Source organism: Streptomyces sp. DT190 (assembly GCF_049846985.1).
Lineage (GTDB): Bacteria > Actinomycetota > Actinomycetes > Streptomycetales > Streptomycetaceae > Streptomyces.
This window is the reverse complement of record NZ_JBNCNM010000002.1, coordinates 76,375-187,983: the sequence shown is the minus strand read 5'-3', so window position 1 is coordinate 187,983 and position 111,609 is coordinate 76,375. Positions and strand designations below refer to the sequence as shown.

General features: G+C 71.5%; 102 protein-coding genes, 5 tRNA genes and 1 pseudogene (2 of these 108 cut by a window edge). 41 read left to right on the top strand and 67 right to left on the bottom strand.

Going from position 1 to position 111,609, the window contains the following annotated elements; genetic code table 11:
* Nucleotides 1-213, top strand: partial view of a hypothetical protein gene (locus ACPXCS_RS04295; RefSeq protein WP_425944541.1) — the 3' portion only. The gene continues 414 nt to the left of window position 1, outside the view; 213 of the gene's 627 nt are visible here — the last part of the coding sequence; the start codon falls outside the window, past its left edge; the stop codon is at nt 211-213.
* A gap of 350 nt (nt 214-563) precedes the next feature.
* Nucleotides 564-2,348 (top strand): phosphomethylpyrimidine synthase ThiC, encoded by a 1,785-nt coding sequence (gene thiC, locus ACPXCS_RS04290; protein WP_425944369.1) that lies wholly within the window; start codon nt 564-566, stop codon nt 2,346-2,348.
* 379 nt (nt 2,349-2,727) lie between these two features.
* Here thiC and ACPXCS_RS04285 read toward each other — a convergent pair whose 3' ends face one another.
* The 3 genes from ACPXCS_RS04285 to ACPXCS_RS04275 form a co-directional block, all read right to left on the bottom strand.
* A complete protein-coding gene (locus ACPXCS_RS04285) occupies nt 2,728-3,597 on the bottom strand; it encodes a hypothetical protein (RefSeq protein ID WP_425944370.1) in 870 nt (289 codons plus the stop codon).
* A 183-nt stretch (nt 3,598-3,780) separates the two neighbouring features.
* Nucleotides 3,781-4,869: a metallophosphoesterase gene (locus ACPXCS_RS04280; protein WP_425944371.1), complete on the bottom strand. Its 1,089-nt coding sequence runs from the start codon at nt 4,867-4,869 to the stop codon at nt 3,781-3,783.
* A gap of 277 nt (nt 4,870-5,146) precedes the next feature.
* The gene (locus ACPXCS_RS04275; protein WP_425944372.1) at nt 5,147-6,259 is read right to left on the bottom strand and encodes a LacI family DNA-binding transcriptional regulator; all 1,113 of its coding nucleotides are present in this window, start codon (nt 6,257-6,259) and stop codon (nt 5,147-5,149) included.
* A gap of 431 nt (nt 6,260-6,690) precedes the next feature.
* Between ACPXCS_RS04275 and hisC the strand changes: the two genes are divergently transcribed.
* The 5 genes from hisC (at nt 6,691) to ACPXCS_RS04250 (ending at nt 15,206) form a co-directional block, all read left to right on the top strand.
* The gene (gene hisC / locus ACPXCS_RS04270) at nt 6,691-7,770 is read left to right on the top strand and encodes a histidinol-phosphate transaminase (RefSeq protein ID WP_425944373.1); all 1,080 of its coding nucleotides are present in this window, start codon (nt 6,691-6,693) and stop codon (nt 7,768-7,770) included.
* A gap of 217 nt (nt 7,771-7,987) precedes the next feature.
* A complete protein-coding gene (locus ACPXCS_RS04265; protein WP_425944374.1) occupies nt 7,988-9,493 on the top strand; it encodes a cytochrome ubiquinol oxidase subunit I in 1,506 nt (501 codons plus the stop codon).
* A gap of 20 nt (nt 9,494-9,513) precedes the next feature.
* The gene (cydB, locus tag ACPXCS_RS04260) at nt 9,514-10,518 is read left to right on the top strand and encodes a cytochrome d ubiquinol oxidase subunit II (protein WP_425944375.1); all 1,005 of its coding nucleotides are present in this window, start codon (nt 9,514-9,516) and stop codon (nt 10,516-10,518) included.
* A 12-nt stretch (nt 10,519-10,530) separates the two neighbouring features.
* Complete coding sequence (gene cydD, locus ACPXCS_RS04255; protein ID WP_425944376.1) at nt 10,531-14,019, top strand: thiol reductant ABC exporter subunit CydD; 3,489 nt, start codon at nt 10,531-10,533, stop codon at nt 14,017-14,019.
* A 104-nt stretch (nt 14,020-14,123) separates the two neighbouring features.
* Nucleotides 14,124-15,206: a M23 family metallopeptidase gene (locus ACPXCS_RS04250; protein ID WP_425944377.1), complete on the top strand. Its 1,083-nt coding sequence runs from the start codon at nt 14,124-14,126 to the stop codon at nt 15,204-15,206.
* Between the two features lie 61 nt (nt 15,207-15,267).
* Here the strand turns inward: ACPXCS_RS04250 and ACPXCS_RS04245 are convergent, their stop codons facing one another.
* The 4 genes from ACPXCS_RS04245 to ACPXCS_RS04230 form a co-directional block, all read right to left on the bottom strand.
* Entirely contained in the window at nt 15,268-16,167 is a 900-nt protein-coding gene (locus ACPXCS_RS04245) for an HAD family hydrolase (protein WP_425944378.1), read from the bottom strand.
* 88 nt (nt 16,168-16,255) lie between these two features.
* A complete protein-coding gene (locus ACPXCS_RS04240) occupies nt 16,256-17,158 on the bottom strand; it encodes an LLM class flavin-dependent oxidoreductase (RefSeq protein WP_425944379.1) in 903 nt (300 codons plus the stop codon).
* Nucleotides 17,159-17,210: 52 nt separating this feature from the next.
* The gene (locus ACPXCS_RS04235) at nt 17,211-17,789 is read right to left on the bottom strand and encodes an RNA 2'-phosphotransferase (protein ID WP_425944380.1); all 579 of its coding nucleotides are present in this window, start codon (nt 17,787-17,789) and stop codon (nt 17,211-17,213) included.
* A gap of 143 nt (nt 17,790-17,932) precedes the next feature.
* Nucleotides 17,933-19,693 (bottom strand): SDR family oxidoreductase, encoded by a 1,761-nt coding sequence (locus ACPXCS_RS04230; RefSeq protein ID WP_425944381.1) that lies wholly within the window; start codon nt 19,691-19,693, stop codon nt 17,933-17,935.
* Nucleotides 19,694-19,874: 181 nt separating this feature from the next.
* Here ACPXCS_RS04230 and ACPXCS_RS04225 point away from each other — a divergent pair, with 181 nt between their 5' ends.
* The 6 genes from ACPXCS_RS04225 (at nt 19,875) to ACPXCS_RS04200 (ending at nt 24,194) form a co-directional block, all read left to right on the top strand.
* Nucleotides 19,875-20,843 (top strand): ABC transporter ATP-binding protein, encoded by a 969-nt coding sequence (locus tag ACPXCS_RS04225; RefSeq protein ID WP_425944532.1) that lies wholly within the window; start codon nt 19,875-19,877, stop codon nt 20,841-20,843.
* Entirely contained in the window at nt 20,833-21,750 is a 918-nt protein-coding gene (locus ACPXCS_RS04220; RefSeq protein ID WP_425944382.1) for an ABC transporter permease, read from the top strand. The genes ACPXCS_RS04225 and ACPXCS_RS04220 overlap by 11 nt, the downstream gene beginning before the upstream one ends.
* Entirely contained in the window at nt 21,747-22,658 is a 912-nt protein-coding gene (locus ACPXCS_RS04215; protein ID WP_425944383.1) for an ABC transporter ATP-binding protein, read from the top strand. The genes ACPXCS_RS04220 and ACPXCS_RS04215 overlap by 4 nt, the downstream gene beginning before the upstream one ends.
* 9 nt (nt 22,659-22,667) lie before the next feature.
* Nucleotides 22,668-23,387 carry an ABC transporter permease subunit gene (locus ACPXCS_RS04210; protein ID WP_425944384.1) on the top strand — a complete coding sequence of 240 codons (720 nt, stop codon included), beginning with the start codon at nt 22,668-22,670 and terminating at the stop codon, nt 23,385-23,387.
* A gap of 100 nt (nt 23,388-23,487) precedes the next feature.
* Entirely contained in the window at nt 23,488-23,742 is a 255-nt protein-coding gene (locus tag ACPXCS_RS04205) for a hypothetical protein (RefSeq protein WP_425944385.1), read from the top strand.
* Nucleotides 23,743-24,107: 365 nt separating this feature from the next.
* Nucleotides 24,108-24,194, top strand: a tRNA-Ser gene (locus ACPXCS_RS04200).
* A 21-nt stretch (nt 24,195-24,215) separates the two neighbouring features.
* Here ACPXCS_RS04200 and ACPXCS_RS04195 read toward each other — a convergent pair.
* The 9 genes from ACPXCS_RS04195 to ACPXCS_RS04155 form a co-directional block, all read right to left on the bottom strand.
* Nucleotides 24,216-25,034 (bottom strand): HAD family hydrolase, encoded by an 819-nt coding sequence (locus ACPXCS_RS04195; RefSeq protein ID WP_425944386.1) that lies wholly within the window; start codon nt 25,032-25,034, stop codon nt 24,216-24,218.
* Nucleotides 25,031-26,308 carry a serine--tRNA ligase gene (gene serS, locus ACPXCS_RS04190; RefSeq protein WP_425944387.1) on the bottom strand — a complete coding sequence of 426 codons (1,278 nt, stop codon included), beginning with the start codon at nt 26,306-26,308 and terminating at the stop codon, nt 25,031-25,033. The genes ACPXCS_RS04195 and serS overlap by 4 nt, the downstream gene beginning before the upstream one ends.
* A 519-nt stretch (nt 26,309-26,827) precedes the next feature.
* Nucleotides 26,828-27,760, bottom strand: a complete 933-nt coding sequence (pheA, locus tag ACPXCS_RS04185) for a prephenate dehydratase (protein WP_425944388.1) — start codon at nt 27,758-27,760, stop codon at nt 26,828-26,830.
* Between the two features lie 62 nt (nt 27,761-27,822).
* Complete coding sequence (gene efeB / locus ACPXCS_RS04180) at nt 27,823-29,112, bottom strand: iron uptake transporter deferrochelatase/peroxidase subunit (protein WP_425944389.1); 1,290 nt, start codon at nt 29,110-29,112, stop codon at nt 27,823-27,825.
* Between the two features lie 6 nt (nt 29,113-29,118).
* Entirely contained in the window at nt 29,119-31,131 is a 2,013-nt protein-coding gene (locus ACPXCS_RS04175; protein WP_425944390.1) for a copper resistance protein CopC, read from the bottom strand.
* A gap of 13 nt (nt 31,132-31,144) precedes the next feature.
* Nucleotides 31,145-31,621 (bottom strand): copper chaperone PCu(A)C, encoded by a 477-nt coding sequence (locus ACPXCS_RS04170; protein ID WP_425944391.1) that lies wholly within the window; start codon nt 31,619-31,621, stop codon nt 31,145-31,147.
* A complete protein-coding gene (locus ACPXCS_RS04165) occupies nt 31,618-32,271 on the bottom strand; it encodes an SCO family protein (protein WP_425944392.1) in 654 nt (217 codons plus the stop codon). Before ACPXCS_RS04165 ends, ACPXCS_RS04170 begins: the two co-directional genes overlap by 4 nt.
* Before the next feature lie 96 nt (nt 32,272-32,367).
* On the bottom strand, nt 32,368-33,108 hold the full coding sequence (locus ACPXCS_RS04160) for a YcnI family protein (RefSeq protein WP_425944393.1): 741 nt from the start codon (nt 33,106-33,108) through the stop codon (nt 32,368-32,370).
* A 152-nt stretch (nt 33,109-33,260) separates the two neighbouring features.
* Complete coding sequence (locus ACPXCS_RS04155) at nt 33,261-34,088, bottom strand: hypothetical protein (protein WP_425944394.1); 828 nt, start codon at nt 34,086-34,088, stop codon at nt 33,261-33,263.
* A gap of 267 nt (nt 34,089-34,355) precedes the next feature.
* Here ACPXCS_RS04155 and ACPXCS_RS04150 point away from each other — a divergent pair, with 267 nt between their 5' ends.
* Entirely contained in the window at nt 34,356-34,820 is a 465-nt protein-coding gene (locus tag ACPXCS_RS04150; RefSeq protein ID WP_425944395.1) for an ATP-binding protein, read from the top strand.
* A 58-nt stretch (nt 34,821-34,878) separates the two neighbouring features.
* Here the strand turns inward: ACPXCS_RS04150 and ACPXCS_RS04145 are convergent, their stop codons facing one another.
* From ACPXCS_RS04145 to ACPXCS_RS04135, 3 genes are all read right to left on the bottom strand, one after another.
* Complete coding sequence (locus ACPXCS_RS04145) at nt 34,879-37,872, bottom strand: glycine--tRNA ligase (protein ID WP_425944396.1); 2,994 nt, start codon at nt 37,870-37,872, stop codon at nt 34,879-34,881.
* A gap of 123 nt (nt 37,873-37,995) precedes the next feature.
* Nucleotides 37,996-39,453, bottom strand: coding sequence for an aminopeptidase P family protein (locus ACPXCS_RS04140; protein WP_425944397.1), 1,458 nt, complete (start codon nt 39,451-39,453; stop codon nt 37,996-37,998).
* An 82-nt stretch (nt 39,454-39,535) separates the two neighbouring features.
* On the bottom strand, nt 39,536-41,047 hold the full coding sequence (locus tag ACPXCS_RS04135) for a PP2C family protein-serine/threonine phosphatase (RefSeq protein ID WP_425944398.1): 1,512 nt from the start codon (nt 41,045-41,047) through the stop codon (nt 39,536-39,538).
* A gap of 502 nt (nt 41,048-41,549) precedes the next feature.
* Between ACPXCS_RS04135 and ACPXCS_RS04130 the strand changes: the two genes are divergently transcribed.
* Both ACPXCS_RS04130 and ACPXCS_RS04125 read left to right on the top strand, forming a co-directional pair.
* Entirely contained in the window at nt 41,550-42,215 is a 666-nt protein-coding gene (locus ACPXCS_RS04130) for a bifunctional DNA primase/polymerase (RefSeq protein WP_425944399.1), read from the top strand.
* Between the two features lie 55 nt (nt 42,216-42,270).
* Nucleotides 42,271-42,882, top strand: a complete 612-nt coding sequence (locus tag ACPXCS_RS04125) for a hypothetical protein (RefSeq protein ID WP_425944400.1) — start codon at nt 42,271-42,273, stop codon at nt 42,880-42,882.
* A 233-nt stretch (nt 42,883-43,115) separates the two neighbouring features.
* Here ACPXCS_RS04125 and ACPXCS_RS04120 read toward each other — a convergent pair whose 3' ends face one another.
* The 3 genes from ACPXCS_RS04120 to ACPXCS_RS04110 form a co-directional block, all read right to left on the bottom strand.
* Nucleotides 43,116-44,105: a DUF5926 family protein gene (locus ACPXCS_RS04120; protein ID WP_425944401.1), complete on the bottom strand. Its 990-nt coding sequence runs from the start codon at nt 44,103-44,105 to the stop codon at nt 43,116-43,118.
* Between the two features lie 116 nt (nt 44,106-44,221).
* Nucleotides 44,222-44,860 (bottom strand): ATP-binding protein, encoded by a 639-nt coding sequence (locus ACPXCS_RS04115; RefSeq protein ID WP_425944402.1) that lies wholly within the window; start codon nt 44,858-44,860, stop codon nt 44,222-44,224.
* Between the two features lie 191 nt (nt 44,861-45,051).
* Entirely contained in the window at nt 45,052-45,879 is an 828-nt protein-coding gene (locus ACPXCS_RS04110) for a glycerophosphodiester phosphodiesterase (RefSeq protein WP_425944403.1), read from the bottom strand.
* Between the two features lie 289 nt (nt 45,880-46,168).
* Here ACPXCS_RS04110 and ACPXCS_RS04105 point away from each other — a divergent pair, with 289 nt between their 5' ends.
* The 4 genes from ACPXCS_RS04105 (at nt 46,169) to ACPXCS_RS04090 (ending at nt 49,008) form a co-directional block, all read left to right on the top strand.
* Entirely contained in the window at nt 46,169-47,614 is a 1,446-nt protein-coding gene (locus tag ACPXCS_RS04105) for a S1C family serine protease (RefSeq protein ID WP_425944404.1), read from the top strand.
* A 63-nt stretch (nt 47,615-47,677) separates the two neighbouring features.
* Nucleotides 47,678-47,764 (top strand) — tRNA-Ser (locus ACPXCS_RS04100).
* Between the two features lie 117 nt (nt 47,765-47,881).
* Nucleotides 47,882-48,220: a hypothetical protein gene (locus tag ACPXCS_RS04095; RefSeq protein WP_425944405.1), complete on the top strand. Its 339-nt coding sequence runs from the start codon at nt 47,882-47,884 to the stop codon at nt 48,218-48,220.
* 29 nt (nt 48,221-48,249) lie between these two features.
* Complete coding sequence (locus ACPXCS_RS04090) at nt 48,250-49,008, top strand: glycosyltransferase family 2 protein (protein WP_425944406.1); 759 nt, start codon at nt 48,250-48,252, stop codon at nt 49,006-49,008.
* On the opposite strand, the gene ACPXCS_RS04085 is transcribed toward ACPXCS_RS04090, so the two are convergent.
* On the bottom strand, nt 49,003-49,770 hold the full coding sequence (locus ACPXCS_RS04085) for a PIG-L deacetylase family protein (RefSeq protein WP_425944407.1): 768 nt from the start codon (nt 49,768-49,770) through the stop codon (nt 49,003-49,005). The two genes, ACPXCS_RS04090 and ACPXCS_RS04085, sit on opposite strands and share 6 nt — an antisense overlap.
* Before the next feature lie 9 nt (nt 49,771-49,779).
* Entirely contained in the window at nt 49,780-49,992 is a 213-nt protein-coding gene (locus ACPXCS_RS04080; RefSeq protein WP_425944533.1) for a ferredoxin, read from the bottom strand.
* Between the two features lie 541 nt (nt 49,993-50,533).
* Here ACPXCS_RS04080 and ACPXCS_RS04075 point away from each other — a divergent pair.
* Complete coding sequence (locus tag ACPXCS_RS04075) at nt 50,534-55,018, top strand: hypothetical protein (RefSeq protein ID WP_425944408.1); 4,485 nt, start codon at nt 50,534-50,536, stop codon at nt 55,016-55,018.
* Nucleotides 55,019-55,184: 166 nt separating this feature from the next.
* Here ACPXCS_RS04075 and ACPXCS_RS04070 read toward each other — a convergent pair whose 3' ends face one another.
* The 5 genes from ACPXCS_RS04070 to ACPXCS_RS04050 form a co-directional block, all read right to left on the bottom strand.
* Entirely contained in the window at nt 55,185-55,757 is a 573-nt protein-coding gene (locus ACPXCS_RS04070; RefSeq protein ID WP_425944409.1) for a GNAT family N-acetyltransferase, read from the bottom strand.
* A gap of 40 nt (nt 55,758-55,797) precedes the next feature.
* Nucleotides 55,798-56,025 (bottom strand): hypothetical protein, encoded by a 228-nt coding sequence (locus ACPXCS_RS04065; RefSeq protein ID WP_425944410.1) that lies wholly within the window; start codon nt 56,023-56,025, stop codon nt 55,798-55,800.
* 45 nt (nt 56,026-56,070) lie between these two features.
* Nucleotides 56,071-56,610: a DinB family protein gene (locus ACPXCS_RS04060; RefSeq protein ID WP_425944411.1), complete on the bottom strand. Its 540-nt coding sequence runs from the start codon at nt 56,608-56,610 to the stop codon at nt 56,071-56,073.
* Nucleotides 56,611-56,619: 9 nt separating this feature from the next.
* Complete coding sequence (locus ACPXCS_RS04055) at nt 56,620-57,057, bottom strand: hypothetical protein (RefSeq protein WP_425944412.1); 438 nt, start codon at nt 57,055-57,057, stop codon at nt 56,620-56,622.
* 61 nt (nt 57,058-57,118) lie between these two features.
* Entirely contained in the window at nt 57,119-57,985 is an 867-nt protein-coding gene (locus tag ACPXCS_RS04050) for a bifunctional DNA primase/polymerase (RefSeq protein ID WP_425944413.1), read from the bottom strand.
* A gap of 365 nt (nt 57,986-58,350) precedes the next feature.
* Here ACPXCS_RS04050 and ACPXCS_RS04045 point away from each other — a divergent pair, with 365 nt between their 5' ends.
* The 4 genes and pseudogenes from ACPXCS_RS04045 (at nt 58,351) to ACPXCS_RS04030 (ending at nt 61,435) form a co-directional block, all read left to right on the top strand.
* A complete protein-coding gene (locus tag ACPXCS_RS04045; protein ID WP_094054877.1) occupies nt 58,351-58,677 on the top strand; it encodes a hypothetical protein in 327 nt (108 codons plus the stop codon).
* A gap of 123 nt (nt 58,678-58,800) precedes the next feature.
* Nucleotides 58,801-58,962, top strand: a pseudogene (locus tag ACPXCS_RS04040) (lipid-transfer protein); the annotation flags it as partial.
* A 133-nt stretch (nt 58,963-59,095) separates the two neighbouring features.
* The gene (locus ACPXCS_RS04035; RefSeq protein WP_425944414.1) at nt 59,096-59,656 is read left to right on the top strand and encodes a SigE family RNA polymerase sigma factor; all 561 of its coding nucleotides are present in this window, start codon (nt 59,096-59,098) and stop codon (nt 59,654-59,656) included.
* Between the two features lie 102 nt (nt 59,657-59,758).
* Nucleotides 59,759-61,435, top strand: a complete 1,677-nt coding sequence (locus ACPXCS_RS04030) for a long-chain fatty acid--CoA ligase (RefSeq protein WP_425944415.1) — start codon at nt 59,759-59,761, stop codon at nt 61,433-61,435.
* Nucleotides 61,436-61,535: 100 nt separating this feature from the next.
* On the opposite strand, the gene ACPXCS_RS04025 is transcribed toward ACPXCS_RS04030, so the two are convergent.
* Complete coding sequence (locus tag ACPXCS_RS04025) at nt 61,536-62,732, bottom strand: MFS transporter (RefSeq protein ID WP_425944416.1); 1,197 nt, start codon at nt 62,730-62,732, stop codon at nt 61,536-61,538.
* 128 nt (nt 62,733-62,860) lie between these two features.
* On the opposite strand from ACPXCS_RS04025, the gene ACPXCS_RS04020 reads away from it, so the two are divergent.
* The gene (locus tag ACPXCS_RS04020; protein WP_425944417.1) at nt 62,861-63,439 is read left to right on the top strand and encodes a TetR family transcriptional regulator; all 579 of its coding nucleotides are present in this window, start codon (nt 62,861-62,863) and stop codon (nt 63,437-63,439) included.
* On the opposite strand, the gene ACPXCS_RS04015 is transcribed toward ACPXCS_RS04020, so the two are convergent.
* Entirely contained in the window at nt 63,436-68,577 is a 5,142-nt protein-coding gene (locus ACPXCS_RS04015; RefSeq protein WP_425944418.1) for a PAS domain-containing protein, read from the bottom strand. The two genes, ACPXCS_RS04020 and ACPXCS_RS04015, sit on opposite strands and share 4 nt — an antisense overlap.
* A gap of 326 nt (nt 68,578-68,903) precedes the next feature.
* Nucleotides 68,904-69,413 carry an SSI family serine proteinase inhibitor gene (locus ACPXCS_RS04010; protein ID WP_425944419.1) on the bottom strand — a complete coding sequence of 170 codons (510 nt, stop codon included), beginning with the start codon at nt 69,411-69,413 and terminating at the stop codon, nt 68,904-68,906.
* A gap of 209 nt (nt 69,414-69,622) precedes the next feature.
* Here ACPXCS_RS04010 and ACPXCS_RS04005 point away from each other — a divergent pair.
* Nucleotides 69,623-69,713, top strand: a tRNA-Ser gene (locus ACPXCS_RS04005).
* A gap of 198 nt (nt 69,714-69,911) precedes the next feature.
* A tRNA-Arg gene (locus ACPXCS_RS04000) sits at nt 69,912-69,984 on the top strand.
* A gap of 82 nt (nt 69,985-70,066) precedes the next feature.
* On the opposite strand, the gene ACPXCS_RS03995 is transcribed toward ACPXCS_RS04000, so the two are convergent.
* The 14 genes from ACPXCS_RS03995 to ACPXCS_RS03930 form a co-directional block, all read right to left on the bottom strand.
* Nucleotides 70,067-71,299 carry a site-specific integrase gene (locus ACPXCS_RS03995; protein ID WP_425944420.1) on the bottom strand — a complete coding sequence of 411 codons (1,233 nt, stop codon included), beginning with the start codon at nt 71,297-71,299 and terminating at the stop codon, nt 70,067-70,069.
* Nucleotides 71,296-71,502 (bottom strand): helix-turn-helix domain-containing protein, encoded by a 207-nt coding sequence (locus ACPXCS_RS03990; RefSeq protein WP_383342046.1) that lies wholly within the window; start codon nt 71,500-71,502, stop codon nt 71,296-71,298. Before ACPXCS_RS03990 ends, ACPXCS_RS03995 begins: the two co-directional genes overlap by 4 nt.
* Nucleotides 71,499-72,842, bottom strand: coding sequence for a replication initiator (locus ACPXCS_RS03985; protein ID WP_425944421.1), 1,344 nt, complete (start codon nt 72,840-72,842; stop codon nt 71,499-71,501). The genes ACPXCS_RS03990 and ACPXCS_RS03985 overlap by 4 nt, the downstream gene beginning before the upstream one ends.
* Nucleotides 72,843-72,943: 101 nt before the next feature.
* On the bottom strand, nt 72,944-73,249 hold the full coding sequence (locus tag ACPXCS_RS03980; protein ID WP_425944422.1) for a SpdD-like protein: 306 nt from the start codon (nt 73,247-73,249) through the stop codon (nt 72,944-72,946).
* A gap of 20 nt (nt 73,250-73,269) precedes the next feature.
* The gene (locus ACPXCS_RS03975; protein ID WP_279329954.1) at nt 73,270-73,425 is read right to left on the bottom strand and encodes a hypothetical protein; all 156 of its coding nucleotides are present in this window, start codon (nt 73,423-73,425) and stop codon (nt 73,270-73,272) included.
* Between the two features lie 17 nt (nt 73,426-73,442).
* Nucleotides 73,443-73,622 carry a mobile element transfer protein gene (locus tag ACPXCS_RS03970; RefSeq protein WP_235074018.1) on the bottom strand — a complete coding sequence of 60 codons (180 nt, stop codon included), beginning with the start codon at nt 73,620-73,622 and terminating at the stop codon, nt 73,443-73,445.
* A 13-nt stretch (nt 73,623-73,635) separates the two neighbouring features.
* Entirely contained in the window at nt 73,636-74,346 is a 711-nt protein-coding gene (locus ACPXCS_RS03965; RefSeq protein WP_425944423.1) for a DUF2637 domain-containing protein, read from the bottom strand.
* 87 nt (nt 74,347-74,433) lie between these two features.
* On the bottom strand, nt 74,434-75,801 hold the full coding sequence (locus ACPXCS_RS03960; protein WP_425944424.1) for an FtsK/SpoIIIE domain-containing protein: 1,368 nt from the start codon (nt 75,799-75,801) through the stop codon (nt 74,434-74,436).
* 5 nt (nt 75,802-75,806) lie between these two features.
* Nucleotides 75,807-76,154, bottom strand: a complete 348-nt coding sequence (locus ACPXCS_RS03955; RefSeq protein ID WP_279329951.1) for a hypothetical protein — start codon at nt 76,152-76,154, stop codon at nt 75,807-75,809.
* A gap of 183 nt (nt 76,155-76,337) precedes the next feature.
* On the bottom strand, nt 76,338-77,159 hold the full coding sequence (locus ACPXCS_RS03950) for an integrase (RefSeq protein WP_425944425.1): 822 nt from the start codon (nt 77,157-77,159) through the stop codon (nt 76,338-76,340).
* A complete protein-coding gene (locus tag ACPXCS_RS03945) occupies nt 77,156-78,007 on the bottom strand; it encodes a sigma factor-like helix-turn-helix DNA-binding protein (RefSeq protein WP_425944426.1) in 852 nt (283 codons plus the stop codon). Before ACPXCS_RS03945 ends, ACPXCS_RS03950 begins: the two co-directional genes overlap by 4 nt.
* Before the next feature lie 175 nt (nt 78,008-78,182).
* Nucleotides 78,183-78,572 (bottom strand): ATP-binding protein, encoded by a 390-nt coding sequence (locus tag ACPXCS_RS03940; protein ID WP_425944427.1) that lies wholly within the window; start codon nt 78,570-78,572, stop codon nt 78,183-78,185.
* A 96-nt stretch (nt 78,573-78,668) separates the two neighbouring features.
* Nucleotides 78,669-79,520, bottom strand: a complete 852-nt coding sequence (locus ACPXCS_RS03935; protein WP_425944428.1) for a helix-turn-helix domain-containing protein — start codon at nt 79,518-79,520, stop codon at nt 78,669-78,671.
* A gap of 517 nt (nt 79,521-80,037) precedes the next feature.
* Complete coding sequence (locus ACPXCS_RS03930; protein WP_425944429.1) at nt 80,038-81,300, bottom strand: hypothetical protein; 1,263 nt, start codon at nt 81,298-81,300, stop codon at nt 80,038-80,040.
* A gap of 126 nt (nt 81,301-81,426) precedes the next feature.
* Here ACPXCS_RS03930 and ACPXCS_RS03925 point away from each other — a divergent pair, with 126 nt between their 5' ends.
* A complete protein-coding gene (locus ACPXCS_RS03925) occupies nt 81,427-81,678 on the top strand; it encodes a hypothetical protein (RefSeq protein ID WP_425944430.1) in 252 nt (83 codons plus the stop codon).
* A gap of 527 nt (nt 81,679-82,205) precedes the next feature.
* Here the strand turns inward: ACPXCS_RS03925 and ACPXCS_RS03920 are convergent.
* The 6 genes from ACPXCS_RS03920 to ACPXCS_RS03895 form a co-directional block, all read right to left on the bottom strand.
* Nucleotides 82,206-82,493 (bottom strand): nucleotidyltransferase domain-containing protein, encoded by a 288-nt coding sequence (locus tag ACPXCS_RS03920; protein WP_425944431.1) that lies wholly within the window; start codon nt 82,491-82,493, stop codon nt 82,206-82,208.
* Entirely contained in the window at nt 82,484-83,119 is a 636-nt protein-coding gene (locus ACPXCS_RS03915) for a hypothetical protein (protein ID WP_425944432.1), read from the bottom strand. The genes ACPXCS_RS03920 and ACPXCS_RS03915 overlap by 10 nt, the downstream gene beginning before the upstream one ends.
* 14 nt (nt 83,120-83,133) lie before the next feature.
* Nucleotides 83,134-83,700 carry an HNH endonuclease gene (locus ACPXCS_RS03910; protein WP_425944433.1) on the bottom strand — a complete coding sequence of 189 codons (567 nt, stop codon included), beginning with the start codon at nt 83,698-83,700 and terminating at the stop codon, nt 83,134-83,136.
* Nucleotides 83,701-84,211: 511 nt separating this feature from the next.
* Nucleotides 84,212-84,979, bottom strand: a complete 768-nt coding sequence (locus ACPXCS_RS03905) for a hypothetical protein (protein WP_425944434.1) — start codon at nt 84,977-84,979, stop codon at nt 84,212-84,214.
* 731 nt (nt 84,980-85,710) lie between these two features.
* Nucleotides 85,711-85,917 carry a hypothetical protein gene (locus ACPXCS_RS03900; protein ID WP_425944435.1) on the bottom strand — a complete coding sequence of 69 codons (207 nt, stop codon included), beginning with the start codon at nt 85,915-85,917 and terminating at the stop codon, nt 85,711-85,713.
* Between the two features lie 1,881 nt (nt 85,918-87,798).
* Entirely contained in the window at nt 87,799-88,275 is a 477-nt protein-coding gene (locus ACPXCS_RS03895; protein WP_425944436.1) for a MarR family winged helix-turn-helix transcriptional regulator, read from the bottom strand.
* A gap of 107 nt (nt 88,276-88,382) precedes the next feature.
* Here ACPXCS_RS03895 and ACPXCS_RS03890 point away from each other — a divergent pair, with 107 nt between their 5' ends.
* The 8 genes from ACPXCS_RS03890 to ACPXCS_RS03855 all read left to right on the top strand — a co-directional run bounded on the left by ACPXCS_RS03890 (nt 88,383) and on the right by ACPXCS_RS03855 (nt 98,203).
* Nucleotides 88,383-88,784 carry an HGxxPAAW family protein gene (locus tag ACPXCS_RS03890; protein ID WP_425944437.1) on the top strand — a complete coding sequence of 134 codons (402 nt, stop codon included), beginning with the start codon at nt 88,383-88,385 and terminating at the stop codon, nt 88,782-88,784.
* 104 nt (nt 88,785-88,888) lie between these two features.
* Complete coding sequence (locus ACPXCS_RS03885) at nt 88,889-89,761, top strand: DUF2797 domain-containing protein (RefSeq protein WP_425944438.1); 873 nt, start codon at nt 88,889-88,891, stop codon at nt 89,759-89,761.
* Nucleotides 89,762-89,879: 118 nt separating this feature from the next.
* Entirely contained in the window at nt 89,880-90,620 is a 741-nt protein-coding gene (locus tag ACPXCS_RS03880; protein WP_425944439.1) for a response regulator transcription factor, read from the top strand.
* The gene (locus ACPXCS_RS03875) at nt 90,617-92,227 is read left to right on the top strand and encodes a sensor histidine kinase (RefSeq protein ID WP_425944440.1); all 1,611 of its coding nucleotides are present in this window, start codon (nt 90,617-90,619) and stop codon (nt 92,225-92,227) included. Before ACPXCS_RS03880 ends, ACPXCS_RS03875 begins: the two co-directional genes overlap by 4 nt.
* Before the next feature lie 14 nt (nt 92,228-92,241).
* Nucleotides 92,242-93,642, top strand: a complete 1,401-nt coding sequence (locus ACPXCS_RS03870; protein WP_425944441.1) for a glycosyltransferase — start codon at nt 92,242-92,244, stop codon at nt 93,640-93,642.
* A complete protein-coding gene (locus ACPXCS_RS03865) occupies nt 93,639-95,759 on the top strand; it encodes an ArnT family glycosyltransferase (RefSeq protein WP_425944442.1) in 2,121 nt (706 codons plus the stop codon). Before ACPXCS_RS03870 ends, ACPXCS_RS03865 begins: the two co-directional genes overlap by 4 nt.
* 96 nt (nt 95,760-95,855) lie before the next feature.
* Nucleotides 95,856-97,352, top strand: a complete 1,497-nt coding sequence (locus tag ACPXCS_RS03860; protein WP_425944443.1) for an MFS transporter — start codon at nt 95,856-95,858, stop codon at nt 97,350-97,352.
* A gap of 92 nt (nt 97,353-97,444) precedes the next feature.
* Entirely contained in the window at nt 97,445-98,203 is a 759-nt protein-coding gene (locus ACPXCS_RS03855; protein WP_425944444.1) for a TetR/AcrR family transcriptional regulator, read from the top strand.
* Here ACPXCS_RS03855 and ACPXCS_RS03850 read toward each other — a convergent pair whose 3' ends face one another.
* Complete coding sequence (locus ACPXCS_RS03850) at nt 98,204-98,674, bottom strand: PPOX class F420-dependent oxidoreductase (protein WP_425944445.1); 471 nt, start codon at nt 98,672-98,674, stop codon at nt 98,204-98,206.
* Between the two features lie 10 nt (nt 98,675-98,684).
* The gene (locus ACPXCS_RS03845) at nt 98,685-99,047 is read right to left on the bottom strand and encodes an STAS domain-containing protein (RefSeq protein ID WP_425944446.1); all 363 of its coding nucleotides are present in this window, start codon (nt 99,045-99,047) and stop codon (nt 98,685-98,687) included.
* A gap of 206 nt (nt 99,048-99,253) precedes the next feature.
* On the opposite strand from ACPXCS_RS03845, the gene ACPXCS_RS03840 reads away from it, so the two are divergent.
* Together ACPXCS_RS03840 and ACPXCS_RS03835 are read left to right on the top strand one after the other, a co-directional pair.
* Nucleotides 99,254-99,976, top strand: coding sequence for a GAF and ANTAR domain-containing protein (locus ACPXCS_RS03840; protein ID WP_425944447.1), 723 nt, complete (start codon nt 99,254-99,256; stop codon nt 99,974-99,976).
* Nucleotides 99,977-100,048: 72 nt separating this feature from the next.
* Nucleotides 100,049-100,759, top strand: coding sequence for a GAF and ANTAR domain-containing protein (locus ACPXCS_RS03835; RefSeq protein WP_425944448.1), 711 nt, complete (start codon nt 100,049-100,051; stop codon nt 100,757-100,759).
* Here the strand turns inward: ACPXCS_RS03835 and ACPXCS_RS03830 are convergent.
* From ACPXCS_RS03830 to ACPXCS_RS03820, 3 genes are all read right to left on the bottom strand, one after another.
* On the bottom strand, nt 100,742-101,563 hold the full coding sequence (locus ACPXCS_RS03830) for a YceI family protein (protein WP_425944449.1): 822 nt from the start codon (nt 101,561-101,563) through the stop codon (nt 100,742-100,744). The genes ACPXCS_RS03835 and ACPXCS_RS03830 overlap by 18 nt on opposite strands.
* A 90-nt stretch (nt 101,564-101,653) precedes the next feature.
* Complete coding sequence (locus ACPXCS_RS03825) at nt 101,654-104,194, bottom strand: MFS transporter (RefSeq protein WP_425944450.1); 2,541 nt, start codon at nt 104,192-104,194, stop codon at nt 101,654-101,656.
* A 13-nt stretch (nt 104,195-104,207) separates the two neighbouring features.
* Nucleotides 104,208-104,696 carry a MarR family winged helix-turn-helix transcriptional regulator gene (locus ACPXCS_RS03820; protein ID WP_425944451.1) on the bottom strand — a complete coding sequence of 163 codons (489 nt, stop codon included), beginning with the start codon at nt 104,694-104,696 and terminating at the stop codon, nt 104,208-104,210.
* 216 nt (nt 104,697-104,912) lie between these two features.
* On the opposite strand from ACPXCS_RS03820, the gene ACPXCS_RS03815 reads away from it, so the two are divergent.
* Complete coding sequence (locus ACPXCS_RS03815) at nt 104,913-105,107, top strand: hypothetical protein (RefSeq protein WP_309097589.1); 195 nt, start codon at nt 104,913-104,915, stop codon at nt 105,105-105,107.
* A gap of 251 nt (nt 105,108-105,358) precedes the next feature.
* Here the strand turns inward: ACPXCS_RS03815 and ACPXCS_RS03810 are convergent, their stop codons facing one another.
* The 8 genes from ACPXCS_RS03810 to ACPXCS_RS03775 all read right to left on the bottom strand — a co-directional run bounded on the left by ACPXCS_RS03810 (nt 105,359) and on the right by ACPXCS_RS03775 (nt 109,885).
* Entirely contained in the window at nt 105,359-106,264 is a 906-nt protein-coding gene (locus ACPXCS_RS03810; protein ID WP_309097588.1) for an RNA polymerase sigma factor SigF, read from the bottom strand.
* Between the two features lie 268 nt (nt 106,265-106,532).
* Nucleotides 106,533-107,381 (bottom strand): RNA polymerase sigma factor SigF, encoded by an 849-nt coding sequence (locus ACPXCS_RS03805; protein ID WP_425944452.1) that lies wholly within the window; start codon nt 107,379-107,381, stop codon nt 106,533-106,535.
* 188 nt (nt 107,382-107,569) lie between these two features.
* Nucleotides 107,570-107,863: a Dabb family protein gene (locus tag ACPXCS_RS03800; RefSeq protein WP_425944453.1), complete on the bottom strand. Its 294-nt coding sequence runs from the start codon at nt 107,861-107,863 to the stop codon at nt 107,570-107,572.
* Nucleotides 107,863-108,039, bottom strand: coding sequence for a hypothetical protein (locus tag ACPXCS_RS03795; RefSeq protein WP_425944454.1), 177 nt, complete (start codon nt 108,037-108,039; stop codon nt 107,863-107,865). The genes ACPXCS_RS03800 and ACPXCS_RS03795 overlap by 1 nt, the downstream gene beginning before the upstream one ends.
* 134 nt (nt 108,040-108,173) lie before the next feature.
* Nucleotides 108,174-108,258 (bottom strand) — tRNA-Ser (locus ACPXCS_RS03790).
* 56 nt (nt 108,259-108,314) lie between these two features.
* Complete coding sequence (gene tadA, locus ACPXCS_RS03785; protein ID WP_425944455.1) at nt 108,315-108,746, bottom strand: tRNA adenosine(34) deaminase TadA; 432 nt, start codon at nt 108,744-108,746, stop codon at nt 108,315-108,317.
* 56 nt (nt 108,747-108,802) lie between these two features.
* Entirely contained in the window at nt 108,803-109,339 is a 537-nt protein-coding gene (locus ACPXCS_RS03780; RefSeq protein WP_425944456.1) for a hypothetical protein, read from the bottom strand.
* Nucleotides 109,340-109,615: 276 nt separating this feature from the next.
* A complete protein-coding gene (locus ACPXCS_RS03775) occupies nt 109,616-109,885 on the bottom strand; it encodes a hypothetical protein (RefSeq protein WP_425944534.1) in 270 nt (89 codons plus the stop codon).
* Nucleotides 109,886-110,017: 132 nt separating this feature from the next.
* Between ACPXCS_RS03775 and upp the strand changes: the two genes are divergently transcribed.
* The gene (gene upp, locus ACPXCS_RS03770; RefSeq protein ID WP_114257496.1) at nt 110,018-110,653 is read left to right on the top strand and encodes a uracil phosphoribosyltransferase; all 636 of its coding nucleotides are present in this window, start codon (nt 110,018-110,020) and stop codon (nt 110,651-110,653) included.
* Between the two features lie 14 nt (nt 110,654-110,667).
* On the opposite strand, the gene ACPXCS_RS03765 is transcribed toward upp, so the two are convergent.
* Nucleotides 110,668-111,282, bottom strand: a complete 615-nt coding sequence (locus ACPXCS_RS03765; protein WP_425944535.1) for a LytR C-terminal domain-containing protein — start codon at nt 111,280-111,282, stop codon at nt 110,668-110,670.
* Between the two features lie 122 nt (nt 111,283-111,404).
* A protein-coding gene (locus ACPXCS_RS03760; protein WP_004943146.1) for a type II toxin-antitoxin system VapB family antitoxin crosses the window boundary here: on the bottom strand, nt 111,405-111,609 show its 3' portion. 92 nt of this gene lie beyond the right edge of the window; only the last 205 of its 297 coding nucleotides appear in the window; its start codon lies beyond the right edge, outside the window; it ends in the stop codon at nt 111,405-111,407.

Sequence of the window (111,609 nt, the reverse complement as noted above, 5' to 3'; positions counted from 1 at the left end):
CGCGCCATCGCCGTCGGGCGCGTACCCGCCACCGGCGCGCGGTGCGTACCCGCCGTTGCCCAGCGGCCCGGGTCCGCCGGTGCTCGGCGGCCCGGATCCGCCCGTGGCCCGCGGCGCGGGCCCGCTGCTGTTCCGCGGCTCGGACCCGCCCCCCGACTGCTGGCCGTGCCCGCGCCCCTGTCCGCGGGCAGGACCGTGCCCGGCCCCGGCTGAGGCATCTCGGCCGTCACCAGGGCCGTTGCCGTGTCCGGCGCCGGATCCGCGGGGCGGTTCGGGCGGAGGGTACGGAGGGCGCTGTGTCGTGGTCACCGACCGATCATCGCAAGAACGACGGGGGCCCTCTGTTCACCGCGCCAAGATTGCCGCTAGCGTGGAGGCACCTTTTGTACACGCGGGAGCTCGGAGCACCGGGCTGAGAGGGCGCTGACCTCCGTCCCAGCGATGTTTCACATGAAACATCACCGAAGTCGAGTGATGTTTCACACGGAACGTCGGCAGACGGAAGCCGCTGCGTCGACCGCCGAACCTGTTACCGGGTAATGCCGGCGTAGGGAGTAGGTCACATGACCAACAAGGACGCACGCACGCCTGCCTCCGTTCAGGACGGACAGTCCGAGGAGGCCGGGAAGTCCATCGGCTGGCACAAGGCGTATGTCGAGGGCAACCGCCCTGACCTGCGGGTGCCGGTCCGTCAGGTGCATCTCACCAACGGGCAGTCGGTCACCCTGTACGACACATCCGGCCCGTACACCGATCCACTGGTCGAGACCGACGTCCGCAGGGGCCTGCCGCCGCTGCGCGAGAACTGGATCATCGCCCGCGGCGACACCGAGGAATACGCGGGCCGCCCCGTCCGTCCCGAGGACGACGGCATCAAGCACACCTCACCCCGAGGCGGCCTGCGCAACCTCGACGCCGTCTTCCCCGGGCGGCCGCGCCAGCCGCGGCGGAGCCGGGACGGCAAGGCCGTCACCCAGCTCGCGTACGCCCGCCGCGGCGAGATCACGCCCGAGATGGAGTACGTGGCCATCCGGGAGAACGTGTCGCCGGAGGTCGTGCGCGACGAGATCGCGGCGGGCCGGGCGGTACTCCCGGCCAACGTCAACCACCCGGAGATCGAGCCGATGATCATCGGCAAGCGGTTCCTGGTGAAGGTCAACGCCAACATCGGCAACTCGGCCGTGACGTCCTCCATCGAGGAGGAGGTCGAGAAGATGACCTGGGCGACCCGCTGGGGCGCCGACACGGTCATGGACCTGTCCACCGGCCGCAACATCCACACCACGCGCGAGTGGGTGCTGCGCAACTCCCCCGTCCCCATCGGCACCGTGCCGCTGTATCAGGCCCTGGAGAAGGTCGACGGCCGCGCCGAGGAACTGACCTGGGAGATCTACAAGGACACGGTCATCGAACAGGCCGAGCAGGGTGTGGACTACATGACGGTCCACGCGGGCGTGCGCCTGGCGTACGTGCCGCTGACGGCGAACCGCAAGACCGGCATCGTCTCCCGCGGCGGCTCGATCATGGCCGCCTGGTGCCTCGCCCACCACAAGGAGTCGTTCCTCTACGAGAACTTCGAGGAGCTCTGCGAGATCCTCGCCGCGTACGACGTCACGTACTCCCTCGGCGACGGCCTGCGGCCCGGCTCCATCGCGGACGCCAACGACGAGGCGCAGTTCGCCGAGTTGAGGACGCTCGGGGAACTCAACCGCATCGCCAAGCGTTTCCACGTACAGACCATGATCGAAGGCCCGGGCCACGTCCCGATGCACAAGATCAAGGAGAACATCGACCTTCAGCAGGAGATCTGCGATGAAGCTCCGTTCTATACGCTCGGCCCGCTGACCACGGACGTCGCGCCGGCGTACGACCACATCACCTCCGGCATCGGCGCCGCGATGATCGCCTGGTGGGGCACGGCGATGCTCTGCTACGTCACGCCCAAGGAGCACCTGGGCCTGCCGAACCGCGACGACGTGAAGACCGGCGTCATCACCTACAAGATCGCCGCCCACGCGGCCGACCTGGCCAAGGGGCACCCGGGCGCGCAGGAGTGGGACGACGCGCTGTCCGACGCCCGTTTCGAGTTCCGGTGGGAGGACCAGTTCAACCTGGCCCTCGACCCGGACACGGCACGGGAGTTCCACGACGAGACGCTCCCGGCGGAGCCCGCCAAGACGGCCCACTTCTGCTCGATGTGCGGTCCCAAGTTCTGCAGCATGAAGATCTCGCAGGACATCCGCCGTGAGCACGGCGGCAGCCGGACCGAGATCGAGGAGGGCATGGCTCTGAAGTCGAAGGAGTTCGCGGCGAGCGGGAACCGCGTGTATCTGCCCATCGCGGACTGACCGGGCCTCCCGGCCCGTCACGGAACCAGCACGGCGGCGCCTGCCCGGCCCGAGATCCCCAAGGTCGCTGACCTGGACGGGATCGATGTGGGCACGGGCGCCGTGGGCGCCGTCCCCGGCATGGTGTGCGCCGTGCTGTTCCAGCAGCCGTCCGGTACCTGCTCCGCGACGACCGGATCCACCGGTGTGCCCGATGGCACCCGCGCTGGAACACCTCGCGCTGGTGCACGCTTTCAGCCGCCGCGTGGTCGAGCGGTGGAGGCACAGGTCCTCCGCCGCCTGTGAGGAAGGCGGGCCGGGGTGCCCGGATTGCGCTCCCTGGAGCTCGTGCCCGCGAGGGGAGCGCAAACCGTCGGGCGCCCTGGCTGGGCAGCGACGGCTACTCCGGCTGGTGCTCGGGTCCGCCGAAGTCCGGGCTGGTGTAGTCCGGGCTGCTGAAACTCGGCCGCGAGCCGCGGCTGCCGTCGTCCGGGCTGCTGAAGCCCGGGCGGTCGTAGCCGAGATGGGGCATGCGGCTGACCGGCGCGGTCGTGGACGTGGGGTGCAGCGCGGCGGCCGCGCCGGGGTCGGCGAGGGCCTCCCGCAGGAAGGGCAGGATGCCGCGCTCCACCAGTGCTTCCCGCCAGGCCTCTCTGGCCTGCTCGACCTCCCTCTGCAACTCGCCGTAGGGGCCGCTTTCGGCGGTCGGCTTGTTGCGCAGGGCGGTGAGCAGCAGTCCCACGGCGGCGACGAGGATCGCCACCGCGGTGACGGCGCCGAAGACCCAGCCCGTGGTGAGCATGGTGCGGGCGAACCCCTGGTCCGGGTCGAGCATCTGCAGGATGTAGCCGACCAGGAGGAAGATCGCCGCGGCGGTCCCGGCCAGGACGGGCGCCAGGACGGCGACGACGGCGATGGCCCCGGCGCCGGCGGTTTCGGCGGCGACCTCCCCCATGGTGGCCGCGAACCCGGACCCGCCCGCGCCCGGCTCACCCGAGCCGGACTCGCGCACGGACGGCGAGCTCGACGACGCCGGCTGACGGAGTTCGTCGCGGACCTTGACGTAGTGCTGGTACTCGGCCGACGCGGCGGCCGTGATGAGCGCGGTGGCGTTCAGCGCCATCGTGCGCAGCTGTTCGGAGTTGAGCCGCTGTCCGACGGCGGCCAGTTCCGGGCGGTGTGGTGCGGAGCGCAGCGCCTCATCGAGGATCCGCTCGTAATCCTGGCGGTCCTCACTCAGCAGGTGCTGCGGAACGCTGTTCATCTGCATCCCCCGATGCTCCGTAGGGCTTGTGGCTCGGCATGCTGACGAGCCGTCGGGCAGAAACGGAGGGGAGCCTGCTACGGATAAGCCGATGGTAGAGCGGTGACGGTGGGCGGTGACAGGGGGTTTACCGAAATTGGCCCTTCACCGGTCCGGTCCACTGGCGGGACACACCCGCCCGGCGGACGGTCACGTGGCCAGTGGCAGCTGCTGGACCAGCAGTTTTCCGGCCATGGTCACGCCGCCGTCCATCGCGATGGCGAGTCCGTCGGCGTAGACGTGCGGTCCCTCGACGACGGGGTCGGTGCTCTCCTCGTCCTCCTCGGAGCCGACCTCGCCCAGCAGATACGGGATCGGGCTGTGGCCGTGAACGATGCGGGTGCCCCCGTACGTATCGAGCAGGGAGCGCACGGCGGCGGCGCCGCCCTCGTCACGGAAGGAGAACCGCTTGGTGAACTTGCGGAACAGGTCCCAGACCTCGTCCGCGTCGTTGCGCGTGAGCGTCTCGCGGACGGTGTCGTTGACCTCTTCGATGGAGCGGCCGTAGTCGAGGTAGGCGGTGGTGTCGGAGTGCACGAGCAGGTGGCCGTCCACCTCCTCGACGGCGTCCAGCCGGGCCATCCACTGCAGGTGGTGGTCCTGGAGGCGGTCCATGTCGGTCTTCTGGCCGCCGTTGAGCAGCCAGGCCGCCTGGAAGGTGGCGGTGCCCGCGCCGGAGTTGACGGGCGTGTCGCCGAACCGCTTGGCGCCCAGCAGCAGCAGCTCGTGGTTGCCCATGAGCGCCTTGCAGTAGCCGCCGGCCGCCGCGGCTTCGGCGGACAGCCGCATCACGAGGTCGATGACACCGATGCCGTCCGGACCGCGGTCGGTGAAGTCGCCGAGGAACCACAGCCGGGCGGTGCCCGCGCACCAGTGGCCGGCGGCGTCCAGCAGGCCCTTCTCCTGGAGGGCGGCCACCAGCTGGTCGAGGTAGCCGTGCACGTCGCCCACGACGTACAGCGGGCCCTGTCCGGTGATGGCGGGCGCGGCGGCGGTCTCGGGGTCGACGGTCACCTGGACAGTGTCACCCCGGTTGACGACGGGAAGGTCGCGCTGGGTCGGCGTGTATCCCTCGGGGTAGGTCTCCTCGGGTGGCGGGGCCACCTCGCCGGGGTGGACGCTGTGGACGTACGGACCGGTCTCGTGGACGTACGCGGGCACCCGGAAGTCGCGCAACGTCGCCGTCCGCTCCACCTCGGGTCCCTGACCGGCCCCCTGAGTCATCGACCCCTCCACCATCGCGCCGCATCTGCACCGCATCGGACTGCCTGGTCGTAGCGGCCCGTCGGTGTCGTGGGCCCATCATAGGAATGCGGATCGCGCCATGTGATGACCCAGGGGTGGTGAATCGGAGCAAGACTCCACTTCACCGCGGCTTTCGCCCCGATTGAGACGGGCTTCGACCACCGTGTGACCGTCCTCGCTCTTCCTCTCTTCGCGAGAACGCTTCCTTCTCTCCGGGGGACCGGCCCCGTTTCTCCCCAGAGCGGGACCCTCCTCCGGCCCGGTCGGGGACCTATGTCTCCTCGGGTGAGCGCGGCGGGCTGACCGTCGTGCGCGGCGGGCGCCGCTGGGACGACGTGCGCACGATCAGCTCCGTCGGTATCACCTGCTCCACCGGGTGGTCGGATTCCGATCCCTCGATGGCGTCGATCAGCAGCTGCACCACCGCCGTGCCGATCCGGCGCGGCTTCAGGGAGAGCGTGGTGATCGGCGGCTCGGTGTTGGCGTACACGGTGGACTCGCTGCAGCAGACCAGCAGCAGGTCGTCGGGGACGCGCAGGCCGTAGCGGCGGGCGGCGGCCAGCAGGTCGGTGCCGTTCGGGTCGAACAGTCCGTAGACGGCGTCGGGGCGGTCCGGCCGGGCGAGCAGCCGGTCGGCGGCGACGGCGCCCGCGCACGGATCGTGCGCCGGGTAGGCCTCGTAGACCGGGTCCTGGCCGACGCGCTCGCACCAGCGCAGGTACGCCGTGGTCGACAGGTGGGTGTACGTGTCGGTGGTCGTGCCGGTCAGCAGGCCGATGCGGCGGGCGCCGGCGTCGGCGAGGTGGTCGAGGATGCCGAGGACGGCGGCCTCGTGGTCGTTGTCCACCCAGGCCGTGACCGGCAGCGCACCGGCCGGGCGGCCGTCCGAGACGACCGGGAGGCCCTGCCGGACCAGTTCGCTGACGACGGGGTCCTGGTCGGAGGGGTCGATGACGACCGTGCCGTCCAGAGCGACGTTCGACCAGACGTCGTGGCGGGAGGTCGCGGGCAGGATGACGAGGGCGTATCCGCGGGCGAGCGCGGCGGAGGTGGCGGCGCGCGCCATCTCGGCGAAGTACGCGAACTCGGTGAAGGTGAAAGGTTCATCCCCGTACGTGGTCACGGTCAGGCCGATGAGGCCCGACTTCCCGGTACGGAGGGTCCGGGCGGCGGCTGAGGGCCGGTAGCCCAGCCGGTCGGCGACCTCTCGGACGTGGCGCCGGGTGGCGTCCGGGAGCCGGCCCTTGCCGTTGAGGGCGTCGGAGACGGTCGTGATGGAGACTCCGGCGGCGGCGGCCACGTCTCTGATACCCGCCCGACCCGGCCGGCTGCCTCGCCGTGAGGTTTCCGCGCGGCTCACCTGGTGCTTCCCTGCTGCTGTCATGGCGAGCCGATAGTAGGGCTCATGCGGTGGGGTAGTGCGGACGCATATGCACGCGTTGACAGGCACGTTTCTGCATGATCATTAAGGCTCAATTGCCGTTGAAAGCAAGGGCGTTGAACGCTCTCATGCCAGTACGTGACTTGTCGGCCCGCGCGGACCTGCCAAGGGGTCGAGGTTGCGAAGAGGTCTCAACTCACCTGCACGGGGGACGCGCGCCACGGCGTACACCACCGGCGCGTAGATATATGTGCAGCGCGCCCCCGAATTCGTACGCCTTCGTACAGCGATGCCCCTGATGCCGGTGGGACGCGGGGGGCCGGCGTCCGCCGGTTCGTCGTGGCTATACGCAGCGGCGTCGAATCCTCATAAGGTGAGGAGTATTGGATGTCGGCGGCGGTCATGGGCCGCCGGTCTTCGCGAGGAGGACTGCGGTGAGCGAGACGAGCCCGAAGCTTCGCGCCGAGCTGGAGGGGATCCCCACCTACAAGCCGGGCAAGCCGGCCGCGGCCGGCGGGCCGGTGGCCTACAAGCTGTCCTCCAACGAGAACCCCTATCCGCCGCTGCCCGGCGTGATGGAGACCGTGACGGCAGCGGCCTGCACCTTCAACCGCTACCCGGACATGGCCTGCACCGGGCTGATGAACGAGTTGTCCGAGCGGTTCGGCGTGCCGCTGACCCACCTGGCCACCGGTACCGGCTCCGTCGGCGTCGCCCAGCAGCTCGTCCAGGCCACCTCCGGCCCCGGCGACGAGGTGATCTACGCCTGGCGGTCCTTCGAGGCGTACCCGATCATCACGCAGATCAGCGGCGCGACCTCGGTCCAGGTGCCGCTGACCGACGGTGACGTGCACGACCTGGACGCGATGGCCGACGCGATCACCGACCGCACCCGGCTGATCTTCGTCTGCAACCCCAACAACCCGACCGGCACGGTGGTCCGGCGGGCGGAGCTGGAACGCTTCCTCGACCGGGTCCCCGGAGACGTCCTGGTGGTGCTCGACGAGGCCTACCGCGAGTTCATCCGCGACCCCGAGGTGCCGGACGGCGTCGAGCTGTACCGCGACCGGCCCAACGTCTGCGTCCTGCGGACCTTCTCCAAGGCGTACGGCCTCGCCGGCCTGCGGGTCGGATTCGCGATCGCCCATGAGCCGGTGGCGGCGGCGCTGCGCAAGACAGCCGTGCCGTTCGGCGTGACGCAGCTGGCGCAGGAGGCGGCGATCGCCTCGCTGCGGGCCGAGGACGAGCTGCTGGGGCGGGTCGGCTCGCTGGTGTGCGAGCGCACCCGTGTGGTCGACGGGTTGCGCGCCCAGGGCTGGACGGTTCCCGAGACGCAGGCCAACTTCGTGTGGCTGCGGCTGGGGGAGCGCACGGTGGCCTTCGCGGAGGCGTGTGAGCAGGCCGGTGTGGTGATCCGGCCGTTCCCCGGCGAGGGCGTGCGGGTGACGGTCGGAGAGACCGAGGCGAACGACATCTTCCTGAAGGTGGCGGAAGGGTTCCACAAGGAGCTCTAGCGACGGAGCAGGGCAGCGGAGAGAGCCGGTCGGCGCTGGGCGCCGGCCGGCTCGTCGCGTATCCGGGCGCCTGTTTCACGTGAAACGGGCGCTTTTCGTCCTGGGCGGTCAGGGTTGACGAGCGTCACATGGGGGCCCCTCCGTGTCTCGAAAGTGCGTGCTGCATAATGGCTTGTGAATGTGAACGCTTTCACAAGCGTATGTAAGGAGCGGCGACGTGGACCTGGCTTTGGCGCCGGAGACCCTGGCGCGATGGCAGTTCGGCATCACCACCGTCTATCACTTCCTGTTCGTCCCCCTGACGATCTCGCTGGCCGCTCTGACGGCCGGGCTGCAGACCGCCTGGGTGCGCACGGAGAAGGAGAAGTACCTCCGGGCGACCAAGTTCTGGGGCAAGCTCTTCCTGATCAACATCGCCATGGGTGTGGTCACCGGCATCGTGCAGGAGTTCCAGTTCGGGATGAACTGGTCGGACTACTCCCGCTTCGTCGGTGACGTCTTCGGTGCGCCGCTCGCCTTCGAGGCCCTGATCGCCTTCTTCTTCGAGTCCACCTTCATCGGCCTGTGGATCTTCGGCTGGGACAAGCTGCCCAAGAAGATCCACCTGGCCTGCATCTGGATGGTCTCGATCGGCACGCTGCTGTCGGCGTACTTCATCCTCGCCGCGAACTCGTGGATGCAGCATCCGGTCGGCTACCGGATCAACGAGGAGAAGGGCCGGGCCGAGCTCACCGACTTCTGGCTGGTGCTGACCCAGAACACCACGCTCAACCAGGTCTTCCACAGCTTCAGCGCGGCGTTCCTGACGGGCGGCGCCTTCATGGTGGGGATCGCCGCCTTCCACCTGCTGCGCAAGAAGCACATCCCGGTGATGCGGACCTCGCTGCGGCTCGGCCTGGTCACCGTCGCCGTCGGCGGCCTGCTGACCGCGGTCAGCGGAGACACCCTCGGCAAGGTCATGTACGAACAGCAGCCCATGAAGATGGCCGCCGCCGAGGCCCTGTGGGACGGCGAGAAGCCGGCGCCCTTCTCGGTGTTCGCGTACGGCGACGTCGACGAGGGCCACAACAAGGTGGCCCTGGAGATACCCGGCCTGCTGTCCTTCCTGGCCCACAGCGACTTCGAGTCGTACGTGCCGGGCATCAACGACACCAACAAGGCGCTCCAGGAGGAGTTCGGCCCCGGTGACTACAAGCCCATCGTCCCCGTCGCCTACTGGGGCTTCCGCTGGATGATCGGTTTCGGCATGGCGTCGTTCTCGATCGGCCTGCTGGGACTGTGGCTCACCCGGAAGAAGTTCCTGCTGCCCGCGGCCCACCGGACCGGTGACGACGAGATACCGCATCTGGTCCTGTTCCGGAAGCCGCTCCAGCCGCGCCTCACCCGCCTCTACTGGCTGGTGGCGGTCTGGACGATGGCCTTCCCGCTGATCGCCAACTCCTGGGGCTGGATCTTCACCGAGATGGGCCGTCAGCCGTGGGTCGTCTACGGACTGTTCCAGACGCGGGACGCGGTCTCCCCCGGTGTCTCGCAGGCCGAGGTCCTCACGTCGATGATCGTCTTCACCGTGCTGTACGCGATCCTCGCGGTCATCGAGGTCAAGCTGCTGGTCAAGTACGTCAAGGCGGGCCCGCCCGAGCTCACCGAGGCCGACCTCAACCCGCCCACGAAGATCGGCGGCGACCTCCGTGACGCCGACAAGCCGATGGCCTTCTCCTACTAGGCCGAGGGAGCCGCACCGTCATGGAACTGCACGACGTCTGGTTCGTTCTGATCGCCGTCCTGTGGACCGGCTACTTTTTCCTGGAGGGCTTCGACTTCGGCGTCGGAGTGCTCACCAGGCTGCTTGCCCGCAACCGGCCCGAGAAGCGGGTGCTGATCAACACGATCGGACCCGTCTGGGACGGCAACGAGGTGTGGCTGCTCACGGCGGGCGGCGCGACCTTCGCCGCCTTCCCCGAGTGGTACGCCACGCTGTTCTCCGGTTTCTACCTGCCCCTGCTGCTCATCCTGGTCTGCCTGATCGTCCGGGGTGTGGCCTTCGAGTACCGCGTCAAGCGGCCCGAGGAGAGCTGGCAGCGCAACTGGGAGACGGCGATCTTCTGGACCTCGCTGCTGCCCGCGTTCCTGTGGGGGGTGGCCTTCGCCAACATCGTGCGCGGCGTGAAGATCGACCGGGACTTCAACTACGCCGGTGGCGTCCTGGACCTGCTCAACCCGTACGCGCTGCTGGGCGGTCTGGTCACGCTGACGCTGTTCACCTTCCACGGGACGGTGTTCGTCGGGCTGAAGACCGTCGGCGAGATCCGGGAGCGGGCGCGGAAGCTGGCGCTGCGCGTCGGAGCGGTGACCGCCCTGCTGGCCCTCGCCTTCCTGCTCTGGACGCAGTCCGACCGGGGCGACGCCGGATCCCTCGTCGCCGTGGTCGTGGCCGTGGCGTCGCTGGTCATGGCGCTGGTCGCGGCCCGGGCCGGGCGTGAGGGCTGGGCGTTCACCCTGTCGGGCCTCACCATCGTCGCCACGGTGGCGATGCTGTTCCTGACGCTGTTCCCGAACGTCATGCCGTCGACACTGAACCCGGACTGGAGCCTGACGGTCACCAACGCCTCGTCCAGCCCCTACACGCTGAAGATCATGACTTGGTGTGCGGCGATCGCCACGCCGGTCGTGATGGTCTACCAGGGCTGGACGTACTGGGTCTTCCGCAAGCGGATCGGTACCCAGCACATCGCCGAGCCCGCGCACTGAGGTGTGTTTCACGTGAAACCGATCGATCCGCGTCTGCTCCGTCACGCCCGTGCCACCCGGGGCTTCCTGGTGGCGGTCGTCGCCCTGGGAGCGCTTGGGGCCGGGCTGGTCATCGCGCAGGCGATGCTCATCGCCGAGGTGGTGGTCGGCGCGTTCCAGCACCGCATGGCGGTGTCCGCGCTCGGCACTCCCCTGCTGCTCCTGGTCGCCGTCGCGGTCGGGCGGGCGCTGGTCGGCTGGCTCACCGAACTCGCCGCGCACCGGGCCAGCGCGGCGGTGAAGTCGGAGTTGCGGGGACGGCTGCTGGAGCGGGCCACCCGGCTCGGGCCGGGCTGGCTGAGCGGGCAGCGGACCGGTTCGCTGGTCGCCCTGGCCACCCGGGGCGTCGACGCGCTCGACGGCTACTTCTCCCGGTACCTGCCGCAACTGGGCCTGGCAGTGGTCGTGCCGGTGGCGGTGCTGGCGCGGATCGTCACCGAGGACTGGGTCTCGGCGGCCATCATCGTGGGCACCCTGCCGCTCATCCCGGTCTTCATGGTGCTGATCGGCTGGGCCACCCAGTCCCGGATGGACCGTCAGTGGCGGTTGCTGTCGCGCTTGTCCGGACACTTCCTGGACGTCGTCGCCGGGCTGCCGACGCTGAAGGTCTTCGGGCGGGCCAAGGCCCAGGCCGAGTCCATCCGCCGCATCACCGGCGAATACCGGCGGGCGACCATGCGGACCCTGCGGATCGCCTTCCTCTCCTCCTTCGCCCTGGAACTGCTCGCGACGATCTCGGTGGCCCTGGTCGCCGTGACGATCGGCATGCGGCTGGTGCACGGCGAGATGGACCTCTACATCGGCCTGGTCATCCTGATCCTGGCGCCGGAGGCGTATCTGCCGTTGCGGCAGGTCGGGGCGCAGTACCACGCGGCCGCGGAAGGGCTCGCCGCGGCCGAGGAGATCTTCGAGGTCCTGGAGACACCCGTACCGGTGTCCGGCTCCCGGACCGTGCCCGAGGGCCCGCTGTCCTTCGAGGGCGTGACCGTCCGGTACCCGGGCCGGTCGGGTGACGCCGTCTCCGAGGTGACCTTCCGTGTCGAGCCCGGGGAGACGGTCGCGCTGGTCGGACCGAGCGGTGCCGGCAAGTCGACGCTGCTCGGTGTCCTGCTGGGGTTCGTCGCCCCGGCCGAGGGGCGGGTCCTGGCCGGGGGAGTCGATCTCGCCGACGCGGACCTGGAGCAGTGGCGGTCCCGGATCGCCTGGGTCCCGCAGCGGCCCCATCTGTACGCCGGGACCATCGCCGAGAACGTACGGCTGGCGCGGCCCGGGGCGGACGACGACGCCGTGCGGCGGGCGCTGCGGGACGCCGGAGCGCTGGAGTTCGTGGACGCGCTGCCCGAGGGGGCCGCCACCGAACTCGGCGAGGAGGGGGCCGGGCTGTCCGCCGGGCAGCGGCAGCGGCTCGCGCTGGCCCGGGCGTTCCTCGCGGACCGGCCCGTGCTGCTGCTCGACGAGCCGACGGCGGCCCTGGACGGAGCCACCGAGGCCGAGGTCGTGGCAGCGGTGCGGCGGCTGGCGGCCGGGCGGACCGTGCTGCTGGTGGTGCACCGGCCGGCGCTGCTTCAGGCGGCGGACCGGGTGGTCCGGCTGGCCGAACCGGAGACGCCCGGGACGTCGGCCGCGCCTGCCGCGGTCCGTGGCACGCGGTCCGTCGAGACCGTCACGCCCGGCCCGGCCGCCCCGGCCGGGCCCGTCGACGTGGCCGACTCCGGCGGAGTCCTCGCGCGCGTCCGCGCCCTGTCCGGCGCCCGGCGCGGGCGGCTCGGCCTCGCGCTGCTGCTCGGCAGTCTCGCGCTGGGCAGCGCCGTGGGGCTCATGGCCACCTCCGGGTGGCTGATCTCCCGGGCTTCTCAGCAGCCGCCCGTGCTGTACCTGATGATGGCCGTGACGGCGACGCGGGCCTTCGGTATCGGACGGGCCGTGTTCCGGTACGCCGAGCGGCTGGTGTCGCACGACGCCGTGCTGCGGATGCTGGCGGACACCAGGGTCGCGGTGTTCCGCCGGCTGGAGCGGCTGGCCCCCGCCGGACTGCGGCGGACCCGGCGGGGCGACCTGCTCTCGCGGCTCGTCGCGGACGTGGACGCCCTGCAGGACTACTGGCTGCGGTGGCTGCTGCCGGCTGGGGCGGCCGTCGTCGTGTCGGCCGCGTCCGTCGGCTTCACGGCGTGGCTGCTGCCCGAGGCCGGGGCCCTGCTCGCGGCCGGGCTGCTAGCCGCCGGTGTGGGTGTGCCGCTGGTCACCGGTGCCGTGGCCCGGCGGGCCGAGCACCGGCTGGCCCCGGCCCGCGGGGTGCTGGCCACACGGGTGGCCGATCTGCTCACCGGCACCGCGGAACTGGCCGTCGCCGGTGCCCTGCCCGCGCGGACCGCCGAGGCTCGCGAGGCCGACGGGGTGCTCACCCGGATCGCCTCCCGCGCCGCCACCGCCACCGCACTCGGTGACGGGCTCACCGCGCTGATCTCCGGACTGACCGTGACGGCCGCCGCCCTGGTCGGGGCACAGGCCGTTGCAGCCGGGCGGTTGGACGGCGTCGCCATGGCCGTTGTCGTCCTGACCCCGCTCGCCGCCTTCGAGGCCGTACTCGGGCTGCCGCTGGCCGTGCAGTACCGGCAGCGGGTGCGCCGCAGTGCCGAGCGGATCTTCGAGGTGCTGGACGCGCCGGAGCCCGTGGCGGAGCCGCAGCGGCCCCGGCAGGCACCCGCGTCGCCGTTCCCGGTGGCCGTCAGGGGGCTGGCCGCGCGGCACCCGGGGCAGGAGCGGAACGCGCTGGCCGGACTGGACCTGACCCTGGAGGAGGGCCGCCGGATCGCCGTGGTCGGGCCCTCCGGTTCCGGCAAGACGACGCTGGCCCAGGTGCTGCTGCGGTTCCTCGACGCGCACACCGGGACCTACACGCTGGCGGGTGTGGACGCGTGCGCCCTGGACGGGGACGACGTCCGGGCGCTCGTCGGGCTGTGCGCCCAGGACGCCCACCTCTTCGACAGCTCACTGCGCGAGAACCTGCTGCTCGCCAGGAAGGACGCCGGCGAGGACGACCTGCGCGCCGCGCTCGGCCGGGCCCGGCTGCTGGACTGGGCCGACAGCCTGCCCGACGGGCTCGACACGCTCGTCGGCGAACACGGGGCGCGCTTGTCCGGGGGGCAGCGGCAGCGGCTGGCTCTGGCCCGGGCGCTGCTCGCCGACTTCCCCGTCCTGGTGCTCGACGAGCCCGCCGAGCACCTCGACCTGGCGACGGCCGACGCGCTCACCGCCGACCTGCTGGCCGCCACCGAGGGCCGTACGACACTGCTCATCACCCACCGGCTGGCGGGTCTGGAGGCGGTGGACGAGGTGATCGTGCTGGACCGGGGACGCGTGGTGCAGCGCGGGCGGTACGAGGACCTGGTCGCGGCGCAGGGGCCGTTGCGGGCGATGGCGGAGCGCGAGGCCGCGTCGGAGTCGCTCGTCGCCGTGCCCTAGGCGGACGCATGGGGAGCGAGGCGCTGGGCCGTTCGGCTCAGCTCGTCCCCCGGCCGCACGACATGAACGCGACCGGGGACCGCCCTTGGGTGACGATCGCTGACATGCGCTCATTTCGCCGCCACCGCGTGGTCGTTCCGGTCCTGCTGTGCGGGCTGGCGGTCCTCGCGGCCCGGCCCTCGACCGCGGTCAAGGATCCGGCCGACCCCTCCGGCGGCCCCGCAGGCCACGGCGCCGGCGCGGCCACGGGTCTCAGCGCCGAGGTGATGAGGCTGTACGAGGAGGCCGCGGTGGCGACGCAGCAGTACGAGGCCGGCCGCGAGGAGGCGGAGGAGCAACAGGCCAGGGCCCGGCGGGCGGAGGAGCTCCTCGGCACCCAGCGGCGGCACATCGCGGCCCTGCACGAGGACCTGGGCCGCATCGCCCGCGCCCAGTACCGCACGAGCGGGGGCCTGCCGGTGGCCGCCCAGATGATCCTGGCCGGCAGCCCGGACGGCCTGATGCGGGGTCACCACGCGTTCGCACAGGCCGATCTGGCCGTGAACAACGCGATCTCCAAGAACCGCCGGGCCGAGGCCCGCCTCGCCGCCGACGAGGCGAAGGCCGCGGCCGAGTGGCAGGCGCTGGAGAAGCGGAACACCCAACTGGCCGCGCTGAAGGCGGACATCGAGCAGAAGCTGGAGTCGGCCCGCTCCCAGTTGCAGGGGCAGGCGGACGCCGCGGTCGCCGCCGGGGCGTGCCGGGGGGCCGTACGGCTCGACCAGCCGGAGACCGGCTTCACGAGCGAGTGGGTGACTCCTGTGGAGACGTACGTGCTGTCGTCGTCCTACGGCAGTGGCGGTGCCCGGTGGGTGAACCGGCACACCGGGCAGGACTTCGCGGTGCCGATCGGCACGCCGGTGCGGGCCGTGGGGGCGGGGCGGGTGGTGCGGGTGTCCTGCGGCGGGCCCTTCGGGATCGAGATCGTGCTGCGGCACGCGGGCGGTTACTACACGCAGTACGCCCATCTCGCGTCCGTCGCGGTCGACCAGGGCGAGCACGTCAGCACGGGGCAGTGGATCGGGCAGTCGGGCACCTCGGGCAACTCCACCGGGCCGCACCTGCACTTCGAGACACGGGTCACGCCGGAGTCGGGTTCGGCGGTGAACCCGGTCTCCTGGCTCGCGGCGCGCGGAGTGTCGCTCTGACCGGCCGGGCCTGCGGAAGGCCGCTCCGACCGGCCCGATCTACCGATGTCCTCCGGACCGGTCAGTCACGCGCCCGGAGCCGCTCCGCCACCAGCCGCTCGATCACGACCGCGACCCCGTCGTCGTTGTTCGCCACGGTCTGCCCCGAGGCCGCGGCGACGACGTCCGGGTGGGCGTTGCCCATGGCGTACGACCGGCCCGCCCAGGTCAGCATCTCGACGTCGTTGGGCATGTCGCCGAAGGCGACGACCTCCTCGTGCGAGATGCCGCGCTCGGCGCAGCACAGGGCGAGGGTGCTGGCCTTGGACACCCCGGGGCCGCTGATCTCCAGCAGGGCGCTGGGGCTGGAGCGGGTCACGTTGGCGCGCTCCCCGATGGCGAGCCGGGCCAGGGTCAGGAAGGCGTCCGGGTCCAGCTCGGGGTGGTAGGCGAGGATCTTCAGCACCGGCTCGCCGGCCGCCCGGTGACGCGCGGAGAGCAGCTCCTCGGCAGGGGCGAGGCTGTCCGGTATCTCCATGTGCAGCTTCGGGTACGCCGGCTCCTGGTAGAAGCCGTACGTCTGCTCCACCGCGTACACCGTGCCCGGCGCCGCCTCGCGCAGCAGGCGTACGGCGTCCAGGGCGTTGTCCCGGGCCAGCTCGCGCACCTTCACGAACCGGTGGGACCCGGGGCCGCCGTGCAGGTCGACGACGGCGGCGCCGTTGCCGCAGATGGCCAGGCCGTGGCCGTGCACATGGTCGCTGACCACGTCCATCCAGCGGGCCGGCCGGCCCGTGACGAAGAAGACCTCGATGCCCGCTTCCTCGGCGGCGGCCAGCGCGGCGACCGTGCGCGGGGACACCGACTTGTCGTCGCGCAGCAGGGTGCCGTCGAGATCGGTGGCGATCAGCCGCGGGGGAAGGGTCTCGGCCGCGGTTTCGTGCTGTCGGGTCGCTGAGGTCACCCGGCCATTGTCCCGCATATGCCTGCACGGGCGTGCGGGCCCGTGCACAGGTGAGTGGATACTGCCCTCACCTGTACTTCCCGCCCGGGAACACACGCCGGTGCGCTCAGCGCAGCTGCGCCGGCGCCTCCATGGCGATCTGCTCGAAGACCTTCTCGTCGGTCGCGAAGACCGAGTCGGGGATCGGCCAGTGGATCACGAGCTCCGTGAAGCCCAGCTCGGCGTGCCGCCCGGCGAAGTCGACGAAGGCGTCCAGCGACCGCAGCGGGTCGGTGCGGTCCGGGGTGAACCCGGTGAGCAGGATCCGGTCGAGGCCGGTCATGTCGCGGCCGGTCTCGGCGCAGATGTCGGCGAGTCGGTCGGCCTGTCCGCGAATGGCCTGAATCGACTGTTCCGGGGTGCCGTTCTCGTACAGCTTGGGGTCACCGGTGGTGACCCATGCCTGTCCGTACCGGGCGGCGAGGCGCATGCCCCGCGGCCCGGTCGCGGCCACCGCGAACGGCAGCCTGGGGCGCTGCACACAGCCGGGGATGTTGCGGGCCTCATGGGCCGAGTAGAAGTCGCCCTCGTACGACACCGCGTCCTCGCTGAGCAGCCGGTCGAGGAGCGGGACGAACTCGGCGAGGCGGTCGGCGCGCTCACGCGGCGTCCACGGTTCCTGGCCGAGCGTGGTGGCGTCGAAGCCGGAGCCTCCCGCGCCGATGCCCAGCGTGACCCGTCCGCCGGAGATGTCGTCGAGGGAGATCAGCTCCTTGGCGAGGGTCACCGGGTGCCGGAAGTTCGGCGAGGTCACCAGCGTGCCCAGCCGGAGATGGTCGGTGATGCTCGCGGCGGCGGTGAGTGTCGGCACGGCCCCGAACCACGGGCCGTTCCGGAAGGTCCGCCAGGACAGATGGTCGTAGGTGTACGCGGTGTGGAAGCCGAGCTGCTCGGCACGGGTCCAGGCCGCACGGCCGCCGTCGTGCCAGCGGCGGTAGGGGAGGATCACGGTGCTCAGACGCAGACTCATGCCCTCGAGCCTAAGGGAGCACGATGCCTCCCTCATGTTTCACGTGAAACGGTCACTGCGCGGAGTCGGATGGAAACGGCAGGTCAACGGCTTCGGGAAGGCGCAGATAGCGGGGTGGGACGGCCTGGGTCAGCCATACGCCGTTCGCGCTGACGTGGAAGACATGGCCGTCGCGATGCATGGCGTCGGCGTCCACCGTCAGGACGACCGGCCGGCCGCGGCGTGCGCCCACACGGGTCGCCGTGTCCCGGTCGGGTGAGAGATGCACGGCATGCCGGCTCATCGGCCGCAGGCCCTCGGCCCGGATCGCGTCCAGATGGCGGGCGACCGTGCCGTGGTAGAGGCGCGCGGGCGGGCTCGCCGACGGCAGGCCGAGGTCGACTTCGACACTGTGGCCCTGACTGGCACGGATCCGGGTGCCGTCGACGGCGAAGCGCCTCTTGTCGTTGGCGGCGACCACGTGATCGAGTTCGTCGCGGGTGAACCGGAAGCCGTGGGCGGCGGCCGCGGCGATCAGGGTGTCGATCTCCACCCAGCCGGCCGCGTCGAGGGTGAGGCCGATCCGTTCCGGCTGGTGGCGCAGATGCTTCGACAGGTACTTCGACACCTTCACGGTGCGTCTCTCGTCCATGCCACCAGGGTGGGGGAGAGACGTGAATCACGCGATTGAGTTTCACTCTCCAGGTTTGATCCACAACCAGGTGACGTTATCCACAGGGTCAGGGCCCCATTCTGTGGACAACTGGGCGTCACGGGGCGGGTATTGGCGCTCCGTCACACCGGAGGCCTGACCCGAGCGATCCTCCGCAGCACCCCCGGGGCGAGCCGCGACAGGACCCGCGCGGTGCGGGCCTCCGGTGTCACCGCGAGCACCGGCTCGTCGCGCACGACCGCCCGCAGGATGGCCCGGGCGACCTTTTCCGGCGGGTAGTTGCGCAGCCCGTACAGCCGGGCGGCGCGCTGCTGGAGCCGCTTCTCCTGCGGCCCGTCGACCCCGGCGAAGTGCGCCGTCGACGTGATGGCGGTGTTGACGAAGCCGGGACAGACCGCCGTCACACCGATCCCCTGCCCGGCGAGTTCCGCCCGCAGACACTCGCTGAGCATCAGCACGGCCGCCTTGGAGGTGCTGTAGGCGGGCAGCGCCCGGGAGGGCTGGTAGGCCGCGGCGGAGGCCACGTTCACGATGTGGCCGCCCTGGCCCCGCTCGGCCATCCGCCGGCCGAAGAGCCGGCAGCCGTGGATGACGCCCCACAGGTTGACGTCGAGGACCTTCTTCCAGTCCTCCGTCGTGGTGTCGAAGAACGAGCCGGACAGTCCGATCCCGGCGTTGTTGACCAGGACGTCCACCACGCCGTACGCGCCGGTGACCTTCTCCGCGAGCTCCTCCATGGCCTGCTCGTCGGAGACGTCGGCCGTCTCCGCCCAGGCCTCGGGCGCGCCGGCCCGGCGGGACGCCTCGGCGGTGCGGGCGGCCGCCTCGGCGTCGCGGTCGACGGCCACCACACGCGCGCCGGCCTCCGCGAACGCCAGTGCCGTGGCCCGGCCGATACCGCTGCCCGCGCCGGTGATCAGCACGAGCTGCCCGGAGAACCGCTCGGCGTGCGTCCCGCTCGCCTCCGCCGGCGCCCCGTGGCCCTCCTCCACGGACGTCACGAACTCCCCGATCCACGCGGCCAGCCGGTCCGGACGGGTCCGCGGGATCCAGTGCCCCGCCCGGATCGTCCTGCGGGTCAGCCGCGGCACCCACCGCTCCAGCTCGTCGTCGAGCCGCTCCGACAGGAACCGGTCCTCCACGGGCGTGATGACCTGCACGGGCGCGTGCGCGTGCGCGTCCTGGCGTGGGCTGCGCATCCGGGGCCGGACGTTGTCCCGGTACAGCCAGGCCCCGTGGGCGGCGTCCGAGGGCAGGGACGAGGTGGGGTAGTCGCCGCGCGGCACCTTCTCGACCCGCTCCAGCACCTTCGGCCAGTGCTTGCCGAGCGGCCCGCGCCAGGCCAGCTCGGGCAGCACGGGCGTGTGCAGCAGGTACACGTACCAGGACCGGGCGCCCTGCCCGAGGAGCTGCCCGACCCCGCGCGGGGTGGGGCGCTTCACACGCCGGTCGATCCAGTGCCCGAAGTGGTCGAGGGACGGCCCGGACATCGACGTGAAGGAGGCGATGCGGCCCTCGGTGCGCCGGACGGTGGTGAACTCCCAGGCCTGTACCGATCCCCAGTCGTGCCCGACCAGGTGCACCGGACGGTCCGGACTCACCGCGTCCGCGACGGCCAGGAAGTCGTCCGTCAGCTTCTCCAGCGTGAAGCCGCCGCGCAGGGGCCGCGGGGCCGTGGACCGGCCGTGGCCGCGGACGTCGTAGGCGACCACGTGGAACTCCCCGGCCAGCCGTGCGGCGACCTGCGACCAGACTTCCTTGCTGTCGGGGTAGCCGTGCACGAGGACGACCGTCGGCCGTGCCGGATCACCCAGCTCGGCCACGCACAGCTCGACCCCGCCGGTCCGCACCCAGCGCTCCCGTGCACCCGTGAGCAACGTCATCCGGCGAATCTGGCAGTTGTTAGAGAGTTCGTCAATAGCGGCTCCCCGGTCGTGGTGCCCGCTCGTGGTAACCCTTGAGGAGCAGGCCCCCTAAGGGCCCGTAATACTCGAGGCTGATCCCAAGACAGCTCTGCGGAGTGACGACCGCCACGCGTGCGGCCCCTACCGTCGTACCGTGACTGTGATCGCGACCGAAAGCCTGAGCAAGCGGTTCCCCCGGGTGACCGCGCTTGACCGGCTCTCCGTGGACGTCGGGCCCGGTGTGACCGGACTCGTCGGAGCCAACGGGGCCGGCAAGTCCACACTGATCAAGATCCTGCTGGGTCTGTCCCCCGCCACCGAGGGCCGTGCCGAAGTGCTCGGCCTGGACGTCGCCACCCATGGCGCCGACATCCGCGAGCGGGTCGGGTACATGCCCGAGCACGACTGCCTGCCACCGGACGTCTCGGCCACCGAGTTCGTCGTCCACATGGCGCGCATGTCCGGCCTGCCGCCCACGGCCGCACGCGAGCGCACGGCCGACACCCTGCGCCACGTCGGCCTGTACGAGGAGCGCTACCGCCCCATCGGCGGCTACTCGACCGGCATGAAGCAGCGCGTGAAGCTCGCGCAGGCCCTCGTCCACGACCCGCAGCTGGTCTTCCTCGACGAGCCGACCAACGGCCTCGACCCGGTCGGCCGCGACGAGATGCTCGGCCTGATCCGCCGCATCCACACCGACTTCGGCATCTCGGTCCTGGTCACCTCGCACCTCCTGGGCGAACTGGAGCGCACCTGCGACCACGTCGTCGTCATCGACGGCGGCAAGCTCCTGCGCTCCAGCTCCACCACGGACTTCACCCAGATCACCACGACCCTGGCGATCGAGGTCACCGACACCGACGAGCACCCGGACGGCACCCGAGCGGTCCGCGAGGCGCTGCAGGCGCGCGGCGTGAGCGCCGAGGACGGCAGCGGCCTGCCCGGCGCAGGCCACGTCCTGCTGCTGACCGCGCAGGGCGAGGAGACGTACGACCTGGTCAGAGATGTGATCGCCGACCTCGGACTCGGGCTGGTGCGCATGGAGCAGCGCCGGCACCACATCTCCGAGGTCTTCACGGCCGACGACCGGCACGAGCAGCGGAAGGAGGCGGTCGGCCATGGCGGTTGAGCACTCCACGGGGACATCCGCCCCGGCACCGGGTGACCAGACCCGCATCCACAACATCGGCTACCGCAGCTACGACGGCCCGCGCCTGGGCCGCGCCTACGCCCGCCGCTCCCTGTACTCGCAGTCGCTGCGCGGCGCCTACGGCCTCGGCCGCTCGGTGAAGTCCAAGGTCCTGCCGATGCTGCTGTTCGTGGTGATGTGCGTGCCCGCGGCCATCATGGTCGCCGTCGCGGTCGCCACCAAGGCCAAGGAACTGCCGCTGGACTACACGCGCTACGCGATCGTCATGCAGGCGGTCATCAGCCTGTACGTCGCCTCGCAGGCGCCCCAGTCCGTCTCGCGCGACCTGCGCTTCAAGACGGTGCCCCTGTACTTCTCGCGGCCGATCGAGACCGCCGACTACGTCCGCGCCAAGTTCGCGGCGCTGGCCTCGGCGCTGTTCGTCCTCACGGCCGCTCCCCTGCTCGTGCTCTACGTCGGCGCGCTGCTGGCCAAGCTCGACTTCGCCGACCAGACCAAGGGATTCGCACAGGGACTCGTGTCCGTGGCACTGCTCTCATTGCTCTTCGCCGGCATCGGCCTGGTCATCGCCTCCTTCACCCCGCGCCGCGGCTTCGGCATCGCGGCCGTGATCGCCGTGCTGACCATCACCTACGGCGCCGTCTCCACCCTCCAGGCCATCGCGGACGCCCAGGGCAGCGGCGACGCCGTGCCGTGGATCGGGCTGTTCTCGCCGATCACCCTGGTCGACGGTGTGCAGTCGGCGTTCCTGGGCGCGACCTCGGCCTTCCCCGGCGGCGTGGGTCCGGGCAACGGCGAGGGCGTCGTCTTCGTCCTCGTGGCCCTCGGCCTGATCGCGGGCAGCTACGGCCTCCTGATGCGCCGCTACAAGAAGGTGGGACTGTGACCACGCTCTCCATCGACCACGTCTCCCGCTGGTTCGGCAACGTGGTCGCCGTCAACGACATCACCATGACCATCGGCCCCGGCGTCACGGGCCTGCTCGGCCCCAACGGCGCCGGAAAGTCGACCCTCATCAACATGATGGGCGGCTTCCTGGCCCCCTCCACCGGCACGGTCACCCTCGACGGCCAGGCCGTGTGGCGCAACGAGCAGATCTACCGGCACATCGGCGTCGTCCCCGAACGGGAGGCGATGTACGACTTCCTCACCGGCAAGGAGTTCGTCCTCGCCAACGCCGAGCTGCACGGACTGGGCGCCAAGGCGGCCCAGAAGGCGCTGGCCACGGTCGAGATGGAGTACGCGCAGGACCGCAAGATCCAGACGTACTCCAAGGGCATGCGCCAGCGCGTGAAGATGGCCTCCGCCCTCGTGCACGACCCGTCGCTGCTGCTGCTCGACGAACCGTTCAACGGCATGGACCCGCGCCAGCGCATGCAGCTGATGGACCTGCTGCGGCGCATGGGCGACGAGGGCCGCACGGTGCTGTTCTCGTCCCACATCCTCGAAGAGGTCGAGCAGCTCGCCTGGCACATCGAGGTCGTCGTCGCCGGGCGGCACGCGGCCAGCGGCGACTTCCGCAAGATCCGCCGCCTGATGACGGACCGGCCGCACCGCTACCTGGTGCGCTCCAGCGACGACCGCGCTCTCGCGGCGGCGCTGATCGCCGACCCGTCGACGTCCGGCATCGAGGTCGACCACGCCGAGGGCGTCCTGCGCGTCCAGGCCGTCGACTTCGGCCGCTTCACGGCGCTGCTGCCGCGGGTGGCCAGGGACCACGGCATCCGGTTGCTCACGGTCTCGCCGTCCGACGAGTCCCTCGAGTCCGTCTTCTCGTACCTCGTCGCGGCGTAGGAGGCCCTGATGTACGACCCCACAGTCGCCCGGCTCACCTACCGGGCCCTGCTCGGCCGGCGCCGGGCCCTCATCCTCGGCGCGCTGCCGCTGCTGCTGATCGTGATCGCCGTGGCGGTGCGCGCCCTGGCAGGAGCGGACGACCAGACGGCGTCCGACCTGCTGGGCGGTCTCGCCCTGGCGACGATGGTGCCGATCATCGGCGTCATCGCCGGCACCGGCGCCATCGGCCCGGAGATCGACGACGGCTCGGTGGTGTACCTGCTGTCCAAGCCGATCAAGCGGCCGACCATCATCTTCACCAAGCTGATCGTCGCCGTCGCGGTGACCATGGTGTTCTCCGCGGTGCCGACCTTCGTCGCCGGCCTCATCCTCAACGGCAACGGCCAGCAGATCGCCGTGGCCTACACGGTGGCGGCCCTGGTCGCCTCCATCGCCTACGCGGCCCTGTTCCTGCTGCTCGGCACGGTCTCGCGGCACGCCGTGGTGTTCGGCCTCGTCTACGCGCTCGTCTGGGAGGCGCTGTTCGGCTCCCTGGTGCCGGGCGCGCGCACGCTGAGCGTCCAGCAGTGGTCGCTGGCGGTGGCGCAGAAGGTGGCCGGCGGGGATCTGGTGACCTCGGACGTGGGCCTGACCACGGCGACGGTGCTGCTGATCGCCGTCACGGTGCTGGCCACCTGGTACGCCGGCCAGAAGCTGCGTTCGCTCACGCTGGCCGGTGAGGAGTGACGTGCCCCGGCCTTGACGGGGGCTTCACCCGCGCCGGGGCACACTGACCGAACGGAACACAGGGGCAGCACACGGGAGTGGGACGGCTGGGAGGACAGGCATGGCGGGTGAAAGGGCTCAGTACGACGACCGCGGGCAGTCGGGATCCGGGTCCGGTGACGACGCCTGGGACGACCTCGTCCTGGACGACGGCTTCATCCGCTCCGCCGAGACCTCCGAGCCGTCGGCCCGGGCCCGGATGCTCGCCGCGCGCTGGCGCCGCGAGTCACCGGAGCCGCAGCCCTGGCGCTCGGACGAGCCGCCCGCGGGCTGGTTCTTCAGCAAGGCCCGGCGCCGCAGGTGGCGCAGGCGCTAGCCCGCCCCCGGGAGCGCTTTCCACGGCGGTGCGGCGCCCCTGGCTTCCGGGCGCGACTCCGCCCCGGCCGCGGCCCGGCTCCGGGCACTCCCGGTCCACCCCCAGCCGCCGATTTAATCGGTGGCGTCCCATTCGCCCGGCGGGCACAGTAGTCGTGTCCCTGCCGGGCGAGGCGCCCGGTGCCGTGGTCTGGGAGAGGAGCCGGACGATGTCCATGCACGGCAGTACGTCCAGCTCCCCGCAGGGCAGCCCGCGGCGGGCTCCGGAGTAGTCGCTACCCCTCCGTAGAGCCCGCCCCACACGGGGAGCTGCCCGGGGCGGCCGCTTCGAGCACGCGAATCGCCACTCGCGTGGGCCGCCCACCCGGAGGATTGGCCGAGTGGTAAGGCACTGGCTTGCTAAGCCATGGTCGGGCTGGAAAGCCCGCGCACGTTCGATCCGTGCATCCTCCGCCGCATCCGCGACATGAAGATTCAGCCCAGCAACCGCTCCAGCACCACCGCGATCCCGTCCTCCTCGTTGGAGGACGTCACCTCGTCGGCGACCGCCTTCAGCTCCTCGTGGGCGTCTGCCATGGCGACACCGTAGGAGGCCCAGGCGAACATCGGTATGTCGTTGGGCATGTCGCCGAAGGCGATCGTGTCGGCCGCCTTCAGCTTGAGCCGGCGGGCCGCCAGCGACAGGCCGGTGGCCTTGGACAGGCCCAGGGGCAGCAGTTCGACGATGCCCGGGCCCGCCATCGTGACGGTGACGAAACCGCCGGCGGTCCGGGTGGCCGCCTCGCACAGCTCGTCGTCCGACAGGGTCGGGTGCTGGATGTACAGCTTGTTCAGGGGCGCGGTCCACAGATCGGACGCGTCCGTGAAGGGGGTCGCGGGCAGGTTGCCGTGCGCCGCATAGCCCGGGCCCACCAGCACCTCGCCGTCCAGGCCGTCACGGCTCGCGGCCAGGTACAGCGGGCCGACCTCCGCCTCGATCTTGGCCAGGGCCACCCCGGCGAGCTGCCGGTCCAGCGTGACCGAGGTCAGCAGGCGGCGGGCACCGGCGTCGTACACCTGCGCGCCCTGACCACAGACGGCCAGCCCCTCGTAGCCGAGGTCGTCGAGGATGTGCCGGGTCCAGGGGACCGCGCGGCCGGTGACGACGATGTGGGCCGCGCCCGCCGCGGTGGCGGCGGCGAGCGCGTCACGGGTGCGCTGCGACACCGAGTCGTCGGAACGCAGCAGCGTCCCGTCGAGATCGGTGGCGACCAGCTTGTAGGGGAAGCCGCCCGAGGAGGCCGAGTCGCTCACTTGGCCACCGGCTCCAGGACATCCCGGCCGCCCAGGTACGGGCGCAGCACCTCGGGCACCCGGACCGAGCCGTCGGCCTGCTGGTGGTTCTCCAGGATCGCCACGATCGTGCGCGGGACGGCGCAGAGCGTGCCGTTGAGCGTGGCCAGCGGGCGGACCTGCTTGCCGTCACGGACGCGGATCGACAGGCGGCGGGACTGGAACTCGGTGCAGTCCGAGGTCGACGTCAGCTCGCGGTACTTGCCCTGGGTCGGGATCCAGGCCTCGCAGTCGAACTTGCGGGCGGCCGAGGAGCCGAGATCCGCCGAGGCGACGTCGATGACCCGGAACGGCAGCTCCAGCGAGGTCAGCCACTGCTTCTCCCACTCCAGCAGCCGCTGGTGCTCGGCCTGCGAGTCCTCCGGGGCGACGTAGGAGAACATCTCGACCTTGTCGAACTGGTGCACCCGGAAGATGCCCCGGGTGTCCTTGCCGTGCGAACCGGCCTCGCGGCGGAAGCAGGGCGAGAAGCCGGCGTAGCGCAGCGGGAGGCGGTCGGCGTCGAGGATCTCGTCCATGTGGTACGCCGCGAGCGCGACCTCGGAGGTGCCGACCAGGTACAGGTCGTCGTCCTGGAGGTGGTAGACGTCCTGCGCGGCCTGGCCGAGGAAGCCCGTGCCCGCCATGGACTGGGGGCGGACCAGGGCCGGGGTCAGCATCGGCGTGAAGCCGGCCGCCGTGGCCTGGGCCATCGCCGCGTTCACCAGGGCGAGCTCCAGCAGGGCGCCCACACCGGTGAGGAAGTAGAAGCGCGAGCCGGAGACCTTGGCGCCGCGCTCGACGTCGATCGCGCCGAGGATGCTGCCGAGTTCCAGGTGGTCCCGCGGCTCGAAGCCCTCGGCGGTGAAGTCGCGGATCGTGCCGTGCGTCTCCAGCGTGACGAAGTCCTCCTCGCCGCCCACGGGCACGTCCGGGTGGACGAGGTTGCCGAGCTTCTGGAGGAGGTCCTGGGTCTCGGCGGCCGCGGCGTCGCGCTCCGCGTCGGCGGCCTTGACGTCGGCGGCGAGCTGGCTCGCCTTCTTCAGCAGCTCGGCCTTCTCGTCCCCGGACGCCTTGGGGATCAGCTTGCCGAGCGCCTTCTGCTCGGCGCGCAGCTCGTCGAAGCGGACGCCGGACGACCTGCGCCGCTCGTCGGCAGACAGGAGGGAGTCGACGAGCGCGACGTCCTCTCCACGGGCGCGCTGGGAGGCGCGCACACGGTCGGGGTCCTCACGGAGCAGGCGAAGGTCAATCACGCGCTCCAGGCTACCGGTGTGGGATGACCGCCCACGACTCACTATTCCCACCGCGGCATACGTACCGTTATGAGGGAATTGAGCGCCGTGTCAATAAAGGGGCCCGCTCTCCCCGGAACGAGGCATGCGGCAGGCGTGGCCTTGACTCGAATCCCTTGTGGGAAGCGGGACTTGGGATTCGGTTGTCCACAGGGATCCACACCCGCGGAAGAGTTATCCACAGGCTGTGTGGAAGATCTGTGGACTTCAGAATTGATCACTCCGCAAGCCGCGTTCGTACCGGAGAATTCCCACCACAAACCCGCCCCATCCTCACTTTCGAGTGCAAACGGGTCACTCCAAAGAGTTACGCAAGGGGAAACGGTGGACGAAGGGTGACCTGCCCGGCGATGGACCCATCGGCGCCCTGTGGGGCGATTTGTCGACTGACTCACGGTTCGTTGTCGACTTGTCCCCAGGTCGAGAAGCGGACCTGTGGATAACTTCTGTGGATAACGACTATCGGCAGGTACGACCGGCCTAGAAACGGCCGTCCTGGCACCGCGCGACCCAGTCCGCCGCCGCCACGAACTCATCGTCCGACGTCCCGAGCCGAGGCTGCCGCACGTCCGCCGGTTGCACGTCGGCGCGCGGATACGAGCCCAGGTAGCGCACCTGGAGGCAGATCCGCTTCAGGCCCATCAGGGCCTCGGCCACCCGGCGGTCGGAGATGTGGCCCTCGGCGTCGATGCAGAAGCAGTAGTTGCCGATGCCGGCGCCGGTCGGACGGGACTGGAGCAGCATCAGGTTGATGCCGCGGGTGGCGAACTCGCCGAGCAGGTCGCGCAGACCACCGGGGTGGTCGTCGCGCTGCCACAGCACCACGGAGGTCTTGTCCGCACCGGTCGGGGCCGCGGGCCGGGCGGGCCGGCCGACCAGCACGAACCGGGTCTGCGCGTTCTCGGCGTCGTGGATGCCGGTCTCCAGGGCCTGCAGGCCGTAACGGGCGGCCGCGAACTCCCCGGCGAAGGCGGCGTCGTACTGGCCCTCCTGGACCAGCCGGGCGGCGTCCGCGTTCGAGGCGGCCGACTCCCAGTGCGCGTCCGGCAGGTGCTTCCTCATCCAGTTGCGCACCTGCGGCTGGGCGGCCGGGTGCGCGGAGACGGTCTTGATGTCCGACAGCGTCGTGCCCGGGCGGACGAGCAGCGCGAAGGTGATGGACAGCAGCACCTCGCGGTAGATCATCAGCGGGGCGCCGGCGACGAGCTCGTCGAGGGTGGTGGTGATGCCGCCCTCGACGGAGTTCTCGATCGGCACGAACGCGGCCTCGGCCTCGCCGGCGCGTACCGCGTCGAGCGCGGACTGGACGGACACGTACGGGATGAGCTCCCGGGTGGCGGCCTCGGGAAGCGTGCGCAGGGCGACTTCGGTGAAGGTGCCCTCGGGGCCGAGATACGCATAGCTCGCTGGCATGACCTCACCCTAATGGGCCCGGGGAAGCGCTATCCCCCACAAGCGCCTACAGGGGCGCGCTCTCACCCCTCCAGCAACGCCTGCCCCACGTACTCGCCCTGCGCCGCCCCGCCGGGCACCGCGAACAGCCCGCTCGACTCGTGCCGGATGAACGGCGACAGGGCGTCGCCCCGGTCGAGCTTGCGCTGCACCGGCACGAAGCCGCGCAGCGGATCGGCCTGCCAGCAGATGAAGAGCAGACCGGCGTCGGGCACCCCGTCGGGGTCGATGCCGTCGTGGAAGGAGAACGGCCGGCGGAGCATCGCCGCGCCGCCGTTCTGGTCGGGCCGGGTGATGCGGGCGTGCGCGTTGATCGGGACGACGAGGTCGCCCCGGGCGTCGGTCTTCTCCAGGTCCATCGCGGTCGTCTCGGTGCCGCCGGACAGCGCCGCCCCGTCGGACTTGCGGCGCCCGATGACGTCCTCCTGCGCCTTGACGGAGAGCTTCTCCCAGTCGTCGAGGAGCATCCGGATCCGGCGGACGACGGCGTAGGAGCCGTGGGCCATCCAGGCCGGTTCGCCCCTCTCCGGGACGAAGATCCGCTGGTCGAAGTCGGGCTCGTCCGGCTTCGGGTTGCGGGTGCCGTCGATCTGGCCCATGAGGTTCCGGGCGGTCATGGGGTGGGCGGTGGCACCGGGCGAGCGGTTGAAGCCGTTCATCTGCCAGCGCACCCGGGCGGCCCGGCCCGCGTCCTTCTGGACGGCGCGCAGGGCGTGGAAGGCGACCAGGGCGTCGTTCGCGCCGATCTGGACCCACAGATCGCCGTTGCTGCGGTTCTTGTCGAGGCGGTCGGAGGAGAACTCGGGCAGCGGGTCCAGTGCCACCGGGCGCTGCTTCTCCAGGCCCGTCCGGGCGAAGAAGCTGTGCCCGAAGCCGAAGGTGAGGGTCAGCGACGAAGGTCCCGCGTCGCGGGCCACGCCGGTGTCGCCGTCGGCGCTCGGCTCACCCGCCATCAGCCGCCGGGCCGTCTCCGACCAGCGGCGGAGCAGGGCCGCGGCCTCCTTGCGGCCGGCGCCCGCCGCCAGGTCGAAGGCGACGAGGTGGCCGCGGGCCTGGAGGCCGTCGGTGATGCCCGGCTGATGTTTCCCGTGAAACATCGCCCGGTCGGTGCCGAGCGAGGTGAGCGGAGCGGCCGCCTCGGAGGGCGCGGCGGCGTATCCCGCTGCGGTGCCCGCGGTGCCGAGCACGAGCCCGGTGGCACCGGCGGTGCCGAGCAGCCGCCGCCGGGAGATGCCCTCGCGGGCGGCGGCCGCCTGGTTCCCGTCCGGGGCGGCTTCGGAGGTGCGGGCCTGGGGGATGGACTGGTCGGGCATGGTCGTTCAGCCGATCTGCGCGTTCTTGGTGACGGTCACCTCGTCGATGTCGGAGGTCCGCACGGTCACGTCGACCTGCCAGTCGCCGGCCATGGGGATCTGCACTCCGTTCGCCGACCAGTGTCCGGTAGCGAGGTGGTCGGGGACGACGGGCAGGGGCCCGAGGTCCTTGGCCTTGAGGGTGAACTCGACCTTGACCTCGGGGATGTCGAAGGGCTTGCCGTCGGGCCGCTCCACGAAGACGTGCATCTCGTTGTCGCCCACGCGGGCGGGGTCGAGGTCGATGGTGACGACGCCCTTGCCGTCCTGGCCGCCGGTGTCGAAGGGCATGTTCAGGGTGAGCGCCCCGGACGTCCCCGCCTCGGCGGAGGCGGCGGACGACGAGGCGGAGGTGGCCGCGGCGGCCTCCTGCTCGGTACGACCCGGCTCGGTCTGCGTCAGCACGGTGGTGACGGCGAGCAGCACGACCGCGATGCCGGCCTCGGCCAGCATCGAGCGGCGCAGCCCGAAGCGGTTCGGGTCGGCGTCCCGCAGCCGCTTCTGCCGGGCGGCGTCCCGGGCGGCCCGCTGCCGGGCGAGCTGGGCGGCGCGCTCGGTGTCGGCGGGCCCGGCGGCGGGTTCCCCGGCGGTGGCATCCCCGGCGGAGGCTTCCTCGGCAGAGGACCCGCCGGCGGGTTCCTCCGCGGCGCGGGCGGTGTCCGGCGCGGGGGCGCCGGCCTCGGCGTCCGGGTCGCCGGCGGTGCCCCCCCCGGCCCGTACCTTCTCCCGCTGAGCCGACGCCGGCACCGTCTGCGCCAGCCGGCCCGTCCACCGGCGCGAGATCCACGCGACGCCGACGAGGACCAGGACGAGGGCGATCTTCGCCAGGAGCAGCCGGCCGTAGGCGGTGTCGGTGAAGGCCGACCAGGAACCGAGCTGGCGCCAGGACTGGTACGTCCCGGTCACGATCAGCACGAGCACGCTGCCGAAGGCCAGCCGGGAGAAGCGGTGGACGGCCGACACCTCGACGGGGGCGTCGGCGGGCGCCCGGTACAGGGCGACCAGGAGCGTGCCGAGCCCGCCGAGCCAGGCGGCGACGGCCAGCAGGTGGAGGACGTCGGCCGGCATGGCGATGCCGGCCTGCAGCCCGACCGAGGCGTGCTCGGACATCGCCCAGCTCGCGGCGAGTCCGGCGGCCACGACGACGCCGCCGATGGCGAGCCCGAAGGTCAGGTCCCGCTTCTCCTGCGGGTCCTCACGCTTGTCGTACGCCCCGAACAGCACGGCGATGAACAGCGCGGCGGCGGCGAGCAGCAGCAGCCGGGACACCAGGGCCGCGCCGGTCTTGGTCTGCAGCACCTGCCCCAGCAGGGACAGGTCGAAGACGTCGGCGACCTTTCCGGAGCCGGTGAAGGAGCCGCGCAGCAGGAGCAGGGCGAGGGTCGCGGCGGTGAGCGCGAGCCACCCGGAGACCACGAACCGCTGGACGGGCCGCACCCCGGAGCCGCGCGGCCAGCAGGCGAGCACGAAGGCGGCGCCGCCGGCCATCACGATGAACCCGGCGTACGACACGTACCGGCCGAAGCCGTACAGCCAGCCGACGACGCCGTCGTCGGTGCCCTGCCCGGACACCGCCACGGTCGTCTTGGAGGGGGCGCCGATGGAGAAGGTGTAGGCGCCGGCGACGGGGTGGCTGTCCGCCGACACGACCTGGTAGGCCACCGTGTAGGTGCCGTCGGAGAGGTCCGGTTTCAGGCGCACGGCGTACGTGGTGCCGCTGACGTTGGACGGCTCGCCCGCGTCGACGCGCCTGCCTTCGGGGTCGAGCACCCGCAGCGAGTCGCCGGAGACCGCGACCTGCTCGGAGAAGGTGAGCGAGATCCGGGACGGGGCCTGGTCGACCACCGCCCCCTGCGCGGGGTCGCTGCCGGTCACCGCGGCGTGCGCGGAGACCGGGCCGGCCCCGGCGAGCAGGGCGCAGACCGCGGCCAGGAGCAGCAGCACCAGGGTCCGGACGCGGGGAGCGATGGTCGGGGTCACAGGAGTCCCTCCGTCAGTGTCCGGTCGTCGGGGTGTAGGTCGCGGCCTTCACCGGCATCTCCACCTCGACGGGGTCGGAGTGGGCGAAGCGCAGCTCGACCGAGACGGTCTGGCCTTCCTTCGGCTTGCGCTTGAGCTGCTCGAACATCAGGTGGTCGCCGCCGGACCGCAGCACCAGTCGTCCGTGTGCGGGGATCTCGAGGCTCTCGACCTCCTGCATGGCTCCGCCGGTGGTCTCGTGCACGGTGACCCGGCCGGCGATGTCACTGGTGACCGAGGTGAGCTCGTCGGCGGTACCGCCCTCGTTGGTGACGGTGAGGAAGCCGGCCGCCATCTCGTCGGAGACCGGCTGCGGCATGTAGGCGGAGCCGACGGAGAGTTCCGCCGCGCCGTCCGGGCCGCCGTCGCCGCCCGGGCCGGAGTCCGCGCAGCCCGCCAGGGCCAGGGCTCCGGCTATCGCGAGGGCCGCCGGGCCGAGCCGCCGCCTCACGGGTTCTCCCCCTTGACGATCCTGGGGAGGTCCTTGGTGTAGTCCTGGACGGTGGCGTCCTCGCCGTAGAGCACGTAACCGCCGTCGGTCTTCGGCGAGAACGCGATGACCTGGGTGCCGTGCTCGGAGACGACCTTGCCGTTCTTGTCCTTGTGCGGCGGGTCGATGGAGATGCCGAGGGTGCGGGCGCCGGCCTGGACGGTGGCGAAGTCGCCGGTGAGGCCGACGAACCGGGAGTCGATGCCCTTGAGCCACTTGCCGAGCTCGGCGGGGGTGTCGCGCTCGGGGTCGGTGGTGACGAACACCACGCGCAGCTCGTCCTGTGCGGACTTGGGCAGCTGCTTCGCGGCGACGGCGATGTTGTTCATGGTCAGTGGGCAGACGTCGGGGCAGTGCGTGTAGCCGAAGTAGATCAGCGTGGGCTTGCCCGCGGTCTCCTCGCGGAGGTCGTACTTCTTGCCCTGCGTGTCGGTGAGGACGAGGTCCGGCTTCTCGAAGGGCTTGTCGAGGACCGTGGCGGCCTTGTCGGAGCCGGCCTCCTCGGACACCACGGAGACGGGCTTGCTGCCGTCGTCGCCGCTGCCGCAGGCGGTCAGGGTCAGGGAGGCGGCGGCGAGCAGGGCGGCCGCGGCGAAGGTCTTGGTGCGCATAGAGAAATGTCCCAGATGTCGGTGACCCGGCGCGCACCGGGGTGCCTCCGTGGACCGGAGGCGTGCACCCGGCGCGCGCCGTGTGAGGAAGCGGCGTCAGGCGTTGCTGCGCCGACGCCCGGCGAGCACGCCGTAGGCGACACCCGCCGCGCCGACGACGATGCCGACGATGCCCAGGACGCGGGCGGTGGTGTCGGTGCCGTCGGAGGAGCCGGAGTCGTCCGCTGCGGTCTCGGCGGAGGCCTTCTCGGCGGAGTCGGTGTCGTCCTCACCGGCCGAGGCGTCGTGGTGCCCGTCCTCGGAGGCGGCTGCCAGCTCCAGCACGGGGGCCGGGTTGTCGGGCTCCTCCTGGCCGTCCTGCGGCACCTCGATCCAGCGGACGACCTCCTTGTTGGAGTACGTCTGCAGGGCCTTGAAGACCAGCTGGTCGGCGTCCTCGGGCAGCTGGCCGACGGAGAGCGGGAACTTCTCGAAGTAGCCGGGCTGGATGCCCTTGCCGTCGGCGGTCCAGGTGACCTTGGAGACCGCCTCGGTGATCTTCTCGCCGTGCATCTCCAGCGGCTTGTCCAGCTTGGACTTGGTGACGTCGATCTTCCAGCCGGGCATCGGCTCCGGCATGACGGAGGCCAGCGGGTGGTCGGTCGGGAAGGTGACCTCGAGCTTGGTGGTGGAGGCGTCGTCGCGCTCGTTCGGCACCTTGAAGTTGACGACCGCGTAGCCGCCCTTGGCGGCGGTGCCCTCGGGCTGCACGGTGACGTGCGCGAAGGCGGGGGCGGACAGGGCGAGGACGGTGAGACCGGCGGCGGCACCGGCCGCGGCGATACGGGAAGCCTTCATGGAAGGAAGCACTCCGCTGTGAGTCGGGATGAGGAAGAGGGATCGCACACGCGCGTGCCGCACGACGGCGGCCCCCTCCTCCGGGCGTCCGGGGACCGGCGGCTCGAAGAACCGGGGTCCGGGGACTGCGGAGCGGTGGTGGTCGCGTCGCGTCAGGCGGCGAGGGCGAGGGCGAGTGCGGCTGCGGAAGCCGTCGCCGCGGGCGGGCCGCGCCGGATCACCGTGTGCTGGAGTGCGAGGGTGCGGGGCATCGGCGGCACGAGCCGCGCGGCGTGTACCGGGCGCTGACCTGCTTCGGGCGCTCCGGGGAGCCCGGCGCGCAGGGCGCGGACCAGCGCGAGCGCGGCCCGCAGTGAGCGGACGAGCGCCCCTTCGGCGATGCCCTGTGCCGACAGTTCGGTGAGGCGCAGCACGGCGAGGTCGCCGCGGCGCAGCAGCCATCCGGCGGCCAGCGCCGCGAGGACGTGACCGAGCAGCATCGGCAGCGACGGCCACAGCGAGACCGACGCCCCGGACACGGCGTCCGAGGACAGGTGCGTGTGCGTCCCCGTGGGCGGCTGCACCCGGGCGTCGGTGAGGATCCTGTGGGCCTGCGCCGGGCTGATCGCCGCCGCCGTCGTGCCGCACACGAACCGCGCGGCCTGCTCGACCAGAGCGGCGTCGCTCAGGCCCGCCGGCCGCGGGGAGGCGACGGCTGACGTGCCGTGCTGGCCCAGGCCGAAGAGCGTGTGGAGCACCGTCTGGCCGACCGCGAGCAGGGCGGCGATGCCCGGCAGGGTGCGGGCGCGCCCGGCGAGCGGGACGGCCACCGCGGCCACGCCGAGGAATCCGGCGCCCAGCGTCCACAGCGGGACGCCGTCGCAGGAGGCCAGTGCGTGCCCCGCCCCGGCCAGCACGACGCAGACCGCGGCGAACACCGCGGCCCGCAGGATCCGGAGCCTGACTCCGGAGCGCGTCATGGGCGTGTGGGGGGCAAGCATGGCGGGCTCATCATCGCACTGGCCCCGTGGTTCCCGTACGGCAGGTCCGCAAGATGCGGTACGACCGGGAACGTCACGCTCTGGTCCGGCGCGCCCGGATGCGCCGCTCCTCGCTCCCCCCGTCACGGCCCCGTACCCCCTCACATACACCGATCAGGACCAGCGCGCATCCGCCGTATGGGCGGCATCACGTCAACTGCGCGCTTATACGCGGGCACTGAGGGCAATACGTAACGGTATGTCGAGCCGCGGCCAGGAGGCTGGAGCATGAGCATCTGGTGGTCACTCCATCTGCGGCGCGAAGCCGCGAGCGTGCCCCTCGCCCGCCGCCTGCTGATCGGCACGATGGAGACCGCGGGCGTCGATCCCGACATCTCCTACGACCTCTCCGTCGCCCTCAGCGAGGCCTGCGCGAACGCCGTGGAGCACGGCGGGGACACGGGACGTGGTCCTGGTTCGGAGGCCTACCGGGTCACCGCCTACCTCGACGGCGAGAAGTGCCGGATCGAGGTCGCCGACGCCGGACCGGGATTCCCCGCGGCCTCGGCCGGCCGGTCCCGCCCCCCGGTCCGTCCGGCGCACACGGACGCCGAGAACGGCAGGGGGCTGTGCCTCATCGAGGAGCTCGCCGACCACGTCCACATCGGCAACAAGCCGGGCCGGGGCGGTGCCGTGGTGAGCTTCGACAAGGTCCTCAAGTGGCGCGAGGACGCGCCGCTGATGGCGGTCTGACCGACCCGGCAGGCGGTGTTTCACGTGAAACACCGCCGCCCCCTCTGCGCGGCGCGCCCTACAGCGCTCCCCAGTCCAGCGTCGTCCGCGCCAGCCCCGCCACCTCCGTCAGCAGCGCCAGCCGCGCCGCCCGCAGCGCCGGGTCCGGATCCATCACCAGCACCTCGTCGAAGAACGTGCCGATCGCCTCGACCAGCGGGGCGGAGACCTCGATCAGCGCGCCGAGGTCGTCCTCGCGGCCCTCCAGCGCCTGGCGCACCGTCTGCGCGCTCTCGGCGAGACGCAGTTCGGCGGGCGCGGTCAGCAGGGCCGGGTCCGCCGCCCCGACACCGCCCTCGGGCAGGATCCGCACCACGCGCTGGAAGGCTGCGGCGAGCGCCTCGAACGCCTCGCTGCCGACGTGCCGCTCCAGGATGGCCAGCGTCCGGTCCCCGTGCGCGGGCCGGTCGGCCCACACCAGCACGGCCTGCACCAGCCGGTGCTCGTGCCCGGCGTCCGTGAGCTGCTGCTCGTACCGCCGGGTGATCAGCTCGGCGGCCTCGGCGACCCGGTCGGCGGGCACCGCGACGCCCTGCGCCGCGTACCGCACGGCCGCGGCGCGCAGCCCGTCGCCCACCCGGATCCCGGCCACGGCGGGGACGCTCCGCAACACGTTGAGCAGACCGATCGCGGCCCGCCGCACCCCGTACGGATCGGAGCTCCCGGTCGGCGCCGCCCCGATCACGAACATGCCCGTCACCAGGTCGAACCGGTCGGCGAGCGACAGTACGGCCCCCGCGTCCCCGGCGGGCAGGGCGCCCCCGGCGGAGCGCGGCAGCTCCATCTCGGCCAGCGCCCGGGCGACCTCGGGGGACTCACCGGCCCGGCGGGCGTACTCCTCGGCCATCACCCCGGCCAGCCCGGAGAACTCGATCACCATCTGCGAGGCCAGGTCGAACTTGGCCAGCGCACCGGCCCGCCGCACGACCTCCACGGCCTCCTCCGGGAGCCCGGCGCGCCCGGCCAGGTCCAGGGCGAGGGAGCCGAGCCGTCCGGCGCGGTCGGCGACCGTGCCGAGCCGGTCCTCGAAGGTCAGCTTGTCCAGCCGGCGCCGGAACTCCTCCGGCGCCACCTTCAGGTCCGCCCGCCAGAAGAACGCGGCGTCCTCGTAACGCGCCCGCAGCACCGCCTCGTTGCCCGCGCGCACCACGTCGTCGTCGCACAGGGCGTTGGCGAAGGTGACGAAGTACGGCATGAGGCGGTCGCCGTCCAGCACGGGCAGATAGCGCTGGTGCTTGCGCATCACGGTGGTCAGGACGCTCGCGGGCAGTTCGAGATAGCGCTCGTCGAACGACCCCCGCACGGCGTAGGGGAACTCCAGGATGTCGGTGATCTCGTCGATCAGACCGGCCTGGCCCTCCACGTCGATCCGCCCGCCCACCTCGGCCGCCGCCTCCAGGGCCCCGCGCACCACCGCCCCGCGCCGGGCTTCCCGGTCGAGCAGGATGCCGTGCATGTGCAGGAAGTGCGGGTAGCCCTCGGCGGAGGTCACCCGGACCTCCGGGTAGGGAGCCTGCCGCTGCACCCGGGTCGTGTCGCCCGCGGAGAGCGAGGAGACCACCACGGGCAGGGGCGTACGGCCCAGCAGCGCCAGCAGCCAGCGCACCGGGCGCGAGAACGACAGTCCCGGATCGCTCCACCGCATGTTCCGCCCGGCGCGCAGCCCGGACACCACCTCGGCCAGCAGGCCGCTGAGCACCTCGACGGCCGGCCGCCCCGGCTCGTGCCGTGTGAGCGACACGTACTCGGCCCCGTTGAACTCGATGATCCGCACGTCGGACGGCTCGGCTCCCTGGCTGCGGGCGAAGCCCAGCAGCGCGGGCGTGGGAGCGCCGTCCTTGAAGGCGGCGGCGACCTTGGGGCCGCGCACGGTCCGCACGGTGTCCCGCTCGCGCGGCTGCACACCGTCGACCGTGATCACGATCCGGCGCGGTGTGGCCAGCACGGTGATCGCCCCGTGCCCGAGCCGCGTCTCACCGAGCTTCGCGGTGACCGACTCGCGCACCGCCTCGGTGGTGGCGACGACGTCGGCGTACGGCAGTTCCTCCACGCCGATCTCGAACAGCAGCGTCTCGACGCCGGGCACCTTGGGCAGCGGGGCCCGCACGGCCGGGGCGGGCGCGGCCGCGACCCCGAGCGGATGCTCCAGCGCGGCCCGCCGCCGCTCCCACAGCTTGGCCGACTCATGGGTCAGGCCGCGCATCAGCGCGAACGCCTTGGCCCGCTCCGTGGTGCTGATCGCGCCGCGCGCGTCGAGCACGTTGAAGGTGTGGCTGCACTTGAGCACGTACAGGTACGCCGGTACCGGCAGCTCCAGGTCCAGCAGCCGCCGGGCCTCGGCCGCGTACGCGTCGAACAGCCGGTGGTTGGTGTCCAGGTCGGCGTCGTCGAGGTAGTACCGGCTCATCTCGTACTCGTTCTGCCCGAACACCTCGCCGTAGGTGATGCCCGGCGCGTACGCGATCTCCTTGAAGTGGGACACGCCCTGGAGGTTCATCAGGATGCGTTCGAGGCCGTAGGTGATCTCCACCGACACCGGGTCGAGCGCGACGCCGCCGACCTGCTGGAAGTAGGTGAACTGGGTGATCTCCATGCCGTCCAGCCAGACCTCCCAGCCCAGGCCCCAGGCGCCGAGCGCGGGGGAGGCCCAGTTGTCCTCGACGAACCGCACGTCGTGCGCGTTCAGGTCGACGCCGAGGGCCCGGAGGCTGCCGAGGTACAGCTCCTGCGGGTTGCCGGGGTCGGGCTTGAGGATCACCTGGAACTGGGTGTGGGTCTGCAGCCGGTTGGGGTTCTCGCCGTAACGGGAGTCGTCGGGCCGCACGCTCGGCTCCACGTAGGCGACGCTCCACGGCTCCGGGCCGAGTACCCGCAGGGCCGTGGACGGGTTGGCCGTACCGGCTCCGACCTCGGTGTTCAGCGGCTGCGTGATCATGCAGCCGTTGTCACTCCAGTACTTCTGCAGGGTCAGGATGGCGTCCTGCATGGTCAGCGCCGTCTGAACGTTCTTCATGGTGATCGCGCCCGTCCCCGAGTCGGCCCGGCAAGGTCGGCCATGATCTCACACGTCAACTTGCGCTGACCTGCTGGTTTTTCCGGGCGCCCGGTTCCCGGGCGCCCGTCCGCGCGCGGGGCTTCAGCCCTTGAGCGCGGCCATCCAGGACTCGACCTCGCCGGAGGTGCGGGGCAGCGCGGCGCTGAGGTTCCGGTTGCCGTCCTCCGTCACGAGGATGTCGTCCTCGATCCGCACGCCGATCCCCCGGTACTCCTCGGGCACCGTCAGGTCGTCGGCCTGGAAGTACAGCCCCGGCTCCACGGTCAGGCACATGCCCGGCTCCAGCACCCCGTCCACGTACGTCTCGGTGCGCGCGGCGGCGCAGTCGTGCACGTCCATGCCCAGCATGTGACCCGTGCCGTGCAGCGTCCAGCGCCGCTGCAGCCCGAGCTCCAGCACCCGCTCGACCGGGCCCTCGACGAGCCCCCACTCCACGAGCCGCTCGGCCAGCACCCGCTGGGCCGCGTCGTGGAAGTCCCGGTACTTCGCGCCGGGCTTCACCGCCGCGATGCCGGCCTCCTGGGCCTCGTACACCGCGTCGTAGATCTTGCGCTGGATGTCGCTGAACCGCCCGTTGATCGGCAGCGTGCGCGTGACGTCGGCCGTGTAGTACGTGTGCGTCTCCACACCCGCGTCGAGCAGCAGCAGGTCGCCGGAGCGGACGGGGCCGTCGTTGCGCACCCAGTGCAGCGTGCAGGCGTGCGGGCCGGCCGCGGCGATCGTGCCGTAGCCGACGTCGTTGCCCTCGACGCGGGCGCGCAGGAAGAACGTGCCCTCGATGTAGCGCTCGGAGGTCGCCTCGGCCTTGTCGAGGACCTTCACGACGTCCTCGAAGCCGCGCACGGTCGAGTCGACCGCCTTCTGCAGCTCGCCGATCTCGAAGGCGTCCTTGACCAGGCGCGCCTCGGACAGGAAGACCCGCAGCTCCTCGTCGCGCTCGGCGGTGACCTTGTCGGTCAGCGCGGTCTCGATGCCGGCGTCGTAGCCGCGCACGACGCGTACGGGGCCGGTGGCCTCGCGCAGCTTCCCGGGCAGCTCGCGCACGTCGGAGGCGGGGATGCCGTACAGCTGCCCGGCCTCGGTGAGCGAGTGCCGGCGCCCGACCCACAGCTCGCCCTGGCCGTCCAGCCAGAACTCGCCGTTCTCCCGGTCGGAGCGCGGCAGGAGGTAGATCGTGGCCTCGTGGCCCTCGCCCCTGGGCTCCAGGACCAGGACGCCGTCCTCGGTCTGGTTGCCGGTGAGGTAGGCGTACTCGACGGAGGCGCGGAAGGCGTACTCGGTGTCGTTCGAGCGGGTCTTCAGGTTGCCCGCGGGGATCACCAGGCGCTCGCCCGGGAAGCGCGCGGACAGCGCGGCCCGGCGGGCGGCGGTCTCGGCGGCCTGGGGGATGGGGTCGAGGTCGCGCAGCTCGGTGTCGGCCCAGCCGCTCTTCATGTTCTCGGCCAGTTCGTCGGACACGCCGGGGTACAGTCCGTTCTTCCGCTGCTTGATCGGCTCTTCGCTCTCGTCCGGGATCTCCGGTGTGAGCTCCTCGGCCACGGTCATCCTCCTCGATACGGCGCTGGACCACCGTCCACTGTACGGCGGGGCGGAAGAGGGCCCGGGCCGATGACGAGGAGCGTTACTCGAAGCGGGCCGCCAGCAGCACCACGTCCTCGGTGCCGTCGGCCGCGTCCAGCCCGTCCGGCAGCACGTTGCGCAGCACGTGGTCGGCGATCGCGCCCGGGTCGTCGCGCAGCGCCCGGGGCACACCGGCCGCGGCCGCGTGCAGCCGGGCGAACGCCCGGTCCGTGGCCTCGCCGGTGCGGTGGAGCAGCCCGTCGGTGTAGAGCAGAACCGTCTCTCCGGGCTCGGCGAGGACCTCCACGCTGGGCGCCTCCCAGCAGGCGAGCATGCCGAGGGGGGCCGAGACGGACGTCTCCACGTACTCCGTGCGGCGCTGCCCGATCAGCAGCGGCGGGCTGTGTCCCGCCCCGGCCAGCGTGATCTTGCGGGCGGCCGGTTCGCAGTAGCCGAACAGGGCGGTCGCGGAGCGGGCCGGTTCGGTCAGCCGCAGCAGCAGCTCCAGGTCGGACAGGACCGCGACCGGGTCCTCGCCCTCCATCACGGCGTAGGCGCGCAGGGAGGCCCGCAGCCGTCCCATCGCGGCGACCGCGCTGGGGCCGGCCCCGGTGACGGAGCCGACGGCGAGGCCGAGGGCGGCGTCGGGCAGCGGCAGCGCGTCGTACCAGTCGCCGCCGCCGCGCGGGCCGGTGCGGTGCCGGGCGGCGAGCTGGACGCCGGCCACCCGCGGCAGCCGGGAGGGCAGCAGCTCGTCGGACATGGTCGCCATGGACGCGCGGGTGCGCTCCAGCTCCAGCAGCCGGGCGAGGTGCTCGGCGGCGTACCGGGCGTACAGGCCGGCGAGGTGGCACTGCCGCTCGTTCGGCTCGGCCGGTTCGTCGTAGAGCCAGACGGCGGCGCCGAGGCGGGCGGCGGCCTCGGGGGTCAGGGGGAGGGCGTAGCTGGCGGCGTAGCCGAGGCGGGCCGCGACCTCGCGGTGGCGGGGGTCGAGCTTCTCCTCGGCGAAGAGGTCGGGCTCGGCGATCGCGTCCTCGCCGCCCGGCAGCCCGTCGAGGATCCGGCCGTGGGACAGGGCGCTGCGGGGCACGGTCTCGATGTGGCCGAGGTCGGCGCGGGCCAGGCCCAGGCCGACGGTGGTGTCCGGGCCGAGGCCGTCGGCCGGTTCCAGGACGACGAGGCCGCGGCGGGCGCCGACCAGGGCCGCGCCGGCCCGCAGCATCTCCTGCAGTGCGGTGTCCAGCGCGGTCGTGCGCGCCAGGCGTTCGGTCAGTTCGTGCAGCGTGGTGAGGTCGGACACCCAGCCGGCGAGACGGTCCTGGAGCACCGCGCCGGGTGGGGCGGGTGGGTTTGGTGGGGAGGACGGGGAGGTACCCGCGACGGGCGCGACAGTGTGTGCGGGGGCTGGAACCGTTGAATCGATTCCAGCCACTTTCGCAGGGTGCGGGGCGTTCATGGCGTCCGGCCTTCCGACCGGCGCGTACTGCTCAAAAGCATCGCAAACCCCCATGTCATTCTGCGCCGCCAGCAGTGTCTCCACATGTACACGCACTCGTGAGGAGATGTCCAGCATTGTCCTGCCGGGATTCCTGGTGTCCGTGAGGTTCGAGAGAACAACTTCCCTTCCTCTTGCGGAAATGCAAAGTTGGCTTAAAACTGCCGCAGTGGACGGCTTATTGCGGTCGACTGGGCTTGCTCGACGGAGCGTCACAACGGTCGTGATGGGTACGTACTCGGAGAAGGCCAGGGGTGGTTGGGAACCACCCGGAACCTGGTGACGGAACCGGGCGTCCTATCCACCGACGACCGTGCCCCATCCTCCCGTGGCGGAGGCGGAGAGAAATACGCGCGACGGCAAACGCCATACTTCGCCACCCCTACGCCACGCCCGTGCTTTTGACCGACGCAGTATGGGCGGGACGGCCGCGGAGGCAGCCCCTGCTCGACCCATAGGGGTTCCCCTTGCTTCAGGCAGGGGTGTGATGCGCCAACAGGTACGCACAGTGAAGTGATCGACACATGTTGTGATGTGGACCACGGTGTTGCCAGGCGTGCAACGGAAAGGACGAGCGCTCATGCGCGAGATCCCCGGAAGGCGACGCAGGCTCCTGTTCCAGCGCAGTGACGGGAGGCCTGAGCTGATCGGCGCGGCCCTGACCTATGCGACGGAATGGCAGTGGCCCGTACTGCCGGGCGTGGCGGCGGACCCGCAGGGGCACTCCCGCTGCAGCTGCCCCGACCCCGACTGCACGGTGCCCGGCGCGCACCCCTTCGACCCCGGCCTCCTCGCCGCCACCACCGACGACCGCATGGTCCGCTGGTGGTGGAGCAACCGGCCGACGGCGCCGATCGTCCTGGCCACCGGCGGCAAGGCCCCCTGCGCGGTCTCCCTGCCGGCCCTGCCGGCCGCCCGCGCCCTCGAGGCGCTCGACCGCACGGGCATGCGGCTCGGCCCGGTCGTCGCCGCGCCCACGCGCTGGGCGATCCTGGTGAAGCCGTACTCCATGGAGCAGCTCGGCGAACTGCTCTACGCCAAGGACTTCGTGCCCGGCTCCCTGCGTTTCCACGGCGAGGGCGGTTACCTGGCCCTGCCGCCGTCCGGGACGGGCCCGGGCGAGATCCGCTGGGAGCGGGCGCCGCTGCCCGGCTCCGCCTCCCCGTGGGTGCCCGATGTCGAGGCCGTGGTGGACGCCGTGGTCGAGGCCCTCACTCGTACGGGTGTGAGCGCGCCCGAGTTCTAGGGCCGTCGGGCGCGCCGGGCGCCGCACACGCCCCGGCGCGTTAAGTTCCGGGACCATGCCGCGTCATTCCCGGGCCCGCCGCCGGGACCCCCGCACGACCCGACTGCTCGCCCTCGCGGGTGTCGGGACGGCGTGCGCGGTCGCCCTGCCGCTGGCGGCGGCGGGGGCCGTGCGCTCCGAGCACGTCCCGGGTGCGGTGAGCGCCGCCACGCCCGCCGCCGGCACGGACCGAGACGGACGGCGTTCCTCCCCGCCCGACGGCAAGGCGTCCGGGGCGGCCTCGGCGGTCCCGCGGCTGCCGACGCTCGGCCAGGGCCTGTCGACCGCCGTGCGCTGCGGCCCCGAACTCTCCTCCCCCGACGGGGTCGAGGCGCAGACCTGTGTGGTGACGCAGGGCGCGCAGACCTGGGCGCGGGCCTACTACCGCAACGCCACCGGCGACGCGCTCGACGCCGCGCTCACCCTGATGGGGCCCGAGTCCCGGACCGTGCGGATCACCTGCGCCGTGGGCGCCGGGGACGAGCCGGGTACCTGCGAGACGCCCAGGGAGCCCGCTCGGGGCGGGCCGGCGGCGTACACGGCGATCGCGGAGTTCGCACGGCGGGCCGGGCAGGGGCCGCTGCTGCTGCGGTCGGGGAGCAACTCGCCCTGGGAAACGGCGAGTTGACGCGTGATCGCGTACCGTGACCGGCCGGGGGCATGAAAAGACCCGGTTGCTGGCGACGGGGGATGCACCAGCAACCGGGCTACAGGAACGGTAACAAGAGATCGGCGGTTCGCAAATTCGATCTCGCTCTTTCCAGTCACCGACTGGCCTGTCTCCGACGGGAGTTGTGATCCGCCGGGGGGACGGGAGAGCGGCCGGCCGGTGTCCCGGCCGGCCCTGCGACGCGCCGGGTCTCAGCTCAGTGTGACCTGCCGGTTGGTGAGCCCGCCCCGCGCCCGGCGCTCGTCCGCCGTCAGCGGCGCGTCCGTGGCCAGAGCCCCCGCGAGGCGCTCGGCGAACTCCGCCGCCGGCTTCTCCACGTCCTCGGCCGAGACGCCGCTCGGCAGGTCCCACACCGGCACCGTGAGCCCGTGAGCGCGGAAGGAGCCGACCAGGCGGGTGCCCTCGCCGAGGCTGGAACGGCCCGCGGCGTGCAGCCGCGCGAGAGCGTCCAGAAGCTGTTCCTCGGGGTGCGGCATGACCCACCGCAGGTGGTTCTTCTCCGGCGTCTCGCACCAGTAGGCGGCGTCCACGCCCCGGAGCTTGACGGTCGGGATGGCCGCGGCGTTGGCCCGCTCCAGGGAGGCGGCCACCTCGGGCGTGGCGTTCTCCGGGTCCGGGACCCAGAACTCGAAACCGCTGTGCACTTCTGGCTCGAAGCCGCCGTCCGGGTCGAGCAGGTCCTGCAGCCGCGGGCCGTCGGCCGGGGCGCGGCGGCCCTGCACCGGTGTGCCCGGCTCGGCTTCCAGGGCGCGCTGGAGGGTGTCGGCGAGGTCGCGGCTGATGTCGCCGGACGAGGTGTCGTTCTGCAGGCCGAGCAGGACCGAACCGTCGTCGCGGCGCAGGGCGGGCCAGGCCATCGGCAGGACCGTGGCCAGCGTGACCGCGGGGACGCCCTCGGGCAGGCCGTCCTTCAGGGGCAGTTCGACCGTGGCGGCCGGGACCAGCTCGCGCAGGGCCACCCAGTCGCACTCGCCGGGCAGGCCCTCGAAGGGGCGGCGCACCAGTTCGGTCACGGCGTGGGCCGCGGCCCGGCCGTGGCAGGCCTTGTAGCGGCGGCCGCTGCCGCAGGGGCAGGGCTCACGGGCGCCGACGACCGGAACGTCTCCCTCGGCGCCGGCGGCACGGGCCCCACCCGTGGTCTGCGGGCGCTTGGCCTTCGTCTGAGGTCGCTTCTTGGCCATCGATGGGTCTCCCGGATACGGCTCGTCTGGTACGTCGCGAGCCTAGCCGTTCGCGCCCCGGGTGACGGGGTCCTGTGGACAACGCCGGGTCCTGGGTCCCGCGCGGCGCACCGCGCTCAGTCCATGTCCTCGAAGGCGTCCGCGAAGTCCAGTCCCGGTATCCGGGAGACGGCCGGGGCGGTGACGCGGGTCGCGAAGTCGTCGCGGCGGTGGCCGGCGTCCGGGTCGTGCACGTCGTCGTGGACGACGACCCAGACCGTGACCTCGCCGCGGATGTCGTCCCGGACGCCCCAGTCGTCGGCGAGCGCGGTGATGATGTTCAGCCCGCGGCCGCCGTGTGCCGTGACCGACGGGGTCGCGGGGGCGGGGCGGGTCGGGCCGCCGCCGTCCGTGACCTCGACGATGAGCCGGCCGGCCGGGTCCACGCGCCACGCGGCGCGGACGTCACCGTCACCGGCGAGGGCGTCGCCCAGGGGTCTGCCGTGCTTGCACGCGTTGCTCAGAAGTTCGGAAAGGATCAGTACGGCGTCGTCGATGACCGATTCCGCTACACCGCCGCTGCGCAACTGCGCCCGCATGCGGTGCCTCGCCTTGCCCACGCCCGCAGGGCCATGGGGTACGGCCATGCTCGACGACGTGGGCACCTCCTGTGCCACCACCAACGCCACCCCCGAGACCTCCTTCGCCCCACGCCACGGTGTGGATGCCCCATTGGCCTGTACCGGAAACCGGCCAATCCACGTCCGGCGACGCATTCACCACGATCGAATACGCATCGAACGCGCCGGAGCACTCCCCGTAATCGAGTGGCTGGAAAACGTCGGTGTGGCCGAGACCGGAGCATCCCGTCCGTCACGGGGCGGGGTCAAGAGGTGTGCGTGGGTCCGATGGGTGCGCAGTGACCGGTGGGGTCGCGCCGAGGACGTGGAAAATCCGGTACCGGAGGTCAGCGGCCCAGCTGATCGAGCACCGCGCGCGGGCGGTTGGTGATGATGGCGTCGACGCCCAGGCCGACGCACAGCTCCACGTCGCCGGGCTCGTTCACGGTCCACACGTGCACCTGGTGGCCGGCCTGTTTCAGGCGCTCGATGTGGCCGGGGTGGTTGCGCACGATGCGGACGGAGGGCCCGGCGATGTGCACGCCCGGCGGCAGCCGGCCGTCGCGCAGCCGGGGGGTGACGAACTGCGTCAGGTGGACCGTCGGCAGGGTCGGGGAGGCGGCACGCACGCGTTGCAGGGAGCGGGCCGAGAAACTCATGACCCGGATCTGCGACTGAGCCGCGTCGGCCGGGGCGTCGAGGCCGAACCGCTTCAGCAGGACCAGCAGCCGCTCCTCGACCTGCCCCGCCCAGCGGGTGGGGTGCTTGGTCTCGACGGCCAGTTCCACCCGGCGCCCGGCGTCGGCGACGAGTTCCAGCAGCCGTTCCAGGGTGAGGACGGAGGTGGCCTCGCGGTCCTCGGGGCGGTGCTCCCAGTCGGGTTCCTCGTCGCGTCCCTTCCAGGCGTCGCGCGTCTTCCAGGAGCCGAAGTCCAGGGCGGCGAGGTCGGCCAGCTCCAGGGCCGAGACCGCGCCGCGGCCGTTGGACGTACGGTTGACGCGGCGGTCGTGTACGCACACCAGGTGGCCGTCGGCGGTCAGGCGCACATCGCATTCGAGCGCGTCGGCGCCGTCCTCGATCGCCTTGGTGTAAGCGGCCAGGGTGTGTTCCGGGGCGTCCTCGGAGGCCCCGCGGTGGGCGACGACCTGAATCGGATGCTGTCGTGCGTGGGTCACCGCGTCATGGTGCCACCGCGCGCGGGTACGCGTCCGGTCGGACGGACCCGCTCGACGACCGGGTCCGGACGGAGGCACCGGAATTGCGCCCTTTTAGTCAGTAATGACCTATATAAGGAATGGCCTCGGACCCACAGCCACCGCTTATGGTGCTCTGACGGCCTGTGGGAAAAGCTGACGGCATACAAAGGGACAAGCACAGCTGTATCGCGCCGGAGTCGTCGACCGGCGTGAGCGAGCGTGACCGAGTGCGACCCAGGACAACAGCCGTGGATCGAGGAGAGAAGCTGTGAGCACCGAGAACGAGGGCACCGCGGTACCCCCCGCCCCGTCCGCACCCCCCGTGCCGGTGGACGCTCCCGCTGCTCCGGCGCCCCAGGGGCCGTACGGGCCGGACGCGCAGCACCGGTCCCCGTACGCGCAGGATGCGAACCGGCCCCCGCAGGGGCAGGGCGCGCCCGGTGACGCCGGTCACCCCGGTGTCTCCTCCTCCGCGCCGGACCCCTCCTGGCCCCCGCCCCCGCCGCCGGCCGGTCCGCACGGCGACGGCGGCTCCGGCTCGGGTCCGGGCGGCTGGGGCGGTTCGTACCAGCAGCCGGCGCCGGCGCCCAAGTCCGGCCGCGGGCGCGGCGGGCTGGTCGCCGGCATCCTGATCGCCGCGCTGGTCGCGGGCGGTCTGGGCGGCGGCCTCGGGTACACGCTGGCGAAGAACAACGACGACAGCACCGGCTCGACGACGGTCTCCTCCTCCACCAGCGGCGGCGACGTCAAGCGCGACCCGGGCACGGTCGCGGGCGTGGCCGCCAGGGCGCTGCCGAGCACGGTCACGATCGAGGCCGAGAGCACCAGCGGCGAGGGCGGCACGGGCACGGGCTTCGTCTTCGACAAGCAGGGCCACATCGTCACCAACAACCACGTGGTGGCGGACGCGGTGGACGGCGGCAAGGTCACGGCGACCTTCCCCGACGGCAAGAAGTACGACGCCCAGGTGGTCGGCAACGCGCAGGGCTACGACGTCGCCGTCATCAAGCTCAAGGACGCCCCCGGCGACCTCAAGCCGCTCACCCTCGGCGACTCCGACAAGGTCGCCGTCGGCGACGCGACCATCGCGATCGGCGCCCCCTTCGGCCTGTCCGACACGGTGACGACGGGCGTCATCAGCGCCAAGAACCGCCCGGTGGCCTCCAGCGACGGCAGCGGCAGCCAGGCGTCGTACATGAGCGCCCTGCAGACCGACGCGTCGATCAACCCGGGCAACTCCGGCGGACCGCTGCTGGACGCGCAGGGCAACGTCATCGGCATCAACTCCGCGATCCAGTCCACCGGCAACGGCGGCTTCGGTACCGGACAGTCCGGCTCGATCGGCCTGGGCTTCGCCATCCCGATCAACCAGGCCAAGTACGTCGCCCAGGAGCTGATCCGCACCGGCAAGCCGGTGTACGCCAAGATCGGCGCGTCCGTCTCCCTGGACGACAGCTCCGACGGCGCGCAGATCACCGACCAGGGCGCGGGCGGCGCGGCACCGGTCGAGCCGGGCGGTCCGGCCGCCAAGGCGGGCCTGAAGCCGGGCGACGTCATCACCAAGCTCGACGGCCACCCGATCGACTCCGGCCCCACGCTGATCGGCGAGATCTGGACCCACAAGCCGGGTGACAAGGTCACGATCACCTACGAGCGCGACGGCAAGCAGCGCACCACCGAGGTCACCCTGGGCTCCCGCGTCGGCGACAACTGACCCCCACCCGCCCGCACCGACCCGTTACCCTTGTCCCCGCGCCGCCGATCACGGCGGGCGCGGGGAGGTGTGCCCGAGCGGCCTAAGGGAACGGTCTTGAAAACCGTCGTGGCAGCGATGTCACCGTGGGTTCAAATCCCACCGCCTCCGCGGCATGAGCAGTGAGCACGGCCCCTGAACCGGAACACCGGGCAGGGGCCGTTCTCGTGTGCCGGTCTGAGTATCCGTACTCATGTGCGGTGCCCGGTGCGACACCACGCTGATCGCATGGACTCAGGGGAGCGTCATGCGCGGACGGGGCGGCGGGGGCCGTCGGCCGGGCGGCAGGTCGGGGTCGGGGCGGCGCTGGTCGTCGTCGACTTCCTGCTCATCGCCTGGTCGGCGTACGGCGTGGGGATGGCCGGCTGGGCCGACAGTTACGAAAGCGACGGCGTCGCCGCGACGGGTGCGTCGCGGGCCGCGGCGCAGGCCTGGTGGCTTCTGGGAGGTGGCGCGGTGGTGACGGGCGGGGGCCTCATCGCCCTGGGGTGGCGGATCACTGGCATGGTGCAGTTGGTCGTCCTCGGCGGCGGGGCGGTGCTGGTGTCCGCGCTGGCCGCCGGTTGAGAGTTCTCGGAAAGGTGGTGAGCCCTCCTGTGAGTCGGCGCATCGTCGTCGTCACCGCTGTGCACGGGCCCCATGCCCGCTTCCTGCCGGAGGCCTACGCGTCGCTGTGCGCGCAGCGGTTACCCGATGGCTGGGAGTGGCACTGGGTGATCCAGGAGGACGGGGAGGGCGACGGCGTACGGCCGTACGTGCCCGAGGACCGGCGGGTGACGTTCCGGCAGGGGCGCGGCGGGGGGCCCGGAGTGGCCCGGACCATGGCGCTGGCGCACGCCGAGGGCGCCTACGTGAAGGTGCTGGACGCCGACGACCGGCTCGCGCCCGGGGTGCTCGCGCGGGACCTGGCGGTGCTGGAGGGGGACCGCGGCCTCGCCTGGGTGACGTCCCGGGTGCTGGACCTGCTGCCCGACGGGTCGACCGTCGGGTTCCCGGGCGATCCCGACGAGGGGGTGATCGAGCGCGGGGAGGTACTGGAGTACTGGAAGGCCAACGGGTTCCTCGCCCAGGTCCACCCGGCCTCGCTGTTCGTGCGGCGGGAGTTGCTGCTCGCGCTCGGCGGCTGGATGGCGCTGCCCGCCTCGGAGGACACGGGCCTGCTGCTGGCACTGAACGCGGTGAGCCGGGGCTGGTTCTCGGGGGAGGTGGGACTGCTGTACCGGAAGTGGGAGGGGCAGGTCACCGGGAAGGCCGCGCACCGGGAGCGCGGCGAGCGTGAGGCCCGGATGGCCGTCGTGGAGACCAGGGCCAGGGCGCTGTCCCGGCTGCGGTGGAGCTTCGGTACGGCGCTATGAGGACAGGTCCGGGCTCGCGCTGGAAGGAGGAGTGGGGAGCAGGTCGAGGCGGGTGTACCACTCCGTGCCCAGCAGCAGCTCCCGTTCCCGCGCCGGCAGCGCGGCGATCAGGCCCGGGGCGGCCCCCCGTTCGACCTCCGTGCGGTGCGCCAGGATCGCGGCGGTCTTGCGGTCCAGCCAGGGGCGGACGTCGACCGCGACGGTGACGTCGTCGTCCGGGACCGTGCACATCCGTCTGCCCGAGGGAGCCAGCAGTCCGGTCCAGGCGCGGACGGCCGAGTGGGGATGCGTGGCCAGGTACAGCGCGCTCGGGCGCCAGGGGGCACCGGCCTCCGGGTAGAGGCGTTCGAGACCGGCCGCGTGGACCGCGAGCAGCGTCACGCGGTGGGTGTGCACATGGTCCTCGTGGCCGGTCAGCCCGCCGTACGCGTCGTGGGTGAGCACGATCCGCGGGCGGAACGCGCGCACCCGCGCGACCAGCTCCCGCACCGTCTCGCCCAGCGGGGCGTCGAGGAAGCGGGGGCGGCCCGGGGCGGAGTGCGGGGCACGGGCGTCGGCGTACCCGGCCATCCGGGGCGGGCCGGCGCCGAGGAGGCGGAGCGCTTGGGCGAGTTCGGCGGCGCGCGGGGTGTCCGGCGCCCAGGTCGCCGTGACGACGGCCGTACGGGCGCCCGCCGCCGCGTGCCGGGCGAGCACACCGCCCGCGACCAGGGACTCGTCGTCGGGGTGCGCGAAGACCGCGAGCAGGTCGGGCGGCGGCATCCCCCCTCCCTACGGCTGGTCGGGCCCGGGCGTCCCGGTGAGGCCGATGGCCTGACTCGGGCACTTCTCCACCGCTTCCAGGACGTCCTGGTCGTCCTCCCCGGTCCGCTCCCGGCCCGGGCGGACGACTCCGTATCCGTCGACGAAGTCGAAGACCGCCGGGGCCCGGTGGGCGCACTCGGCGGATCCGTAGCAGAGCTCGCGGTCGACGGAGACCCGCATGACCTTCATGACCCTTTGTCCCCCTCCGGACGGCGTCACGAGCCGTGGACATCAGGAGGTGACTGCCCAGCGGCCCCCCGGTCGAACCGGCCGGAGTCCGGTACGGGCCGGACCGGCCGGCGCGGGCTCTCGGGACGTGACTCCACTGCGCTCACCCTGTACGTCGCTGCGAAGGCGGTACGGCAACCCGACATCACTGACGGTTCGTCAGGCAGCCAGGGGTGGAAGGTCCGGTCGGCGGAGTCGGGGACGCGGTCGGCAGGGTTGGAAGCCACCGTCCACAGGGGAGGATCACCACGTCGTCCGACACCGGTCCCTCCCCTCGTGGGGACCGGTGCCGAACGGTGGAGTCACCGTCGTCCGAGTCGGACGGAAGCTGACCGGATGGGTGCGTTTGCTGGGTCCGGATCCTGCCATTTCCGGCCCTGGACGGGGAGGTTCCGGGGGCAAGTGAAGGGTATTACCGCAGGTCAGCCATATAGAGTGAGTTTTCCGGACCGGACGTCGGACGTCCTGGCGCGACGAGTGGGGAGGGGAGACCTTGAGTTCCGACTCGGGGGCACGCACCGCCTTCGCGGAACGCCTCGCACTGCTGTACAAGGAAGCAGGCAACCCTCCACTCAAACGCGTGTCCGAGTCGGTCGGGCGGTTGCAGCGGGTCGACGAACGCGGGCGGCCGGTGCGGGTGTCCGCCCAGCGGATCAGCGACTGGCGCCGGGCGAGGAACGTGCCCGCGCAGTTCACCGCCCTCGCGGCGGTGCTGCACGTGCTGATCCCCGAGGCGCGCCGGGCGCGGCCCACCCCGGTCTCCCCCGGCCTGTACGACCTCGCCCAGTGGCAGCGGCTGTGGGAGCGCGCGGTGGCCGACCCGGTGGGCGAGCGGCCCGCGGCGTCCGCGGCGGAGGAGCCCGCCACGGAGTCGCCGCCCGCGCCGCCGGGCGGTGTGTGCCCGTACCGGGGGCTGGCCTCCTACCGGCGGGAGGACGCCCGGTGGTTCTTCGGCCGGGAGCGGAGCACGGACGCGCTCGTCGCCCAGCTGCGGGCGGTGTCCGGCACGGGTGGTCTGGTCATGCTGGTGGGCGCCTCGGGGGCGGGGAAGTCCTCACTGCTGAACGCCGGTCTGGTGCCCGCCCTGCGGGACGGCGCGCTCAGCGGTGACGACGGTCACGGCCCCGGAAACGGCTTCGGCCTCGGTGACGGCGACGGGGACGGGGACGATGGCAAGGGGGGAAGGGGCGGCAGGGTCGGGGCCGGTGGTGCCGGAGCCGGTGCCGGAGCAGGAGCAGGAGCAGGAGCCGGTGGCCTGGACGGCAGGGTCGGCAAGGGCTCCGAGGGTGGCGGTCAGGGCCCCGCCGGTCAGGGTGGCGGTCAGGGCCCCGCAAGCCAGGGTGGCGGTCTCGGTCTCGCCGGTCACGGCGGTGGTCACGGCCCTGCCGACCGGGGTGGCGGCCACCGTCCCGCCGGCCAGGGCGGGAACCCGGGCCGGACGGCCGGAAACCCCGGCGGTCCCGGCCGGACCGGCGGTTTCGGCGGCCCGGATCAAGCCGGCGGTCCTCACCGCCCCACCACCCCCACCGACCATCCCCACCCCCACCCCGACCCCCACACGCCCGAGCACGTCGTGCAGCTCGTGCCCGGCAGCGACCCGCTCGCGGAGCTGACCCGGCGGATGCCGGACCTGCACCCCGTCGTCCCGGCCCCGGCCCCGGCCGACGAGGCCACGCCCGACGAGGCCCCGGCCCACGAGAGCGCGGCGGAGAACGCAAGAACCCGCCCTCCCCTTTCCCCCGACGCCGTCCGCGCCGCCGTCACGGCCTGGGCCCGCCGCGCGGCCCCCTCCGGCGCCCGGCCGGTCATCATCGTCGACCAGTTCGAGGAGACGTTCACCCTCTGCCCGGACGAGGCCGAGCGCCGCACGTTCATCGAGGTCCTGCACGCCGCCTGCACCCCCGCGCGGCCGGGGGACGCGGCACCGGCCGTCGTGGTCCTGGGCATCCGGGCCGACTTCTACGAGCGCTGCCTGCGCTATCCGGAACTGGCCGACGCCCTCCAGCACCGCCACATGGTGCTCGGGCCCCTCACCGCCGCCGAGCTGCGCGAGGCGGTGACCGGCCCGGCCAAGGCCGTCGGGCTGGAGCTGGAGCCAGGGCTCGCGGAGCTCATCGTCCGGGAGGTCAGCGCCGACGGACCGCGCGGGGCGCACGACGCCGGCGTGCTGCCGCTGCTGTCGCACGCCCTCCTCGCCACCTGGCAGCGCAGGAAGGCGGGCCGGCTGACGCTGGCCGGCTACCGCGCGGCCGGGGGCATCCAGGGCGCGGTCGCGGCGACGGCCGAGCGGGCCTGGTCCCGGCTCGACCCGGCGGCCCGCACGGCGGCCCGGCTGCTGCTGCTCCGGCTGGTCAGACTGGGCGAGGACACCCAGGCCACGCGCCGGCGCGGCACCCGGCGGCAGCTCGCGGACGAGTCGAACGACCCCGGCAAGACCGAGGAGTCCCTCGAAGCGCTGGTCCGCGCCCGGCTGGTGACACTCGACGCGGAGACCGTGGAGATCACCCACGAGGCGCTGCTGCACGCCTGGCCGCGCCTGCGCGACTGGATCGACGAGGACCGCCAGGGCAACCTGCTGCGCCAGCGCCTGGAGGAGGACGGACGGGCCTGGGAGGAGTCCGACCGCGACACCTCCCTGCTCTACCGGGGCTCGCGGCTGGAGCAGGCCCACACCTGGGCCAGGTCGGCCGGGGACACGTTCCTGACCCGCAGCGCGGTGGAGTTCCTGGCCGCCTCGGTACGGCTGCGCCGGCGCTTCCTGTGGATCAGCCGGGGCGCGGTGGCGGCGCTGGTCGTGCTGGCGGTGCTGGCCGTCGGGTCCGCCGTCATCGCCTTCAAGCAGCGCGACGACGCCGTGTTCGAGCAGGTGCTGGCCCAGGCCGACCGCGTCCAGGACACCGATCCCTCGCTCTCCGCGCAGCTCGACCTGGTCGCCCACCGGCTCCGGCCGGACGACGAGGGCGCGAACAGCCGTCTGATGTCCATCGTCAACGCCCCGCTGGCCACGCCCCTGATCGGCCACACGGGCGCCGTCTACCTCACGACGTTCAGCCCGGACGGCACGAGGCTGGCGACGGCCAGTTACGACCGGACGGTCCGGCTGTGGGACGTGGCCGACCCGCGGCACCCCAAGCCCCTGGGCGGGCCGCTCACCGGTCACACGAGCTGGGTGAGCAGCGCGGTCTTCAGCCCGGACGGCCGGACGCTGGCCAGCGCGTCCGACGACGGCACGATCCGGTTGTGGGACGTGACGGACCCCGCTCGCCCGAAGCGGCTCGGTACGCCGCTGTCCGGCCACGACGGCACGATCTACCTGATCGCCTTCAGCCCGGACGGCCGCACGCTGGCCTCGGCGAGCGACGACCGGACGGTCCGGCTGTGGGACGTGTTCGACCCGCGGCACTCCACGCCCCTGGGCGAGCCGCTGACCGGGCACACGGCCGCGGTGCGCTCGGTGGCGTTCGCCCCGGACGGCCGGACGCTGGCGGCGGGCGGCGACGACGGCACGATCCGGCTGTGGGACGTGAGCCGGCCCGGGCGTCCGCAGCGGCTCGGCGAGCCGCTGACCGGCCACAGCGCGCTCGTGCACTCCGTGGCGTTCAGCCCCGACGGCAGGACGCTCGCCAGTGGCGGCGAGGACAACACCGTCCGGCTGTGGAACATGGCCGATTTGCATCGCCCGGAACAGATCGGAGCGCCGCTCACCGGCCATACCGGCCCGATCTGGTCGGTGGCGTTCAGCCCCGACGGCACCATGCTCGCCGCCGCCAGCGCGGACAGCACCGCGAGCCTGTGGAAGGTCAGTGATCCGGAGTACCCGTCGCAGGTCGGCGGGCCCCTGGCCGGCAGCAGCGGTGAGATGTACGCGCTCGGCTTCAGCCCCGACGGGCGCACGCTCGCCACCGGCACGGGCGACAACAAGGTCCGCCTGTGGGCGGTGCCGCGGTCGGACATGACCGGCCGGACGGGATCGTTCCGCCCCGACGGGCGGGTTCTCGCGACGGCCGGGCGCGACGGCCGGGTCCGGCTGTGGGACGTGCGCAGGCCCGGCGTACCCGTGCGGATCGGTGAGCCGTTCCAGCCGGGGAAGGACGGCGTGCGCACCCTGGAGTTCTCCCCGGACGGCCGCACCGTCGCGGCCGTGACGGGCGACCGGACCGTGCGGCTGTGGAACCTCAGCGATCCGGAGCACCCCGTTCCGTACCGCTCGTCCATACCCCTGCGCATCCGGTACGCCGATCCGCTGGCCTTCAGTCCCGACGGGCGGGTGCTGGCCACCGTGCACGACGACCGCACCGTCCGGCTGTGGGACATCGCCGACCCGGCCCGTCCCCGGCCGCTCGGCGCGCCGCTGACCGGTCACAAGGGCTATGTGAACTTCCTCGTCTTCAGCCCGGACGGCCGCACGCTCGCCAGCGGCAGCGCCGACGGCACCATCCGGTTGTGGGACGCGGACGACCCGGCCCGGATCACCCTGATCGGCACCCCGCTGCGCGGACACCGCGGCGCCGTCAACGCCCTGGCCTACAGCCGCGACGGACGCACGCTGGCCAGCGCCGGCGACGACAGCTCCGTGCGGCTGTGGGACGTGCGGGACCCCGCCCGGGCCGCCGAGGACAAGCGCCTCACGGGTCACACGGAGGCGGTCGTGTCCCTCACGTTCAGCCGGGACGGCCGCACCCTGGCCAGCGGCGGCAACGACAGCACCGTCCGGCTGTGGGACGTCTCCGACCCTGCCGGGGCCACCGCGATCGGCCAGTCGATGAGCCCGGGCGCCGAGACGGGCAACTTCCTGGCGTTCAGCCCGAACAGCCACATGCTCGGGGTGTCCAGCGGCGCCGACACCATCCGGATCTGGGACCTGGACGTCGGACGGGCGGTGGAGCGCATCTGCTCGATGACCCGGGGCGTGCTCACGCCGGACGCCTGGCGGGAGTACCTCTCGCGCCTCTCCTACGATCCGCCGTGCGGTGACTGAGACGGCCGGATCGCCCAACAGGGCGCTGGGTCAAGGGAGTTCAGTGATACCAGTCACAACTTCGACTTCCTGACGGTCAGTCGGCTCCGACCGGGCAAGCGCTTGTTACCCTTGGCCATGGCTCGACCGCTGGTGCATCCCCCGTCGCCAGCGGTCGAGTCTTTTCTCAGCGCAGGTCCAGGCGCATCAGGACCCGGGGATGACCGGCCAGGACCGAGGCCGTGGCCGCCGCGAAGGTGAAGCCCGCCCGTTCGAAGTTCTTCCGCAGGCCGGCGTACGCCATCGTCAGGTCGACCCTGGCGTCGCCGTTGTCGAGGGGGTACGCCTCCACCGCCGGCGCCCCGTGGGCCCGGGCGAAGTCGACGGCGCCGGCGATCAGGGCGTGGGAGATGCCCCGCTTGCGGTGGCCGGGGCGGACCCGGACGCACCACAGCGACCAGACGGGCAGGTCGTCGACGTGCGGGATCTTGCGGTTGCGGGCGAAAGTGGTGTCCGCGCGCGGGGCGACGGCGGCCCAGCCGACCGGTTCGCCGCCGTCGTAGGCGAGCACGCCCGGGGGCGGGTCCGCGCGGCACAGCTCGGCGACGTGGGCGCCGCGGGCCGGGCCGCGCAGTTCGTTGTTGAGCCGGGAGGGGAGCCGGTAGCTCAGGCACCAGCAGACGTTCGCGGTCGGCGACTTCGGGCCGAGCACGGCACGGACGTCCTCGAAGTCCGTGGCGGGGCGCACCTCGATGCTCATGCCCTCACGATGTCACGCGCCCCGCGGCCGCGCCGCCGGATCAGGCCCTCGGCGGCGGCGAGACGGCCTGGGTGAAGGCGGTGTAGAACGGCTGGGCCATGCCCGCGAGGGCCGAGGCGCCCTGCGCGAACGGGGTGATCGGGTCGATCGAGCCCGAACGGCCGCCCCCGCCGCCGCCCTCATCGGCGGCCAGGGCGGGCGATCCGCCCTGGAGGGCGGCGAGAGCGAGCAGCACTGCAGCGGCACGGGACAGCAGACGAGTACGCATGCTCGCTTCAACGAACCGTCTTCTCGCAGGTCACAGGGTGTGCTGTTAGTGATTTAGGCGTACCGCCGAGGCCGCCCGCAGCAGCCGCAGCTGGCCGATCTCGCTGACGTTCTTGGTCAGTTCCGTGTTCACCCAGGCGACCATGTGCGCGACGGTGTACCGGGGATCGTCCGGCCACGGGAAGGGGGCCGTGGCGTCCAGGTCCGGCTCGTCCAGGCCGTCCAGGACCGACAGCCACCGGCCGCGCAGCTCCCGCAGCCAGGTGACGGTCGCGGCGCCCTCGCCGGGCCAGGCGATGTCCGCGCGGTCACGGGGCGGACGGCCCTGCGCGTGGTCGAGGGCGACGCTCCACCACCAGCCGAGGTGCCAGCTCACCCAGCCGATCGTGGGCACCGGGACGGGGTCGGGTTCGGTGTCCGCCCAGTCCGGGACCCAGGTGCCGTCGGCGGCCCGGCGCATCGTCCAGCAGTGCGGCGCGGGCTCCCAGAGGAAGTCCGCCGGCTCCAGCCGCTCCAGGTGGTACTCGAACAAGGACCAGGTCAACTCGAACTGCGCGCGCAGCAGTTCCGTGCGGGAGACGCTCATCGCACGACCCTACGCAACGGTCCGCGCGTACCTGGCCAGTCCCGTCCAGTCGAGGTCCCGCAGCGCCGGGTCGGCGTCGCAGCCGGACGGCAGGCGGGTCGTGGCCTGGAACCAGACGACGACCAGGCGCGAGCGGTAGGTGACCGGGTCGTGGGCCGGGTCCAGGGCCACGGACCGGAAGGTGCCCAGGCAGGCCACGGCCGGCAGCACCTCCACGGGCCCGAGGCCGCCCGCGAACTGGTCGGGGTACTCGCGCGCGGGCGGCACCAGGTGGACCGGGGTGCCCGGGTGGGCGCGCTCGGCGGCGCGCACCAGGCGGGCGATGCGCAGGTCGTTCACGGGTCTGCAGGGGTAGCCCGCCGGGAGGTCGCCGTAGGTCGACGAGAAGCGCAGCTCGGCGAGGTCCACCGAGCGGCCCGAGGCCAGGACGAGGCGGGTGAGCGCCATGGCCGGCGTGTTGCCGTACGGGTGCATGGGGGTCTTTCGGTGCTCAGGGACAGGGCTCTGGTCACGGCCGGTGTCCCGTCATCCGGGCCGCGGACGCGATCGTCGCCCGGGCCTCGCGTGCGGACAGGCCGGTGTTCAGGGCCGCCTCGACCAGGGGGGCCACGAGCGCCGGTCCGATGCCGTCCTCGTAGGCCCGGCAGGCCGCCCAGAACAGGCGGGTGTTGCGCTGGCCCTCGTGCGCGGCCAGGACGAACTGGACCAGGCCCTGGCCGTGCCCGTCGGCCGCCGTGTGCGGGGGGTGGGGGGAGCGGGGCGGGGGGACGAGCAGCCGCAGCAGGGAGCGCGGGCAGCGGGCGGGGGGCAGGTGGGCGGTGCCGGGCGCGGCGGCGTACACGCCCCGGTCCGTGCGGGAGCCGGGGCCGACGAGGTAGCCGCCGGCGCCCCGGATGTCGATGCCGGGGGCGAGGCGGCCCGCGGAGTTGGGGACGACCGCGTCGGGCGGGCCGCTGAGCCACAGGTGACGCCCGCCCGAGGGGGTCAGCACCACCACCGTCGGGGGGATCGTGAACAGGTGCCGCAGGGCCAGCTCGCGCAGGGCGGCCGAGGAGTCCGTGCCGGTCTTCACGTCCAGGTCGATGCCGATCAGATGGTGCGGGGGCAGGCCGCAGGCGATGCCGTAGCCGGTCGCCCAGGGCGCGGCGGCGAACAACTCGCGGATGCGGGCCGGGTCGCTGGAGGCGTCGTACACGCCGTGGCCGAGGCGGCCGCACTCGCCGTGGCAGGGGGAGGGGGCGGGGTCGTCGCGGTGGGGGGAACGCAGCGCGGGCAGCTTGGTGCGCGACAGGGGAATGACGGCGAGCCCGCGCTCGGCGGCTGACAGGGCGTGCGCGAGGGCCAGCGTCGTGGCCTGCCGGTCGGTGGTGGCCATGACTCTAGTTTCGTACGTACGTTCGAAAAAGGAAAGAGGGAACGGCTGCGACGCGCCGGGGTGGAGCCCTGCGCCCGAAAAGTGCGGGAACGCTTCGTCCCTTGCGGCACCGGGGTTCGAACGCCCCCGTGTGCCCCTGTCCGGGACAGAAGTGACGCAAAGGGGTTTATCGACTTGTCCTCACGCTTGCGTGCGAAGAGCGGCTTCCGGGGTGGTTCGCCGGGGATTCGGTGGGCAAGTCTGGACTCGCGACGCCGCACGGAAAGCCAGGGCGGCCGGCCGATCTCCCTGGTGGCAGCAGTACTTCGCGCGCTCACGGTCAAGAGCCGGTGCGCACGGTTCACAGGTCCTGGAGGGACAACACCATGGCAAGCATCCGTACCGCCCGTGTCATCGCCGCCGTCTCCGCCCTTCCGCTCGCAGCCGCTCTGTTCACGGGTGTCGCGACGGCGGACAACGGCGCCTTCGCGGACAACGGATCCATCGCGGCCGTCACCGAGGCCGAGCAGGGCATCCTCGGCAGCGGCGTCGGCGGTGACAACTTCGGCAACGCGGCCACCACCCAGCAGCAGGCGGTGGGTGAGGGCGCCTCCAACCAGAGCAACACCGCCCAGGTCAACGGCTCGGCGTTCACGGCCGTCAACCAGGGCAACGCCAACACCGCCGTCAGCTTCGCCCCGCTGTGGTGGTGAGCTGAGCGGGCCGGTGCGCAGGTACCGGCCCGCGGTGCCGAGTGGGTGTGCTTCGTGGGGTGACAAGCGTCTGGGCGGCGGTACTCCGGTACCGCCGTTCAGGCGTTCAGGCGTTCAGGCGTTCAGGGGTACCCGCACGGCATGAACGGCATCGCGGAGGCCGTGCGGCAGATCGGGGGCACGGCGGTCGGCCGGGTGCCGGGCGCGCGGCGGGTCGTCCTGGTGACGGCGGGCACGGGCGTCCCCGCGTCGGGACCGGTCCTGAGCGCCGGCCCCCAGGGGTGAACCCGCAGTAGGCCGGGCCCGCCGCTCCACCTACAGGAGGTGCAGTCACCCCCACCCCTACAACCTGAGGGGGACCCCGCTTCGGGACCTGCGGCCGATCCGCCGGGTACCGCCCCGCTCATAGCGTTGAGCCATGACCCCACTCGTCTGCACGAGCGCTTCGAAGGCGGCCGCGCCCGCGGCGCAGACCCTTCCGTACCCGTCGTTCTCGTCGTACGTCAGGGCCCGCCAGCCGGTGCTGCTGCGTACCGCCCGCTCGCTCACCGGTAACCCGAGCGACGCGGAGGACCTGCTGCAGACCGCGCTCGCCAAGACGTACGTCGCCTGGGAGCGCATCGAGGACCACCGCGCCCTCGACGGCTACGTGCGCCGGGCGCTGGTCAACACGCGGACCTCGCAGTGGCGCAAGCGCAAGGTCGACGAGTTCGCCTGCGACGAGCTGCCCGAGCCGGACCCGGTGCCCGGCGGCGACGACCCGGCCGAGCAGCAGGCGCTGCGCGACGCGATGTGGCGGGCGATCATGCGGCTGCCCGCCCGGCAGCGGGCGATGGTGGTCCTCAGGTACTACGAGGACCTGAGCGAGGCCCAGACGGCCGAGGTGCTCGGCGTCTCGGTGGGCACGGTGAAGTCGGCCGTGTCACGGGCGCTGGGCAAGCTCCGCGAGGACTCCGAGCTGGGATTTGTTCGGTCCTGAGCCCAAGCGTGGGCTAACGTCGGCTGATCGATCACCGTCCCCTAGTGACATACCGCGCGGTATGTGCGCAGAATCAGCGCAACCTTTACCACCGCGTAGGCAATGTCGCCCCGGGAGGACGCCGTGCTGAGCACCATGCAGGACGTACCGCTGCTGATCTCGAGGATCCTGACCCACGGGTCGACGATCCACGGGACATCGCAGGTGACCACGTGGACCGGTGAGGACGAACCGCACCGCCGCTCCTTCGCGGAGATCGGCGCCCGCGCGGCCCAGCTGGCCCACGCGCTGCGGGAGGACCTCGGCGTCACCGGCGACGAGCGCGTGGCGACCCTCGCCTGGAACAACGCGGAGCACGTCGAGGCGTACTTCGCGATCCCGTCCATGGGCGCGGTCCTGCACACCCTGAACCTCCGCCTCCCGCCCGAGCAGCTGGCCTGGATCGTCAACCACGCCGCCGACCGCGTGATCATCGCCAACGGTTCGCTGCTCCCCCTGCTCGCCCCGCTGCTGCCGCACCTGAAGACCGTCGAGCACGTGGTCGTCACCGGCCCCGGTGACCGCTCCCTGCTCGCCGAGGCGACCGCGCGGGTCCACGAGTACGAGGACCTGATCGCCGGGAAGCCGGCCTCCTACGACTGGCCCGAGCTGGACGAACGCCAGGCCGCCGCCATGTGCTACACCTCCGGCACCACCGGCGACCCCAAGGGCGTGGTCTACAGCCACCGCTCCATCTACCTGCACTCCATGCAGGTCAACATGGCCCAGTCGATGGGCCTGACCGACGAGGACACCTCCCTGGTCGTGGTCCCGCAGTTCCACGTGAACGCCTGGGGCCTGCCGCACGCGACCTTCATGACCGGCGTGAACATGCTGATGCCGGACCGCTTCCTGCAGCCCGCCCCGCTCGCCGCGATGATCGAGGGCGAGCGGCCGACCCACGCCGCCGCCGTGCCGACCATCTGGCAGGGCCTGCTCGCGGAGCTGACCGCGCACCCCCGGGACGTCTCCTCCCTCACCCAGGTCACCATCGGCGGATCGGCCTGTCCGCCGTCGCTGATGGAGGCCTTCGACAAGCTGGGCATGCGGGTCTGCCACGCCTGGGGCATGACGGAGACCTCCCCGCTGGGCACGGTCGCCCGTCCCCCGGCCGCCGCGGTCGGCACGGACGAGGAGTTCGCCTACCGCCTCACCCAGGGCCGCTTCCCGGCCGGGGTCGAGGCCCGGCTGACCGGCCCGGGCGGTGAGCGCCTCCCCTGGGACGGCCAGTCCGCCGGCGAGCTGGAGGTCCGCGGCGCGTGGATCGCGGGCGCCTACTACAACGGCCCGGACGCCGAGCCGCTGCGCCCCGCCGACAAGTTCAGCGAGGACGGCTGGCTCAAGACCGGCGACGTCGGCACCATCTCCCCCGACGGCTACCTCACCCTCACCGACCGGGCCAAGGACGTCATCAAGTCCGGCGGCGAGTGGATCTCCTCGGTGGAGCTGGAGAACGCGCTGATGTCCCACCCGGACGTCGCCGAGGCGGCGGTCGTCGCCGTCCCCGACGACAAGTGGGGCGAGCGCCCCCTGGCCACGGTCGTCCTCAGGGAGGGCGCCACCGCCACCTTCGAGACCCTGCGCGCCTTCCTCGCCGACGAGGGCAAGATCGCCAAGTGGCAGCTCCCGGAGCGCTGGACGGTCATCGAGGCGGTCCCGAAGACCAGCGTCGGCAAGTTCGACAAGAAGGTGCTGCGCAGGCGGTACGCGACGGGCGAGCTGGACGTCACGCGCCTGTGAAACCGGTGGACGCGCCGGAGCCCCCGGCCGTGGCCGGGGGCTCCGCCGTTCCCGCGGCTTCGCGGGCGCGGCGATCCCACCGCGCCCGCCGCAGCTCGTCTCACCGCCGCGACCAGCTGAGCCCCCACCCCAGCACCAGCCACACCCCGGCGACGGCGCACACCCCGCCCCAGCCGAGGTGGCTGTACGCGGCGCCCGCGAGGGCCGAGGCGGCGGCCCCGCCCGCGAAACCGGCGACGACATAGGCCGTGTTGGCGGTGGCGGGGGTGGAGGTCGCGGTCAGGGCGAGGGTCTGGTTGGCGACGTGGGACGCCACCAGCGCCGCGTGGATCAGGACCGCGGCGGCGAACAGCGCCACCAGCACGTGTCCGCCCAGCCAGAACAGCGGCACCGACACGGCGGCCAGCAGGTACGCGGACCGCACGACCCGGGCCGCGCCGAACCGGTCCACCAGCCCGCCGGCCAGCGGCGCCACCGCGGTCGCGGTCAGTCCGAAGAGCCCGAAGAGCCCGGCCGCCGCGGTGGACAGCCCGTACGCGGGCCCGGTCAGCAGCAGCGCGAGAGACGTCCACAGCGCGCTCCACGCACCGAACATCCCGGCCTGCCGCACGCACGCCCGCCACAGGTCGGGCGAGCTCCGCAGCACCGACGGCAGGGCGGCCAGACCCGAGAACAGCGGACCGGTCCGGCGCCGCCGCGAGGGCAGCACGGAGGCGGTGGCGAGCCCGAGGGCGAGCGTGAGCACGGCCGCGCCCGCGAACACCCAGCGCCACCCGAAGGCCTGACCGGCCAGGCCGCCCAGCACCCGCGCCGCGACGATCCCGGTGAACAGGCCCGCGATCACGGCCGCGACATGCCGGGCCCGCCGGTCCGCGGGAGCGCGTTCGGCGACCAGCGGCACGAGCAGCTGCGGTATCACCGTGGCCGCCGAGGCGACGAACACGGCCACCGCGAGCGCCCCGACGCCCGGCGCGACCGCGGCGGCGACCAGCGCGACCGTGGTGACGAGCGTCAGCCCGGCCACCAGCCGGCGCCGGTTGGCGCTGTCGCCGAGCGGGGCGAAGAACAGCAGGCCGACGGCGTAGCCGAGCTGCGCGACCGAGGCGATCCAGGCGACGGCCGAGGGCGCCGAGCCGAAGTCGCGGGCCATGAGCGAGAGCAGCGGCGCGGCGAGGTAGATGTTGGCGGCGGTCACCGCGCTGCACACGGCGATCAGCGTGAGGAAGAGACCCGGGGAGGGGGCGCGGTCCTGCCGTGCGGGGGCCGTGCGGGGTGTGGTCGCGGTCGCTGAGGACATGAGGGGAGGACTCCTTGGAGCCGGCTCTAACAACTAACTGGTTGGTTGGCTACTCGCCCAACAGCATGGGCGGCTCGTCCATTCCTGTCAACCAAACGGTTGGTTACCTGGCGCGCTACCCTCTCCCCATGGCAGCAAGGGACCCCGAGGCCACCAAGGCCCGGATCTTCGAGGCGGCGGTCGCCGAGTTCGCCCGGCACGGCATCGCCGGTGCCCGCATCGACCGCATCGCCGCCGAGGCGAAGGCCAACAAGCAGCTCATCTACGCCTACTTCGGCAACAAGGCGGAGCTGTTCGCCATCGTCCTGGAGCGGAAGATGCTCCACCTCGCCGAGGCCGTCCCCGTCGATCCGGACGACCTGGAGGGCTGGATCGACCGCCTGATGGACTACCACGCGGCCCATCCCGAGCTGCTGCGCCTGCTCTTCTGGGAGGGCCTGGAGTACGGCAGCACCGAACTGCCCCACGAGTCCGACCGCCAGGAGCACTACCGCCGCAAGGTCGCCGCCCTCCGGGACGGCCAGGACCGGGGCGTGGTCACCGACGCCATCCCGGCGGCCGACCTGCTCTTCCTGCTGACCGCCCTCGCCAACTGGACCGCCGTCGTCCCGCAGATGCGGCGCATCCTGGTCGGCGACGAGGACACCGACCGGGACCGCCTGCGCGCCTCGGTCAAGGAGGCCGCCCGCAGGCTCTCGGCCCGCTAGTTGGTGCCGATCCGGCTGAGCAGTTCGACGATCCGGGTCTGCACCTCGCCGCTGGTGGACCGCTCGGCCAGGAACAGCACCGTCTCTCCCGACGCCAGCCGCGGCAGGTCCGCCTGGTCGACGGCGGCGGTGTAGACGACGAGCGGGGTGCGGTTCAGCTGCCCGTTCGCCCGCAGCCAGTCGATGATCCCGGCGAACCCGGCCTGCCGCCGGTGCACCTGCAGCAGGTCCATCACGACCAGGTTCGGCCGGAACTGCCCCGCCAGCGCCACCGCGTCCGCGTCGCTCGCGGCCCGCGCGACCTGCATCCCGCGCCGCTCCAGCGTCGCCGTCAGCGCCAGCGCGATCTCCGCGTGCTCCTCGACGAGCAGGACGCGCGGCGGGTGCTGCTCGCTGTCCCGGGGCGCCAGCGCCTTCAGCAGCACCGCCGGATCGGCGCCGTACGCCGCGTCCCGCGAGGCCTGCCCGAGACCGGCCGTGACCAGCACCGGCACCTCGGCGGCCACGGCGGCCTGCCGCAGCGACTGCAGTGCCGTCCGGGTGATCGGCCCGGTCAGCGGGTCGACGAACAGCGCGGCGGGGAAGGCCGCGATCTGCGCGTCGACCTCCTCGCGCGAGTGCACGACGACCGGACGGTAGCCGCGGTCGCTCAGCGCCTGCTGCGTGCTGACGTCCGGCGCCGGCCACACCAGCAGCCGCCGCGGGTTGTCCAGCGGCTCCGGCGGCAACTCGTCGTCCATCGGCTGCTGCCGCGGCGGATCGGCCACCTCGACGGCACCGCCCGGCCCGTCCAGTGGCTCGGGACCCTCGGCGGCGTTCTCGTCCGGGGCGCCTATGGCGTACGAGCGCCCGCCGCGCTCGGCCGGTGGCGCGAGCCGGGACTGGCCGGCGAGCGACGGCTGCGCCGGAAGGGGCGCGGAGGCCTGGGCGGGCACCTGCGCCGGGGCGGGCGTGGGCTCGGCAGTTCGCTGCGGCCGCTGGGCGGCCTCGGGGCGGGGCGCCGGCTCGGGACGCGCCGGCTGTTCCGTGCGCGCGGCCGGGTCGGGCGGTGTGCCGAGCTTGCGGCGCCGGCCCGATCCGCCTGGCTGGTGCGGGGGAGGCGTCGCCGACGGCTGCTGGACCTGGGCCGCCTGCCGGTTGAAGGGCACGCCCTGACCCAGCGTCCGCACGCTGATCGCCCGCCCCTGCGTGGAGTGGGGATCGGTGGGCGCCGCGGCCTCTGCGGGCAACGGCTGCGCCGCCCGCGGCGCGCCCTCCGGAGGCAGCGGGGTGCCCGGGGCCGGGGTGCCGTGCTGCGGGGCGGCCTGGGGCGCCCGCGCCGCCGCGCCGTTCGGCGGTACGGCGTGCCCGGCACCGTTCGCCGCGTCGACACCGGCTCCCGAGGTGTCGTCGGCGGCGGGCCAGGACTGCGGCGCGGGCGTGCCCTGCGCCGGGGTCGCGGGCACCGGGTGCCCGGGCGCGGCCTCGGCGGGCAACGGCTGTGCGACGGGGACCTGCTGCTCCGGCGCGACACCGCCCGGCTGCGGCAGCGGCTGCGCGCCCTGCGCCGGCGGCAGCTGCCCCGGAAGAGCGGCCTGCACACTCTCCCCGAGCCCACCGGCAGCGGGCACGGACACGACCTGCGGGTGCACCCCGACGCCCTGCGGGGGCACGGCGACACCGTGGGGCGGTACGGCGGCACCTTGCGGAGGTGCGGAGATGCCGTGGGGCGGTACGGCGGCACCTTGCGGGGGGACGGCGACGCCCTGCGGCGGTACACCGACGCCCTGCGGGGGTACGGCGGCACCTTGCGGAGGTGCGGAGATGCCGTGGGGCGGTACGGCGGCACCTTGCGGGGGCGCGGAGATGCCGTGGGGCGGTACGGCGGCACCTTGCGGGGGCGCGGAGATGCCGTGGGGCGGTACGCCGACGCCCTGCGGGGGTACGCCAACGCCCTGCGGGGGTACGGCGACGCCCTGCCCGGGCGCGGCGACGCCCTGCGGCGGTACCGCGACACCCTGCGGCGGTACGCCGACGCCCTGCGGGGGTACGGCGGCGCCCTGCCCAGGTGCGGCGGCCACGCCCTGCGCGGACGCGGAGAGGCCCTGGGGCGGTACCGCTCCCTGGGGCGGAACGGCCGCGTGCTGCTGCGGCGGGACCGCGGTGCCCTGCGGCTGAGGGACGGGGGCCTGAGGGACGTCGGCCCGGGGGACGGCGCCCTGCGGCGGCACGGCCGTACCCGGCGCCACCTGACCGGCGGCCACCCCGACCTGCCCGGGCACGCCCTGCCCCGGGACGGCCTGCCCCGGAGGCACCTGGCCGGCGGCGTTCTGCTGGGCGACGGCCGCCTGTCCGGGCCCGGCGGGCAGGGCACCCGGCACGGCACCCACCGCGGCGGGCCCCACCGGCTGCGCGCCCTGCGCCCCCGGCACAGACCCTGTCGCGCCCGGCGCCTGGGCCCCGGTCGCGCCCTCGGCCGGCTGCGGTGCGACGGCACGCCGTCGGCGCCCGGTGGGCGCGCTCGTGGGATGCGGCTGCGGAGGGGTGTGATCGGCGGTCTGGTCGTGGGGCACGGCGTCATGCCGCCCCTCCTCGGCGCCGCCGTCCCCGGCGGCCACCGGTCCGCCCCCACCCGCGGCGCCGGTCGCCCCGGGGGCACCGGCCGCGCCGGGCGGAACCGTCTCGGCCCCCTGCCCGGCCGAAGCCGTCTGGTCGGCCTCGGCGGGCGGCAGCGCGAACACCGGACGCGGCCCCGCCGCCTGCTGCGCCGCGGCCGCCGCCCTCTCGTTCGCCGCGGCCAGTGCCCGCCGCCGGCGCCCGGTCGGCTGCTGAGCCTGCCCCTGGTCTTGTTCCTGTCCCGGTCCCGGTCCCTGCGCCGCGTCGCCCGGACCGTCGGAGGACTCGCCGGACGACAGCGCGGGCAGGGCCGGCGGCAACGCGTGCTGCTCACCCGGCTCCTGCCGGGCCCGCCGCCCGGACGGCGGCGCGGGCACGCCCTGCGGCGGCACGGTCCCGCCCAGCCCGGTCCCCGAGGCCGCGGTACCGGCCGCGTGCTCGGCCGCCGTGACGACGGCCCCCTCGGCGACGCCCTGGACGGCACTTCCGACGCCCCCGGCCGGAACCCCGGCGGCGGCAGCCGCGGCGGCGTCCTCGGCCGCCCGGCCGCGCCGCCGCCCGGTGCCGCCCGACACGGGGCCCTCACCGGAGGCCTGCGCGGGAAGCGCGGCCGGCTGTCCGGCGGCCCGCCGCCGGCGCCGCCCGGTCGGCACGGCCGCCTCGGCGCCACCGGCGCCACCGGCACCGCCGGGAGCGCCGGGAGCGCCGCCACTCGCGGCGCCAGGGGCCTCACCGGCCTCGTCACCCTCAGCGGCCGGGACGTCGGCGTCGAGGAACGCGTCGGTCGAACCGCGCCGGGCCCGGCGCCGCCCGCCGCCGGAGGTCTGCTCCTCCGGGGCGTCGGCTGCGGCCTCGTCCGCCGGCTGCGCGGGGACCGCCCCGGCGCCGCCCCCGAGCGGCACCTCCAGGACGTACGCGCTCCCGCTCATCCCCGGCACCTCGTGCGTCTGCAGCACGCCGCCGTGGGCCCGGACGATGCCCCGCACGATGGGCTCGTGGACGCTGTCGCCACCGGCGTACGGCCCACGCACCTCGATGCGGACGACCTCGCCGCGCTGCGCCGCCGCCACCACGACGGTGTTGTCCAGGTAACCGCCCGCCGACACGGGCGTGTTGCCCGTCGCGTCGACACCGGCCACGTCGGCGACGAGATGCGCCAGGGCGGTGGCGAGCAGCCGCGGATCGACCTCGGCCTCGATGGGCGGCGCGTGCACGGCGAACTGCACCCGCCCGGGCCCGATGAGCTCGACGGCCCCGTCGACACCCGCGGCGACGACCGCGTCCAGCATCACCTTGGTCCGGGCGACGTTCTCGCCGCCGGCGTCGAGCCGCTGGTAGCCGAGGACGTTGTCGATCAGCGTCGTGATGCGCGAGTAGCCGGCCGACAGGTGGTGCAGCACCTGGTTGGCCTCGGGCCACAGCTGCCCTGCGTCGTCGGCGGCGAGCGCGGCCAGCTCGCGGCGCAGCTCCTCCAGCGGCCCGCGCAGGGAGCGCCCGAGCAGGGTCAGCAGCTGCTCGTGCCGGGCGGCGAGCGCCTCGAACCGGTCCTTCTCCCGCTCCCCGAGGGCGGCGTACCGCTCCTCGTTCGCGGCGAGTTCCTCGGAGTGCCGCTCGCGCAGCTCCTCCACCTCGGTGACGTGCTGCTGGCGCAGGGCGGTCAGCTCGGAGGCGTGCTCCTCGGCGATCCGCTCCAGCTCCTCGGCGTGCCGCTTCTCGGCCGCCTCCTTCTCCTCGACGACGGCGTCGTAGGGCCGCCGGTCGGTGAAGGTCATGACGGCGCCGACGAGCTGGTCGCCGTCGCGCACGGGCGCGGTCGTCAGGTCGACCGGCACCTTCCCGCCGTTCTTGGCGTACAGCACCTGCCCGCGCACCCGGTGCTTGCGCCCGGAGCGCAGGGTGTCGGCCAGGGGCGACTCGTCGTAGGGGAAGGGGGAACCGTCGGCGCGTGAGTGCAGGACGAGCGTGTGCAGCTCGCGCCCGCCGAGGTCGCTGGCCCGGTAGCCCAGTATCTGGGCGGCGGCCGGGTTGACCAGGACGATCCGCCCGTCGGTGTCGGTCCCGACGACGCCCTCGGACGCGGCCCGCAGGATCATCTCGGTCTGCCGCTGCGAGCGCGCCAGCTCGGCCTCGGTGTCGACGGTCCCGGACAGATCGCGGACGACGAGCATGAGCAGTTCGTCGCCGGTGTAGCCGTAACCGTCGTAGGCCTGCTGCCCGTTCTCCAGGTTCGCACTGGTGACCTCGACGGGGAACTCGGTCCCGTCGGTCCTGCGCGCGACCATCCGGGTCGGCTTGGTCCGGGCCCGCGGGTCGAGGTGCTCGGGCCGCCGCATGGAGCCCGGGATGAGCTTGGAGTCGAACTGCGGCAGCAGATCCAGCAGCCCCCGCCCCACCAGGGCGGTGCCCGGGGTCTCGAAGGCCTCCAGGGCGATGGTGTTGGCGTTGACGACCGTCCCGTTGGCATTGACCAGCACCAACGCGTCCGGCAGGGCGTCCAGTATGGCTGCGAGGCGAGCAGCGCCTCGGGATGGCCTGCTGCTCACGAGACGCTTCCTCCCTGTTACCGCACCTTGCCGACCGCTCGGGCCATCTTGCCAACCGTCCCGCAGCGTGTCACGCGAGGGAGTCTAAGGGCTGGGGTTGCGCTCGCGACGCCGGATGAGAGGGAGGTCGCACGAGGACGTGACCCCGCACTGACGACCGAGTAGGCCCCAAACGCCCGCCCTCCTGCGACGACGTCGCGGGACCTTCGCGGGACCTTTACGACCGCGGCGTTTCTGTACCTTTCGGCCGAGAGGCCCGCAGCCGGCGGAATGAGGGCCGACTGTGGCGCAAACGGGCCCCGCGCCGGCCCTCCTTGCGTCCCGTGTCAGCCCCGGCCTTCGGCCTTCATGTCCGGCAGCAGCGGCACGAGCCGGTCCCAGCGGGCGATCCCGCAGCCGTCGCGGCGGTCGTAGCTCGCGTCGACGGGGCGTCCGGCCCAGGTGCCGGTGACGTGCGCGGTGGCCGGCCCGCCGTACTGCATGGTGCAGAAGCCGCCCTCGGGAGCGGGCGCGAAGAGGTCCTGCCCCCAGCGCGTGTCCCGCTCCAGCGCGGCGCAGGCTCCGCGCGGGTCGGGGTGGCTGCCGCCGTCGGGGCCGCAGTACAGCTCGTAGGTGCCGTCGGCGGTGCCACCGGCGTTGCGCACGGTGACGGTGAGGTGGTCGCGGTCCGGACCGCCGCCGGCCCGGGCGGGCGAGGCCGGGCCGGTCGCTTCGGCCTGGGCGTACGCGGTGGAGGGGGCGGCAGCCAGCGACCCGACGGCGGCGACGGAGGCGGCGCCGACGAGGAGGCGCCGCAGGGCGGGGCGGGCGGTGGCCCGGGGAGTGGCACGCAACATGCCCTGACTAACGCGGCACGCCCCCGGACGTTGCGCGCGCCCCCGCGCACGCCCTCCCTCCGGCCCTCCCTTGACCACGGGCCGCGGACCGGACAAGGCCTTTGCCCCGCGCCCTTCCCGCCTAGTACCGTGGGGGTCGATTGGTGACACCCCGCTCGACTGTGTCATCATCGGCACGCACCGATCCGCGCTCGCGCGGGTGGATGTGTGGAGGCGTCGCCTAGTCCGGTCTATGGCGCCGCACTGCTAATGCGGTTTGGGCCTTAAAGCCCATCGAGGGTTCAAATCCCTCCGCCTCCGCCGTGATCACGAAGCCCCGGTCCAGCGACCGGGGCTTCGCTGTTGCCGGGGGACCGCACCTACCCCACCCGAACGGTGTTTTCGCAGGTCACAAGGGGTATGGCTAACGGATTTCACATGGCGGCGGCAGTCATGTAATGTTCTTCCTGTCGCCGCGAGCGAGCCGGAAGGCCCGAGAGCGGCGATAAAACAGAACAAGCACTCGTAGCTTAACGGATAGAGCATCTGACTACGGATCAGAAGGTTGCAGGTTCGAATCCTGCCGAGTGCACACAGGTCAAAGGCCCCGGAGAGATCCGGGGCCTTCGGCGTTTCTGAGGCGTACAGCAGCGAAGTACAGCAACGGCCGATGATCAGCCGCTCTCCGCACCGCCCATCGCAGCGGACAGCTTGCCGAGCGCGGCCCGCACCTCCTCCTCACTCGCCTCCGCGTAGACCTCCATCGTCATGGCGATCTGCGAGTGCCGGAGGATGCGCTGCGCCACCTTGGGGTGCACCTTGAGGGCCACCATGAGCGAACTGCACGTGTGCCGGGTGTTCCTGAGCGGGATCACCCGGAGCCCGGCCCGCCGGGCGCGCAGGGCGAACATGCGAGTGAGATTCCCCGGCTCGATGGGCGTCCCGTACTTCGTCGTGAAGACCAGGCCGCGGGTGTCCTGCCAGAGATCACCGACCGCCTTCCGGTCCCCAATCTGCTGGGCCCGGCGCATCCGCAGGGCCTTCAGACAGAACTCGGGCAGAGGAAGGAAGTCATCCGACTCCTCGGTCTTCGTCTCACGGTGGAGGATCTGGCGACCCGCCCGCTGGATCTGGTGATCGACGTACAGTTCGCCCGTCTCGAAGTCGATCGACTTCCACGTGAGCCCGAGGACTTCGCCCCGGCGGAGACCGAGGCAAAGCACCAGGACCCAGGCGGCGAAGAGCGGATCTTCGCGAGTCAGCCCGTCGTCGAGGAAACGGCTGGCCTCGACCACGGACCAGGGCTTGATCCGATGCCTACGAGGCTTGGGGACCTTGACCAGAGAAGCCACGTTCTTGCTGATCTCCTCTTCGGCCACGGCATGGGTGAGAGCGGCCCGAAGGGCATCACGTGCCGCCTGGATCACCCGGCGGGACGGGTACGCCTCACAGCATTCGCCGACAGCGCAGCACCGACGCCGAGCCAGGGCCCGCTTCGTGTCCTTGCCCTGCGCGCAGCACTGGCAGATCCCTGCGAGTTTGGTCAGCCACTCGCGCACGTCCCGGACGGTCAGCTTGTCGAGCCGCTTCGCTCCCAGATGCGGGACGATATAGAGCCGTACTGACCCCTCGTACGAGACGTACGACAGCGGAGCGAGGTTCGGTTTGACGATTGACTCCAGCCAGTAGGAGAGGAACGCTTCCACCGTGCGGTGCCGAGTCCGTACAGGCCCCTTGCTCGCTTCACCGTGCAGCTTGATCCACTTCTCGTGGGTCTCCTCGCGGGTCTTGCCGTAGACGTACTTCCGCTTCCGGTTGCCGTCCGGGGTGGTCACCCAGACGTACGCAGCGAAGCCGCTCTTGTACGGGTAGATGGACCCTTCACCGTTGGCCCGCTTGCCGCTCATGCCGCCCGCCCCTCGGCGTCGGTGGCGCAGCGGTTCACGTACTCGTCGACCCAGGCCGGGAGGATGCGCCGGTTGCGGCCGATCTTCACGGAACGGATCTCGCCGCTCAGCACGAGCGCTTTGGTCTTGGACAGGCCGAAGCCGAGCATCTCGGCGACCTCGGCCGTCGTGTGCCACTTCCGCTGAATCGTCACCGTGGTCACTTCGCGGGTCCTCCTTCGGTTTCGGGGTCGAGTCGGTGAGAGGCGGCCAGCCACGTTTCCGCGGTGGTCAGGCCGGTGCCGGCGAACCGCCAGTGAGACAGCACGAGCACGGTGTCCGGGGCGGGCAGTGGGCGGATGGCTTCGGCCGCGCGTTCACGGGCCAGGGCTTCGTTGTGGTCGGCGCGTGCCTGGCGGAGGGCGCCGAGGGTGACGGAGTAGGCGCGGGACTTGGTGGAGAAGTGGCCGCGGAAGCCGAGCATGTGAGCCCACTTGCGCAGGCGTAGGTCTTCGAGTTCCGGGAGCGCGCCGAGGTGCCAGCAGGTGAGGATCATGCGCCGGGCGTGGTCGGTGACGCCGGAGCCGATCAGGTCGGTGATCGGGTTCCGGATGGGGCGGTCGAGGGTGCCCGCGGTTTCGGCGCCCTTGGTGGCGTACTTGGCGATGTAGGCGGCCACGGCGCGGCTGGACAGTTCCGAGGTGGCCGCGAAGTCGGCCGAGCGGATGGGGCGGATGTCGAGCTGGTCGCCGAAGCGGAATGCGTACGCGTGGCCGTCGAGGACGGGGCCGGGTGTCTCGGCGAGGCGGGCCGCCGATCGGATCGCGTCGGTGAGCAGTCCGGTGGTGGCCCAAGTCGGTGGGGCGTCCTCGGCGCCGTCCGGGCCGTCGAGGCGGATGACGGCGTGGAAGTGGACGGCGCCGCGCCGCTGGTATTCGGCGACCTTGGCGTAGGAGACCTTGATGCAGTCGCGCAGCGCCGAGCGGCTGATGCCCGCGTGTGAGGCGAGGTGCTGGCGCAGGTAGGTGGTGAAGCGGGCCCACAGTGCCCCGGCGTGTGCGTTCCACAGGACGGCCGCGCGGTAGTCGTAGCGGTCCGGGTCGAGGGGTGTGCCGAGGGCGGGGTCGTCGTCGGGGTGGTGGCGTCCGCAGCGGCACCGGCCGCCGCCGGGGCGGTTGTGGACGGGGCCGAAGGACGGGGCGGTGAAGGTGGCGAAGACCCGGGGGTGTTGGGCGACGGCCGGGCCGATGCCCTTGCCGCCGCTCAGGCCGGCGGTGACCAGGTGGAAGGTGTCTTTGCGGTAGATCTCGGCGCAGGCGGCACACCGGGTGGCACGGCGGTTGTTGCAGCGGATGAGGAGCTGTCCGGCCGGAAGGTCGCGGTCGGCGATCTCGCAGACGATCTCCCCGGTTGCGGCGTGGACGTCGAGCCGGTGGCCTTCCATGCGTACGGGCTGCTCGCAGCCGCCGAGACGCTGGATCTGGTGTGCGTAGGCGCTGAGGTCGCCGTGCTGGGCGAGTGCGGCCAGCTGGCGGATGGCTGCGGTCGGAGCCGCAGGGCGCATGTGCGGGTTCCTCCTTGGAAGAGACGGATGGGCGGTGCCAGCGCCCGGCCTGTCGAGGGGGCTAGACAACGTGGGCAGGTCGGGCGGGCAGAGGCGTGAGGTCAGCGGCGGGTGAGGATCGAGCGGATGACGACGGCGCACACGGCCACGGACGTGGCGCTGATGGCGATGGCGAGGAGCATGGAGACCAGGACGGTGCCGACGACCAGGACCGCGGCGGTGCCGCCGCCGACGAGGGCGAGCGCGCTTCCGGGCGTGAAGCGGGCTGCTGGGCGGGGTGAACCCGGAGCGACGGGGGCCGGGGACGGAGCCGGGGCACCCGGCGTGGTGGTGGTCGGCTCGACGACGGCGGGCGGGGCGGCCGGGCCGGTGGGCTGCGGCATGGTCGGGACTTTCGGTCGGAACATGAACGATCCCCTTTCGCGGGTCACTTGAGGAAGCTGTCGATGACGGGAGCAAGCAGGCTGTCGGCGAGCAGGTATCCGCCGACGAGCAGCACGGCGATGAGCCACACGGGCGGACGGATGAGCTTGACGCCGAGGACCCCGACGACGAGCAGGGCGAGCCAGAGCGGAACGTCCATTTCTGTAGGTCTCCTGTTCAGGCCGGGCAGCGGTGGAGGCGGGCGGCGAGTTCGGCGGCGGCGCGGCTGTCGTACTCGGCGGAGAAGTCGCAGCGGGGCGCGGTGCAGGCGGCCAGGTGGCGGTTGCGCCCGCGGTCGACGAACGAGGCGACGTTCACGGGGCCGATGCGACGAACGTTGCGGAAACGCCGGTTCATGGCGGTGCTCCTCTCAGAGGTGTGCAGCGACGGACGGAGTCATGGACGGGGGCAGGCCGAGCCGGACGCGTACGGCGTCGGGGTCGGCGGGGCGGCCCGTGGTCGAGCGGTGTTCCTCAGCCAGCGCCCGCGCCCGGTCGACGAGGGCGGGCGGCAGAGTGACCGTGGAAGGGGGCACCGGGGCCGGAGCGGCGGCCGGTTCGGTGGTGGGCTCCGGGGCCGGTTCGGGCTCGTCGGAGGGGGCGGGCTGCGCGTCTCGGTCGGCCCGGTCGACGGCACCCGCAGCCGGACGCGGAGTCGGGTCGGCGTCCGTCGCCGGGGAGGCCGGGACCACCGGGGCTTCCGGGACGGCAGGAGCGTGGGCTAGGAGCGTGCCGCCGAAGAAGGCGACGGCGGGCCAGCCCGCGACCGTCACGCGTAGCCAGGCCGGTACGTGGTCCAGGTCGAGGAGCCCGGCCGTGGCGACGTTGGCGCCGAGCGATGCGGCCAGGGCTACCAGGAACCACAGCCGCGGGCCACCGGCCGCCACTCCCGCTCGCTGCTGCTGACGCATCCGGCGCCAAGCCGCGACCAAGAGCAGGTCGACACTCACCGGGTAGGCCCAGGCCTTCCAGCCGTCCTGTCCGGCCGCCGCAGCGAGGTCGTGCAGGTGGGAGAAGGACAGGGCACCGGCGATGACGGCCTGAACGATCACAGCGTCCACGCGGGCCAGTTGGGCACGCATCGGCTCGGCCTCCTTCCGGTTTCGGGCATGAGAGGGGTAGGGACATGGCGCGAGGCGGTCACGCCGACCGTGGGAGTGGGAGTGCGGTTACTCGGTCACCGGGCGGGCGGTGGGCACCGCAGGAGCGGCAGAGGAAGGCCCGGCGGGCTTGGCGGCGACGAGGGGCCGGAAGGCGTCAATGCGGGGCAGGTCCGGGACCAGGCCCGCGGTGTCGCGGCAAACGGCCGCAGCGTCGTCGAGGGTGAGGTGGGGCGAGCGGACGCGGGACCAGCCACCGGAGGAGTCGCCGACGACCGCGACGCCGGGACGTTCGGCCGGGATGGAGGTTGCGGCCAGTGCCGCTTCCTGCGCGATGTCGCCGAGCGCCATGGTGGCGGAGGTCTCGTCGTTGACGCGGTGGCAGACGCGGCCGGTGAGCTGGGCGCGGAGCATGGTGGCTCCCTTGCCGAGCTCGGCGCCGAAGCGCTGCCCGCAGACCTCCAGGTAGATGCCGGCCGCGCGGCCGAGCTGGGCGAGCCGGATGAGCTTGGTGACCATGGCGTCCCGTCGCTTCTCGTCGTCCTTGCTCGCGGCGAGGAAGAGTTCGGCGACCTCGTCGACGACGACCACGACCGGCACCGGTCGTACCTTCTCCGGCAGGCCCCAGACATCGGAAGTCAGCCCGGCATCCGAACCGGCCCCGCCCCGCACACCGATGAGGCGGAACCGCGCCTCCATCTCGTCCACCAAGGCATTCAGCAGTTCGTTCGCACGGTCCGGCGTGTCGGCGAGTGCCGACAACCGCGGTGCGAACGGGGCCAGTTCGACGCCCCACTTGCAGTCGATACCGACAAGCGCGACGGGTTGCCGGGCCAGCCCGCACAGCAGGTTGCGCAGGTACACGGACTTGCCGGACTGCGTGGCGCCGAGGATCAGTTCGTGCGGCACGGTACGGAAGTCTCGGACGTGCCAGTGCCCGTCTTCCCGCAGCGCCAGCGGCAGCGAAAGCGGTTCGGTGCGCAGCCGCCGCCGAGGGGGCCGTACGTCGGTGAGGACGTCCCAGCCGACCAACCGCAGCTCCAACCGCCCCGGCCGGGTGGGACGGACGTGCACGGCGTGCGCGCCCCAGGCGTGCCGCAGCCGGTCGGCCGAGGCGGTGAAGTCCTCGGGTGACTGCCCGGCCGCCATGCGCAGGCGCATCACGAGCCCGGAGCCGGTCGGCAACGGGAACGACCGGCGAGGCGGCACGGGAGCAGCCTGCCGCCCCACCATCCGGGCGGTGGCCCGGCGCATGGCCGAAGCGGGCACCGTAAGGCCGCAGGCATCCATGGTGGCCCGGTACGAGGTGAGCACCCGCAGCGTGACGGCCGGATACCCAACCAGCCACCAGAACAGGACCGGCAGCCGACGACGCACAGCGACCAGGGCGGCCACCGCCACCAATCCCAGCATCAGGACCCACAGGGCATCGGTCATGACACTCAGCCCTGCGCCGTCGCCGGGGTGCCGACCATGACGGCGTCGGCCCGGTAGGCGATGCCGTGCCGGGCACGACCGCCGAACTCGCTCTCCCAGGGCCGGGCCACCAGTCCGGACAGGAAGACCGGCGCGCCCATGGCCAGCCCTTCACCAACGCCCTTCTCGGGGACGGTGACCTTGATCATGTCGGAGCCGCCCTGCGCGATGAACACCAGCTCCAGGACCATGAGCCGGTCGTTGGTCACCGGATCTACGGCCACTTCACCGGTCTGCCGGTCCCTCACCTTGACCTCGGGCAGCTTGGTGACCAGCAGAGTTGCGGACGAGGTGTCCACGGGGATGAAACGCATTCTGTGAACCTCACTCAGGTCGGGCGCCCATCGCGGGCGCCGGATCGAACTGGATACCCCCCTAGACAGCAAGGGAGGCGACCCGCCCTAACTGTCTAGGGGGGTTGACGGAAACCGTAACCGACACCCCGTCAAACTGTCTAGGGGGGTATACGAGCGGGTCTCGAAGACCGCTGGGATGCGCTACGACATGACCCAGTGCAGCGCGGTCGCATCGTCGCGGGTCTTGCCTCGCGGCCAGCGCCGGCCGTTGGGGTCGTCAGTCTCGGCCGCACGTACGCGCCGGATCAGTTCATCCGGTCCCGACGAGTTGAGGAAACCCAAGACCTCTTTCCAGTCGGCGAGTTCGAAGCTGTCGACGAGTCGCGTAGCGCCATCGCTCAGCAGCGTCACGGAGGCCAGTGAATCCAGCGGCACCGTCCCCGTCAGGGCATGGTCGGCCGCTTGCGGGTCGGGTCCGGCGATCCAGAAGCCGCCCGGCCGGTTGCGGAGACCGGTCAGAGCGTCCCGGTATTCCGCGAGGGCGGTGGCGTGTTCGGGTGAACCGGTGGGCAGTGCGTCGAGCGGTCCGCGCAGCCGTTCGCCGACGTCATCCAAACGCTGGTCGGTGATTGCGGCCGTAGTCCCGTCCGTCTCGGCGAGGAGGAGGGTCGAGTCACCGAGGACGAGGTACTCCAGGGCTCCCGCCTCGACCCGGACAGCGACGACCGTGCTGGTCGGACTGGCCCGGTAAGCGAGGTCGCATGTGTCCTCGTGCAGGGAGCGGACAGTCCGGATCGAGTCGGCGAGACATTCGGCGAGCGGCCGGGCAGGCCGCGCCGCGATACCGGCCAGCAGCAGCCCGCCCAGCGTCGAGGAGAACCAGGCGATGCCGTGCACGCATCCGGTCTCCGCCCCGGCCACACCGGCACCGTCGAGGAGAACGGCCGCACCGGGACCGGCTGCGGCGAAGTCCTCGTTCTCCCGTCCCGGGTCGGCCGGCTGCGTGCCGAGGGCGACGTTCATGCCGTTGCCTCCTCGTCGTGCAGGTAGAGGGGGCAGAGCAGTTCGACGGATTGCGGCTCGTCGGTCTCGGGGTCGTAGTCGACGCTCACCAGCGTGGAGAAGTGCCGCTCGCCCACCTGTCCCCACAGCGAGTTGAGGTCCGACGCAAGCAGATGGACCACGCCGAGGGAGCCTGCCGTGTGGATTCCGGCGATGGCGAGGACCGAGCCGTTGCCGTCCGGTCGGGGCAGCCGGCCGAGGTATCCGACGTCGTGCGGGCGGCGCGGCTCGATGTCCGCCCCCGCGTGATACGTCGCACCGGTGCGCCGGTCGACCAGCGCCCACGGTTCGCCCTCCGGATGTTCCCAGCCGAGTACCGGGTCTTGGGCGTACAGATCCTTCATGGCCTCGGACATGCCCGGCCCGCAGACGACGATCAGGCCGTCGCGGTTCAGGTCAATCTCACCGCTCACCTGCACGTGACCGGAGCTGACGGCAAGCCCGTACGACTTGGCCAGCTCCTCCAGCCGCTTCCCGGAGTTCATGTCGGCCATGGCCACGACCGGACGCTTCTTCTCGCCGTCCCACCGCAGCGGAGTCACCACGGTGACGGCACCCACGCCCAGGAAGGCTCCCTCAGGCGCCGGGCCGGTGTGGCGGATCTGGTGAATCCGCCCACGGCTCAGACCGGCCTTCTCAGCGATCTGCGCATAAGACAGCCCCTGCGCGTGGAGGTCCTGGACCACACGGCGGCGGAGACGGGCAAGCTCAGTCACCTCCTGCTGCGCGTCGGCCAGCCTCTTGGTGACCTCGCGCAGGAGCAGATACGGATCATCGATGGCCGTGATCCGCTGCAGCTCGTCCGACATGACCGCACCTCCTAGAAGTAACCAGGAGTCTAGGGCCCTAGACGGAACGGGTGGGAGGCGCCGCCCTGTACGCACGCCGACCACGAAGAGCCGGGACCGCCGCCGAGGCACACCCCGAGGACTCACCCGCCACCGCCCGCGGGATGGCCACCCACCGCCCAAGGGCCAGGCGTGATCACACCCCCTCCCGGACCAGATCGGCCCACACAGCGCGCCCCTGGGGCCAGTTCTTCACTCCCCAGTCCTTGGCGCAGGACGCGATCAGCAGCAGCCCGCGCCCGCTCTCTTCCTGGCTGGTCACGTCGCACAGGTGCGGCACCCGATCGCCGCCCTCGTCGACCACCTCGATCCGTACGAGGTCATCACCGAAGCAGACGACTACGAGGAACCAGCCGCCGGGCGCACCGCTCCGGGAGTGCCGCACGGCATTGGTCGCCAGCTCGCTCACGACCAGGACGGCATCGTCGACGGGGCCGTGCCCGTCGAGCAGGGCAGCGACGAAGTGACGCGCCTGCGCCACCTCCTCGGCCACACCAGGAAAGGCACGACACCACTTGGACCGCATAGAAGACTCCTCACCATCGTCTAGGGGGCTAGACAGCCAGCGGCAGCGTATTCGCAAGCGGACCCGACAGGCCAGGCATACAGAGGAATTATTCCTCTAAGGGGTGAGGGTGTCTCCCAAGTCGCGGAACTCCTGCATCACCTGCAACAGCAGCTCCCGCACCTCGTCGCCGAAGACCGCAGCCCGCTCGAAGCGACCGAACGTCTCCTCGTACGAGGCCACCTCGAGAGAGTCGGCCGACACCCGCTCGGCACCGAACGTCTCGACCACGACCGCACGCCGGTCGCACAACGTGAACCCATGTCGAGGCAGGACCGGAACCGGCTGACGCCAAGGGACGACCCCGAGCCGCACCGTGCTCAGACTCTCGACAGCCAGCAACCGATCCAGCTGGGCCAGCATCAGCGCCGGCGTCCCCGGCCACGTACGGAGCACCGCTTCGGTCAGCACGAACACCGACTCGCGCCCAGGTTCGTACAGCACGCTCTGCCGCTCAACACGGGCAGCAACGGCCCGGCCCACCGACTCGGGCGTCGTGGCCGGCGCACTCTCGAAGACGTGCCGGGCGTACTCCGCGCTCTGGAGCATGGCCGGGAGAACGACGCACTGGAATGAACGCACCAGCCGAGCGGAACGAACCTCGTCATCAACGGCAACACCGGGCGAGGCCGTGCCGTCGTCCGGTCCACCGGAGTCCGCAGCCGCCTCTACCGCGGCCAGGAGGTCACGCACCTCCAGGGCAGTCGTCTCGTCGAGGCCGAGGGCGCGAGAGAGCCGGTCCAGCACATCGAGGCTCGGGACCATGCGCCCGTTCTCCACCTTGGACACAGTCGGCTGCCCCACCTGTGCCCGCTGCGCCAACACAGCACCTGTCAGACCTGCCTCTGCACGAAGCGCACGAAGACGCACCCCAAGCGCCCGCATCCGCTCTCGCCGTTCACTCCCCATGCCCAGGGTTCTACACCACGAGCCAGCAGTCACCGGGCACAAGAGCAGCATCAACGATCAGCAGAGTGTGCGTGATTCAAAGTCTCCCTACTGGTTCAAGGCCCGCGCACGGCGCGGGCGCGCGCCGCCTCTGCGGCGCGGCCTGCCTCCTGTCTTCGCCCCGGCTGGCCGCGCCCGGCGGCGCGCTGCGTGCATGCGGGCAAGGGCGGGATGCTCCCCACAGGTCAAGAACGATGCCTCCGGCGGGGGATCGGCCGGCACCGGGTGGGAGGGGGCGCTGTTCCCGGCCGCGGGCACATCGTGGTGAGTGTGGTGGGCTCCCATCCCGTCCACCGTCGACCCAGGCAAAGCCGAGCAGACGCGGCCCAGGGGCGTCAAGGTCGTTCGTACAGTGGCGCGCTCCACCTTGACGCCCCTGAACCACGCCCGCTCCACAAACGTGTGGGTCGACGGCGGACGGGATGGGAGCAGGGGGCCCGTGCGTGTTCATGAGCGCCCCCCTTTGCCACCGGCAGGGTCAGCTAGGCGCCGCAAGCAATCGAGACTCCAGTCTAGGGATTACACCCTTTGCCTTTTCCAGATTCTGTTCTCGCGTTACCTGCAAATTGCGGCCAACGATATCGTGAACGCGATCAAGGATTTCCCTGAACCTCGCACCTTCGGCATCGCTCTTGAATTTTGGAGGCGTCAATTTCATTTGAAGGGTTGAAACTCCATCGACCACTACCGGCTGCTGAACCGTTAGCCTGTCTCGTAGCATGCGAAGAGCTCTATCTCCTGAGACCAGTGCTGCGACTTCAGGGATATCCCAGTGGATTCCTTGGAGTGCGAGATCGGCTCGCCTCATATGTGTAAGATCCCATGCGGCGCCCCAACTATTCTCCAATACTCGCTTTTCTTTTCCTGGCTTGAGGAGCAATTCCGCGTATCCGGTTGTGTTGCCGCCGGAGAACAGGAAGTCACAGGCAATTTGAAATTCGTACATGCCCACAAAGCCGAGGTCTCTGTCCAGCTCGTCTACATAGTCAGACAGAAGCCTTAGCTTGCGCTGTGTGTTAGCTCCACGGGACTTGCGGTACAGCAGCTGAAGGTTTAGCGCGAGCACGTACGATAGCGTCTGAAGTTGAGACTCCTTCTCGGGCATGCCGACGGAGAAGGCGTCCGTGGCTCGAACTGCCTGCGCCGGCACTCCGTCGTGATTCATTAGATCCATCAGTGCTTCTGAATCCAGGCTAAGCACGGTATTGACCGCCCGGATTATCTTCCTTGCCCTATGGTGGTTCACCGGAGCACTAAATCGCCCCCAGCAATTCTCTGCGACCCCAAGAGTGAAGTCGACATGCATCGGTCCGATTAGGGTGCGGAGCGTCAGCAATCCTTCCAGCTGTCGCCGCATCGTTGAGGTGTGCGGTCTACCTGCACCGTAGAACCAACGTTCGATACCGACGATCACATCTGAGTCAAGCATGAAGACTGTTGGATCCATTCCCGGGGCAATCTGTAACACCTTGTAGACCGCTTCGTCCGGTTTCTCTAGCGGTGCGATTGCACTGGCCGCGTCAAGCGTCGTGACGCGAACTCGCCCGTATGCGAGCGCGGAGTATCTTTCTCCGAAGTCCGGAGGGCCGAACCTCAGCAAGCCCACTCCTGCAATAAATTCAACAACGCCCGTTCTGGCGACTGCCTTTTTCCAGTGCGAGTTAGCTGACGACAAATCCACCTCGTCAACAATTCCGAACCCGCTGCGCGAGATGAATGCTCGATCGCCAATTACCGTCATTCTAGAATCCTGGCGATGAGAGATCAGAAGGTGTGACGGAGTGGAGTTTCTTGAGAGTTCGAATCCATGGGCTTCTGCATATAGTTTGGTGGCTGATTCGGCGTTTCTATGCCGTGGGGGGAGGCTATGCACGAACGCGGCAATATCAATCAACATTATTGGTTCACCGGAGGGCCTCAATCCCGTCAGGTGGTGAATCTGGCCCGTATTCGAACCTTGCGCAAAGGGAACGTCAGCCGGATCGAATCTCACGCGCGGGGCGGCGCATGTTGGGTGTGTAAGGAATATCCCGAATCCGCCATCTTGCTTAATCAATTGCACTGCCAAAAGGACATCATGATGGATCTCGATGTCGTTTTCGCAGCCAGCGCACGTTAGATCGACGCCCTCAAATTTCTTTAGGGCCGGCTTGAGGGCTTTCAAAACCTTTTTACTCAAGCCGTCAGGAAGCCACCATCTAATCCGAATCGAACCATCTGGATTCACTAATTCTTCCCCCTTGACTTCCAGCCCCAACCCTGGGCCTCGAACGGCATCGAGGACTTCAGGTTCGATGGTAAGACCAGAGTCGGTGCGCCCTTAAGTAATTTTCCGTTGGCAGCCGTAGGGGTAAGCACCCTCGTGGGCTGAACGTACGTACGAGCTACTGCAGCTCGGCCAGTGAAGCCGCAGGTCACTGCCCAGACGCCCAGCCTCTCTCCTGAAGCGGGTGTGACGTTGGCGGGGCGCAGCATCTCGACGTTTTCCCCGCATCGGAGCCCAGTGCGTGCGATGGCTCGCGCGCCAGCCTCGGTCTTGGCGTCGTCCTCGTACACCTCCCATCCGTCCACGAAGACCGACTCCCCGCTGGCAGACAGGAGAGCGATCTCGGGCGACAATCCGAACGGTTGCCAGCCGCCGAGGACTCAAGCTGGAATCAGTCGCCTAGCATTAGTTATCTTTATAAAGTCGTAGTGGGATTCCTCATCCCGGGTCATAGCAATGATTTCCACGGGCGGCAATGAAAGTTCCCAAAAGCCCATTCCTCGGATACCAGCCACATCCTCTCGGGAGCTGTAGATGATCAGGACATCCAAGTCGCGTGGTCGCTCCGACCGCAGCATCGATCCGAACGCCCAGATCTCCATGTCAGGGAAGCCAACGGCGCACTCGCATAGCTCATCGAGGATTTGCCAACGCAGCCTCAGGTCCATCTATCGCGGATCCTACTGGCGAAGTCGTCCAGTTTATACAGGGGAACATTGGCTTCGCGAGCGCTAGTAACCACGCGCTTCCCGAAGCCTTGCGCTGAAGGGTTAGTGATAACTAGCGCATCAATTTCGAGACTTGGATACTGATCAAGAATCCCGGAAAATCCTTCATCGGTCAGCTCGTAGCGGTCATGGGTCACCACGATCAACGATCGGAGCCCATTGATTCGCTGCAGCTCCCATGCCCGGTGACCTCGACGACTCACGGCGACCACAGCCCTTGTTGAAACCATGCGCTTCCTGAAATAAGCCTCTTCAGGATGGACGTAATCTGAGATATCGTCAAAAAACGTGATCGCACGGTTGAAGCCACCAAAGGTATCCACACAAACACCGAGTTCCAGTGCTCGCGAATGAACATCAGGCTCAACCGGGCGCCTGGTCACGATCACCATTCCCGCTTCGGGCAGATCTCCAAGCGCCTCTTCAAGCATGGCCACGGTAAATGGCAAGCTGTCCGGCTCCACACAGTATCCCGTAGCATCTAGCCGGCCTATACGCGCCACCCTCACGCCGCATTCGCCGACAGCCTGGACGGTTTCGCCGGAGTCCTTGAGCTGCTTGATCACCCAAGATCGGACGCTCATACGTCACCCTTCATAATCGAGTTCATCCCCTCGGGAAATCGTGTGGACCCTGGAGTCCAGTTTCCCTCCAGATGACGCTCCTCAAGTTGCTGAGCATGTATGGCAAAGATATCGAGAGTTGTCTTCTCGGTGACGGTCAGCAAGTCGCGATTCGATTGGAGGAGGTTCAGCAAGGCCCTATTATTTGGGATGACCGTATCCACCACATGCCGACTCCACTGATCGGCGCGAGTGTCATCGAATACGTCGTCGAGTGGGCCGTATAGCTGAAAAACTGCGCGGTTGGCACCCAAAAGGGGTTCTACAGCCGCCCGCGCTTCAGTCCTCGACGTGAACTGCGGCGTCCCGAAAGCGACGGCGCGCGCTCGTTGGCTCCGCTCTTTCCAGCGACGCAATACCCCCGCCGGGTAGTGACTAAAGCCTTTGTCAATCATGGTATGGCATGTAGGACACAGCACGAGAATGTTCGTTGGATCAGCACGCTCTGACTCTGTGAGGTCCGCACCCTCTGTTGCACGCGGCCCCTTAGTGCTTGCTGGAATGATGTGTGCAAGCTCGGCCACGTGCACTTGGTCTATAAATGCGTGTAGATCAACTCGGCATCCCGGATTTTGACAATGGCCACCAGATTCTGACCAAAGTATGTCTTTTGCGGACTGCGAGAGCTTTACCCTATGTTTCGAGCTTGCTGCCATACTTGCAACCTCCAGGAACAGCCGTACCAGGTGCCATTGTCCCACTGGGCAGGATCCTCGGAACGGGATTTGGGCACATCGCGATGTTGAGTGAGCATCAGCCGACACGGATGCAGTGCTTCGACGGCGCGAGACTCGATCACTGGCGGCGTGGCGCTACACAGCACGAAGCACAGCAGCCAGCGCGGCCGACCGAGTCAGAAGGTCGCTGACACCCACGGCTGACATGAACGACGCCGGCCGGACGCGGGAGCCCGTGTCCGGCCGTCACACCAATCGATGGCCCCAGCCGGAGCGGGCCCGGATCGAACTCTTAAAGCGAATGTCAGCGTGGCAGGGGTGCGTTTTTCTCCTTCTGCCTTCTGAAGCTTCGCCCCCATTACAGTTCGCATAGAGCCCGGCCCTCCTGCTCGGCTGCGTCCACTTTCTTGGTTAGCGCGTCCACCAAGCCGATGCGTCCCTCAAACAGCTGAGATATGTCGCGCCCCGTGAACATGATGATGTTGTTCCGACTGCCTCGAGAGTTGCGCACGAAGTGGTCAAGAACCTCGGTGTCGTACCCGGACATCGAGACGAAGGCGCCGCGGGTGCTGTCGAGCTTGCCGTCGACCTTTCCCTTGAAGTTGAGCAGGTCACCCAAGTCCGGCTGGGCCGTCCGCCAACGCGCCTCGACGAGGTAGGTGAAGCCTCGAAAGTGAAACGAACCGTCGAGCTGCTCGTGGATAGTGCGATAGGACGGACGATAGTCGAGGTCGTAGGCTCGGAAGAGCTGCGCCAGAAGCTCCTCAAGCTCGTATCCGCGCCGTTGGGCTGCCTCGCCAGCGTCTTGCCGTACGAGGTTCAGGAACTTGGGCCGCAGCTCTCCTAGGAGCTGCTGACGCTCTTGAAGTACCTGGACCCGTCTCTTGTCGGCAGCTCGGCGGGCAGCTGCGGCTGCAACCTCCGGGTCGACAAGGATCTTGTGGTCTTGGGCCGCTCTCTTCAACTCGGTCAGCGCTTCCGAACCAGCCTTCTGGTCCGGAGCATCGGCGTGCGGCCTCCGCATGCTGCAGAGCTCTTCAATGATCTTGCGCTGAACCACGTACCCAGCCGAACCTTGCTCGTGCAACTCGTCGAAGATGGCCCGCGCCATCTTCGCTTTGCTCATCCCGAGTTGGTCGTACCGTTCATAGAGTTGGCGAGGGACTCCCGCTGCCAAGAGGATGCCACGTAGATCGTCGCGCCAATGCAGAGCATCGCGGCACACAGCGATGGCAGCTCGCACCACGCTGGTCGACACAGGTCCAGCAGTCCGTGCGTTGCTCGTCGGCCCTAAAGACTGCACGGGCAGGCGTCCCTTCGCTTTGCTGCGCGTCCCAGGCCCCGACGGCCTAGTCGAACCACTGGTCGCCGGCGCTCGGTTCAGCGCGGATGGATCGGAAGAACTACCCATACTCCCATGTTGTTGCGCAAGTTCGAAGATGTAGTTTCCTCACACTCCCTTGGCTCGTGAGGGGGCATCCGACGGGCAGGTGAGTAACTCAGCAGTGACCGTCGCACCCGCAGCCCGGAGGAGGGGCCGTGCCAGACGCGTGCCAGATCGTCCGGGGAACCACGGGGAATACCGGGGACTGACTCGACGAGCAGTCAGGGGCCCGCGATCTGTCATCGCAGGTGAGTATGGCAACGAGCCTTGGAGCACCCCAGCTTCCCAAGCTGAGGGCCCATCTCCTCGTCGCGGGCCGGCTGTTGGAGCTTTCGACGGTCGATGGCAAGCCCCACTTCGGAAGCGCGTCCGACGACTGGGCCAAGTCGGACCCGAGCAGGACGGCCAGCCCTCAATGATGGGTCGGTGAGACGGGGCACCTGCAGGGCAGTACCCCGTCAACACTCGCTGGGTCAGCGACGTCGTACGTCAGTTGACCGCATCTCGTTGAGCTCGGCGCGCTGCGGGCTGCGGATCTCCTCACGAAGCTCGCGCACTGCACGCACCGCTTTCTTGGCCTCGCGACAGACAACGGGGATCTTCCTCAGAGCTGCCACGAGTATCCAAGACAGGGCACCGATGAACGCCACGATCACGGCGGCCCAACCATAGATTTCCACCGGACTATTCGGCCTCTCACTAGTGGGAGTGGTCAGTCCGGTCTGAAAAGGGCAGGCTCGGTCTGACCATGATCGTTGGTCAAAACCGATTCCCTGCCCGACGGCTCAGAGTCTCGTCAGTGCGTGGCTAACGCAGCTAAGCCTTCCGTCCCTCTTCTGCCGCATGAAGTCCTCACCCTGCCGCAGCCGTCGGTGTCTGCGTTGGGGTGCCCCGGGGCGCCACACTCGCATCTGCGGGGGCGCACACACAGGGGACAAATAACACCGCGAGCGTAGCGACAGAGCTACACGACGTCAACGAGCAGGCGAGCCGAATGATGACGCTCGGTCGGACGTGCTCCTAGGTCGAGTGACCATGGCCCCGTAAGCTTCCGGCGCGTCGGTCAGTCTGTGGACCTGTCGTACACAAGGCGGGCATGGCCGGATACGCAGCCGCGCGGAGCGACCTGGAGGAAGGCGTGCTGGGCGCCCCGTTTCGAAAGCGGTCCGAGATCATCGAGTGAGACTCGCGCTGCGGCCCGTCTCAGTTTCCGTCTCATTCAGCCCCGTTCGCGACCGTTCAGGCGAGACCAGGAGACAGGTGCAGCCCACGAGCGAGCCGCCCATGAACCCAGGTGAACGCCTACGTACGACGCCCCCCCCACCCCACCAGCACAGTTGGAAAGCGTACATCTGGTTCGGCATCGTGGGCGCGTGCCGCCCCGGACTGGCAGGCCACCGGTGCAGGCGAATCACGACAATGTTGCGCTTCCAGCCAATCCGCCTTGGTTGTACCTGAGGTGTCCTACCGTGATCGTCACGCACAGCGATCAGGGGGGACTGTGAGCACACCGCCGACACCGCAGCGACCGCCGCGCCCTGATGAAGTGCTGGCCTTCCACAACGGGGACACGCTGGAGAACATCCCCGTTATCCGCGACGAAGCGGCCTCCCGACCGCCGCAGTTCCCTTGGAAGGCGACGTTGACCGTGGGAGCGGTGGCAGCTGTTGTTGGTGCCTGCCTGGCCGTGGTTCTGCACCAGCAGACCGGATCGGGTCAGACCCCCGACGGAAAGGCGCTTCCCCAGGCGACACGCAGCACCACAGGGGACGGACACGGGAACACCCAAGCCTCTCCGGCGCCCCCAGAGCCGACCTCCTCGTCGAGCGTCCCACCGTCCCGCTCTGCGAGTGCATCGCCGTCCTGCATCTCGGTGACCTACAAGACGCCCGAAGGCCCAGCCAGCTGCGAGCCGAAGGCCGAAGTCTGCGTAGCTGGCGCACCATGGCAGGTAGAAGACATCGAAGGACTGTGCGGCGGCCCCGTACCTCTCCAGGCCATCCACGTCATTTCGCAGCCGGCCACCGGAGGGGACCCCGGAGCTACCTACTGCCTCGCGTGGACAGGTAGCAGTGACGGCGCAGGGAAGGACGCCACTCTTCTCATGAACGCGGCGGGCTATCAGTGTGGTGCCTACCTGGTCGGTTCGGACGGACAGGTGATCCAGGCGGATGGCACCTCTGTCTTCTCGGACACTCCTCAGTACTGCGAGGGGTCCTATCCAGGCACCAGGATGACCTACCCGGCCGTCTTGGACTTCCCGAACGAGGGCGGTGTGCAAGCGCCCATGTATGTCTGCGTTTCCGAGAACGCAGGCGCGTGAACGCGAGGAGCAGACCACCGTCGTCGCAGTGCCGAGCCTGCTGTACCGCAACGAAGTACAGCAACCACAGCGACCGACTATGACCCTCAACCGGTCTGAAGCACCTCGCGGCGGCCATAATGACCCCCGTTGACCGATCTCTGTAGAGCTACGGATCAGAAGGTTGCAGGTTCGAATCCTGCCGAGTGCACAGCACACCAGGGGCCCTGTGGAGAGATCCACAGGGCCTCTGGCTTTCTCAGTCGGTGCGGCGGTGCTCCGCCAGGTAGTCCGCCGCCAGGGTGCTCGCCCGGTTGAACCAGTCGGTGAGGACCGCGATCTCGGACGGGGAGTAGTCCGCGAAGAGTTCCATGAGGCGGGCGTAGTACGGCTCGTAGACCTCGCGGACGCGGGCGACCGCCTCGGGCCGGGCCGCGACGCGGACCCGGCGGCGGTCGTCCGGGTCGGGGCGGCGGGTGATGTAGCCGGCGCGCTCCAGGCGGTTGAGGATGCCGGTGACCGCGCCCGTGGTGACGTGGACCCGGGTCGCCAGATCCCCGGCGGTGGGGAGGTTCTCCCCGGCCTGGATGACATAGGCGAAGCAGGTGAGGTCGGTCACGCTCAGCCCCACCTGCTGGGCGATCTCGTGCTGTCCGACCAGGTGAGTCGCGATGAGGTGGTCCATCGCCGACAGCGCCTGCTCCGGTGTGGCGGCCGGGCGCGGCTTGGCTTGCATTCCCATTTCCCTTAGTTCGTGAGATGTTTGCTCGACAAAAGTCTTAGTAAGTGAGGGGTTCGGTTCCGGGTGTCGCCCCCGGAGGCCCCGAGGCTGAGGGGAAGCACGTGAGCGCACATCAGTATGACCACGGGCACACCGTCGCGGGCTGGGTCGGCTTCGGCATCGCGAGCGTCGGCGCCGCTGTCGTCGGAGCCGGGGTCTGCACGGTCTCCGGCCCGCTGGTGGCCACCGGGCTCGGCATCGGCGTGGTGAGTCTGCTCGTCACCTGGGCGCTCCACCTGTCCGGGTGGGGCAAGGGGCCGGGGGCGCGGCCCCGGGCGGAATGGGGATGGCGGGTACGGGACGCGGCGGCGCCGGGCGGGCACGCGGACTGCCTCGGGTGCCGGCTGGCCGGACGGGGGCGGAGCGCTCGCCGGGGCGGCGGCACGCCGGAGCTGTCCATGCCCGCGCAGCGCGCGGGGGAGCGGGAGGCGGCGGCCCCGCTGGGAGCGGACTCCACCCGCTGACCCGGCCGTCACCGGTCACGCCCCGCCCCCTCTCCCCCATGCCGTCCTCCGCGTCCCTTCTCGCCGACCCCCCTTGTCAGTGGTCCGCTCTACGCTCGGCAGCGATGGCACACGTATGGAAGTGCTCGGGGCTGCGGTGGTCCGTGGCGGGTCCCGTGCTGGTGTGGGACGGGGGCCGGCGCAGCGCGCTGACCCGGGGCGGACGCGTGGCCTTCGCGGTCGCGGACGAGGGGGTGCGGACCTGCGTGGGGGCCCGGGGGCACGCCTGCCCGGTGGGCGCGGCCGTACCGGCGCGGTCCACGGGGGCGCGGTGCGAGGAGTGCGCGCGGCTGGACCGGGCGCACTCCGTGGCGGCGGACACCCTCGCGGACGACCGGCGGCCCTACCACGTGTACCTGGCGTGGTTCGGGCCCGGCATGGTCAAGGTCGGCATCACCGCGGTGCAGCGGGGCCCGGACCGGCTCCTGGAACAGGGGGCCGTCTGCTTCAGCTGGCTCGGTGCCGGGCCGCTCATGGCCGCGCGGCGCACGGAGGAGCTGCTGCGGGCCGCGCTGCGGGTGCCCGACCGGATCCCCTACGCGGAGAAGCGGGCCGTGCGGGCCGGGCTGCCGGAGGCCGCGTCCGACCGGGCCCGTGAGGTCGCCGAACTGCACGCGCGGGCCGTCGCGCTCCCCGGCTGGCCGGAGTCGCTGGAGCGCAGGCCGCCGGAGGTGGTCGACCACGTCGGGGTGTTCGGGCTCGCGGGTGTTCCCGCGGCCGCCGGTGAGGTGAGCGAACTGGCCCCGGGCGGTGTGGTCGGCGGGGAGCTGGTCGCCGCCGCCGGGCCCGATCTCCACCTGTCGACCGGGGAGGGCGTCGTCGTGCTCGACACGCGCCTGATGACCGGCTGGGGGCTGGTGCCCGCGTCGGCCGGCGGACTCACCGTGCCGGTGCGGGAGTTCAGGGCGGCGGCGGGCGTGCAGGACGGGCTGTTCTGAGCCGGGCGGCCGTCCCGGGCGTTCCCCCGGGCGTTCCCTGAGAACCTCCTGTGGGTTTCTCAGGGAAATCACAGGCGGTGGAAAGGGCGCTCTCAGAGCTCCTCGACATCGTGTTCACATGACCACGACCTCGCCCCAGGGGCGCACCGAACTGCTGAGGCCGGACGGGAGCCCCGTCCGCGTGCTGGTGGTGGACGACGAGATGTCGATCACCGAGCTGCTGTCCATGGCCCTGCGCTACGAGGGATGGCAGATCCGGAGCGCCGGTGACGGCACGGGCGCCGTCCAGGCGGCGCGCGACTTCCGGCCCGACGCCGTCGTCCTCGACATGATGCTGCCCGACATGGACGGGCTGGCCGTGCTCGGGCGGCTGCGCCGCGAACTGCCGGACGTGCCGGTGCTGTTCCTCACCGCCAAGGACGCGGTCGAGGACCGCATCGCCGGGCTGACGGCCGGCGGGGACGACTACGTCACCAAGCCGTTCAGCCTGGAGGAGGTCGTCGCCCGGCTGCGCGGGCTGATCCGCCGCTCCGGCGCCGCCGACCGGCGCTCCGACTCCACGCTGGTCGTCGGCGACCTCACCCTCGACGAGGACAGCCACGAGGTGACCCGGGCCGGGGAGAACATCCACCTGACCGCGACCGAGTTCGAACTGCTGCGGTTCCTGATGCGCAACCCGCGGCGCGTGCTCAGCAAGGCGCAGATCCTCGACCGTGTGTGGTCCTACGACTTCGGCGGCCAGGCCAACGTCGTCGAGCTGTACATCTCGTACCTGCGCCGGAAGATCGACGCCGGGCGGGAGCCGATGATCCACACCCGGCGCGGTGCCGGTTACCTGATCAAGCCCGCGGCGTCATGAGCGGCAGGCGGCGGCCGCCTGCGCAGCGGCGGGCGCCCGGGAAGCGGACGGGCAAGCCGCGCACGCTGCGCACCCGGCTCGTCGTCGCGTCCGTGGCGCTGATCGCCGTGGTGTGCGCGGTGATCGGCACCGTGACGACGCTGGCGCTGCGCTCGCATCTGTACGAGCAACTGGACGGCCAGCTCGGCGAGGTCGCCGCCCGGGCCGCGCTGAGCCCTCCGCAGGACCCCGGCCGGGACGGGGACGACGGCCCCGCCCAGCCGAAGCAGACCAGCCTCACCGAGTTCGTCACCAGGGGACCGCAGCCGAGCGGCACGGTCGCCGCCGAGATCTCGAACGGGAAGATCACGGACTCCGCACGCGGCGAGAAGTCCGAGGACAACTTCCGGATGACCGCGAAGCCGCTCACCGCCGCCCAGAGCGCCGCGCTCGCCTCCGTCCCGCAGACCGACGGGACGAGGAAGACCGTCGACCTCCCGGGCCTCGGCGCCTACCGGGTCGAGTACAAGTCCGGGGACAAGGGCAGTTACTACGTCGCCCTCCCCACCACGGACGTCACCAGCACCGTCAACACCCTCGTGCTCGTCGAGGTCAGCGTCACGGCAGCCGGGCTGGCCGCCGCGGGACTGGCCGGTTCCGTACTCGTCGGCGTCGCCACCCGCCCCCTGCGCCGTGTCGCCGCCACCGCCACCCGTGTCTCCGAACTCCCCCTGCACACCGGTGAGGTGCACCTCAGCGAGCGCGTCCCCGACTCCGAGACCGATCCGCACACCGAGGTCGGCCGGGTCGGTGCCGCGCTGAACCGGATGCTCGACCACGTCCACGGGGCGCTGCACGCCCGGCAGCAGAGCGAGACGCGGGTCCGGCAGTTCGTCGCCGACGCCAGCCACGAGCTGCGCACCCCCCTGGCCTCCATCCGCGGCTACGCCGAGCTCACCCGGCGGGGCCGCGAACAGGTCGGCCCCGACACCCGGCACGCCCTGGGCCGGATCGAGTCCGAGGCCGGGCGGATGACGCTGCTCGTCGAGGACCTGCTGCTGCTCGCCCGGCTGGACGCCGGGCGGCCGCTGCAGTTCGAGCAGACCGACCTGGTCCCGCTGGTCGTCGACACCGTCAGCGACGCCCGCGCGGCCGGCCAGGACCACGTCTGGCGGCTCGACCTGCCCGACGAGCCCGCGCCGGTGTCGGCGGACGCGGCCCGGCTCCAGCAGGTCCTGGTCAACCTGCTCGGCAACGCCCGCACCCACACCCCGCCCGGCACCACCGTCACCGCCCGCGTGCAGCGCCGCGGCCCCTGGCTGTGCGTGGACGTCGAGGACGACGGGCCGGGCATCCCGGGCCCGTTGCTGCCGCACGTCTTCGAACGGTTCGCGCGCGGCGACTCCGCGCGCTCCCGGGCCACCGGCTCGACCGGTCTGGGCCTGGCCATCGTGCAGGCCGTGGCGACCGCGCACGGCGGTGCCGTGACCGTCGACAGCGTGCCCGGGCGGACCGTGTTCACGGTGCACCTGCCCGCCCTGCAGCCCCCGCCGCAGCGGGACTTCGGCCGGCAGCGGCACTCACAGGCACGCCACAGCCTCACCACATGGGCACAACAGGGCGCCTGACGACAGTCGGTTCCATGCGAACCGACTCTTCTCCCGGCACCCTGCCGGCGCGGGAGCACCTCCCGGCCGCACCAGCCGGTACGCCTGTCCTGGACGTAGTGATCCCCGTCTACAACGAGGAGAAGGACCTCCGGCCGTGCGTGCGCAGACTGCACGAGCACCTCGCCCGCACCTTCCCCTACGCGTTCCGCATCACGGTCGCGGACAACGCCTCCACGGACACCACCCCGCGGGTGGCCGCGCGGCTGGCGGCGGAGATCCCCGAGGTGTCCGTGCGCCGGCTGGAGCAGAAGGGCCGCGGCCGGGCCCTGCGCACCGTCTGGTCGGCCTCGGACGCCCCGGTCCTCGCCTACATGGACGTGGACCTGTCCACCGACCTCAACGCCCTGCTCCCGCTGGTGGCGCCGCTGATCTCCGGCCACTCGGACGTCGCGATCGGCTCCCGGCTCGCCCGCAGCTCCCGCGTGGTGCGCGGCCCGAAACGGGAGTTCATCAGCCGGGCCTACAACCTCATCCTGCGCGGCTCCCTCCAAGCCCGCTTCTCCGACGCCCAGTGCGGGTTCAAGGCCATCCGCCGCGAGGTCGCGCAGGTGCTGCTGCCCCTGGTCGAGGACACCGGCTGGTTCTTCGACACCGAGATGCTGGTGCTCGCCGAACGGGCCGGGCTGCGCATCCACGAGGTGCCGGTCGACTGGGTCGACGACCCCGATTCGACCGTGCACATCGTCCGGACCGCGACCGACGACCTCAAGGGCGTGTGGCGGGTGGGCCGGGCCCTGGCCACCGGGTCGCTGCCGCTGGACCGGCTCACCCGGCCGTTCGGCGACGACCCGCGCGACCGCGAGATCACGGACGTACCGAAGGGGCTGGCCCGCCAGCTCGTCGGGTTCTGCGTGGTCGGCGGTCTGTCCACCCTCTTCTACCTCCTCCTGTACAGCGGCTTCCGGGCCTTCACCGGCTCGCAGCTCGCCAACGCGCTCGCACTGCTCGTCTCCGCGGTCGCCAACACCGCGGCCAACCGGCGGCTCACCTTCGGGGTCCGCGGGCGCGGCGGGGCCGTACGGCACCAGGCGCAGGGCCTGGTCGTCTTCGGCATCGGGCTCGCTCTGACCAGCGGCTCGCTCGCGGCGCTGGGCGCGGCCACCTCCGAGCCGGCCCACTCCACCGAACTGGCGGTGCTCGTCGCCGCCAACCTCGCGGCGACCGTGCTGCGCTTCCTGCTCTTCCGGGCGTGGGTCTTCCCCGACCGGCGCGAGGACGACCCGGCGCCGGCCGCCCCGTACGACCCGGCGCCGGCCGCCCCGTACGACACCACTCAGTTCCGCGCCGGTGATGTCGCCGGCTCCTGGCGGGAGGCGACCGTGCAGCTGCTGCCGGTGCGCCCGCACGACAGCGATGCGAGGGACCTGCGATGACCGTCCACTTCCACGGGCGGGCCGGCGGCACAGTGACGCGGCCCGAGAGCCCGACCCGTCCGCCGGCACCGCCGCCCGCCCCCGGGGCCGGTGAGCCCGGCAGGCCATCGCTGCGGCGGCTGTGGCGAGGCCGGCCGGAGGACCCCCGCTGGGCCCGCCCGGCCTTCCTGGCCCTGCTGCTCGTCACCACCGCGCTCTATCTCCACAATCTGAGCGCCTCCGGATACGCCAACTCCTTCTACTCGGCGGCGGTGCAGGCGGGCAGCCAGTCCTGGAAGGCGTTCTTCTTCGGCTCGCTGGACGCGGCGAACGCCATCACCGTCGACAAGCCGCCGGCCGCGCTGTGGCCGATGGCCCTGTCGGTGCGGCTGTTCGGGCTCAGCTCCTGGGCGATCCTCGTCCCCGAGGTGCTGATGGGCGTCGGCACGGTCGCCGTCGTGTACGCCGCCGTGCGCCGCCGGTTCGGCCCGGCGGCCGGCCTGATCGCGGGCGCGGTGCTCGCGCTCACCCCCGTCGCGGCGCTGATGTTCCGCTTCAACAACCCGGACGCGATGCTGGCCCTGCTGATGGCGGTGGCCTGCTACCTGGTCATCCGCGCCCTGGAGGACGGCCGCACCAGGTGGCTGCTGTGGGCCGGTGCCGCGATCGGCTTCGCGTTCCTCGCCAAGACCCTCCAGGCCTTCCTGATCCTCCCGCCGCTCGCCCTCGTGTACGGCGTCTGCGCGCCGGTCCCGGTGCGCAAGCGGATCGGGCAGCTCGCCGCCGGCCTGGTCGCGATCGTCGTCTCCGGCGGCTGGTGGGTGGCGGTCGTCGAACTCCGGCCCGCGTCCTCCCGCCCCTACGTCGGCGGCTCGCAGAACAACAGCTTCCTGGAGCTGACCTTCGGCTACAACGGCCTGGGCCGCCTCAACGGCGAGGAGACCGGCAGTGTAGGAGGCGGCGGCGGGGGCGGTGGCGGCTCCTGGGGAGAGACCGGCTGGGACCGGCTGTTCGGCTCCTCCATCGGCGGCCAGATCGCCTGGCTGATCCCGGCCGCGCTGATCCTGCTCGTCGCCGCTCTGGTGGCCACCCGCGGGGCCGGGCGCACCTCGGTGACCCGCGGTTCCTTCCTCGTCTGGGGCGGCGCGCTGCTCACCACGCTGCTGGTCTTCAGCTACATGCAGGGCATCTTCCACGAGTACTACACGGTGGCCCTCGCCCCCTACATCGCGCCGCTCGTCGGCATGGGCGCGGCGCTGCTGTGGGAGAAGCGGGCCCGGGCGTGGGCGTCCCTGACGCTCGCCGCCGCGATGACGGCGACCGCGGCCTGGGGCTACGTCCTGCTCGACCGCTCCTCCGACTACCTGCCCTGGCTGAAGTGGCTGGTCCTGGTCGGTGGTCTCACGGCCGCCCTCGGCCTGATCTTCGCCGGGCGGCTCGGGCGCCGGCTCGCCCTGGGCGCGGCCGGGCTGGGCCTCGTCACCGCGCTGGCCGGTCCGGCGGCGTACACGCTCACCACACTGAACGAGGGCCACACCGGCTCCATCGTCACGGCGGGCCCGTCGGTCGCGGGCGGCCGAGGCGGCCCGGGCGGCGGTGGCACTCCCGGCGGCGGATTCCCGGGCGGGGGCCAGAACCAGCAGGGCCGGCAGAACCAGCAGAACGGCCAGGGCTTCCCCGGCGGCGGCCTGCCGGGCCAGAACCAGAACCGGCCGAACGGTGACGGCGGCGGCAGGGGCGGCATGGGCGGTGGCGGCGGTGCCGGCGGTCTGCTCAACGGCGCCGGCGTCGGCACCGAGGCGAAGAAACTGCTGGAGACCGACGCCGACCGGTACACCTGGGCCGCGGCGGCCGTCGGCGCCCAGAACGCGGCGAGTTACCAGCTGTCGAGCGGCGAGCCGGTGATGGCCGTCGGCGGCTTCAACGGCACCGACCCCTCCCCGACGCTGGCCCGGTTCAAGCAGTACGTGGCGGACGGGGAGATCCACTACTTCGTCGCCTCCGGCACGGGCGGCGGCATGGGCGGCAGCGGCGCCGGCACGTCCGCGCAGATCACCTCCTGGGTGGAGGCCAACTTCAAGAAGGTCACGGCCGGTTCGGCCACGTTCTACGACCTCACGCAGAAGGCGAGCGGCTGACCCCGGTCGCCGGGAACGGAGGGGCGGTGGCCGGGAGCCACCGCCTCTCCGGAACTCCGTTGTACACCGTATGGGAACTGTTCTACGGTGTAGAACATGACCACCTCCCCCCAGGAAACGGCCCCGCCGCGGACGGCGCACGGCGGGCACCCCCAACGCTGGCTGATCCTCGGCGTCATCTGTCTCGCGCAGCTCACCGTGCTGCTCGACAACACGATCCTGAACGTGGCCATCCCCTCGCTCACCCGCGAGATGGACGCCTCGACCGCGGACATCCAGTGGATGATCAACGCCTACTCGCTGGTCCAGTCCGGCCTGCTGCTCACCGCGGGCAACTCCGCCGACCGCTACGGCCGCAAGCTGATGCTGATGTCGGGCCTCGCGATCTTCGGGGTCGGCTCGCTGGCGGCCGGCCTGTCCCAGAGCCCGGCCCAGCTGATCGCGGCCCGCGCGGGCATGGGCGTCGGCGGGGCGCTGCTGATGACCACCACGCTCGCGGTCGTGGTGCAGATCTTCGACGACCAGGAGCGGGTGAAGGCCATCGCGCTGTGGTCCACGGTCAGTTCGCTCGGCTTCGCGGCCGGGCCGCTGATCGGTGGCGTGATGCTGAACCACTTCTGGTGGGGCGCGATCTTCCTGATCAACATCCCGGTCGCGGTCCTCGGCCTGGTCGCGGTGGCGGTGCTGGTGCCGGAGTCCAGGCACAAGGCCGGCGACCGGCCCGACCTGCTCGGCGCGGTGCTGTCGACCATCGGCATGACGGCGGTGGTGTACGCGATCATCACCGGGCCCGAGCACGGCTGGACCTCCGGGCAGGTGCTGCTCTCCGCGTGCACCGGCCTCCTCGTCCTCGGCCTGTTCGCGCTCTGGGAGCTGCGCGTCGACCAGCCCATGCTCGACATGCACTTCTTCCGCAACCGGAAGTTCGTGGGCGCGGTCGCGGGCGCGATCCTGGTGGCGTTCGGGATGACGGGGTCGCTGTTCCTGCTCACGCAGCACCTGCAGTTCGTGCTCGGCTACGAGCCGCTGGACGCGGGGCTGCGCACGGCTCCGCTGGCGCTGACCGTGGTCGCCCTCAACTTCACGGGCGTCGGGGCGAGGCTCGTGCTGAAGGTGGGGACGCCCGGGGCGATCGCGCTCGGCATGACCCTCGTCTCGGCCGGACTCGCGGCGATCGCGCTGCTCGGCGGGCACGGGTACGGGGGCATGCTGCTCGGCCTGGTCGTCATGGGCGCGGGCGTGGCCCTGTCCATGCCGGCGATGGCCAACGCGATCATGGGGGCGATACCGCCGGAGAAGGCGGGAGTGGGAGCGGGCATCAACGGGACGCTCGCGGAGTTCGGCAACGGGCTGGGCGTCGCCGTCCTCGGGGCCGTGCTCAACTCCCGGTTCGCCTCGCTGGTCGCCGTCTCCGCGGCGTCACTGCCCGCGGCGCTGGCCGCGGCCGACAGCGCCGAGGAGAAGGCCCGCATCTCCGACGCGTTCGCCTCCGGCCTGGAGACGAGCCAGCTGGTCGGGGCCGTCGCCGTGCTGGCGGGCGGACTGGTCGCGGCGGCGTTGCTTCGGCGGGCGGAGCGGGCAGAGTCCGCCTAGGAGGCCGGGCCGGTCGCAACCGTGCGGGCCCGCGTCCGGAAGTGACGGCGCGTCTAGCATGAGCGGCGTTCGAAGATCGAGGAAGGTGCGCCATGGCGAAAGCGGCCCGGCAGGATCAGCCGCGAACCAGCGTCTGGCTGGAGAGCAAGGCGCACCGCAGGCGTGGCGGGGGGCAGCCCTCGGGGCTGGACCGGGACCGGATCATCGAGGTGACCGTCCGGCTGCTGGACGCCGAGGGCCTGGCCGGGTTCTCGATGCGCCGCCTGGCCGGTGAGCTGAACGTCACCGCGATGTCCGTCTACTGGTACGTCGACACCAAGGACGACCTGCTCGAACTCGCCCTGGACGCGGTCATGGGCGAGATGCGGCTGCCCGACCCGGACTCCGGCGAGGACTGGCGCGAGCAGGTGCGGGCGCTCGCGCGGGAGTACCGGACGCTGCTGGTGCGGCACCCCTGGGTGTCCGCGCTGGTCGGTGTCTTCCTCAACATCGGCCCCAACAACCTGGCGTTCTCCCGGGTGGTGCAGCGCGTGGTCCGCGGCACGGGGATGCCCGCGCGGCGCCTGACGAGCACGATCTCGGCCGTCTTCCAGTTCGTCTACGGCTACGGCACGCTGGAGGGCCATCTCGCCACCCGGGCCGCCGCCTCCGGGCTGTCCGTGGACGCCTACTTCCAGCAGTCCCTGAGCACCGTCACCGCGGCCCCGCAGGCCGCCGACGTCATCCGCGAGTCCCAGGAGATCATGGCGGCACGCGGCGGCGACACGGTCGCCGAGATGCTGGAGCGCGACTTCGAGTTCGCCCTGGAGCTGCTGATCGCGGGCATCGAGACGATGGTCGCCCGCGGCTGACTACTCCCCTTCGACCAGCCGTGCCGGGAAGCCGCCCGTGGCGACCGGACCCCACCGCTCCGGCGTGATCCGGATGATCGACTTGCCCTGCTCGACCATGGCCGCGCGGTACTCGTCCCAGTCGGGGTGCTCGCCGGCGATGTTCCGGTAGTACTCCACGAGCGGCTCGACGGAGTCGGGCGCGTCGACGACCTCCGCCGTGCCGTCGACCTGCACCCACGGCCCGTTCCAGTCGTCGCTGAGGACGATGACGCTGACCCGCGGGTCCCGCCTGGCGTTGCGGGTCTTGGCACGCTCCGGGTACGTGGAGACCACGATCCGCCCGGAGTCGTCCACCCCGCAGGTCAGCGGCGAGCCCTGGGGGCTGCCGTCGGACCGCCGGGTCAGCAGGATCGCGTGGTGCCTGGGCCGTACGAAGTCGAGCAACCCGTCCAGGGAGACACGGGTGTTCGTCGCGATGTTCGGTGCCATGCCCGGCAGCCTACGACGCCAGCGCCTCCGGGAGGTTGTCGTACACGGGCACGTCCCGGCGCATGCCGGTCAGTTCCAGGACGCGGCCGGCGACCCCGTCGGGCCGGGCCACCAGCCGGACCCGGGCCCCGGGGCGCAGGCCCTCACGTATGTCGTTGATGAGGCGGATGCCCTGGGAGTCCATGAAGGAGGTCGGCCTGAGGTCCAGGACGAGGACCTCCAGCCGGTCACCACGGGCCTCGGCCGCGGACATGATGAGCGGGAGCAGCTCCGAGGCGGTGCAGAAGTCGATCTCTGCGGGCATGGTGAGGTGGACGCGGCCCGGTAGGTCGCGCGGCTCTGTGGGGTTCGTGAAGAAGGTCACGGCACTCACCTGGCAGACGTTCGTCCGGTTTCCGGTAAGGCCGCTTCCTGACCCGCCGCCATTCCATCACGCCGAGGGGTGGCCATGGAAGCGCCCTGGCCCGGCCGTCGGCCGGGCGTCACTTCGAGGCAACCGAACAGTTAGAGTGCTGTCCGTCCTGTGCTCGCAGTCGGGAATGTGCTGCGGAGCTCTCCTGCGCACGGCCATGGCCGTGCATGCCGAAGAGGTTCGTGGTGGCTGCGTCCGAGTTTCCTGATTTGCCCCGTTTTCCGGCTGGCGTAGAGCTGGCCGAGGCACTCACGGTGGCTTCTCAGCAACTGCACGAGACCTCCACCCCGCACAGCACCCTGCGCACGGCGGTCCGGCTGGCCGTCCACATCATGCCGGGCGCCGAACACGCCGGCATCTCCGTGGTCGAACGCGGTGACGGACTCCGCACACTCGCCTGGACCGACGAGGTCGTCCGCTCCGCCGAGTCCCGGCACACCGGCCGCGAACAGCACGGGCACTGGGACCAGCTGTGGCACAGCCCCGTGGCGCGGATAACGGACAGCGAGGCGGACGACGGCTGGGACGTGCTGGCGGCCCTGGGCCTGCGCTCGGCGCTGTCGCTGCGGCTGCGGGCCGACAAGCGCCGGCTGACCGTGCTCACGGCCTACGCGCGCAAGCCCGGCGTCTTCGACGAGGAGGCCACCCGCGTCGGCCGGCTGTTCACCGCGCACGTCAGCATCGCCCTGGACTCCGCGACCGTCCGCGAGCAGCTCACCGAGGCCATGCAGACCCGGGACCTGATCGGCCAGGCCACCGGCATCCTCATGGAGCGTCAGGGCATCGACGCGGCCGCGGCCTTCGAGAGCCTGGTGCGGGCCTCCCAGCGGGAGAACGTCAAGCTGCGCGAGCTGGCCCGGCGCATCGTCGGCACCCACAACACCGCCTGACCCGCGCCCCGGCCCCACCCCGGCGGCACACCCCGGGGCTTGTTCCCGGGGCGACGGGATACCCGTACGGTCATGACATCCGAGACGTCCGACACGCTGGACCAGGCGATGGTGCGCAGCAGTGGTCTCGACACCCTGCTGCGCGACCTGACCGACCGTGCGGTGCAGGAGGTGCCCGGCACCGCCGCGTGCAGCCTCACGGTGCGCCGCGCCGACCGGCTGCTCACGCTGGCCGGCAGCGACGGCCTGCCCAGCGGCCTGGACCTGCGGCAGTACGAGAACGGCTCGGGGCCCTGCGTCGACGCCGCGGAGACCGGCGCCGAGCAGTACGCCCCGGACCTGTCCCAGGAGTCCCGCTGGCCGGCGTACACGCCGTACGCGCTGTCCGTGGGCGTCCGCTGCCTCCTGGCGGTGCCGATCGCCGTCGAGGGCGAGAGGGGCGCCGCCTTCAACTTCTACGGCGTGCAGGCCGGGGCTCTGGACGCCGCCCGGGACACGGCCCGGGCCTTCGCCGCCCGGGCAGGGGACGCGATCAACGTGTCCCTGGCCATCGAGCGCCGCCGCCAGTCGGCGGCCGACGTGCGCACGGCGCTGCTCTCGCGCAGCGTCATCGACCAGGCGGTCGGCATCCTGATGGCCCGCGAGCGCATCGACGCCCGCCAGGCCATGGAGCGGCTGCGCCGGGTCTCGCAGGACCGCAACGTCAAACTGCGGGACCTGTGCGGCCAGTTGGTGGCGAGAGTCTCCCAGCCGCGCGACCCCTCCTCACGCCGCGGGCAGTGACTCGCCCTGCACGGCCTGGATGTCCAGCTCCACCCTGAGGGTGGTGCCGATGGCGGCGATGCCCGCCTGGAGGACCTGGTTGTAGTTCATCGCGAAGTCCTCGCGCCGCAGTTCGGTCGTGGCGCGGAACGCCGCCCGGGTGCCGCCCCACGGGTCCGGGCCGGTGCCCAGGTAGGCCAGGTCCAGATCGACCGGCCGCACGACCCCGTGCATGCCCAGCTCGCCCCGGACGGTCCACCGGTCGGAACCGGCCGCCGTCAGGCCCGTGGACCGGAAGGTGATCTCCGGGAACCGCTCGACGTCCAGGAAGTCCGGCGACTTCAGGTGCCCGTCGCGCATGCCGTTGCCGGTGTCGATCGACGCGGCCCGGATCACCGCCTCCACCCGGGACTTGGTGACGTCGTCCGGGGCGATCTCGATCGCCCCGGAGAACTCCGTGAACCGGCCGTGCACGCTGGAGATGCCCAGGTGCTGGGCGACGGCGGCCACGCTGGAGTGCACCGGGTCGATCGTCCACGGCCCGGGCGGCGGCAGCTCGGTGCCGCCCTGCCGGGCCAGCGTCACCGTGCCGACCTCGGCCCGCCCGCTCGCCGTCACGATCACACTCGACGCGGCGGGCGCGTACCCGACGGCCGTGACGATGACGGTGTACGCCCCCGGCTGCAGCGGCGCCGCGTCCCGTACCGCGCCCTCCGCGTCGGCCTCGGCCCGCAGCACCTGCGCGCCGCTCATGTCCGCCACCGTGACGACCGCGTGCGACACGGCCCATCCGTCCCGGGTACGGATCCTCGCGGTCAGTCCCATCTCACGTAACTCCTCAGAGAGAAACCGGCCCGCGGCAGGGGGCGCACCTCCGCTCGGAGCGCGCCCACCCGCCACGGGCCGGGGTCCGTACTACTCGCCGGGGTGGGCGAGTTCGATGTCGTGGGCGTCGGTGCCCGGGCCCGTGACCGTCAGGGAGGTGGCCACCGGCGGGTAGCCCGTGGCGATGACGGTGTACTCGCCGCCGTCCAGGTCGGTGAAGGCGTACGCCCCGTCCGCCCCGGTCGTGGCCGAGCCGACGACGTTGCCCGCCTGGTCGACCAGCGTCACCCGGGCGTCGGCCAGCGGGCCGTGCGGGGCCCGGACGACACCCTGGACACGGGCGCCCGCGTCGAGGTCGATCTCGACCCGGGTGACCCCGGTGCCCCCGACCTCCACCGGCAGGGCGCGCGGCCGGTACCCGGCGGCGTTCACCGCGACGGTCACCGCGCCCGGCACCAGCTCGGCGAAGGAGAACTCGCCCTGCTCACCGGTGGCCTGGGTGGCCAGCAGATCGCCGCGCACGTCGGTCACGATGACCATCGCGTCCTGCACCGGCTGCCCGCTCCCGGCGGCCCGCACCAGGCCGGTCAGCCCGCTGGTGCCGCTGAGCAGGATGTCGTAGGCAAGCGGCTCGCCGTTGACGACGACCGTGGACGCCTGCGGCTGGTAGCCGTCGGCCGAGGCGATCAGCACGTACGATCCCGCGCCCGGCGCGTCGACCGCGTAGGACCCGTCGGGCTGCGCCACGGACCGGCCCAGCTGGCGCCCGGCCAGCGAGATCAGCGTGACGGCGGCCTGCGGGACGGGCGCGGACTCGGCGCCACGGACGAAGCCGCGGACCGGGACACCGCCCCCACCGGAGGCCGGCTCGTCGGCCCGGGCCACCGTGGCGACCGCGGCGAGCCGCTGCGTGCCCTCGGGGCCGGTCCCGCCGGCGGCCTCGGTGTCCGCGACGGCCCAGCTCGGCACGGCCGTGCCGGCGGGGGCCTCCGCCGCCGCCCCGGCGGGAACCTGAGCGGGGGCGTCGGCGGCCGCGGCCTGTGCCAGCCCACCCTTCGTCTTCAAGGGGACCTCCTTGATGAACAGCGACACCAGCAGCGCGAGCAGCGCCAGCGGGGCCGAGTAGAGGAACACGTCCGCGACACCGTGGCCGTAGGCGCTCTCCACGACGGTGCGGATCGGCGCGGGCATCGTGTCGAGGTCGGGGATGCCGCCCCCGCCCGTGCCGGCGTGGCCGAGGGCCGCGCCCTTGGCGCCGAGGTCGGCGAGGCCGTCCTGGACGTAGTCGGTGATCTTGTTGCCCAGGACCGCGCCGAGCGCCGAGACGCCCACCGCACCGCCCAGGGACCGGAAGAAGGTCACCGTGGAGCTGGCGGCACCGAGGTCACCCGGCTCCACCTGGTTCTGCGTGCACAGCACCAGGTTCTGCATCATCATGCCGATGCCGAGACCCAGCAGCGCCATGAAGATCGCTATGTGCCAGTACTCGGTGTCGTACCGGATGGTGCCCAGCAACCCCAGGCCCGCGGTCACCAGCACACCGCCGGCGAGCAGCCAGCCCTTCCAGCGGCCGGTCCGGGTGATGATCTGCCCGGAGACCGTGGAGGAGACGAACAGACCGGCGATCATCGGGATGGTCATCACGCCGGACATCGTCGGGGACTTGTCCCGGGCCAGCTGGAAGTACTGGCTGAAGAAGACGGTCCCGGCGAACATCGCGACACCGACGAACAGCGAGGCCAGCGAGGCCAGCGTGATGGTCCGGTTGCGGAACAGCCGCAGCGGGATGATCGGCTCGCTCGCCCTGGACTCGACGAGGACGAACACCGCCAGCAGCACCAGCGAGCCGCCGACCATCGCGTAGGTCTGCCACGAGACCCAGTCGTACTTGTCACCGGCGAAGGTGACCCAGATGAGCAGCAGGCAGACGGCCGCGGTGATGAAGAAGGCGCCGGCCCAGTCGACCTTGACCTTCCGCTTCACCACGGGCAGGTGCAGGGTCTTCTGCAGCACGATCAGGGCGATCACGGCGAAGGGCACGCCGACGTAGAAGCACCAGCGCCAGCCGAGCCAGTCGGTGTCGGTGATGACACCGCCGACCAGCGGGCCGCCGACCATCGCCGTGGCGAAGACGGCACCGAGGTAGCCGTTGTACCGTCCGCGCTCACGCGGCGAGATCATCGCCGCCATGATGATCTGGGCCAGCGCGGACAGACCGCCCATGCCGATGCCCTGGACGGCGCGGAAGGTGATCAGCATGCCGGGGTTCTGCGACATGCCCGCCGCGGCCGATCCCAGGACGAAGACGACCAGCGCGATCTGGATCAGCAGCTTCTTGGAGAACAGGTCCGCGAGCTTGCCCCACAGCGGGGTGGTGGCGGTCATCGTCAGCAGGGACGCGGTCACGACCCAGGTGTAGGCGCTCTGGCCGCCGCCGAGGTCCCCGATGATCCGGGGCAGGGCGTTGGAGACGATCGTCGACGACAGGATCGCGACGAACATGCCGAGCAGCAGGCCGGTGAGGGCCTCCATGATCTGCCGGTGCGTCATCGGAGCGTCGCCGGAGGAGCCGTGGGAGCCTCCCCCGTGCTTGGCATGAGCCCGCACACCGGCTGGTGTGGTCGTTGCCATGGGCTTCCTTTTCTTACGTGCTTGCGGGTGTACGGGTGGTCCGTTCGAAAGCGGGCGGTGCCGCCCGGGCCGCGGGCCGGCAGTCGAAGCTCTCCCGCAGCCGCGCCATCAGGTCGGTGAGCTGGCCGACCTCCTCGTCGGTCCAGTCGCTCAGCCGCTCGGCCAGGACCTCGGTGGTCCGCCGGGACAGTTCGTCGAGCTGGGCGTGACCCGCGGGGGTGAGGCGCAGGATGCGCGAGCGCTTGTCGGCGGGGTCGGGGGAGCGTTCGATCCAGCCGCGGTCGACGACGTGCGCGACATGGCGGCTGGTGACCGACATGTCCACCGCGAGCAGCTCCGCGAGCTTGCTCATGCGCATGTCACCGTGGCGGCCCAGCAGGGTCAGCACGGCCGCCGATCCGCCGGGGCACTCGGCGGGCATGATCCGGCCGAGCTCCCGCTTCACGGCACCGAAGGCACTGAACTGGCGGACCAGCTCCTCGTACTGCGCCCTCCCGGCCATGACACCCTCCCGCCTTCGTTGCTTAGGGCAACCATAGAAGCCATTGGTTGCTACAGGCAAATAAAAAAGCGGAGTGCGGAGCCAAAAGTTGGCAAAGGCAAGTATTGCGAGAGTAAACAAGCAGGTGACGCGCCCGCCGCCACGGGTCACGCCAAGGCAAGCGGAAGACCAACCCCCACTTGGGGAGCCCCGACGTTTTCGCTAGGGTCTCGGGCCATGGCTAACAACCAGGCCCCCCAGGGCAATCACGACCCTGCCGGCAGCACCCAGATGTTCCGCGCGTTCGTCGACGAGGCGCCGCAGGGGCGCCAGGCCGCGGCGTCCGGCGGCGGGCCGCGCATCGGACTCATCCTCGGCGTCGTCGTCGCCGTGGCGGTCATCGCGGCGGTCGCCTGGCTGGCGCTGGGTTAACGGAGACGGCGGTCGCACGACTGCCCGCAGCTGGACGGCCGGCCCGCACCCGCCGACGTACGCAAGGGGTCGTGCCGGGGGGTGGCCGCCCGCAGCGGTTGGCGCGTCAACGGACAGTCAGTCGGCACGCACGTCGATCGCGCCGTTCCGAGGACGGACACCCCCCGGCACGGCCCCGACCCACCACAGACGGAAAGCCGAAGCCACCACGCCACGGCCATCCGTCCTGCAGCCCTGCAGTCCTGCAGTCCTCAGTCCGAGATCAGACCTTCCCGCAGCTGCGCCAGCGTCCGCGTCAGCAGGCGCGAGACGTGCATCTGCGAGATGCCGACCTCCTCGCCGATCTGCGACTGCGTCATGTTCGCGAAGAACCGCAGCATGATGATCCGCCGTTCCCGCGGCGGCAGCTTGGCCAGCAGCGGCTTCAGGGACTCCCGGTACTCGACGCCCTCCAGCGCCGTGTCCTCGTAGCCCAGCCGGTCCGCCAGCGACCCCTCGCCACCGTCGTCCTCCGGGGCCGGCGAGTCCAGCGAGGACGCCGTGTACGCGTTCCCCACCGCCAGGCCGTCGACCACGTCCTCCTCGGACACCCCGAGCACGGAGGCGAGTTCGGTCACCGTCGGCGACCGGTCCAGCTTCTGCGAGAGCTCGTCGCTGGCCTTGGTCAGCGCCAGCCGCAGCTCCTGCAGCCGCCGCGGCACCCGCACCGACCAGGACGTGTCGCGGAAGAACCGCTTGATCTCCCCGACGACCGTCGGCATCGCGAACGTCGGGAACTCCACGCCCCGTTCGCAGTCGAACCGGTCGATCGCCTTGATCAGCCCGATCGTGCCGACCTGGACGATGTCCTCCATCGGCTCGTTCCGCGACCGGAAGCGCGCGGCCGCGTACCGCACCAGCGGCAGGTTGAGCTCGATGAGCGTGTCACGGACGTACGCACGCTCGGGGCTGTCCTCGTCGAGCGCGGCCAGCCGCAGGAACAGGGAGCGGGACAGGGTGCGGGTGTCGATGGCCCCCGTGGCCGGAAGCACCGGCGCGGGCTCGGTCACGAGCTCGGCCGGAACGTCGTCGATGGGGCCGAGTGAGTCGAGAGCATGGGGAGCTGTGTCGCTCTCCGCGAGCGTGAGCACCTTCGAGCTGCCCTGTTCTGCGGACATGCCACCCCCTTTGGGTCGCGGGACGGTCGCGGCGGACGCTCCCGTCTGAGGAACGCAGCCTTCACCTGAATACCGGAGCCGAAGCCCCGGCAAACGCGCTTCACGCAGAATGTCACATGTCGGCAACACGCTGTAGTGACATGTCGACATCTGAGACGCGAATCCGCCCTGCAAACAAGGGGTCTGACGGCTTTTCGGCTCTCAACCGGGGGCAACGGCCCTGATGAGCGATTCCCTCTCCCCGGTGACCTCTCGCTCGTGTTTGCGATCAGGCGTCGATCCGGTTCGCAGACCGCAATCGCTGGAAGCTACGCGCGAGTAGCCGCGAGACGTGCATCTGTGAGACACCGAGCTCCGCGCTGATCTGGGACTGCGTGAGATTGCTGTAGTACCGCAGCAGCAGGATCCGCTGCTCCCGCTCGGGCAGCTGGACGAGGAGGTGCCGCACGAGGTCCCGGTGCTCCACCCCGTCCAGCGCGGGGTCCTCGTAGCCGAGCCGGTCCAGCAGCCCCGGCAGCCCGTCGCCCTCCTGTGCGGCCTCCAGCGAGGTGGCGTGATACGACCGCCCGGCCTCGATGCAGGACAGCACCTCGTCCTCGGAGATGCGCAGCCGCTCGGCGATCTCCGCGGTCGTCGGGGTCCGCCCGAAGGCGGTCGTCAGGTCCTCCGTGGCGCTGGTCACCTGCACCCACAGTTCGTGCAGCCGGCGCGGCACGTGGACCGTGCGGACGTTGTCGCGGAAGTAGCGCTTGATCTCCCCGACCACCGTCGGCATCGCGAACGTCGGGAACTGCACCCCCCGGTCCGGGTCGAAGCGGTCGATGGCGTTGATGAGCCCGATGGTGCCGACCTGGACGACGTCCTCCATCGGCTCGTTGCGGGAGCGGAACCGGGCGGCCGCGTAGCGCACCAGCGGCAGGTTGGCCTCGATGAGCGCCCCGCGCACGCGGTCGTGCTCCGGCGTGCCCGGCTGGAGCTCCTTGAGCTGGGCGAAGAGCACCTGCGTGAGGGCGCGGGTGTCGGCGCCGCGGCTGCGCTGAGGAGCGGCCGGTGGGGTCTCCCGGGGTTCAGAGGTGGGTGCCTGAGGCGCGGTACTGGCCAGCACGGTCAACTCCACCTCGTCATCGTCAACTCATCCGTCTACTCTTCCATCAAAAGCGGTCATAGCATCACAAGACATGTGCACTGTGTGCAAGCACCCCATAACTACGTGTTGAGTGATGAATGGCGCATAAATGAACTCATGCCACAGGAAAGCCCCCTGTCGCACCGACAGGGGGCTCGAGACGACCGGACCGGCCCGGGTCAGAACTCGTAGTCCGCGATCACCCACGTGGCGAACTCCCGCCACAGCGCCACACCGGCCTGGTGAGCGGGGTGTTCCACGTACCGCCGCAGCGCCTCCGCGTCGTCGAAGGCGGAGTTGATGGCGAAGTCGTAAGCGATGGGGCGGTCGCTGACGTTCCAGCCGAGCTCCCAGTGGCGCAGCTCCGGGATCTCGCCGTCGAGGGCGCGGAAGGCCTCGACGCCCGCCGTGACCCGGGGCTCGTCGCGTCCGACGCCCTCGTTGAGCTTGAACAGGACCAGGTGGCGGATCATCACTTTCCTCCGTCGGCGACCCACGTCGCGAAGTCGCCCAGGGCCTGGGCGGCGTCCGAGATGCCCTGGAACCCTACCTGGACGTAGTCCGCCGCCCCCTCCGGGTCCGTGATGATCACGTACGCAACGAAGACCACGAGAACGTAGACGGCGATCTTCTTCGCGTTCACCGCCATCGCGGCCTCCCCTGTTCCTGCTGCCACTGCTGTCGCTGGTGTCCCGGACAGCGCACATGATCGCACGAAGGAGCGATCACCCGAAGGGGCGGATCGCACGAAGGGCCCCGTCTCGCGACGGGGCCCTTCTCAAGCGGTAGCGGAGGGATTTGAACCCTCGGTGACTTGCGCCACACTCGCTTTCGAGGCGAGCTCCTTCGGCCGCTCGGACACGCTACCGAGGGAGACCTTACAGCAAGGTGGTGCGTGCTTCGAAATCGGTTTGCGGCGGCCGCTCAGCGGCCGCGGAAGAACGCCGTGAGCTGCGCGGCGCACTCCTGCGCGAGCACGCCCTCGATCACCTCGGGCCGGTGGTTGAGCCGCCGGTCGCGCACCAGGTCCCACAGGGAACCGGCGGCCCCGGCCTTCTCGTCGCGGGCGCCGTAGACGAGCCGGTCGACGCGGGACTGCTGGATCGCGCCCGCGCACATCGTGCAGGGCTCCAGGGTCACCACGAGGGTGCAGCCGGCCAGCCGCCACCGCCCGAGCGCGGCGGCGGCCCGCCGCAGGGCGAGGACCTCCGCGTGGGCCGTCGGGTCGCCGGCGGCCTCGCGTTCGTTGTGCCCGGCCGCGAGCACGGTCGTGCCGTCCGGCGCCAGGACGACGGCCCCGACCGGGACGTCCCCGCCCCGGACGGCCCCGGCGGCCTCGTCGAGGGCGAGCCGCATCGCGGGCCGCCAGGGATCGCGTACCGGGTCCGGCGGCCCGGGGGTGGGGCGAGCGGTCAGCGGACGGTCTCCAGGGTCTCCGAGGCGCCCAGCGACTCGGCGATCTCGGTGACGGCGTCCGACGTGAGCGCCCGCAGCTCCTTCTCGGTCACCCCGAGGTCGTCCAGGATCTGCGCGTCGCCGACCGGGCCGTGCGGCACGGCCTCGGCGGAGCCGGCCACCGGGTCGGCGTCGTCGGACTCCTCGTCGTCCCCGTCGCCGTCCTCGGTGCCGTCGAGGTCGAGGACGTCCAGGTCGTCCCCGTCGTCCGGATCCCGGCCGAGCAGCTCGTCGGTGAGCAGGATCTCGCCGTAGCTGCTGCGGGCAGCGGCCGCGGCGTCGGAGACGTAGATACGAGGGTCGTCCTCGCCGTCCACGCGGACGACGCCGAACCAGGCGTCCTCCTGCTCGATCAGCACGAGCACCGTGTCCTCGTCGGGGGAGGCTTCACGGGCCAGGTCGGCCAGATCCGACAGGGTTTCCACATCGTCGAGCTCTGTGTCGCTCGCTTCCCACCCGTCTTCGGTGCGCGCGAGCAGTGCGGCGAAGTACACCGTGACTCTCCCACTGGTCTTAGGCGTGCCGGTTGGGGGTCCCCCCGGCGGAGGTTGCGGGCGGGGAGTGCTCGTCCGAGCCCCACCCACTCGGAATCGTGGCAGAAACAAGGCGTTCAGGGGACGTCTTCGGCTCCCTGTGTCCGGCAGTTGCGCTCGCACGCTCGTTGCCGCCACCTGCGGATCGTACGCGGCTTTCCCCTGCTCCACGCACGGTCACCCGCCACGACGTCCCCGCGGTTCGTGATCTTCCCCGGAGGTTTCCTCCCGCGTTTCCTACCAGCGGAACGTGCGCATGCGCATCGCGTGCCGCAGCCGGGCCGTCTTGGCGCGGCGCGGCTGGACGCGGTCGCGCAGCTCGCGCGCCTCGGCCAGGTCGCGCAGGAACCGGGCGCGGCGCCTGCGGCGCTCGGCGTCGGACTCGTCCGCGCCGGGCGGTCCGGCCGTCACGTCCGGCCCGGCCCGCTCGGCCGTCCGGTCGGTCTCCGGGTCCGTCCCCCGCCGTACGCGCGGTGACGGATCGTGTCGGGTCTCCCGGTCGGGCATCTGGTTCACCACCCCCACTCCGTCTTCCCCACATTCCCCCGGACGGACGGTTTGACGCCAGGTGCCGGGTGACGTCCGGGCGGCGTGCTCGCCGTGCGGCCGGGGTCATCGGGCCCGGTTACTGTTGTGGACATGCGTCTCCACGTCGTCGACCACCCCCTGGTCGCCCACAAGCTCACCACGCTGCGCGACCAGCGCACCGACTCCGCGACCTTCCGCCGTCTCGCCGACGAGCTGGTCACCCTGCTCGCCTACGAGGCCACGCGCGACGTGCGCACCGAACAGGTCGACATCCAGACGCCGGTCGCGCGGACCACGGGCGTCAAGCTGTCCCACCCGCGCCCGCTGGTGGTGCCGATCCTGCGCGCCGGTCTCGGCATGCTGGACGGCATGGTGCGGCTGCTGCCGACCGCCGAGGTGGGCTTCCTCGGCATGATCCGCAACGAGGAGACCCTGCAGGCCTCCACGTACGCGACGCGCATGCCGGAGGACCTGTCCGGCCGTCAGGTGTACGTGCTCGACCCGATGCTGGCCACCGGCGGCACGCTGGTCGCGGCGATCCAGGAGCTCATCCGGCGCGGCGCCGACGACGTGACCGCCGTGGTGCTGCTGGCCGCGCCGGAGGGCGTGGAGGTCATGGAGCGCGAGCTGGCGGGCACGCCGGTGACGGTCGTGACCGCCTCGGTCGACGAGCACCTGAACGAGCACGGTTACATCGTCCCGGGCCTCGGCGACGCGGGCGACCGGATGTACGGGGCGGCCGAGTAGGCCGGACGGGCCCCTCAGCAGTCCTTCTTCGTCGTGGGCGCCGGCTCGGGCCTGGCCAGTTCGGTCAGCGCCCGGTCGGCGTCCGGCTTTTTCGCCAGATCCTTGAAGGCGTCCCCGATGACGAGGTCGACGGCGGCGCCCTTGCGGGCCGCCTCGGTACGCCGTTCGGCGCCGGGCAACTGGGTGCCGAGCACCGGCAGCGAGCCGTCCAGGGCGGCGGCGGGGCCGAGCAGCAGTCCGGTGCCCTTGACCTTCTTGTCGTACTCCTTGGGCGCGTTGCCCACGTCGCCGATCTTGAAGCCGCGCTTCTTCAGCTCGTCGGCGGTCTTCTTCGCCAGGCCGCTGCGGGTGGTGGCGTTGAGGACGTTGACCGTGATGGTGCGGGGCTCGGGCAGGGCCCGGGCGCTGGGCGAGGGGCTCGCCTTGGTCGTGGGGGCGCAGTCCCCGCCGCCGGCCGCCGAGGCCTTTCTGCCGCCGCCGGTGAAGACGTCGATGAGCTGCAGCGTGCCCCACCCGCCCACGCCCAGGACGACGACGGAGGCGGCACCCACGGCGACGAGCCTGCCGCGCCACCGGGGCCGGCGCATCCGGGGATACCTGTTGCCCGTGATGCGGTACTTGCCGCCCATGCCGGGGGGAGTCAGCATGCTCATGAGCGCAGCGTAGTGCGCCCGGGCGACGATGCCTACTAGATGATCATTCGACGTCGCCCAGCGGAACCCGAAAGGGTCAACCCGTGACCGGCGGGGGGCTAGTCGAGTTCGAGCACGCGCGCGTGCAGCACCTGGCGCTGCTGGAGTGCCGCCCGCACCGCGCGGTGCAGGCCGTCCTCCAGGTACAGGTCGCCCTGCCACTTCACGACGTGCGCGAAGAGGTCGCCGTAGAAGGTCGAGTCCTCGGCGAGGAGCGTCTCCAGGTCGAGCTGCTGTTTCGTCGTCACGAGCTGATCGAGGCGG

What these genes read in the sequence shown, in the direction of transcription:
- thiC (WP_425944369.1), top strand. Translation starts at nt 564, where the DNA reads ATGACCAACAAGGACGCACGCACGCCTGCCTCCGTTCAGGACGGACAG.
- ACPXCS_RS04285 (WP_425944370.1), bottom strand. Translation starts at nt 3,597, where the DNA reads ATGCAGATGAACAGCGTTCCGCAGCACCTGCTGAGTGAGGACCGCCAG.
- ACPXCS_RS04280 (WP_425944371.1), bottom strand. Translation starts at nt 4,869, where the DNA reads ATGGTGGAGGGGTCGATGACTCAGGGGGCCGGTCAGGGACCCGAGGTG.
- ACPXCS_RS04275 (WP_425944372.1), bottom strand. Translation starts at nt 6,259, where the DNA reads ATGACAGCAGCAGGGAAGCACCAGGTGAGCCGCGCGGAAACCTCACGG.
- cydB (WP_425944375.1), top strand. Translation starts at nt 9,514, where the DNA reads ATGGAACTGCACGACGTCTGGTTCGTTCTGATCGCCGTCCTGTGGACC.
- ACPXCS_RS04250 (WP_425944377.1), top strand. Translation starts at nt 14,124, where the DNA reads ATGCGCTCATTTCGCCGCCACCGCGTGGTCGTTCCGGTCCTGCTGTGC.
- ACPXCS_RS04245 (WP_425944378.1), bottom strand. Translation starts at nt 16,167, where the DNA reads ATGCGGGACAATGGCCGGGTGACCTCAGCGACCCGACAGCACGAAACC.
- ACPXCS_RS04240 (WP_425944379.1), bottom strand. Translation starts at nt 17,158, where the DNA reads ATGAGTCTGCGTCTGAGCACCGTGATCCTCCCCTACCGCCGCTGGCAC.
- ACPXCS_RS04235 (WP_425944380.1), bottom strand. Translation starts at nt 17,789, where the DNA reads ATGGACGAGAGACGCACCGTGAAGGTGTCGAAGTACCTGTCGAAGCAT.
- ACPXCS_RS04230 (WP_425944381.1), bottom strand. Translation starts at nt 19,693, where the DNA reads ATGACGTTGCTCACGGGTGCACGGGAGCGCTGGGTGCGGACCGGCGGG.
- ACPXCS_RS04220 (WP_425944382.1), top strand. Translation starts at nt 20,833, where the DNA reads ATGGCGGTTGAGCACTCCACGGGGACATCCGCCCCGGCACCGGGTGAC.
- ACPXCS_RS04210 (WP_425944384.1), top strand. Translation starts at nt 22,668, where the DNA reads ATGTACGACCCCACAGTCGCCCGGCTCACCTACCGGGCCCTGCTCGGC.
- ACPXCS_RS04205 (WP_425944385.1), top strand. Translation starts at nt 23,488, where the DNA reads ATGGCGGGTGAAAGGGCTCAGTACGACGACCGCGGGCAGTCGGGATCC.
- pheA (WP_425944388.1), bottom strand. Translation starts at nt 27,760, where the DNA reads ATGCCAGCGAGCTATGCGTATCTCGGCCCCGAGGGCACCTTCACCGAA.
- efeB (WP_425944389.1), bottom strand. Translation starts at nt 29,112, where the DNA reads ATGCCCGACCAGTCCATCCCCCAGGCCCGCACCTCCGAAGCCGCCCCG.
- ACPXCS_RS04165 (WP_425944392.1), bottom strand. Translation starts at nt 32,271, where the DNA reads ATGCGCACCAAGACCTTCGCCGCGGCCGCCCTGCTCGCCGCCGCCTCC.
- ACPXCS_RS04160 (WP_425944393.1), bottom strand. Translation starts at nt 33,108, where the DNA reads ATGAAGGCTTCCCGTATCGCCGCGGCCGGTGCCGCCGCCGGTCTCACC.
- ACPXCS_RS04155 (WP_425944394.1), bottom strand. Translation starts at nt 34,088, where the DNA reads ATGCTTGCCCCCCACACGCCCATGACGCGCTCCGGAGTCAGGCTCCGG.
- ACPXCS_RS04150 (WP_425944395.1), top strand. Translation starts at nt 34,356, where the DNA reads ATGAGCATCTGGTGGTCACTCCATCTGCGGCGCGAAGCCGCGAGCGTG.
- ACPXCS_RS04145 (WP_425944396.1), bottom strand. Translation starts at nt 37,872, where the DNA reads ATGAAGAACGTTCAGACGGCGCTGACCATGCAGGACGCCATCCTGACC.
- ACPXCS_RS04135 (WP_425944398.1), bottom strand. Translation starts at nt 41,047, where the DNA reads ATGCTGGACATCTCCTCACGAGTGCGTGTACATGTGGAGACACTGCTG.
- ACPXCS_RS04130 (WP_425944399.1), top strand. Translation starts at nt 41,550, where the DNA reads ATGCGCGAGATCCCCGGAAGGCGACGCAGGCTCCTGTTCCAGCGCAGT.
- ACPXCS_RS04125 (WP_425944400.1), top strand. Translation starts at nt 42,271, where the DNA reads ATGCCGCGTCATTCCCGGGCCCGCCGCCGGGACCCCCGCACGACCCGA.
- ACPXCS_RS04120 (WP_425944401.1), bottom strand. Translation starts at nt 44,105, where the DNA reads ATGGCCAAGAAGCGACCTCAGACGAAGGCCAAGCGCCCGCAGACCACG.
- ACPXCS_RS04115 (WP_425944402.1), bottom strand. Translation starts at nt 44,860, where the DNA reads ATGCGTCGCCGGACGTGGATTGGCCGGTTTCCGGTACAGGCCAATGGG.
- ACPXCS_RS04095 (WP_425944405.1), top strand. Translation starts at nt 47,882, where the DNA reads ATGGACTCAGGGGAGCGTCATGCGCGGACGGGGCGGCGGGGGCCGTCG.
- ACPXCS_RS04085 (WP_425944407.1), bottom strand. Translation starts at nt 49,770, where the DNA reads ATGCCGCCGCCCGACCTGCTCGCGGTCTTCGCGCACCCCGACGACGAG.
- ACPXCS_RS04080 (WP_425944533.1), bottom strand. Translation starts at nt 49,992, where the DNA reads ATGCGGGTCTCCGTCGACCGCGAGCTCTGCTACGGATCCGCCGAGTGC.
- ACPXCS_RS04070 (WP_425944409.1), bottom strand. Translation starts at nt 55,757, where the DNA reads ATGAGCATCGAGGTGCGCCCCGCCACGGACTTCGAGGACGTCCGTGCC.
- ACPXCS_RS04065 (WP_425944410.1), bottom strand. Translation starts at nt 56,025, where the DNA reads ATGCGTACTCGTCTGCTGTCCCGTGCCGCTGCAGTGCTGCTCGCTCTC.
- ACPXCS_RS04060 (WP_425944411.1), bottom strand. Translation starts at nt 56,610, where the DNA reads ATGAGCGTCTCCCGCACGGAACTGCTGCGCGCGCAGTTCGAGTTGACC.
- ACPXCS_RS04055 (WP_425944412.1), bottom strand. Translation starts at nt 57,057, where the DNA reads ATGGCGCTCACCCGCCTCGTCCTGGCCTCGGGCCGCTCGGTGGACCTC.
- ACPXCS_RS04050 (WP_425944413.1), bottom strand. Translation starts at nt 57,985, where the DNA reads ATGGCCACCACCGACCGGCAGGCCACGACGCTGGCCCTCGCGCACGCC.
- ACPXCS_RS04045 (WP_094054877.1), top strand. Translation starts at nt 58,351, where the DNA reads ATGGCAAGCATCCGTACCGCCCGTGTCATCGCCGCCGTCTCCGCCCTT.
- ACPXCS_RS04035 (WP_425944414.1), top strand. Translation starts at nt 59,096, where the DNA reads ATGACCCCACTCGTCTGCACGAGCGCTTCGAAGGCGGCCGCGCCCGCG.
- ACPXCS_RS04030 (WP_425944415.1), top strand. Translation starts at nt 59,759, where the DNA reads ATGTCGCCCCGGGAGGACGCCGTGCTGAGCACCATGCAGGACGTACCG.
- ACPXCS_RS04025 (WP_425944416.1), bottom strand. Translation starts at nt 62,732, where the DNA reads ATGTCCTCAGCGACCGCGACCACACCCCGCACGGCCCCCGCACGGCAG.
- ACPXCS_RS04020 (WP_425944417.1), top strand. Translation starts at nt 62,861, where the DNA reads ATGGCAGCAAGGGACCCCGAGGCCACCAAGGCCCGGATCTTCGAGGCG.
- ACPXCS_RS04010 (WP_425944419.1), bottom strand. Translation starts at nt 69,413, where the DNA reads ATGTTGCGTGCCACTCCCCGGGCCACCGCCCGCCCCGCCCTGCGGCGC.
- ACPXCS_RS03995 (WP_425944420.1), bottom strand. Translation starts at nt 71,299, where the DNA reads ATGAGCGGCAAGCGGGCCAACGGTGAAGGGTCCATCTACCCGTACAAG.
- ACPXCS_RS03985 (WP_425944421.1), bottom strand. Translation starts at nt 72,842, where the DNA reads ATGCGCCCTGCGGCTCCGACCGCAGCCATCCGCCAGCTGGCCGCACTC.
- ACPXCS_RS03980 (WP_425944422.1), bottom strand. Translation starts at nt 73,249, where the DNA reads ATGTTCCGACCGAAAGTCCCGACCATGCCGCAGCCCACCGGCCCGGCC.
- ACPXCS_RS03975 (WP_279329954.1), bottom strand. Translation starts at nt 73,425, where the DNA reads ATGGACGTTCCGCTCTGGCTCGCCCTGCTCGTCGTCGGGGTCCTCGGC.
- ACPXCS_RS03970 (WP_235074018.1), bottom strand. Translation starts at nt 73,622, where the DNA reads ATGAACCGGCGTTTCCGCAACGTTCGTCGCATCGGCCCCGTGAACGTC.
- ACPXCS_RS03965 (WP_425944423.1), bottom strand. Translation starts at nt 74,346, where the DNA reads ATGCGTGCCCAACTGGCCCGCGTGGACGCTGTGATCGTTCAGGCCGTC.
- ACPXCS_RS03960 (WP_425944424.1), bottom strand. Translation starts at nt 75,801, where the DNA reads ATGACCGATGCCCTGTGGGTCCTGATGCTGGGATTGGTGGCGGTGGCC.
- ACPXCS_RS03955 (WP_279329951.1), bottom strand. Translation starts at nt 76,154, where the DNA reads ATGCGTTTCATCCCCGTGGACACCTCGTCCGCAACTCTGCTGGTCACC.
- ACPXCS_RS03950 (WP_425944425.1), bottom strand. Translation starts at nt 77,159, where the DNA reads ATGAACGTCGCCCTCGGCACGCAGCCGGCCGACCCGGGACGGGAGAAC.
- ACPXCS_RS03945 (WP_425944426.1), bottom strand. Translation starts at nt 78,007, where the DNA reads ATGTCGGACGAGCTGCAGCGGATCACGGCCATCGATGATCCGTATCTG.
- ACPXCS_RS03940 (WP_425944427.1), bottom strand. Translation starts at nt 78,572, where the DNA reads ATGCGGTCCAAGTGGTGTCGTGCCTTTCCTGGTGTGGCCGAGGAGGTG.
- ACPXCS_RS03935 (WP_425944428.1), bottom strand. Translation starts at nt 79,520, where the DNA reads ATGGGGAGTGAACGGCGAGAGCGGATGCGGGCGCTTGGGGTGCGTCTT.
- ACPXCS_RS03930 (WP_425944429.1), bottom strand. Translation starts at nt 81,300, where the DNA reads ATGACGGTAATTGGCGATCGAGCATTCATCTCGCGCAGCGGGTTCGGA.
- ACPXCS_RS03925 (WP_425944430.1), top strand. Translation starts at nt 81,427, where the DNA reads ATGCACGAACGCGGCAATATCAATCAACATTATTGGTTCACCGGAGGG.
- ACPXCS_RS03920 (WP_425944431.1), bottom strand. Translation starts at nt 82,493, where the DNA reads ATGGACCTGAGGCTGCGTTGGCAAATCCTCGATGAGCTATGCGAGTGC.
- ACPXCS_RS03905 (WP_425944434.1), bottom strand. Translation starts at nt 84,979, where the DNA reads ATGAGCAAAGCGAAGATGGCGCGGGCCATCTTCGACGAGTTGCACGAG.
- ACPXCS_RS03895 (WP_425944436.1), bottom strand. Translation starts at nt 88,275, where the DNA reads ATGCAAGCCAAGCCGCGCCCGGCCGCCACACCGGAGCAGGCGCTGTCG.
- ACPXCS_RS03885 (WP_425944438.1), top strand. Translation starts at nt 88,889, where the DNA reads ATGGCACACGTATGGAAGTGCTCGGGGCTGCGGTGGTCCGTGGCGGGT.
- ACPXCS_RS03880 (WP_425944439.1), top strand. Translation starts at nt 89,880, where the DNA reads ATGACCACGACCTCGCCCCAGGGGCGCACCGAACTGCTGAGGCCGGAC.
- ACPXCS_RS03875 (WP_425944440.1), top strand. Translation starts at nt 90,617, where the DNA reads ATGAGCGGCAGGCGGCGGCCGCCTGCGCAGCGGCGGGCGCCCGGGAAG.
- ACPXCS_RS03870 (WP_425944441.1), top strand. Translation starts at nt 92,242, where the DNA reads ATGCGAACCGACTCTTCTCCCGGCACCCTGCCGGCGCGGGAGCACCTC.
- ACPXCS_RS03865 (WP_425944442.1), top strand. Translation starts at nt 93,639, where the DNA reads ATGACCGTCCACTTCCACGGGCGGGCCGGCGGCACAGTGACGCGGCCC.
- ACPXCS_RS03860 (WP_425944443.1), top strand. Translation starts at nt 95,856, where the DNA reads ATGACCACCTCCCCCCAGGAAACGGCCCCGCCGCGGACGGCGCACGGC.
- ACPXCS_RS03855 (WP_425944444.1), top strand. Translation starts at nt 97,445, where the DNA reads ATGGCGAAAGCGGCCCGGCAGGATCAGCCGCGAACCAGCGTCTGGCTG.
- ACPXCS_RS03850 (WP_425944445.1), bottom strand. Translation starts at nt 98,674, where the DNA reads ATGGCACCGAACATCGCGACGAACACCCGTGTCTCCCTGGACGGGTTG.
- ACPXCS_RS03840 (WP_425944447.1), top strand. Translation starts at nt 99,254, where the DNA reads ATGCCGAAGAGGTTCGTGGTGGCTGCGTCCGAGTTTCCTGATTTGCCC.
- ACPXCS_RS03835 (WP_425944448.1), top strand. Translation starts at nt 100,049, where the DNA reads ATGACATCCGAGACGTCCGACACGCTGGACCAGGCGATGGTGCGCAGC.
- ACPXCS_RS03830 (WP_425944449.1), bottom strand. Translation starts at nt 101,563, where the DNA reads ATGGGACTGACCGCGAGGATCCGTACCCGGGACGGATGGGCCGTGTCG.
- ACPXCS_RS03825 (WP_425944450.1), bottom strand. Translation starts at nt 104,194, where the DNA reads ATGGCAACGACCACACCAGCCGGTGTGCGGGCTCATGCCAAGCACGGG.
- ACPXCS_RS03820 (WP_425944451.1), bottom strand. Translation starts at nt 104,696, where the DNA reads ATGGCCGGGAGGGCGCAGTACGAGGAGCTGGTCCGCCAGTTCAGTGCC.
- ACPXCS_RS03815 (WP_309097589.1), top strand. Translation starts at nt 104,913, where the DNA reads ATGGCTAACAACCAGGCCCCCCAGGGCAATCACGACCCTGCCGGCAGC.
- ACPXCS_RS03810 (WP_309097588.1), bottom strand. Translation starts at nt 106,264, where the DNA reads ATGTCCGCAGAACAGGGCAGCTCGAAGGTGCTCACGCTCGCGGAGAGC.
- ACPXCS_RS03800 (WP_425944453.1), bottom strand. Translation starts at nt 107,863, where the DNA reads ATGATCCGCCACCTGGTCCTGTTCAAGCTCAACGAGGGCGTCGGACGC.
- ACPXCS_RS03795 (WP_425944454.1), bottom strand. Translation starts at nt 108,039, where the DNA reads ATGGCGGTGAACGCGAAGAAGATCGCCGTCTACGTTCTCGTGGTCTTC.
- tadA (WP_425944455.1), bottom strand. Translation starts at nt 108,746, where the DNA reads ATGCGGCTCGCCCTCGACGAGGCCGCCGGGGCCGTCCGGGGCGGGGAC.
- ACPXCS_RS03775 (WP_425944534.1), bottom strand. Translation starts at nt 109,885, where the DNA reads ATGCCCGACCGGGAGACCCGACACGATCCGTCACCGCGCGTACGGCGG.
- upp (WP_114257496.1), top strand. Translation starts at nt 110,018, where the DNA reads ATGCGTCTCCACGTCGTCGACCACCCCCTGGTCGCCCACAAGCTCACC.
- ACPXCS_RS03765 (WP_425944535.1), bottom strand. Translation starts at nt 111,282, where the DNA reads ATGGGCGGCAAGTACCGCATCACGGGCAACAGGTATCCCCGGATGCGC.